General features: G+C 63.5%; 104 protein-coding genes, 2 tRNA genes, 1 pseudogene and 1 riboswitch (2 of these 108 running past the window's edge). Of the genes and pseudogenes, 51 read left to right on the top strand and 56 right to left on the bottom strand.

All coding sequences use genetic code 11. From position 1 onward, the window contains the following. Window positions 1-502: the 5' portion of an efflux RND transporter permease subunit gene (locus GWK63_RS14470; protein WP_039998544.1), read on the bottom strand. It extends 2783 nt beyond the left edge of the window; the window shows 502 of its 3285 coding nt (coding positions 1-502); its start codon is at window positions 500-502; its stop codon lies beyond the left edge, outside the window. Window positions 503-539: 37 nt separating this feature from the next. Further along, window positions 540-1376 (bottom strand): SDR family NAD(P)-dependent oxidoreductase, encoded by an 837-nt coding sequence (locus GWK63_RS14465; RefSeq protein ID WP_007397285.1) that lies wholly within the window; start codon window positions 1374-1376, stop codon window positions 540-542. A gap of 94 nt (window positions 1377-1470) precedes the next feature. Here GWK63_RS14465 and gmk point away from each other — a divergent pair, with 94 nt between their 5' ends. The 7 genes from gmk (at window position 1471) to GWK63_RS14430 (ending at window position 7737) form a co-directional block, all read left to right on the top strand. Continuing rightward, window positions 1471-2133 (top strand): guanylate kinase, encoded by a 663-nt coding sequence (gene gmk, locus GWK63_RS14460; protein WP_034930302.1) that lies wholly within the window; start codon window positions 1471-1473, stop codon window positions 2131-2133. Between the two features lie 143 nt (window positions 2134-2276). Next, on the top strand, window positions 2277-3515 hold the full coding sequence (locus GWK63_RS14455; RefSeq protein WP_034930305.1) for a multidrug effflux MFS transporter: 1239 nt from the start codon (window positions 2277-2279) through the stop codon (window positions 3513-3515). 122 nt (window positions 3516-3637) lie between these two features. Further along, entirely contained in the window at window positions 3638-4423 is a 786-nt protein-coding gene (locus GWK63_RS14450) for an MlaE family ABC transporter permease (protein WP_007397289.1), read from the top strand. After that, window positions 4420-5214, top strand: a complete 795-nt coding sequence (locus tag GWK63_RS14445; protein ID WP_007397290.1) for an ABC transporter ATP-binding protein — start codon at window positions 4420-4422, stop codon at window positions 5212-5214. The genes GWK63_RS14450 and GWK63_RS14445 overlap by 4 nt, the downstream gene beginning before the upstream one ends. Window positions 5215-5396: 182 nt before the next feature. Then, on the top strand, window positions 5397-6803 hold the full coding sequence (gene radA, locus GWK63_RS14440) for a DNA repair protein RadA (protein WP_039998545.1): 1407 nt from the start codon (window positions 5397-5399) through the stop codon (window positions 6801-6803). Continuing rightward, window positions 6800-7426, top strand: coding sequence for an IMPACT family protein (locus tag GWK63_RS14435; protein WP_007397292.1), 627 nt, complete (start codon window positions 6800-6802; stop codon window positions 7424-7426). Before radA ends, GWK63_RS14435 begins: the two co-directional genes overlap by 4 nt. Before the next feature lie 59 nt (window positions 7427-7485). Beyond that, on the top strand, window positions 7486-7737 hold the full coding sequence (locus GWK63_RS14430) for a DUF3297 family protein (RefSeq protein ID WP_007397293.1): 252 nt from the start codon (window positions 7486-7488) through the stop codon (window positions 7735-7737). A 146-nt stretch (window positions 7738-7883) separates the two neighbouring features. Here the strand turns inward: GWK63_RS14430 and GWK63_RS14425 are convergent, their stop codons facing one another. The 7 genes from GWK63_RS14425 to GWK63_RS14395 form a co-directional block, all read right to left on the bottom strand. Beyond that, window positions 7884-10478, bottom strand: a complete 2595-nt coding sequence (locus tag GWK63_RS14425) for an MMPL family transporter (protein WP_034930310.1) — start codon at window positions 10476-10478, stop codon at window positions 7884-7886. A gap of 142 nt (window positions 10479-10620) precedes the next feature. Then, window positions 10621-11631 (bottom strand): lysylphosphatidylglycerol synthase domain-containing protein, encoded by a 1011-nt coding sequence (locus GWK63_RS14420; RefSeq protein WP_034930313.1) that lies wholly within the window; start codon window positions 11629-11631, stop codon window positions 10621-10623. A 75-nt stretch (window positions 11632-11706) separates the two neighbouring features. Next, window positions 11707-12192: a 6,7-dimethyl-8-ribityllumazine synthase gene (ribH, locus tag GWK63_RS14415; RefSeq protein WP_034930315.1), complete on the bottom strand. Its 486-nt coding sequence runs from the start codon at window positions 12190-12192 to the stop codon at window positions 11707-11709. Window positions 12193-12236: 44 nt separating this feature from the next. Further along, window positions 12237-13487: a bifunctional 3,4-dihydroxy-2-butanone-4-phosphate synthase/GTP cyclohydrolase II gene (locus GWK63_RS14410; protein WP_034930318.1), complete on the bottom strand. Its 1251-nt coding sequence runs from the start codon at window positions 13485-13487 to the stop codon at window positions 12237-12239. Continuing rightward, the gene (locus tag GWK63_RS14405; RefSeq protein ID WP_034930320.1) at window positions 13487-14104 is read right to left on the bottom strand and encodes a riboflavin synthase; all 618 of its coding nucleotides are present in this window, start codon (window positions 14102-14104) and stop codon (window positions 13487-13489) included. Before GWK63_RS14405 ends, GWK63_RS14410 begins: the two co-directional genes overlap by 1 nt. Before the next feature lie 2 nt (window positions 14105-14106). Then, window positions 14107-15147, bottom strand: a complete 1041-nt coding sequence (ribD, locus tag GWK63_RS14400) for a bifunctional diaminohydroxyphosphoribosylaminopyrimidine deaminase/5-amino-6-(5-phosphoribosylamino)uracil reductase RibD (RefSeq protein ID WP_371440433.1) — start codon at window positions 15145-15147, stop codon at window positions 14107-14109. 92 nt (window positions 15148-15239) lie between these two features. Then, window positions 15240-15403: riboswitch (FMN riboswitch) on the bottom strand. Between the two features lie 93 nt (window positions 15404-15496). Next, window positions 15497-16393 (bottom strand): MIP/aquaporin family protein, encoded by an 897-nt coding sequence (locus GWK63_RS14395; protein ID WP_034930323.1) that lies wholly within the window; start codon window positions 16391-16393, stop codon window positions 15497-15499. Between the two features lie 360 nt (window positions 16394-16753). On the opposite strand from GWK63_RS14395, the gene GWK63_RS14390 reads away from it, so the two are divergent. Next, window positions 16754-18544: a hypothetical protein gene (locus tag GWK63_RS14390; RefSeq protein WP_007397305.1), complete on the top strand. Its 1791-nt coding sequence runs from the start codon at window positions 16754-16756 to the stop codon at window positions 18542-18544. Here GWK63_RS14390 and GWK63_RS14385 read toward each other — a convergent pair. Then, window positions 18516-19073 (bottom strand): hypothetical protein, encoded by a 558-nt coding sequence (locus GWK63_RS14385; protein WP_007397306.1) that lies wholly within the window; start codon window positions 19071-19073, stop codon window positions 18516-18518. The two genes, GWK63_RS14390 and GWK63_RS14385, sit on opposite strands and share 29 nt — an antisense overlap. A gap of 266 nt (window positions 19074-19339) precedes the next feature. Here GWK63_RS14385 and GWK63_RS14380 point away from each other — a divergent pair, with 266 nt between their 5' ends. After that, window positions 19340-19567, top strand: coding sequence for a DUF3126 family protein (locus GWK63_RS14380; protein WP_034930412.1), 228 nt, complete (start codon window positions 19340-19342; stop codon window positions 19565-19567). Window positions 19568-19614: 47 nt separating this feature from the next. On the opposite strand, the gene GWK63_RS14375 is transcribed toward GWK63_RS14380, so the two are convergent. Next, window positions 19615-20241, bottom strand: a complete 627-nt coding sequence (locus tag GWK63_RS14375) for a DUF2939 domain-containing protein (protein ID WP_039998549.1) — start codon at window positions 20239-20241, stop codon at window positions 19615-19617. A gap of 198 nt (window positions 20242-20439) precedes the next feature. On the opposite strand from GWK63_RS14375, the gene GWK63_RS14370 reads away from it, so the two are divergent. The 4 genes from GWK63_RS14370 to pyk are packed head-to-tail and all read left to right on the top strand — an operon-like array spanning window position 20440 to window position 24115. Further along, window positions 20440-21264 carry a HesA/MoeB/ThiF family protein gene (locus GWK63_RS14370; protein ID WP_007397310.1) on the top strand — a complete coding sequence of 275 codons (825 nt, stop codon included), beginning with the start codon at window positions 20440-20442 and terminating at the stop codon, window positions 21262-21264. Further along, window positions 21261-21653, top strand: a complete 393-nt coding sequence (locus tag GWK63_RS14365) for a DsrE family protein (protein ID WP_007397311.1) — start codon at window positions 21261-21263, stop codon at window positions 21651-21653. Before GWK63_RS14370 ends, GWK63_RS14365 begins: the two co-directional genes overlap by 4 nt. A gap of 15 nt (window positions 21654-21668) precedes the next feature. Beyond that, a complete protein-coding gene (locus GWK63_RS14360) occupies window positions 21669-22643 on the top strand; it encodes an SH3 domain-containing protein (RefSeq protein ID WP_039998550.1) in 975 nt (324 codons plus the stop codon). 32 nt (window positions 22644-22675) lie between these two features. Further along, on the top strand, window positions 22676-24115 hold the full coding sequence (pyk, locus tag GWK63_RS14355; protein WP_039998551.1) for a pyruvate kinase: 1440 nt from the start codon (window positions 22676-22678) through the stop codon (window positions 24113-24115). 108 nt (window positions 24116-24223) lie between these two features. Here pyk and GWK63_RS14350 read toward each other — a convergent pair whose 3' ends face one another. Further along, a complete protein-coding gene (locus GWK63_RS14350; RefSeq protein ID WP_007397314.1) occupies window positions 24224-25126 on the bottom strand; it encodes a prephenate dehydrogenase/arogenate dehydrogenase family protein in 903 nt (300 codons plus the stop codon). 39 nt (window positions 25127-25165) lie between these two features. Beyond that, window positions 25166-26248 carry a lysylphosphatidylglycerol synthase domain-containing protein gene (locus GWK63_RS14345; RefSeq protein WP_007397315.1) on the bottom strand — a complete coding sequence of 361 codons (1083 nt, stop codon included), beginning with the start codon at window positions 26246-26248 and terminating at the stop codon, window positions 25166-25168. A 192-nt stretch (window positions 26249-26440) separates the two neighbouring features. Between GWK63_RS14345 and hpnA the strand changes: the two genes are divergently transcribed. The 8 genes from hpnA (at window position 26441) to GWK63_RS14305 (ending at window position 36608) form a co-directional block, all read left to right on the top strand. Then, complete coding sequence (hpnA, locus tag GWK63_RS14340) at window positions 26441-27436, top strand: hopanoid-associated sugar epimerase (protein ID WP_034930343.1); 996 nt, start codon at window positions 26441-26443, stop codon at window positions 27434-27436. A gap of 10 nt (window positions 27437-27446) precedes the next feature. After that, on the top strand, window positions 27447-28679 hold the full coding sequence (locus GWK63_RS14335; protein ID WP_039998552.1) for a glycosyltransferase: 1233 nt from the start codon (window positions 27447-27449) through the stop codon (window positions 28677-28679). Further along, complete coding sequence (hpnC, locus tag GWK63_RS14330; protein ID WP_007397318.1) at window positions 28676-29539, top strand: squalene synthase HpnC; 864 nt, start codon at window positions 28676-28678, stop codon at window positions 29537-29539. Before GWK63_RS14335 ends, hpnC begins: the two co-directional genes overlap by 4 nt. 84 nt (window positions 29540-29623) lie before the next feature. Next, window positions 29624-30508: a presqualene diphosphate synthase HpnD gene (hpnD, locus tag GWK63_RS14325; RefSeq protein ID WP_034930348.1), complete on the top strand. Its 885-nt coding sequence runs from the start codon at window positions 29624-29626 to the stop codon at window positions 30506-30508. A 6-nt stretch (window positions 30509-30514) separates the two neighbouring features. Continuing rightward, window positions 30515-31828, top strand: coding sequence for a hydroxysqualene dehydroxylase HpnE (hpnE, locus tag GWK63_RS14320; RefSeq protein WP_039998553.1), 1314 nt, complete (start codon window positions 30515-30517; stop codon window positions 31826-31828). 155 nt (window positions 31829-31983) lie between these two features. Next, window positions 31984-32664: a phosphorylase family protein gene (locus tag GWK63_RS14315; protein ID WP_039998555.1), complete on the top strand. Its 681-nt coding sequence runs from the start codon at window positions 31984-31986 to the stop codon at window positions 32662-32664. Between the two features lie 317 nt (window positions 32665-32981). Beyond that, window positions 32982-34196: an acetate/propionate family kinase gene (locus tag GWK63_RS14310; RefSeq protein ID WP_039998595.1), complete on the top strand. Its 1215-nt coding sequence runs from the start codon at window positions 32982-32984 to the stop codon at window positions 34194-34196. Between the two features lie 42 nt (window positions 34197-34238). After that, complete coding sequence (locus GWK63_RS14305; RefSeq protein WP_007397325.1) at window positions 34239-36608, top strand: phosphoketolase family protein; 2370 nt, start codon at window positions 34239-34241, stop codon at window positions 36606-36608. Between the two features lie 325 nt (window positions 36609-36933). On the opposite strand, the gene GWK63_RS14300 is transcribed toward GWK63_RS14305, so the two are convergent. The 4 genes from GWK63_RS14300 to GWK63_RS14285 all read right to left on the bottom strand — a co-directional run bounded on the left by GWK63_RS14300 (window position 36934) and on the right by GWK63_RS14285 (window position 41557). Beyond that, the gene (locus GWK63_RS14300) at window positions 36934-38127 is read right to left on the bottom strand and encodes a L,D-transpeptidase (RefSeq protein WP_166498162.1); all 1194 of its coding nucleotides are present in this window, start codon (window positions 38125-38127) and stop codon (window positions 36934-36936) included. Window positions 38128-38248: 121 nt separating this feature from the next. Continuing rightward, window positions 38249-38974, bottom strand: coding sequence for an amino acid ABC transporter ATP-binding protein (locus tag GWK63_RS14295; RefSeq protein WP_085948971.1), 726 nt, complete (start codon window positions 38972-38974; stop codon window positions 38249-38251). A gap of 28 nt (window positions 38975-39002) precedes the next feature. Beyond that, window positions 39003-40571, bottom strand: coding sequence for an ABC transporter substrate-binding protein/permease (locus tag GWK63_RS14290; protein WP_007397328.1), 1569 nt, complete (start codon window positions 40569-40571; stop codon window positions 39003-39005). 44 nt (window positions 40572-40615) lie between these two features. Continuing rightward, complete coding sequence (locus GWK63_RS14285) at window positions 40616-41557, bottom strand: LysR family transcriptional regulator (RefSeq protein WP_034930421.1); 942 nt, start codon at window positions 41555-41557, stop codon at window positions 40616-40618. A 411-nt stretch (window positions 41558-41968) separates the two neighbouring features. On the opposite strand from GWK63_RS14285, the gene GWK63_RS14280 reads away from it, so the two are divergent. Both GWK63_RS14280 and GWK63_RS14275 read left to right on the top strand, forming a co-directional pair. Further along, entirely contained in the window at window positions 41969-42841 is an 873-nt protein-coding gene (locus tag GWK63_RS14280) for a dimethylarginine dimethylaminohydrolase family protein (protein WP_039998597.1), read from the top strand. Between the two features lie 268 nt (window positions 42842-43109). Continuing rightward, a complete protein-coding gene (locus GWK63_RS14275; RefSeq protein WP_039998557.1) occupies window positions 43110-43853 on the top strand; it encodes a class II aldolase/adducin family protein in 744 nt (247 codons plus the stop codon). Between the two features lie 9 nt (window positions 43854-43862). Here GWK63_RS14275 and GWK63_RS14270 read toward each other — a convergent pair. The 7 genes from GWK63_RS14270 to GWK63_RS14240 form a co-directional block, all read right to left on the bottom strand. After that, window positions 43863-43947 (bottom strand) — tRNA-Leu (locus tag GWK63_RS14270). A gap of 185 nt (window positions 43948-44132) precedes the next feature. Beyond that, a complete protein-coding gene (locus GWK63_RS14265) occupies window positions 44133-45650 on the bottom strand; it encodes an efflux transporter outer membrane subunit (protein WP_007397334.1) in 1518 nt (505 codons plus the stop codon). A gap of 15 nt (window positions 45651-45665) precedes the next feature. Next, on the bottom strand, window positions 45666-46577 hold the full coding sequence (locus GWK63_RS14260; RefSeq protein WP_007397335.1) for an HlyD family efflux transporter periplasmic adaptor subunit: 912 nt from the start codon (window positions 46575-46577) through the stop codon (window positions 45666-45668). A 27-nt stretch (window positions 46578-46604) separates the two neighbouring features. Next, on the bottom strand, window positions 46605-46799 hold the full coding sequence (locus GWK63_RS14255) for a DUF1656 domain-containing protein (RefSeq protein WP_007397336.1): 195 nt from the start codon (window positions 46797-46799) through the stop codon (window positions 46605-46607). 223 nt (window positions 46800-47022) lie between these two features. Next, window positions 47023-47502 (bottom strand): MarR family winged helix-turn-helix transcriptional regulator, encoded by a 480-nt coding sequence (locus GWK63_RS14250; RefSeq protein ID WP_007397338.1) that lies wholly within the window; start codon window positions 47500-47502, stop codon window positions 47023-47025. Window positions 47503-47683: 181 nt separating this feature from the next. Further along, window positions 47684-48109 (bottom strand): hypothetical protein, encoded by a 426-nt coding sequence (locus GWK63_RS14245; protein ID WP_007397339.1) that lies wholly within the window; start codon window positions 48107-48109, stop codon window positions 47684-47686. A gap of 40 nt (window positions 48110-48149) precedes the next feature. Then, entirely contained in the window at window positions 48150-48407 is a 258-nt protein-coding gene (locus GWK63_RS14240) for a hypothetical protein (RefSeq protein ID WP_007397340.1), read from the bottom strand. 99 nt (window positions 48408-48506) lie between these two features. Here GWK63_RS14240 and GWK63_RS14235 point away from each other — a divergent pair, with 99 nt between their 5' ends. From GWK63_RS14235 to GWK63_RS14215, 5 genes are read left to right on the top strand one after another with little or no spacing between them, the layout of a single operon-like run. After that, on the top strand, window positions 48507-49619 hold the full coding sequence (locus tag GWK63_RS14235) for an ABC transporter ATP-binding protein (RefSeq protein ID WP_007397341.1): 1113 nt from the start codon (window positions 48507-48509) through the stop codon (window positions 49617-49619). A 46-nt stretch (window positions 49620-49665) separates the two neighbouring features. Further along, the gene (locus tag GWK63_RS14230) at window positions 49666-50700 is read left to right on the top strand and encodes an extracellular solute-binding protein (RefSeq protein WP_007397342.1); all 1035 of its coding nucleotides are present in this window, start codon (window positions 49666-49668) and stop codon (window positions 50698-50700) included. After that, window positions 50700-51164, top strand: coding sequence for a hypothetical protein (locus GWK63_RS14225; RefSeq protein ID WP_007397343.1), 465 nt, complete (start codon window positions 50700-50702; stop codon window positions 51162-51164). Before GWK63_RS14230 ends, GWK63_RS14225 begins: the two co-directional genes overlap by 1 nt. A 37-nt stretch (window positions 51165-51201) precedes the next feature. Beyond that, a complete protein-coding gene (locus GWK63_RS14220) occupies window positions 51202-51690 on the top strand; it encodes a YcgN family cysteine cluster protein (protein ID WP_007397344.1) in 489 nt (162 codons plus the stop codon). Beyond that, a complete protein-coding gene (locus GWK63_RS14215; protein ID WP_007397345.1) occupies window positions 51690-52409 on the top strand; it encodes a M48 family metallopeptidase in 720 nt (239 codons plus the stop codon). The genes GWK63_RS14220 and GWK63_RS14215 overlap by 1 nt, the downstream gene beginning before the upstream one ends. Window positions 52410-52515: 106 nt before the next feature. Here the strand turns inward: GWK63_RS14215 and GWK63_RS14210 are convergent, their stop codons facing one another. Beyond that, the gene (locus GWK63_RS14210) at window positions 52516-53319 is read right to left on the bottom strand and encodes an NAD kinase (protein WP_007397346.1); all 804 of its coding nucleotides are present in this window, start codon (window positions 53317-53319) and stop codon (window positions 52516-52518) included. Beyond that, window positions 53316-54167, bottom strand: a complete 852-nt coding sequence (locus tag GWK63_RS14205; protein WP_039998559.1) for a carbon-nitrogen hydrolase family protein — start codon at window positions 54165-54167, stop codon at window positions 53316-53318. Before GWK63_RS14205 ends, GWK63_RS14210 begins: the two co-directional genes overlap by 4 nt. Window positions 54168-54309: 142 nt before the next feature. Here GWK63_RS14205 and GWK63_RS14200 point away from each other — a divergent pair, with 142 nt between their 5' ends. Then, window positions 54310-55269 (top strand): cation diffusion facilitator family transporter, encoded by a 960-nt coding sequence (locus GWK63_RS14200; RefSeq protein ID WP_007397348.1) that lies wholly within the window; start codon window positions 54310-54312, stop codon window positions 55267-55269. On the opposite strand, the gene serB is transcribed toward GWK63_RS14200, so the two are convergent. Further along, the gene (serB, locus tag GWK63_RS14195) at window positions 55259-56167 is read right to left on the bottom strand and encodes a phosphoserine phosphatase SerB (protein WP_007397349.1); all 909 of its coding nucleotides are present in this window, start codon (window positions 56165-56167) and stop codon (window positions 55259-55261) included. The genes GWK63_RS14200 and serB overlap by 11 nt on opposite strands. Between serB and miaA the strand changes: the two genes are divergently transcribed. The 9 genes from miaA (at window position 56166) to GWK63_RS14145 (ending at window position 68732) form a co-directional block, all read left to right on the top strand. Continuing rightward, window positions 56166-57200 carry a tRNA (adenosine(37)-N6)-dimethylallyltransferase MiaA gene (gene miaA / locus GWK63_RS14190; protein ID WP_039998560.1) on the top strand — a complete coding sequence of 345 codons (1035 nt, stop codon included), beginning with the start codon at window positions 56166-56168 and terminating at the stop codon, window positions 57198-57200. The two genes, serB and miaA, sit on opposite strands and share 2 nt — an antisense overlap. 69 nt (window positions 57201-57269) lie before the next feature. Further along, entirely contained in the window at window positions 57270-59093 is a 1824-nt protein-coding gene (ilvB, locus tag GWK63_RS14185; RefSeq protein ID WP_007397351.1) for a biosynthetic-type acetolactate synthase large subunit, read from the top strand. Between the two features lie 100 nt (window positions 59094-59193). Further along, window positions 59194-59709 (top strand): acetolactate synthase small subunit, encoded by a 516-nt coding sequence (gene ilvN, locus GWK63_RS14180; RefSeq protein ID WP_034930953.1) that lies wholly within the window; start codon window positions 59194-59196, stop codon window positions 59707-59709. A gap of 60 nt (window positions 59710-59769) precedes the next feature. After that, window positions 59770-60789 (top strand): ketol-acid reductoisomerase, encoded by a 1020-nt coding sequence (ilvC, locus tag GWK63_RS14175; protein ID WP_007397353.1) that lies wholly within the window; start codon window positions 59770-59772, stop codon window positions 60787-60789. A 208-nt stretch (window positions 60790-60997) separates the two neighbouring features. Further along, the gene (locus tag GWK63_RS14170; protein WP_034930951.1) at window positions 60998-61726 is read left to right on the top strand and encodes a fumarylacetoacetate hydrolase family protein; all 729 of its coding nucleotides are present in this window, start codon (window positions 60998-61000) and stop codon (window positions 61724-61726) included. Between the two features lie 177 nt (window positions 61727-61903). Then, a complete protein-coding gene (locus GWK63_RS14165; protein WP_034930975.1) occupies window positions 61904-62968 on the top strand; it encodes an aldo/keto reductase in 1065 nt (354 codons plus the stop codon). A 435-nt stretch (window positions 62969-63403) separates the two neighbouring features. Further along, window positions 63404-66007 carry an ATP-dependent chaperone ClpB gene (gene clpB / locus GWK63_RS14160; RefSeq protein WP_007397357.1) on the top strand — a complete coding sequence of 868 codons (2604 nt, stop codon included), beginning with the start codon at window positions 63404-63406 and terminating at the stop codon, window positions 66005-66007. A gap of 603 nt (window positions 66008-66610) precedes the next feature. Continuing rightward, entirely contained in the window at window positions 66611-67957 is a 1347-nt protein-coding gene (locus GWK63_RS14150) for a hypothetical protein (protein WP_146750226.1), read from the top strand. Window positions 67958-68213: 256 nt separating this feature from the next. After that, window positions 68214-68732, top strand: coding sequence for a DUF3916 domain-containing protein (locus GWK63_RS14145; protein WP_112210144.1), 519 nt, complete (start codon window positions 68214-68216; stop codon window positions 68730-68732). 161 nt (window positions 68733-68893) lie between these two features. Here the strand turns inward: GWK63_RS14145 and GWK63_RS14140 are convergent, their stop codons facing one another. Further along, window positions 68894-69175 carry a transposase gene (locus GWK63_RS14140; protein WP_396415494.1) on the bottom strand — a complete coding sequence of 94 codons (282 nt, stop codon included), beginning with the start codon at window positions 69173-69175 and terminating at the stop codon, window positions 68894-68896. Between the two features lie 354 nt (window positions 69176-69529). Continuing rightward, the gene (locus GWK63_RS14135) at window positions 69530-70840 is read right to left on the bottom strand and encodes a DNA cytosine methyltransferase (RefSeq protein WP_157771989.1); all 1311 of its coding nucleotides are present in this window, start codon (window positions 70838-70840) and stop codon (window positions 69530-69532) included. Window positions 70841-71657: 817 nt separating this feature from the next. Here GWK63_RS14135 and GWK63_RS14130 point away from each other — a divergent pair. After that, window positions 71658-71998 (top strand): annotated as a pseudogene (locus GWK63_RS14130) (IS5 family transposase); the annotation flags it as partial. A 46-nt stretch (window positions 71999-72044) separates the two neighbouring features. On the opposite strand, the gene GWK63_RS14125 reads toward GWK63_RS14130, so the two are convergent. From GWK63_RS14125 to GWK63_RS14115, 3 genes are all read right to left on the bottom strand, one after another. Then, complete coding sequence (locus GWK63_RS14125; RefSeq protein ID WP_112210138.1) at window positions 72045-74147, bottom strand: phospholipase D family protein; 2103 nt, start codon at window positions 74145-74147, stop codon at window positions 72045-72047. Window positions 74148-74379: 232 nt separating this feature from the next. After that, the gene (locus GWK63_RS14120; protein ID WP_007397392.1) at window positions 74380-75225 is read right to left on the bottom strand and encodes an alpha/beta hydrolase; all 846 of its coding nucleotides are present in this window, start codon (window positions 75223-75225) and stop codon (window positions 74380-74382) included. Beyond that, window positions 75222-76478, bottom strand: a complete 1257-nt coding sequence (locus tag GWK63_RS14115; protein WP_039998602.1) for an amidohydrolase/deacetylase family metallohydrolase — start codon at window positions 76476-76478, stop codon at window positions 75222-75224. The genes GWK63_RS14120 and GWK63_RS14115 overlap by 4 nt, the downstream gene beginning before the upstream one ends. A 170-nt stretch (window positions 76479-76648) precedes the next feature. Here GWK63_RS14115 and GWK63_RS14110 point away from each other — a divergent pair, with 170 nt between their 5' ends. Then, window positions 76649-77173, top strand: coding sequence for a MarR family winged helix-turn-helix transcriptional regulator (locus GWK63_RS14110; RefSeq protein ID WP_099963161.1), 525 nt, complete (start codon window positions 76649-76651; stop codon window positions 77171-77173). An 8-nt stretch (window positions 77174-77181) separates the two neighbouring features. Here GWK63_RS14110 and GWK63_RS14105 read toward each other — a convergent pair whose 3' ends face one another. The 4 genes from GWK63_RS14105 to GWK63_RS14090 form a co-directional block, all read right to left on the bottom strand. Next, entirely contained in the window at window positions 77182-78651 is a 1470-nt protein-coding gene (locus GWK63_RS14105) for a sodium:solute symporter family protein (protein WP_007397395.1), read from the bottom strand. Next, window positions 78648-78899, bottom strand: coding sequence for a DUF3311 domain-containing protein (locus GWK63_RS14100; protein ID WP_050800562.1), 252 nt, complete (start codon window positions 78897-78899; stop codon window positions 78648-78650). Before GWK63_RS14100 ends, GWK63_RS14105 begins: the two co-directional genes overlap by 4 nt. A 215-nt stretch (window positions 78900-79114) precedes the next feature. Then, window positions 79115-79732, bottom strand: coding sequence for a hypothetical protein (locus GWK63_RS14095; protein WP_039998604.1), 618 nt, complete (start codon window positions 79730-79732; stop codon window positions 79115-79117). A gap of 100 nt (window positions 79733-79832) precedes the next feature. Further along, window positions 79833-80636 (bottom strand): hypothetical protein, encoded by an 804-nt coding sequence (locus tag GWK63_RS14090; RefSeq protein ID WP_039998569.1) that lies wholly within the window; start codon window positions 80634-80636, stop codon window positions 79833-79835. Between the two features lie 566 nt (window positions 80637-81202). Between GWK63_RS14090 and GWK63_RS14085 the strand changes: the two genes are divergently transcribed. After that, window positions 81203-81367 carry a hypothetical protein gene (locus GWK63_RS14085; RefSeq protein ID WP_166498161.1) on the top strand — a complete coding sequence of 55 codons (165 nt, stop codon included), beginning with the start codon at window positions 81203-81205 and terminating at the stop codon, window positions 81365-81367. A gap of 309 nt (window positions 81368-81676) precedes the next feature. Further along, the gene (locus tag GWK63_RS14080) at window positions 81677-82243 is read left to right on the top strand and encodes a hypothetical protein (protein WP_223846554.1); all 567 of its coding nucleotides are present in this window, start codon (window positions 81677-81679) and stop codon (window positions 82241-82243) included. A gap of 120 nt (window positions 82244-82363) precedes the next feature. On the opposite strand, the gene GWK63_RS14075 is transcribed toward GWK63_RS14080, so the two are convergent. From GWK63_RS14075 to GWK63_RS14060, 4 genes are all read right to left on the bottom strand, one after another. Beyond that, window positions 82364-82615: a hypothetical protein gene (locus GWK63_RS14075; protein WP_034930030.1), complete on the bottom strand. Its 252-nt coding sequence runs from the start codon at window positions 82613-82615 to the stop codon at window positions 82364-82366. A gap of 107 nt (window positions 82616-82722) precedes the next feature. Continuing rightward, on the bottom strand, window positions 82723-84168 hold the full coding sequence (gene cls, locus GWK63_RS14070) for a cardiolipin synthase (protein ID WP_034930061.1): 1446 nt from the start codon (window positions 84166-84168) through the stop codon (window positions 82723-82725). 91 nt (window positions 84169-84259) lie between these two features. Further along, entirely contained in the window at window positions 84260-85987 is a 1728-nt protein-coding gene (locus tag GWK63_RS14065; RefSeq protein ID WP_050800565.1) for a SulP family inorganic anion transporter, read from the bottom strand. 152 nt (window positions 85988-86139) lie between these two features. Continuing rightward, entirely contained in the window at window positions 86140-86688 is a 549-nt protein-coding gene (locus GWK63_RS14060; protein WP_039998606.1) for a hypothetical protein, read from the bottom strand. 162 nt (window positions 86689-86850) lie between these two features. On the opposite strand from GWK63_RS14060, the gene GWK63_RS14055 reads away from it, so the two are divergent. Both GWK63_RS14055 and GWK63_RS14050 read left to right on the top strand, forming a co-directional pair. Then, window positions 86851-87003, top strand: coding sequence for a hypothetical protein (locus GWK63_RS14055; protein WP_157771990.1), 153 nt, complete (start codon window positions 86851-86853; stop codon window positions 87001-87003). Between the two features lie 466 nt (window positions 87004-87469). Further along, window positions 87470-88480: a hypothetical protein gene (locus tag GWK63_RS14050; RefSeq protein ID WP_146750225.1), complete on the top strand. Its 1011-nt coding sequence runs from the start codon at window positions 87470-87472 to the stop codon at window positions 88478-88480. A gap of 134 nt (window positions 88481-88614) precedes the next feature. Here the strand turns inward: GWK63_RS14050 and GWK63_RS14045 are convergent. Beyond that, a tRNA-Arg gene (locus tag GWK63_RS14045) sits at window positions 88615-88691 on the bottom strand. 57 nt (window positions 88692-88748) lie between these two features. Continuing rightward, the gene (locus tag GWK63_RS14040; protein WP_007397415.1) at window positions 88749-89846 is read right to left on the bottom strand and encodes an alpha/beta fold hydrolase; all 1098 of its coding nucleotides are present in this window, start codon (window positions 89844-89846) and stop codon (window positions 88749-88751) included. Between the two features lie 62 nt (window positions 89847-89908). Here GWK63_RS14040 and GWK63_RS14035 point away from each other — a divergent pair, with 62 nt between their 5' ends. From GWK63_RS14035 to GWK63_RS14020, 4 genes are read left to right on the top strand one after another with little or no spacing between them, the layout of a single operon-like run. Then, a complete protein-coding gene (locus GWK63_RS14035; protein WP_007397416.1) occupies window positions 89909-90124 on the top strand; it encodes a zinc-finger domain-containing protein in 216 nt (71 codons plus the stop codon). A gap of 14 nt (window positions 90125-90138) precedes the next feature. Further along, window positions 90139-92913 (top strand): DNA polymerase I, encoded by a 2775-nt coding sequence (polA, locus tag GWK63_RS14030; RefSeq protein WP_034930040.1) that lies wholly within the window; start codon window positions 90139-90141, stop codon window positions 92911-92913. Next, window positions 92913-93542 (top strand): SCO family protein, encoded by a 630-nt coding sequence (locus GWK63_RS14025; protein ID WP_039998570.1) that lies wholly within the window; start codon window positions 92913-92915, stop codon window positions 93540-93542. The genes polA and GWK63_RS14025 overlap by 1 nt, the downstream gene beginning before the upstream one ends. A gap of 14 nt (window positions 93543-93556) precedes the next feature. Beyond that, window positions 93557-95233 carry an ABC transporter substrate-binding protein gene (locus GWK63_RS14020; RefSeq protein WP_007397419.1) on the top strand — a complete coding sequence of 559 codons (1677 nt, stop codon included), beginning with the start codon at window positions 93557-93559 and terminating at the stop codon, window positions 95231-95233. 21 nt (window positions 95234-95254) lie between these two features. On the opposite strand, the gene GWK63_RS14015 is transcribed toward GWK63_RS14020, so the two are convergent. From GWK63_RS14015 to GWK63_RS13980, 8 genes are all read right to left on the bottom strand, one after another. Continuing rightward, a complete protein-coding gene (locus tag GWK63_RS14015) occupies window positions 95255-97945 on the bottom strand; it encodes a hypothetical protein (protein ID WP_039998571.1) in 2691 nt (896 codons plus the stop codon). A 1-nt stretch (window position 97946) separates the two neighbouring features. Continuing rightward, window positions 97947-100166 (bottom strand): MGH1-like glycoside hydrolase domain-containing protein, encoded by a 2220-nt coding sequence (locus GWK63_RS14010; RefSeq protein WP_007397421.1) that lies wholly within the window; start codon window positions 100164-100166, stop codon window positions 97947-97949. Window positions 100167-100187: 21 nt separating this feature from the next. Continuing rightward, window positions 100188-102584 (bottom strand): beta-glucosidase, encoded by a 2397-nt coding sequence (locus tag GWK63_RS14005; protein ID WP_007397422.1) that lies wholly within the window; start codon window positions 102582-102584, stop codon window positions 100188-100190. Next, the gene (locus tag GWK63_RS14000) at window positions 102581-102889 is read right to left on the bottom strand and encodes an MFS transporter (protein WP_007397423.1); all 309 of its coding nucleotides are present in this window, start codon (window positions 102887-102889) and stop codon (window positions 102581-102583) included. Before GWK63_RS14000 ends, GWK63_RS14005 begins: the two co-directional genes overlap by 4 nt. Window positions 102890-103223: 334 nt before the next feature. Beyond that, complete coding sequence (locus tag GWK63_RS13995) at window positions 103224-104390, bottom strand: IS110 family RNA-guided transposase (protein ID WP_050800526.1); 1167 nt, start codon at window positions 104388-104390, stop codon at window positions 103224-103226. Window positions 104391-104411: 21 nt separating this feature from the next. Next, window positions 104412-105065 carry an LLM class flavin-dependent oxidoreductase gene (locus GWK63_RS13990; protein ID WP_007397442.1) on the bottom strand — a complete coding sequence of 218 codons (654 nt, stop codon included), beginning with the start codon at window positions 105063-105065 and terminating at the stop codon, window positions 104412-104414. Window positions 105066-105096: 31 nt separating this feature from the next. After that, window positions 105097-105732 carry a flavin reductase family protein gene (locus GWK63_RS13985; protein ID WP_007397443.1) on the bottom strand — a complete coding sequence of 212 codons (636 nt, stop codon included), beginning with the start codon at window positions 105730-105732 and terminating at the stop codon, window positions 105097-105099. A 340-nt stretch (window positions 105733-106072) separates the two neighbouring features. Beyond that, on the bottom strand, window positions 106073-106522 hold the full coding sequence (locus tag GWK63_RS13980) for a DUF2501 domain-containing protein (protein ID WP_034931049.1): 450 nt from the start codon (window positions 106520-106522) through the stop codon (window positions 106073-106075). 382 nt (window positions 106523-106904) lie between these two features. Here GWK63_RS13980 and GWK63_RS13975 point away from each other — a divergent pair, with 382 nt between their 5' ends. After that, on the top strand, window positions 106905-108680 hold the full coding sequence (locus GWK63_RS13975) for an ABC transporter ATP-binding protein/permease (protein ID WP_172459734.1): 1776 nt from the start codon (window positions 106905-106907) through the stop codon (window positions 108678-108680). Here the strand turns inward: GWK63_RS13975 and GWK63_RS13970 are convergent. The 4 genes from GWK63_RS13970 to GWK63_RS13955 are packed head-to-tail and all read right to left on the bottom strand — an operon-like array spanning window position 108652 to window position 111304. After that, window positions 108652-109548 carry a metal ABC transporter solute-binding protein, Zn/Mn family gene (locus GWK63_RS13970; protein ID WP_034931081.1) on the bottom strand — a complete coding sequence of 299 codons (897 nt, stop codon included), beginning with the start codon at window positions 109546-109548 and terminating at the stop codon, window positions 108652-108654. The genes GWK63_RS13975 and GWK63_RS13970 overlap by 29 nt on opposite strands. A gap of 16 nt (window positions 109549-109564) precedes the next feature. Next, window positions 109565-110428, bottom strand: a complete 864-nt coding sequence (locus tag GWK63_RS13965) for a metal ABC transporter permease (protein ID WP_007397448.1) — start codon at window positions 110426-110428, stop codon at window positions 109565-109567. Then, on the bottom strand, window positions 110425-111153 hold the full coding sequence (locus tag GWK63_RS13960; RefSeq protein WP_007397449.1) for a metal ABC transporter ATP-binding protein: 729 nt from the start codon (window positions 111151-111153) through the stop codon (window positions 110425-110427). Before GWK63_RS13960 ends, GWK63_RS13965 begins: the two co-directional genes overlap by 4 nt. A 10-nt stretch (window positions 111154-111163) precedes the next feature. Further along, on the bottom strand, window positions 111164-111304 hold the full coding sequence (locus tag GWK63_RS13955; RefSeq protein WP_007397450.1) for a hypothetical protein: 141 nt from the start codon (window positions 111302-111304) through the stop codon (window positions 111164-111166). A gap of 177 nt (window positions 111305-111481) precedes the next feature. Here GWK63_RS13955 and GWK63_RS13950 point away from each other — a divergent pair, with 177 nt between their 5' ends. Together GWK63_RS13950 and fumC are read left to right on the top strand one after the other, a co-directional pair. After that, the gene (locus GWK63_RS13950) at window positions 111482-112111 is read left to right on the top strand and encodes a LysE family translocator (RefSeq protein WP_034931043.1); all 630 of its coding nucleotides are present in this window, start codon (window positions 111482-111484) and stop codon (window positions 112109-112111) included. Window positions 112112-112230: 119 nt separating this feature from the next. Continuing rightward, window positions 112231-113685 (top strand): class II fumarate hydratase, encoded by a 1455-nt coding sequence (gene fumC, locus GWK63_RS13945; RefSeq protein WP_034931041.1) that lies wholly within the window; start codon window positions 112231-112233, stop codon window positions 113683-113685. Window positions 113686-113786: 101 nt separating this feature from the next. On the opposite strand, the gene GWK63_RS13940 is transcribed toward fumC, so the two are convergent. Together GWK63_RS13940 and GWK63_RS13935 are read right to left on the bottom strand one after the other, a co-directional pair. Next, window positions 113787-114992, bottom strand: coding sequence for an SMP-30/gluconolactonase/LRE family protein (locus GWK63_RS13940; protein ID WP_034931038.1), 1206 nt, complete (start codon window positions 114990-114992; stop codon window positions 113787-113789). A gap of 68 nt (window positions 114993-115060) precedes the next feature. Continuing rightward, window positions 115061-115343: the 3' portion of an antibiotic biosynthesis monooxygenase family protein gene (locus GWK63_RS13935; protein WP_007397455.1), read on the bottom strand. The gene runs 32 nt beyond the window's last position; the window shows 283 of its 315 coding nt (coding positions 33-315); the start codon falls outside the window, past its right edge; the stop codon is at window positions 115061-115063.

Here is a 115343-nt window from a genome sequence, read left to right as displayed (position 1 = left end):
GCGCCAGCAGCGGCTGCAGGCGTGTCTTGGCAATGTCATACAGTTCGGATACCGGCTGCGTGTCCGATGTCAGTGCCAGGATCATGACCGGGTTGTCGGAAGGGTTGGCCTTCCAGTATTCCGGCTGTGATTCCAGTGTCGCGGGCATGTCCGCGCGGGCGGCGCGCAGGGCGGCCTCCACATCATTGGCGGCGGAATCGATATTGGTCGATTCATCAAAGGTCAGCAGGATGAAGGCATTGTCCTGGCTGGAATCGGACTCGATCTCGCTCAGTCCCGCCACCTGGCCCAGCCTGCGCTCCAGGGGCGTGGTGACGGAACTGGCCATCTGCTGGGGTGACGCACCGGGCTGGGTGGCCATGACATAGATGACCGGCACCGCGATATCGGGCAGGTCACCCACCGGCAGCGTGCGGTAGGCCAGCAGTCCCGCCAGCAGCATGGCCGCCGCCAGCAGGGTGGTGGCCACCGGGCGCAGGATGAAGACACGACAGAGATTCACGCCCGGTTTCCGGTCCGGTCTTTCACGGGGTTCCGCTTCATGCCGCGGGCACCGGCCCGGTGGCCGCGTCCAGTCCCGTTTCGGCCATGGTGCCCGCCTGGCCGGCGGGCTGGCGGAAATAATAGGATTCCGCAATCCTGACCGGCAGCAGGTCCATGAAGCGTGACCCCGCCGCCAGCCACCATGGAAAGGAGATGCGCCGCCGCCCGCGCGCAACCCCGTCCAGGATGGCGCGCACGGCATCGCCCGTCTGGGTCAGGCCGGGCATGGGGAAGCGGTTCTGCGTGGTCATGGGGGTCGCCACGAAGCCGCAGGTCACGCTGGACAGGGCAATGCCCGCGCGCGCCATGTTGCCACCCGTCGCCACGATGAAGCGGTCCACCGCCGCCTTGGATGCGCAGTAAGACGGCGTGCCGGGGAACGAGACCAGCCCCGCCACCGATGCCATGGCGCAGATCCGCCCGCGCATCCCGTCCGCCCCGCGTGGCTGGTGGCGCATGACATGCAGGGCAGGCAGCACCGTGTTCAGCACGCCATCCATGTTGGTGGCGAACATGCGGCGGATCTGGTCATCGGGTTCATAGGGGGCTTCCTCCCCCCCGCGCGTGGAGGCGGTGATGCCCGCGCAGGCGAATACAAGGTCAAGCGGCCCGGCCGTGGTGATCCAGTCTTCCATTCCCCTGCGTTCGCACACGTCCTGTACGCGGATGTGGGCGTCCGCCCCCCGGGCGATGCACCGCGCCGCGACATCGCGCAGGTTGTTCCCGTTGCGCCCACCCAGATGGAGCGTGCGGCCCGGCCGGGCAAGGGCAAGGGCCAGCCCGCGCCCGATCCCGGACGAGGCACCTGTAATGAGTATCGAATCCTGTTTCATATTCGCAGATTACATACACCCTGTTAGAACTGCGCTACCCCGTTTGCGCGCCCCGGCCTGCATTTGTCGGGATGCCACGACCAAGGAGAGCCGCATGAGCCAGACATCCCTCCCCCCCCGAACAGCATCCGCCCCGCCGGTCCGGCGCCGGGGGGTCTGTCTGGTTATCTCTGCACCCTCGGGCGCAGGCAAGTCCACCATCGCCAATGCGCTGCGGGCATCCGAGCCACAGCTGCTGCATTCCGTATCGGTCACCACCCGCCAGCCCCGACCGGGGGAAAGCGACGGCATCCATTACCATTTCCGCAGCATGGAAGAATTCGAGCGCATGGCCCAGGCGGGCGAGATGCTGGAATGGGCGACCGTGTTCGGCCGGGGCTACGGCACCCCGCGCGCCCCGGTGGAGCAGGCCCTGGCGGAAGGGCGCGACATGGTGTTCGACATTGACTGGCAGGGCCACCGCCAGATCCGCGCGGCCCTGCCCGATGACGTGATCAGCCTGTTCGTGCTGCCGCCTTCCATCGAGGAACTGGAGCGCCGCCTGACCGGCCGCGCATCGGACGAAGCCGATGAGATCGCACGCCGCATGCAGGCCGCGCGTGACGAGATCTCGCACTGGAACGAATTCGATCACGTCATCATCAATTCCGATCTGGATACGGCGATTGCGGAAGCCCGCGCCGTGCTGGTCGCAGCCCGCCTTGAACGCCATCGGCAGGTGGGGCTTGCGGCGCTGGTGGCCGGTTTCGGGGTCTGAGCCACGCCGGCTGCGGCGGGGGGCGCACATGGCGCATGGGTTGCATGTGACATGGTTGTGGACAAGGCCGCCGCAATAGGCGGATATGCATCACGCGCGGCCCGTGGCCGTGCCCGCCTCCTGTCCTTTCCCGCCGGATTCCCATGCCCGCCCGTACCACGCCCGCCACCGCCATGCCGTACTGGATGATCGCCCTGCTGGGCCTGCTTACGGCCATCGGTCCCCTGTCCACGGATATGTATCTGCCTGCCTTCCCCTTTATGGACAGTGACCTGGCGGGCGGGTATGCGGGGGCCAGTCAGGTTACGCTTGCGGCATGGTTTGCGGGGCTGGCGGTGGGGCAGTTCAGCCTTGGCCCCATTTCCGACCGGCTGGGGCGCAGGATTCCGCTGGTGGGCGGGCTGGTCCTGTTCATTGCGGGGTCCATGGGGTGCGCGCTGGCGGACGGGTTCGACCTGTTCTGTGTGTGCCGGTTCGTCTCGGCGCTGGGCGGGGCGGCCAGCGCGGTCGTGCCGCGCGCCATCGTGCGCGATGTGGCCACCGGCGCGCCGGGCGCGCGCATCATGTCACAGCTTATGCTGGTCTTTGGCGTCATGCCCATCCTTGCACCCTCGCTGGGCAGTCTTGTACTGTCGGTCGGGCACTGGCGGTGGATATTCTGGATCGCGGTCGGCTACGGCATGGTGGGGCTGGTGACGGTGCTGGCCACCCTGCGCGATACCATGCCGATGGACCGGCGCATCCCCTTTTCCCTGGCTGGCATGATCGGCCGCTATGGCGGGCTGGTGCGTGAGCCGGTGTTCATGTCCAGCGCGCTGCTCAACAGCTTTTCCTCCTTCGTCATGTTTGCCTACATCACCTCCGCTCCCATGGTGTTCGAGCATCTGCTGGGTTTCACGCCGGGGCAGTTCGGGGCCTTCTTCGGCATGAACGCCGCGATGTTCATCGTCTCGGCCCAGATCAACGCACGCCTGGTCCACCGGATCGACCTTTCCCGCCTGGTCGATGGCGGGATCGGGTGCGTCACGGTGGCGGCGGTGGCGTGCCTCGTACTGTCGCTGGCAGGGGTGGCGGGGGTGGGGCATCCGCTGCTGGTGTGCGTGCTGGTCATGTGCATTACCGGCTGCCTTGGCTTTATCGGGCCGAATGCCACGGTCATGGCCCTGACCCATCACGGCCACCAGGCGGGCAGTGCCTCGGCCCTGATGGGGACGATCCAGTTCTCCCTTGCCGCGGCCAGCGGCTTCATCATGGGTCATGTGGCCTTTCACAGCCCGGCGCCGCTGGCCATGGTGATCATGGCGGGTGTCGTGTGCATGATGGCATGCAACATGTGGCGGCAGGCCTGTGAACGGCGCGCGGCTGGCCAGGGGGCATCGTGACGGATGGTGGCGTGCCTCAGGTGCTTTCGCTTTGACGTGGGGCACGCCGCGCGCTAGGGCAGGGAGCATGTCCGCAGGATATGGCGCCCGCTGTGGCGTGCCCCTCAAGCGCTGGAGGCCTTGTGAACGGCGTTCTTGATTTTGTTGCCGGACTGGGCCGGGCGGTTCTGGACATTGTCCGCATGGCGGGAAAGGTGGCGCTTTTTGCCGCGCGCGCCCTGTCGCATGTGGTCCGTCCCCCCTTTTACTGGCGTATCCTGTGGGGCACGCTGGTGGAGATCGGTTTCTTTTCCCTGCCCGTGGTGGCGCTGACCGCGCTGTTTTCCGGTGGCGTGATCGCGCTGCAGTCCTATACCGGCTTTGCCCAGTACCATGCCCAGAACGCCATCGCCGGGATTGTCATCCTGGCGGTCACGCGCGAACTGGGGCCGGTGCTGGCGGGGCTGATGGTGGCGGGCCGCGTGGGGGCCGCCATGTCGGCCGAGATCGGGACCATGCGCGTGACCGACCAGATCGACGCGCTGAGCACCCTGTCCACCAATCCCATGAAATACCTGGTCACGCCCCGGCTGGTGGCAGGTACGCTGGCGCTGCCCTTCCTGGTGCTGGTGGCGGACATACTGGGTGTGCTGGGCGGCTTTACCGTATGCGTGATGAAGCTGGACTTCTCGCCTTCCGCCTACATTGCCGCCACCATCGCCTCGCTCAAGGTGATGGATGTGACGGTGGGGCTGGTGAAGGCCGCGATCTTCGGGTTCCTGATCGCGCTCATGGGCTGCTATCACGGCTATAACAGCCGGGGCGGGGCCGAAGGGGTGGGGGCGGCCACCACGGCGGCGGTGGTCGCGGCGTCGATCCTGCTGCTGACCTTCGATTACCTTCTGACGGATGTGTTCTTTTCCCAATGAGTGACGCAACCCCCAAGATCCGCATTCGCGGCCTGAAAAAGGCGTTCGGCCCCAAGGTGGTGCTGGACGGGGTGGACCTTGATGTGATGGGTGGCACGTCATTCGTGGTCATTGGCGGTTCGGGCACCGGCAAGTCGGTGCTGCTGCGCTGCATACTGGGGCTGATCACGCCCGATGCCGGCTCCATCGAGATTGACGGCGTGGATGTCACCACCCTGTCCGCCCGCGAGCGTGAGCCGTACATGGCCAGGATCGGCATGCTGTTCCAGAACGGCGCGCTGTTTGACAGCCTGAGCGTGTGGGAAAACGTGACCTTCGGCCTGACGGCGGCCGCCCGCATGGGTCATGGCCCGCGGCTGACCCGCACGCAGGCGCAGGCGCGCGCGGCCGAACTGCTGGAGCAGGTGGGCATGGACCCCGCCGTGGGCGCGCTCTCGCCCGCCGAACTGTCGGGCGGCATGCAGAAGCGCGTGGGACTGGCGCGCGCCATCGCCGCCCGCCCCGAGATCCTGTTCTTCGATGAACCCACGACCGGTCTTGATCCCATCATGGGCGCCGTGATTGACGGGCTGATTGCCGACTGCGTACGAAAGCTGGGTTCCACCGCCATCGCCATCACGCATGACATGGCCTCCGCCCAGCGCATAGGGGACCAGGTGGGCATGCTGTACGAAGGCAGGCTGATCTGGCAGGGGCTGCCCTCTACCCTGTTTGACAGTGGCAACCCGGTGGTGGACCAGTTTACCCATGGCCGCCGCGAGGGGCCAATCAAGGTAGATGTTCGTAATTAACTGATAAATAAAGATAAAAATTTTTGGGTGCCCCCTTTTTCCAAAAAGGCGGCGTCTTTCGAAGCTTTTTGGAAAAAGCTTCACCAAAAACTTTTTCCTGTTTGGCTAAGGGCTTCCCTGACTTTTGCGGCCAGTCGCTCCATATATGATATACACGATCTGTTCTTGTCCAGGGAGCCATCATGGCGCGTCGGCCCGCTAACCGTTTTGTCTGCCAGTCCTGCGGGGCGGTCTTTCCCAAGTGGTCGGGCCGGTGCGATGCCTGTGGCGCGTGGAACAGCATTGTGGAGGAAACGGTCGAACCGACCGCCGGCGGCGGCACCAATGCCCGCAGGCGCAGTGGCGCCCGCATCAACCTTGTTGGCCTTGCGGGCGATACGCCGCCACCGCCACGGATCGAAACCCGGATTGGCGAACTGGATCGCGTGCTGGGTGGCGGGCTTGTCCCGGCTTCGGTCGTGCTGGTGGGCGGTGACCCTGGTATCGGCAAGTCCACGCTGCTGCTGCAGGGTGCCTGCGCGCTGGCACGCGCGGGGCGCAAGGTGATGTATATTTCGGGCGAGGAAGCCGTGGACCAGATCCGCCTGCGCGCACGCAGGCTGGGGCTGGAAGCGCCCACGCTGGAACTGGCCGCCGCCATCAACGTGGCCGATATCGTGGCAACGCTGGAGGCGGAAAAGGATCTGGCGCTGGTGGTGATCGACTCGATCCAGACCATGTGGATGGAAACGGTGGAAAGCGCGCCCGGTACCGTAAGCCAGGTGCGCGCCTGCGCGTTTGAACTGATCCGCCTGGCCAAGCAGCGTGGCTTCAGCCTGATCCTGGTGGGTCATGTGACCAAGGAAGGGGCGCTGGCTGGCCCCCGCGTGCTGGAGCACATGGTCGATGCGGTCATGTATTTCGAAGGCGATCGTGGTCATCAGTTCCGTATCCTGCGCGCGGCCAAGAACCGCTTTGGCGCAACTGACGAGATCGGTGTGTTCGCCATGACCGATCAGGGGCTGGAGGAAGTACCCAATCCCTCCGCCCTGTTCCTGGCCGAACGGCGGGGGCACATTGCCGGCTCCGCCGTGTTCGCGGGCATGGAGGGCACGCGCCCCGTGCTGCTGGAAGTGCAGGCCCTGCTTTCGCCCAAGGCGGGGGATGGCGGCGCGCGGCGTGCGGTGGTGGGCTGGGATACGGGGCGGCTGAACATGCTGCTGGCCGTGCTGGAAGCGCGTTGCGGCATTAAGCTCAACGCCATGGATGTCCACCTCAATATCGCAGGTGGCCTGCGCGTTGGGGAGCCCGCGGCCGACATGGCGGTGGCCGCCGCCCTTGTCTCCGCTGCCACCGGCCAGCCCACCAGTGCCGGTTCGGTCTATTTTGGCGAGGTGGGCCTGTCGGGCGAGATCCGTCAGGTCTCGCAGCCCGATACACGGCTGAAGGAAGCGCACAAGCTGGGATTCGAACACGCCTTCCTGCCGCGCCGGATCGCGCGCGGCAACCGCAGGCCCACCGCCCCGGATGGGCTGGGCATACAGGAAATCGGCCATCTGGGTGATCTGGTCAGCCTGTTTACGGGGGCAATGGAGGAGGCGGCCGGGTGAGCGCGCCCGAACGCTTCATGCTGCGTGAACCCGCCATGCTGGAGCGGGAAGTCAGGAAAAGCATTTTCCTGGCACAGGCCGCGCCCGTGGCAACACCGGCGGAGGCCATGGAATTCATCGCCACCGTCAGTGACCCCGATGCCACGCATAACTGCTGGGCCTATCTGATTGGCCAGACCTATCGCAGCGATGATGCGGGTGAGCCCGGTGGCACGGCGGGGCGTCCCATCCTGCAGGTGATCGAGGGACAGGGCTTTGACCGCACCGTGGTGGTGGTCACGCGCTGGTTTGGTGGCACCAAGCTGGGCGCGGGCGGTCTTGTGCGCGCCTATGGCGGCACGGCGGCGGAATGCCTGCGCACGGCCGCGCGTGTGCCGATTGTGGAGAGGGTATCCCTGACCTTCACCTGCGGTTTTTCCGACCATGCCCTGTTACGCGCGCGGCTGGAGGGCATGGACTGCCAGATTGTGGGCGAGGATTTTGGCGCGGCAGGTGTTGGCATGCATATCGCCCTGCCCGTGGCGCGGGAAGCGGAGGTCCGCACCCGCATCACCGACATCACCCGGGGGCAGGCGGTGATCCGTGTGGTGGAGGAAGATGCAGGTCAGGGTGTTGGAGACTAACGGCATTGCCGCTATGTCAGACAGCGTTTCACGTTCAGCATACGGAAAAAAGACCAGCCATGACCGATACCCCGCCGGACCGCCTGTCCGTCAATCCCGCCAGCCCCTTCTATAACGAGGCCCTGCTTGAGCGTGGCATTGGCGTGCGCTTCAAGGGCGTCGAGAAAACCAATGTCGAGGAATACTGCATCAGCGAAGGCTGGGTGCGTCTGGCGGTAGGGCGTGCCACGGACCGCTTTGGCAACCCGATGACCATGAAGGTCACGGGCCCGGTCGAGGTCTGGTTCAAGTCCGGCACCGGGAGCGAATAAAGGGATAAAAGTTTTTGGTGAAGCTTTTTTCAAAAAGCTTTGAAAGAATGCCGTCTTTTTGAAAAAAGGCGGCGCCCAAAAACTTTTCCATGAAAAAAGGCCGCCCCCATCGGGATGCGGCCTTTTTTTGTCTTCCCTGCCAGCAGCTATTCCTTGTCGATCGCGCGCTTGGGCAGCAGGGCGGGCACAAAGATCAGCGTCGCCACCAGCGTGCAGGCCAGTGAGAGCAGCAGCAGCCGCCCCATGCTGGCCGTGCCGGGATGGTGCGATGCCGCCAGCGAGCCGAACGCCGTGCCCGTGGTCAGCGCCGAGAACAGTACCGCGCGCGCCGTGGGGCTGGACAGTGGCGACCGGATGCCCGCCCGCCAGTTCATGACGAAGTAGATGTTGAACGACACCCCCACCCCCAGCAGCAGGGGGAGTGCGATGATGTTGGCGAAGTTGAGCTGTTCGGGCACCACGATGATCAGGATGACCGTCATCAGGGCCGAGAGCAGCAGGGGGGCCAGCACCAGCGCCGTATCGAGCAGCCTGCGCAGGGCAACCGCCAGGATGATGGCGATCATGACGATGGCCGCCGCCGCCGCCGTGACAAAGGCATGCACCATGGTTGCCGCACTCTGCACGATGTCGATGGCGGAGCCTGCCGCCATCGGGGCGATCTTCTGGATCTCGCTGACATAGGTGTGCAGCGCGCGGTTGCCCTTCATCTCGCGCGTGGGGTGGATTTCCACCAGTGCGCGGCCATCGGGCAGAAGGTAGTCACGCGCCAGCTGCGGCGGCACATCGGCAATGCCGACCGGCCTGGCCTGCAGCATGCCGCGCAGCATGTCGAGCTGCATGGGCAGGAAGCGCACCAGCGCCTCGTTGGTGGCCAGGATGCGCTGGTCATCGGTCTGTGACAGGTGGGCCAGGGCCGACTGGATGCGCCGCAGCGGGTCATCGGCGGCCAGCTTGTCCAGCACGCCACCCAGTTCGGCCGCGGTCTTGGCGGCGGCGGCCTTCAGTTCCGCGGCATCGGGGGCGGGCTTGGGGTTGGCCACGATCAGGGTGGGCAGCATGATGCTGGCGGCATCCTGTATCAGCGGCAGCTTGGTCTTCTGGTCGGCCGGCACGAGCGAGCCGAGCCACAGCGCGTCATGCACCAGCGGCAGGGCGGAAATCCTGTCCGACATGGCGGCGGCCTGATCCAGGGTGGGCATCAGGATATCCACCGTATAGGGCGAATACTGTGGCTCGGACATCAGCATGCCCAGCGTGACCATGCCTTCGGATTTCGGGTTCTTGGTATGCAATGGGTCGGCATCGAAGGTCAGGCGCGGCACCAGCGCCACACCCACCAGGGCAATCGCCACGAACACGGCCAGTATGGGCTTGCGGTGGTGGCGGATGGCCGTATCCACCGGGCGTGCCCAGCCAAAGCCGATGGTGCCATGCCCCGCCGTGGGACGGAACAGCCGCAGCAGGGCGGGCAGCAGCGTCAGCGTGCACACGAAGGCGAAGACCATGCCAAAGCCCGCGATCAGCCCAAGCTGGGCCACGCCCACGAAGGCTGTGGGGGTGAAGGCCAGGAAGCCCGCCGATGTGGCCATGGCGGCGACAAGGATCTGGTGGCCGGTCTCGTTCCCGGTCTGCTCAAGCGCCTGGACAATGCCGGGTGCCGAGCCATCGGGCAGGGACTGCGCGCGGAAGCGGACGGAGAACTGGATGGCGAAATCCACCGCGATGCCCACGAACAGGATGGCGAACGCCACCGAGATCAGGTTCAGCTTGCCCACCACAAGGGCCGCGAAGCCCGTGGTCAGCAGCAGCCCCGACACCAGTGTTATGATGATGGGCACGATCACCCGCCACGTATGCACCGCCAGCACCAGCCACAGCGAGACCAGCACCAGTGAGCCGAGCAGGCCCGCCACCATGCCTTCGGCCACGGTGGCGAATTCCTCATCCGCAATCTGGGTATCGCCCGTGATATGGACATGCGCCCGCCCGCTCTTGACGAAGGGCAGTTCGGCGGCAGCAGCGCGGATCGCATCGGCGGCGGCGCCCCCGGGCTGGAAGGAATCATAATCCAGCTTGGGCTGGGTCACGACAAACTGGAACTTGCCCCCCAGGTCGGCCAGGTCTCCCGCCAGCAGCCGCTCCCACGAAAGCGGTTCGGGCGTGCCGGACACGGCATGTTCCAAGGTGGTGGCAAAGCCGCCCAGCGCGCTACGGAAGGGGCCAAGATCGGCCTGGCCCTGGTTTATGCCCAGCGCGATCAGGTCCAGCGCATCAAACAGGCCGCGCCCGGAGGGGTCGGCGGCCAGTTCGCTCAGGAAGGGCTGGGCGGTGATGGTGGTGTTGAGCACGCGCTCCAGCGCCTTGGGGTCCAGGAACATCAGGCCGTTGCGCACCAGATAGGGGTCGGTCTGTGGCGTGGTGACGTAATTGAAATGGGTGTGGTCATCACGCAGCCTTGCCGCAAGCCCAAGTGCTGTCTGCTGGGCTTCCTCGGGCAGGGCCGCGTCGATCACGGCAACAAGCTGGTCCTGCTTTTGCGGAAACAGGCGGCCCATCTCGTCAGAGCGCTTTTTCCAGTCCAGTGAGGCCGAGAACATCTGGTCCGTATCGGTCGTGACCCCCAGCAGCGCATAGCTGGCATAGGTGGCACCCGCGATCAGGAGGGCAAAACCCGCCACGACCGCAATGGCATGACGGGAACAGAAAGCGACAAGACGCCCAAGCGGTACCGATAGCATGACGAGTATTCAGCCCTTCAGAAACCCACGTCGTGCCGCATGGGGCGCGGCAGCCGGTGAAGAGGCCCGGTTTGGCCCATGATGTGGTCCCGATGCAAGGTGGTTCTTTATTGCGTGCCGTAACAGGCCCTGCGTAATCACGTCACGGCTGGCCGGTCATGTGTATTTCCTTGGTGGCGGCGGGGTTCGGGCGTACCCAGCGCATTTCCATCACCTGCCATGCCACCAGCGAGGGCAGGCCCCATGCAATCTCGCGCAGGCGCTTGATCAGCGAGAGCGCGATGCCAGCCTGCGGCGACAGGCCGAACAGGCCGCCGATGATGATATAGCCCCCTTCCGACACGCCAAGCGCGCCGGGCACGGCAAACCCCGCCGATTTGGCGGCCTGCCCCACGCTTTCGATCACAAAGCTGTCAGCAAGGGAAAGCGGGTGCCCCATGGCGCGCAGGACAAGGAACACCTCGATCGTGCCCAGCGACCAGCCCAGCAGCTGCATGCTCCCCGCGCGCAGTGAATTCTCGCGCGTGCGGTACAGGCCCAGGATCTCGTCATGCAGCCCACGGATGTCATCCACCCCGTCCCATCCCAGATGCGCGGCGATGCGCACCAGCAGCCTTTCCACCACCGAGACCGCGCCCAGGTACTGGCTGCCAAAAAACACCGCCCCCAGCAGCAGCGCCGCACCCGCGCTTTCCATAAGTCCGTCGGTAACGGGGGAACGGTTGACCAGACAGAACAGCAGCCCCAGCCCCAGCAGCGTGAACGTGACCTGGCTGAGCAGTTCAATGGTCAGGTCACAGATGGTGGAGGCGGCGGCCCGCCTTATGCCCAGCCCTTCGCGGCGGGCCAGCAGGCGGGTGGTGATCACCTCCCCCCCCACCTGGGCTACGGGCAGCAGGTTGTTGATCCCTTCGCGCGCGCAGCGCAGGGCGACAAAATCGGCAAAGGGCAGGGGGGCACGTCCGGTCTGTGCCAGAAGCCGCCAGGCCTGGGCGGAGGCACAGACCTGTGTCGCATGGAATGCGATGATGGCCGGGATGCTCCACCCGCCCGCGGCCACCAGGCCCAGGATGTCATGCAGGCCGAAACGCGCCAGCATCCAGATCGCAAGGCCGATACCGAATGCCCCGGCGATGAAGGTGAGCTGCCGCATTCGCCATCCCCGCTTTTGTCCCTACAGGACCATGAGAGGACTGTTTTCAGCCGTTTCGCATGGGCCTGCGGTATCTTAACAGCCTCTGATTTTATGAAGCAATGCGATACTTTCAACACAGGCGGCAACGGCTTCGCGGCCCTTGTTGTGCACGTCATCACGCGAGCGGACCACCGCCTGTTCATCGGTATAGGTGGTCAGCACGCCAAAGGCGATCGGCACTTCGGTACTGAGGGCCGCCTGCTGCAGCCCGATCGTGGCGCCCAGGCTGATGAACTCGAAATGCGCGGTATCGCCCTTGATCACGCAGCCAAGGCAGACCACGCCATCATACCGCCCGGTGCGGGCCAGGGTCTGGGCCAGCAGGGGCAGTTCATACGCGCCGGGGGCGTACAGGATGTCTTCGGCGCGCAGGGCGATGTCGTGCTCGCCCAGCCAGGCCACCGCGCCATCGCGCAGGCCGTGGGTCACGTTCTCGTTGAAACGGCTGACCACGATCGCGATGCGCGGTGGGTGGGCGAAGTCAAGCCGGGCGGGGGTAGAGGGGATGTTGGTGCTCATGTCTGGCGTATTTTCCGTGATTGTCGTGATTGTTCCGTGTGAAGTCAGTGCGTATCCGCCGTTTCCGGCTGGCACAGGGCATGGCCCATCCGGGTGCGCTTGGCTTCGAGATAGGCCCGGTTGAAGGGGTTGGGTGCCACCGCAAGCGCAATGCGCTCGCGCACGTCAAAGCCGTGCTCGTGCAGGGCGCGCACCTTGTCGGGGTTGTTGGTCAGCAGGTCGAGCCGGTTCACCCCCAGCGCGCGCAGGATGGCGGCGGCCGCCTGCCAGTCACGTGCATCGGTCTCGAAGCCCAGCCGGTGGTTGGCGTCCACCGTATCCAGCCCTTCATCCTGCAGCGCATAGGCGCGGATCTTGTTGGCCAGCCCGATGCCGCGCCCCTCATGCCCGCGCACATACACCAGCACGCCCGCCTTGGCCCGGCCGATCTGCTCCAGCGCGCCCTGCAGCTGCGCGCCGCAGTCGCAGCGCAGCGAACCCAGCGCATCGCCCGTCACGCATTCGGAATGCAGGCGCACCAGCGGTACGGTGCCGGGGGTGCCCGGCTGGCCCTTGACCATGGCCACATGTTCCGTCCCGTCCGGGGCGCGGAAGGCGTGGATCATCATGTCCGTGCCGCCAAAGCGGCTGGGCAGGCGGGTGCGCGCGACCATCTCCACCGCCGGCGGGGCATCCGTGCCGTCCGTGATCGGGTTGTCCTTCAGCCAGCGCGCCAGTTCGGCGATGGAAAGGATCTGAAGCCCGTGGCGCCTGGCATAGGGGCGCAGGTCGTCCATGCGCGCCATGGTGCCGTCCGCGTTCATGATCTCGCAGATCACGGCGGCCGGGATCAGCCCCGCCATGCGGGCCAGGTCGACCGAGGCTTCGGTGTGGCCGGGGCGTGCCACCGTGCCACCCGGCACCGCGCGCAGCGGGAAGATATGGCCGGGGGAGACCAGGTCTTCTGGCCCCGCATCGGGGGCGGCGGCCGCCAGCACGGTCCTGGCGCGGTCGGCGGCCGAGATGCCGGTGGTCACCCCCTCACGCGCCTCGATGGAGACGGTAAACGCCGTGCCGCGCGGGCAGGTGTTCACCTGTGTCATCATGGGCAGGTTGAGTTGCGTGATCCGCCCGGGCGACATGGGCATGCACACCAGCCCACGGGCATGGGTGACCATGAAGTTCATGGCGTCCGGCGTCATGAGTTCGGCGGCCATGACCAGGTCACCCTCGTTCTCGCGGTCCTCGTCATCCACAAGGATGATCATCCCGCCCCGGCGGATGGTTTCTATGGCCTGCGCCAGTGCCGGGGGCATCAACGATACTGACATACGCTCTCCACATATTTGGCGATGACATCGACTTCGATGTTCACCGCATCCCCTGCCTTCAGGGTGCCAAGTGTTGTGTGTTCCCATGTATGGGGAATGATCATGAGGGCGATGCGGAACGCATCGGGTGGACACCCGTCGGCACCCGGCTCCCCCACCGCGTTCAGCGTCAGGCTGATGCCATCGATCGTGATCGATCCCTTTTCCACCAGGTAGCGGCGCAGGCGGGCGGGAATGCTGAAGGTGATGTGACGGGCCTCGCCCACCTGTTCCACCGCCAGCAGCCGGCCGGTGCCATCGACATGCCCCTGCACGATATGGCCTGACAGGCGGGTGGCGGGCGTGACCGCGCGTTCAAGGTTTACCCGGTGCCCGGCCTCGATCCGGCCCAGCGCCGTGCGGTCCAGCGTTTCCGAACTGATGAAGAACGTGGCGGTGCCCGCCGCGTCAAACGACGTGACCGTCAGGCATACGCCATTGACGGCAATGCTCTCGCCCAGGCTCAGGTCGGGTATGCCGGTGGCCACGGTGATGTCCAGGTCACGGTCAAGCCGCCGCGCGGCGCTGACGTGTCCCTGGTGTTCGATGATGCCGGAAAACATGCTTACTCCTTCACGGCGGAAAGTTCGGGCAGCAGGTGGAGCGGTGTCACATCCCCCTCGCGCACGCGGATGCCGTAGTGGTCCGTGCCGTCCGCGCCCGCGGTAATGGTCAGCCAGTCGTGCCACAGGCCATGTGCGCGCAGTTCGGCCAGCAGGGCTGGGCCGGCTTCCACCATGGCCCAGGTCACGCCCGCCCGGCCCAGCAGGTCCGGCAGGGCCGCGATGTCGGTGCACAGGCGGACGTCAAAGCCCCGGTTGCGCGCAGCCGTCAGGTAGGCGTCATCCACTTCCCCCGTGCGGGTGCAGATGGCGAGTACGCGCGGCGCGCGGCCGGCATGGTCGGGCACGCGGCGCACGTCCAGCCCCGGCCGGTCCGCGCGTATGGTGCGGCCGGTGGTAATCACCGCATCGGTTGCGCGGCGCAGGCGGTGCGCCAGGTCAAGCGAGGTGGCGGCGGTAAATGTGGTGCGTCCCGGCGGCGGCAGCATGGAGCCTGTGGCATCCACCGCCTGTTTGACCGTGATCCATGGCTGGCCGGTCCGGGCAAAATGGGCAAAGGGGGCCAGCAGGCTGCGGCACAGGGCGCGCAGGGCGGCCTGCGGGCCGGTGGGCTGGAGCACATGCACGCTCCGGCCCTGGCTGCGCAGGTAATCCGCCCCGCCGCCTGCAACATGGGGGTTGGGGTCACGCAGCCCGATCCACACATCCCGCACAGGGGTGGCTGCCAGCGCGTGCGAGCACGGGCCGGTGCGGCCGGTATGGTTGCACGGCTCCAGCGTTACGACGGCGGTATGGGCACGATCCAGCAGGCCGCGCGCGCGGCACTGGTTTATGGCCTGGATCTCGGCATGGGGCGTGCCCGCGCGATGGTGGCCACCCACGGCAAGGATGGTACCATCCCGATCCAGCAGGGCGCAGCCCACGGGGGGATTGGGGGCGGTGGCGCCCACATGGCGGGCGGCCTCATCAACCGCCGCGCGGAACCCGTGCGCGATGGCGGGGGGGAGGTCGGGGCCAGTTATGGCATTGCAGGCCTGCGGCAACGCGTCCAAAACACACTTCTCCATCCATCTGGACGGACTCAGGGCGCGTAAAACCATCTTCCCGCCTCCCCATGGGGAAGGCTGGCCATAGTTTCCGTTCTCTCTCATCCGGACTGTAACCGTCGGTTCCGGAATCACACCGGATCTGCTTGACCCCGACCAGCATAGAAGTGGCCGGGCGCTCGCGGACTTGTGCCCCCCGTTACAGGAAGCAGATACCGCCGGTGGGGAATTGCACCCCGCCCCGAGAACGCCTGCAAACCGGGCATGAACCCGATCTGCCTTTCAGTAAGGCGATATTGGGAATAATTTTCATCGATTGCAAGTAGGGTATTTTGAACCACAGTCTTCAATCGTACTTCGCAGGCCCGCCTTCCATGCGGCGACCGGGATGGAGAAGGGAGGGAATGCGGCCATGGTGGCCGAAATTGACCAGCCGCGCTTCCTCCACCTCGATCCGGCCCAGCAGGCGCGAACGCAGCAGCCAGATGGCCATCGCCGCCCCCGTGAACGGTCCCAGCGCATAGATCCAGAAGGAGTCCCACTGCCCCGTCACGACGGCGGGGCCAAAACTGCGGGCCAGATTGGAACTGTTGCCCGACAGCCACGCCGAGACCGGGTTGCACAGGCAGAAGAATACGCCGCCCGCCCATGGCGTGAACCATTTCAGCACCGGATGGGCGGCCAGCGCGCACAGCATGATCACCAGCAGGCAGGTCAGCACCATTTCCGTCACCAGCGGCCAGACGACCGCAACACCGGAAAAGGGCACCGTGGCGGCAAAGGTCGCGTCCTGCGCCATCTTTCCCCATACCGGCAGCACATGCCCCACACCCGCCAGCAGCACGGCGGCAAGACAGGCCCCCAGCATCTGGGCGGCCACATATCCGCACAGGTCCACCCATCCCAGCCGCCGGGCCAGGCTGAATGCCAGCGAGACGGAGGGACTGACATGCGCCCCGCTGACGCGCCCGAACGGCGTATAGGCCGCAACCGTCCCCGCCAGCCCGAAAAACAGCCCGCACAGCATGGTCTGGATTACGGGATGGGGGGCCAGCATGCGCCCGACGGGGGTCTGGGGCGTGGTCAGCAGCGTGACCGACACGATACCGCACAGCATGAGCACCATGGTGGCCACCATCTCGCAGCCATACAGTTTCCAGTGTAGTGGATGGTCGGGATGGGGGGCACCCGCAAGGGGCCGGTCCGTGATGGCTGATCCCCCCGGTGGCCGGGTTGCGGTCATGGCGTGCTCTCCCTTGCTGGCGCATGTAGAGGCCTTGAGTTAAAGGAAGAAATGGTGTGCAATAAACGGAATCATGCGAATATATGCCGTGCATGAGACTGACTAATGCATAGCAGTTGAACGTTTTTTCTATATCGGTCCGGAATCTGTTCCTATGTTCTGGCCGCCATATACACGCAAGGCGCAATCGGTCCTGTCCACGCCGGTTGGCGTTGCATGCGGGCGGCAGGCCGGGACGGATTCTTGTTTGTTAACCGGATGTGCAGGGGCGGACACGCCAGACTGATGGATTGCTGTTGGAAAAAGGGCCATCCCGGCCACCATGCCGGTACCTGCCTGGACAGGGCGGGCCGGGCAGGCATGATGCTGGGCGGGATGGTGGCCATGCTGGGTGGCCTGGTGGCGGCATCGCCCGCCCGGGCGGACGACATGGCCGAAATCCGGGCCATCCATGCCGAAATGCGGCGGCTGGAAGCCAAGGTCGAACAGCTGGAAGCCCATCACGGCATGGCGCGCGGCAGCCAGAACGTGGTGGCGGGCCGCACCCTGCGCTCGGGCGGGCGGACGGGGGGCAGTGCATCGGCCAGCAACCCGTCGGGCCAGCTCAGCGTCATGCCCGATCTCTCACGGCTGACCATCGGCGGCCCGGCCCTGTCGGATGATGCGCAGGCCGCCGCCGCGGCCGAGAACACCATGACCGAGGCAATCATCCCGGCGCAGGCCAAGCTCGACCTTGATTCCTCCAGCCCGCTGGCCATCACCCAGACCGGGGTGGACAGCCTGCCGCCCGTATTCCGCATTGGCGGCGTGTCGGTCAGGCTGGGGGGATTCATCGATTTTTCCAACATCTACCGCAGCAAGAACCTGACCAGCGGCCCCGCCACCAGCTGGGGCAGCTTTCCCTATGCCAACAGCCCCAATGCCCATACCGGGGAGTACCGGCCCTCGGCGCAGCTGACACGCCTGAGCGTGCTGCTGCAGGGCTCGCCCACCAAGGACGAGACCCTGTCGGGTTATATCGAGACCGATTTCGGCGGCGCCGCCGGTACCGCCAACAGCTACCAGACCAACAGCTACACGCCCCGCATCCGGCAGGCGTACATGACCTACAGCAACACCAAGTGGGGCTTCCATATCCTCGCGGGGCAGGCCTGGAGCCTGACGACGGGCTATACGCAGGGCCTGCTGTCACGTCATGAACAGCTGCCGCCGGTGGTCGATAACAACCAGATCCCCGGCATCGTGTTCACCCGCGTGCCGCAGATCCGCTTCATCAAGGATTTCGGGCGCAAGTGGTGGCTGGGCCTGTCGCTGGAGGCACCGCAGGTGGCCTATGCCGCATCGGGCAGCGCGGGCGACCACGCCATGCTGACCGGTACGGATGATGACACCCTGGCCTCGTCCGGCACGACCCTGCTTTACAACAATGCAGGGTCCGGCATGCTCAATCCCAATGCCAAATACAGCATGGATGTCGCGCCCGACATCGTGCTCAAGGGCGCGCTGGATACCCGGCCCGCCCATTACGAGATCTATGGCCTTGCGCGCTGGTTCAAGGCCATGTCGCAGGCATCCGCGGCAGGCAGCCCCATCCGTGAGCGCGTGTCCTTTGCCGGCGGCGTGGGGGGGGACGTGACGGTGCATGTCATCCCACGCTACCTGCAGTTTACCGGCAATGTGCTGGCGGGGCAGGGTATCGGCCGTTATGGGCCCGCGATGTTGCCCGATGCCACGTTCAAGGCCAATGGCACGCCCGCGCCCATTCCCGAGATCATTGGCAGCATGGGCCTGATCGGCCATCCCACATCCAACCTGCTGGTCTATCTGTACGGGGGCGTGGAAAGTGCCGGGCGGCGGACCTATACCGGCACGGATGGCTATGAATACGGCTACGGAGTGAACGACCTGGCATTAAGCAGCTGTGATGTGGAACAGATCAGTGGTGGCAGCTGCGATGCCCAGACCCATACCGTAGCCGACCTGACCGTGGGTGGCTGGTGGCATGTGCTGCAGGGCGGATATGGCGCGGTCATGACCGGCGTGCAGTACACATACCTGCGCAAATTCGCCTATAAGGGCGGCGATGGCGCAACCCCCACCACGGGCGGCAACACCATTTACGTCACGTTCCGCTATCTGCCTTTCCAGTAGTTCCGCTGGCGGGGGCAAGGGCGGCCAGGCAGTCGGCCGACTGGTGGGCCAGATGGATGTCGTGCACCGCGCTGATGGCGCGGATGCTGTCCGTGCGCCAGCGCGCGGACATGCCATGGGGCGTGCACAGGGCACCCGCGCCCAGCAGCGGCCCGTTACCGGGATCAATGACCGACAGCACGGCATGCGGGTTGCGTGGCAGGGCCTGACGCAGGGCCGTGCGCAGGCGGCTGGCGGTCGGGTCATCCACATGGGTGATCAGGTCGGGCACCAGTGCGATCCACCCGTCCCACCCCGCCGCCACCGCCCGGCGCAGCTGGGGCCAGGACCTGTGGGCATCCAGCGCGCGGGCCGTGGCCTCGGCGCCATCTTCATGGATCTGGCGGGCAAGGTTGCGCGCGCTCAGCCCCAGGCTGGCTTCGGTGGGGGCGCCGGCGGGGGGCAGGCTGGCTGCAAGTGCTGTCAGCCCGACGGGGGGTGCAAGCAGGGCGACAAGCAGCATCAGCCGGGGAAAGGATTGGAGGCGCATGGTCTTTAATTCTCCTTTCGTGCTGGTGTTGCGGTATGATCAACCAGAGGGGGGAATCGTGGCATTGCCACGGCGCGGGTGGGGAAAATGATGGGCACGCGGTTGCAGGTGTGCCGACATGTCCCTATAGCCTGCGGCGATGCCCGGTAACGGACGGGGCAGCCGCGCGATCCTGACCGGACCGGCCACGCGCGTTGACCAGGGGGCCATATCCGGCCCTGATCATATTTCTGGCGGGTCCTGCCATTGTGGAGAACAGACGTTTCATGAGTGCCATGTCCTCTTCCGAAATTTCGCGCCTTCAGATCTGCCTGCGTCGCCTGCTGGGTTCGCCGGGGCTTACGGTCAATGCGCCCCCGCGGGCCGGGCTGTCTGTCGAGCTGGCCGTCAATGGTGAGGTGGTGGGTACCATCCATCGTGACGAGGATGAGGGCGAAGTGTCCTACGCCGTCCACATGACCGTTCTTGAAGAAGACCTGCCTGCCCCGAAATGACCGGCCGCGCAGTCGCGGGGGGCGGGTAGGCCCGCCCTTCCCGGCCCCTAGGGCTGGGTGACCGGCTGCGGCAGGGGACCGGCCGATGCCTCGATCAGGGGATGGGGGCGGGGTGCGGGCAGGTCGATATGATGGATTTTCCACTGGAAGGCGTGGATACGCATCTGCAGCCGCAGCGGGGTTTCATTTTCATGCCCGGGCACGAGCATGCTCGCCTCGAACACACCCGGATGGGTGAAGTGCATGTGCACGCCGCGCAGCATGCCATACAGGCCCTGATGCGTGCCGCTCTGTGCGGCGGGTGGCATCAGGTGGTCCACCAGTACGCCAAGCCGATCGGGGCGCACTTCCTCATCAATGGCGTTGGAGACGGCGGATGACGCAAAGGACGCGCCGAATTCCGGCAGTTCGTCATCGGCGTGGGGCGGCCCGATCAGGCTGTCCACCACCTGGTTCTTCAGTCCGCTGCGTACCGATTCCCATTTCAGGCAGGTGTTCAGGCTGCCCATGTCATGGCTGCGGATGGCGGAGGTGATGGACCAGAGCGTGAAGAAGGGGGAGGCCACGTAAAGCGTGCTGGCGGCGGCCAGCGTGCCCGCGCAGACCCAGCGCGCCTGCTGGCGGCGCAGTGCCGAAAGGCCGGCGGGAATTTCCATGCGGGAAAGATAAGACATTGATTTATACTCCCCCCAACAGGCTTCATGCTTGTGACAGACTATACTGGAAACATATCCGGCATGCATTGGTTTCATGATTGAGGTGGGAAATTATCACGTAATCGTGATAACGGGCCTGTTGCTTCCCGCTGCACCCCCGCGGTGGCACAGTGTATCCGCCCCGTATGGGCAACCGGGTCCGGGCAGGAGGACAGGGTGAATTTTTCCGAAGAAGAGATCCAGCGCTACGCGCGCCACATCCTGCTGCCCGAAGTGGGCGGCACGGGGCAGCAGGCCCTGAAAGACGCCAGTATCCTTGTTGTTGGCGCGGGGGGGCTTGGCTCGCCCGTCGCCCTTTACCTGGCTGCGGCGGGGGTGGGCCGGATCGGGCTGGTGGATGACGACGTGGTGGACCTGTCCAACCTGCAGCGCCAGATCGCGCATGCAACCGACCGGATCGGCCAGCCCAAGGTCGAGTCGGCGGCCACCGCCCTGCGCGCGCTCAACCCCGGTACGCGGGTTGATTGTCATAACACCCGGCTTGGGGCGGAAAACGTCCGCGCGCTGGTACGCGGATACGACCTGGTGTGCGATGGCTCCGACAATTTCGCCACCCGCTATCTTGTGGCCGATGCCTGCGCGCTGGAACGGCGCACCCTTGTCTCCGCCGCCGTGCTGCGCTTCGAGGGGCAGCTTTCCACCTTCCGTCCCGGCGGCCCGTGCTATCGCTGCCTGTATCCCGAGGCCCCGCCCGCGGGCACCGTGCCATCCTGCGCCGAAGCCGGGGTATTCGGTGCGGTGACCGGCGTGATGGGCACCCTGCAGGCGACCGAGGCGCTGAAGGAAATCCTGGGCATTGGCGAAAGCCTTGCGGGCCGCCTGCTGGTATGGGACGCGCTGGCCATGCGCTTTCACACCATTGCCCTGCCATCCGATCCCGACTGCGCGCTGTGTGGCGCGCATCCCGCCATCCACGACCTGTCAGCCCATCAGGCACCGGCACAGGCCGGCTGCAGGCTGCCCGCGGGGGTCGCGTCATGACCACGGACCCTGCCGATGGCGCGCTGGCCATCCTGCTGTATGACGGGGCCTATGCGCGGGCGCATTACGCCTTTGTCGTGGCGGCGGGGGCCCTGGCCATCGGGCGGCCGGTCATCGTGTTTGCCGCCGGGCGGGGCGTGCATGCGCTGGCGCGTGACTGGAGCGGGCTGCATGATGCGGGCGATGATGCACTGGTGCGCGCGCGCGGTGTCGCGGGCATGGATACGCTGCGCGGGGCGGTCATGGAACTGGACGCGACCCTCATGGTCTGTGATGCGGCCCTCCGGCTGTGCGACCTTGCGCCCGACCTGCTGCTGGATGGCGTGCGGGTGGCGGGCATTCCCACCTTTCTCGAAGCTGCCCGGGGGCGGCAGATCATAACCCTGTAAGGATTGAAGAACACGATGGCGCAGTGCATGCGGCATGAACCCCTTGCGCGACCGGCCGGTGTGCCGTCCCGCATTCCCGCCCGGCGCGGGTCGTTGTTTCTGGCTGCCGGTGCGATGGCACTGCTGGCGGGCGGCGGCATGGCCCATGCGGCGTCGCCGGCGACGCATCATCACGCCCGCCATGCGGCTGAGCACGACAAGGCCACGCATGGTGCCACCACGGCCAGAAGCAGCCTGGGCCATGCCCATGTGCATGCAGGCAAGGAGAAGGCGAAGCCCGCCGCTGCGGCGCATCACCACCATGCGGCGGCGGCAGCAGCGGGCGTAGCGGCCGGTGCGGGCGTGACCGCGACAGCCGCCACACAGCCCGCATCCGCCCGCCCGCCCGCAGTGGAGGCCCCGCCGCCCGTCCCGGTTGATAATACCAAGGGAAGCGTGACCGGGCTGCCGCTGCCGCGTTTTGCCGCCTTCCGCGCCGATGAGGTCAACCTGCGCACCGGGCCGGGCCAGCGCTACCCGATTGACTGGGTGTACCACCGCCGTGGCCTGCCGGTAAAAATCGAGCGTGAATTCGATGTCTGGCGGCTGGTGGAGGATTCGGACGGGCAGAAGGGCTGGGTCCATCAGGCAACCCTGGTGGGAACCCGCACGTTTGTCATACCGGGACTTCCGCCGCAGGGTGACGCCCAGCAGGCCGACCAGCCAAGTGCCAAGGAAACCGACGTGATCGGCCGGGCCGATACCCGGATTGTCGGGCATGTGGCCGATGTGGCGGAGGCCGCGGGCGTCAAGGGGGCGGTCATGCTGCGTGCGGATGCCGCCACCACATCCGCACCCGTGGCCGTGCTGCGGCCGGGCGTGGTGGGGACGATCCGCCAGTGTGCGGCGGGTACGCCATGGTGCAAGGTTTCGGTCAAGCAGTACAGCGGCTGGCTGGAACGCAGCGCCATGTGGGGATTACTGCCGCAGGAGGTGATCGCACCTTCCTGAGGCACCAGGACAGGAACAGACGGGAGAAAGACATGCCGGATACACCCTATCGTGCCATGCGCCGGACCAAGATCGTCTCGACGCTTGGCCCGGCCACGTCCGATCATGCGACCATCCGCGCGCTGGCGGTGGCGGGGGTGGATGTGTTCCGGCTCAATTTCTCCCATGGCACGCATGGGGATCATGCCGCCCGTCATGGCGTGATCCGCGATGTGGAGGCCGAGCTGGGCCGCCCGCTGGGCATTCTGGCCGATGTGCAGGGCCCCAAGCTGCGGGTGGGCACGTTTGCCAACGGGCGCGTGCAGCTGACACCGGGCGCGCGTTTCCGTCTGGACCTTGATCCCGCACCGGGAAACGAGACACGGGTCTGCCTGCCGCATCGTGAAATCCTTGCGGCAGCGGAGGAAGGCAGCACCCTGCTGCTGGATGATGGCCGGCTGGCGCTGAAGGTGTGCGAACGCGGCCCCGATTTCCTGCTGACGGAGGTGACGCTGGGTGGCGTGCTGTCGGACCACAAGGGCGTGAACGTGCCCGACGTGGTGCTGCCCATTCCCGCCCTGACGGACAAGGACCGCGCGGACATGGCCTTCGCGCTGGACCTGGGCATCGAATATGTCGGCCTGTCCTTCGTCCAGCGCCCCGAGGACGTGCGTGAGGCCCGCCGGCTGGCCGACGGGCGGGCATGGATCATGACCAAGCTGGAAAAACCGCAGGCGATGGACAATCTGGAAGAGATTGTCGCCCTGTCGGATGCGGTCATGGTGGCGCGTGGCGACCTGGGCGTGGAACTGCCGCCCGAACTGGTGCCGCTGGCGCAGAAGCGCATCATCCGCGTGGCCCGCAGGCTGGGCCGCCCGGTGGTGGTGGCAACCCAGATGCTGGAAAGCATGGTCCACGCCCCCACTCCCACCCGTGCCGAGGCATCGGACGTGGCGACGGCGGTGTTCGACGGCGCGGATGCGGTCATGCTCTCGGCCGAGACAGCGGTGGGCGCCTACCCGCGTGAGGCGGTGGCGATCATGGACCGCATCGTGCGCCGGGTGGAGGAAGATGAGGTCTGGCGCCGCCAGCTTGATGCCTCCAGCCCCGAGGCGGACCACAACGTGGCCGGTGCCATTGCCGCCGCCGCGCGCCAGATCGTGGCCACGGTGGATGTGGCCGCTGTCGCCGCCTTTACGCTGTCGGGCCGCACCGCGCTGCGCATTGCGCGTGAGCGGCCGGCCTGCACCATCATCGGCCTTGCGCCCAGCGATGACGTGGCCCGCAGGCTGGCGGTGGCGTGGGGGGTGCAGGCGGTCTCGGTGGGGCAGGAAACGCCGGTGCACACCATTGAAAGTGTCGTGGATCAGGCGCTGTCCATCATCAAGGCGGATGGTTACGGCGGTGTGGGCGATGCGGTGGTGATTGTGGCGGGCCTGCCCTTTGGGGTGGCGGGCAGTACCAACACGCTACGGATTGCAACCATCACCTAAAGTAATCAGACAGTAAGGAATAAAAGTTTCTGGGTGCCGCCTTTTTTCAAAAAAGCGGCATTCTTCAAAGCTTTTTGGGAAAAAGCTTTACCAGAAACTTTTCTGTTTTCATGCCTGACGGTTCTCGATCAGGCTGCGCCGGATGGCGCGGCCGCGCTGGATGCGGCTGACGATCACGTCTTCATTACCGGTGCGGATGGCATCGCCCATGGCCTGCGCATCTGCAATGAAGCGGTCAAGCATGTCCAGCAGGGCCGCGCGGTTGTTGAGGAAGATGTCACGCCACATGGTGGGGTCCGACGCCGCGATGCGCGTGAAGTCCCGGAAGCCCGACGCCGCGAAGTCCAGCACTTCCGACCGGGTTTCATCCGCCAGGTCATCGGCCGTGCCGCATATGGTGAAGGCCAGCAGGTGCGGCAGGTGGCTGACAATCGCACAGACCCGGTCGTGGTGTTCCACGGTCATGTCACGCACGCGGGCCCCCATCATCTCCCACAGCGTGGTGATGCGCGCGATCGCGGTGTCCGGCGTGCCGGCGGGGGGGGTAAGCAGGCACCACCTGTCCTCGAACAGGGTGGCGAAACCGGCATCGGGGCCGGAGAATTCCGTGCCCGCCATGGGGTGCGCCGGCACGAAGGCAATATCGGGATACTGCGCCAGCAGCGGCTGCATGGCCTCCATGACCGTGATCTTGACCGATCCCACCTCGCTCAGGATCGCGCCCTTTTTCATGACGGGCATGACCTGCGCCGCCACCATGGCTATGGCCCCCACCGGCACGCATATGATCACGCAGTCCGCCCCACGCGCCGCCGTGGCGGGATCGGCCTCGACGGCATCGGCAATGCACAGTTCGGCCACGCGGGCGCGCACTGCGGGACTGATGTCGCATGCCACCAGCCTGCGCGCGATGCGCCGGTCTTCCATTGCGCGCCGCAGGATGGAGGAGCCGATCAGGCCGGGGCCGATAATCGCCAGTGTTTCAAACAGGGGGCTGGGCTGGTCCGTCATGGCGCGGGGGTCTGTCCGGCTTTGGGGTTTGTGGGGGTATTACTTGCGTGTGGGGTCGTGGGGTTCGTGCACCGTGACGGGGGCGGCGGCGGATGCCGTCGTGCCCCCGGCGGGCGGCGGAACGCCTTCCTTGCGGCGCAGGGCGCGCATTTCCATCCCCTGCCACAGCAGCAGCATGGGAATGCCGATGACCAGTTCCCGCCCGCGCCGCAGCAGTGACAGCCCCAGCGAGACCGAGGGCGCGATGCCGAAGGCCGAGCCAAGGGCGATATAGGCTGCTTCCTGCACGCCCAGGCCCGCCGGTACCAGGAAGGAGACGGACATGATGCCGCAGGCCACCCCCTCGATCGCAACGGCACCGCTGAAGCTCAGATGCGCGCCTAGGAAGTAGTAGGCCACCCAGATGGTGGCCGCACTGCCCAGCCAGCCCACATAATGCAGGACCGCTCCCTGAATGATGCGGCCGGGATGCGACCATATGGCGTCGAAGCGTTCCTGTATGCTGTCGGCGCTGCTGAGCATGGCATCCTGCCACTGCGTGGCCATGTTGTGGCCCAGCTTGCGGCCCACGCGCTTGAGCAGGTCACCGCCATGGCGCTGGGTGTAGATGAACCCCCCGATTCCCAGGCTGAGCAGTACCAGACCGATAATGACGGGCCGGGCGAACGGACTGGACTGCTGGTGGGCGACCAGGCACAGCACGGCGGTCAGGATGAACAGGATCTGGCCCATCACCTCGGTGGTGATGTCCACCAGGTTGGCGCAGGCGGCCTCGCCTCCGTCCACATGCCGGCCCTTCCTGCCCGCGAACAGGTCGCTCGAGCATGTGGCGCGGATGCCCAGCACCATGCCACCCAGCTGCGAGAACGGCAGGCATGACGCGGCGGCATCGCGGATCATGCGCGAGACCGTCAGCTGCACCAGCGGAATGTCCCGGCAAGCCGCGTGCCACGCAAGACCCAGTATTGCATCGACTGCAAGCTGCGCCACGACAGTCGCCATGAACCCGACGAACCCGATGGAGACGATGGCCTTCATGACCGAACCCGCCCCGAACCACGCGGTGCAGCCGGTAAGCAGGGCCAGGCCAAGGATGGCCAGCAGGATGGTGAGCTTTCTCAAAAAGATTCCGTCTTGGTCTGTTGGCGGGGGAACACCGGGTGAAATTCACGCCACGGTGGCCAGTCGTGCCTCACTTACACTACAGGAAGGTCTGGCGCCACCGGGAGGTGTCGGGATAAATGGAACGCCCGCCGGTTGCGAGTCCGTATCGCAATCGTGAATTCTGTCCCTGACGGAGTGATCGTTCAGACCATGACTGCCCCAACCCTTGTAACCGGTGCGACCGGTTTTGTCGGCTCCGCCGTTGCCCGTAACCTGCTCGAGCGCGGGCATACGCTCCGGCTCATGGTGCGCAAGGGAAGCGACCTGACCAACCTGCGCGATCTTCCTGCCGAACTGGTGGAGGGGGACCTGTCAACGCCCGGCAGTTTCGATACGGCGGTAAAGGGCTGCCGCTACGTGTTCCATGTCGCGGCGGACTACCGGCTGTGGGTGCCCGACCCGGTGCCGATGATGGTGGCCAATGTGGAAGGGACCCGCGCGCTGATGCTGGCGGCGCAGAAGGCGGGGGTGGAGCGGATTGTCTACTGTTCCTCCGTTGCGGCGCTGGGCCTGATTGGTGACGGCACGGTCTCCGATGAGGAAACGCCGGTGCATGAACATGGCGTGATCGGTATCTACAAGCGCTCCAAGTACCGTGCCGAGCAGGAAGTGCTGCGCCTGGTGCATGAACGCGCCCTGCCCGCCGTGATCGTGAATCCCTCCACCCCCGTCGGCCCGCGTGACATCAAGCCCACCCCCACAGGGCAGATGATCCTGGACTGCGCGGCCGGCCGCATGCCCGCTTACGTCGATACGGGTGTCAACATCGTGCATGTGGATGACGTGGCCGAGGGCCACGCCCTGGCGCTGGAGCGCGGGCGTATTGGTGAGAAATACATCCTGGGCGGCCAGAACTACCTGCTGCGCGACCTGTTTGCCATGACCGCCGAACTGGCCGGTGTCGCCCCCCCGCGCATAAGCCTGCCGCAGGCCGTGATCTGGCCCGTGGCGGTGGCCAGTGAATGGCTGTCGCGCGCGTTCGGCATCGCGCCCCGCGTCACGCGGGAGATGCTGGCCATGTCGCACAAGAAGATGTTCTTCTCGTCAGACAAGGCCATCCGTGAACTGGGTTACGCTCCCCGCCCCGCGCGGGAAGCGGTGAAGGACGCCATAGACTGGTTCCGTCAGCACGGCATGCTGGACTGAGGCCTCGGTCATGCTCGTGCTTGCGCTTTCCGCTCTGGTCTGTGTCGTCTGGTTTGGACTGATTTTCTGCCATGGCCGTTTCTGGCAGGCCGGGCCGGTGCTGGCCCCGGTGCGCGGCAGCCGGCTTGCGGCGGGGAACTGCCCCGAAGTGTGCGTGGTGGTGCCCGCGCGGGACGAGGCGGCTTCGGTCGTGCAGTGTATCCGCTCCCTGCTGGCACAGGACTATCCCGGCGCGCTGCATGTCATACTGGTGGACGACAACAGCACGGATGGCACCGGCAGGCTGGCCCGCTCGGTGCCGGACCCGCGCGGGCGGCTGACGGTGGTGGCCGGCAGGGCACGGCCCCCGGGCTGGAGTGGCAAGCTGTGGGCGGTGGCCCAGGGCGTTGCGCGCGCGCGCGAACTGGCACCGGATTCGGGCGGTTTCGTGCTGCTGACCGATGCCGATATCACCCACGACCCGCGTCATGTCTCCACCCTGGTGGCCAAGGCGCAGGCGGACCATCTTGACCAGGTATCGGAGATGGTGGAGCTGAACTGCGCAAGCCAGGCCGAGCGCATGCTGGTCCCGGCCTTCGTGTTCTTTTTTGCCCTGCTCTACCCCTTCGCCAGCGTGAACAACCCGCGCAGCCGGGTGGCGGGGGCGGCCGGCGGCACGGTGCTTGTGCGCTGGAGCGCCCTGGCGCGCATCGGCGGGATCGAGAGCCTGCGCGGCGCGCTGATCGATGACTGCACGCTGGCCGCCCATGTCAAGCACAGCGGGGGCCGCATCTACCTGGGCCACAGCTGTCTGGCCCGTTCCATCCGCCCCTATCCGCACCCGGCCGATATCTGGCGCATGGTCGCGCGCACGGCCTATGTGCAGCTGGGCTATTCCCCCCTGCTGCTGGCGGGCACCATAATCGGCATGGTGCTGGTGTGGATCGTGCCCATGCAGCTTGCCCTGCTGGCCCATGGCCTGCCCTGCGTGCTGGGGGCGGTGGCGTGGGTACTGTCCATGGCATCCTACACCCCCACGCTGCGCCGCTTCGGGCAGTCATCGGCGTGGGCGCTCTTGCTGCCGGTCATCGCGGGGTTCTATACGCTGGCCACGATCGGTTCGGCAGTGGACCACCATCGGGGGCGGGGCGTGGTCTGGAAAAGCCGTGCCTATACCGAACCCGACGGCGCGATCTCGACACATATGCGTGGTGAAGGCACCGCGACCGCAATGAACCGCACCATGGGAGATGACGTAGGGTGAACACAGATGAGCAGGCCGTGTGGGGGAGCGAGGATGTCTCGTCGGGCAAGGATGCGGGGGACGAGAACTTTCCGGTAGGCTCCCTGCTGATCAGCCGCAGGCTGCGCCCCTATGTCCATGCCTATTATGATTTTGCCCGTGTGATCGATGATATCGTCGATACCGACCGGCTGGATGCGCAGCAGAAGATCGCCCGCCTTGATGCCATGGAGGACGTGGTGCTGGGCACGCGTGGCGCCCCCGACCGGCGCGATGCGCAGACGGCGGTGCGCGTGGGCCGCATGCTGGCCCGGACCGGTGTGCCCGTCAGCACGGCCACCGACCTGATCGTGGCCTTCCGGCAGGATGCGGTGAAGAACCGTTATGATTCATGGGAGGAACTGGAGGAATACTGCCGCTATTCCGCCAACCCCGTGGGGCGGTTCCTGCTGGAACTGCATGGTGAGGACCCGAAGACGTTTGGCGCGTCGGACGCGCTGTGCACGGCGCTGCAGGTACTCAACCACCTGCAGGACTGCGCCGATGACCTGCGTAACCTGGACCGCTGCTACCTGCCGCGCCCGTGGCTGGAGCGCGAGGGCGTTACCGTGGATGACCTGCGCCGCCTTTATGCCGTGCCCGGGCTGCGCCGGGTGTTCGCGGCCCTGCTGGACCGGGTGGATGAACTCAACCGCCACGCGGCCCTGCTGCCGCGCATGATCCGTGACCGGCGCATGCGCATGGAGGCGGCGGTGATCGTGGGCCTTTCCAGGCGGCTGGCGGCGCGCCTGCGCGAGGAGGACCCGGTGGCCGGCCGCGTCAGGCTTTCCCGCGCGGATGTGGTGGGGGCGGTTGCGGGGGCCATGCGCACGCTGGTCTGAGCGGGCGGGATTTTGTCCTGGCGTGCGATTGCCGCTAAGAAACGGGCTGAACTGTAACTGTTGAAGTGAACGGAATACGCGGGAATGGGTTTTTTGCGCGCGCGCCATGATGAGGCCCCGGTACTGGGCTGCGATTCCGCCGATCTGGCCGAGGTCGAGCAGATCGTGGTCCGGTCGGGTACGTCCTTTGGCAAGGGGATGCGTATCCTGCCGCCCGACCGGCGGTATGGCATGTACGCGGTCTATGCCTTCTGCCGCCTGGTGGATGACGTGGCCGATGACGAACTGGGGGACCCGGCCGACAGGTCCCGCAGGCTGGAAGCGTGGCGCGCGCGCATTGCCCGGCTGTACGCGGGCGAGGCCCATGATGGCATCGACCGCGTGCTGATGGCCACCATCCGCCGTTTCGACCTGCGCCAGCAGGACTTCAATGATGTGATCGACGGCATGGAAATGGATGCAAGCGGTCCCGTTGTCGCCCCCGATGAGGCAACGTTCGACCTGTATTGTGACCGCGTGGCCTCCGCCGTGGGGCGGCTGTCGGTGCGGGTGTTTGGCGATGCATCGCCCAGCGCCGATCAGGTGGCCTATCATCTGGGCCGGGCGCTGCAGATCACCAACATCCTGCGTGACGTGGCCGAGGACGCCCGGCTGGGCCGCCTGTACCTGCCGCGTGACCTGCTGGAACGCTTTGGCATCCCCCCCGAACCCGAAGCCGTGATGCGCGCGCCCCGTCTTGGGCAGGTGGGGCGCATCCTGGCCGGCCGGGCGCACGACCATTTCCGCGCGGCGGCGGCGGCCATGGCCCGGTGTGACCACACGGCCATGCGGCCCGCGCGCCTGATGGGGGCGACCTATGCCGCCATCCTCGCGGCGCAGGAACGCCAGGGCTGGGGCACGCCGGAGCGTCGGGTCTCGCTCTCACGCCCGCGCAAGCTGCTGATCGCGCTGCGCGCGCTGGCGGGCTGAGGCGGCATGACGGGGCATGTCCATATTGTAGGCGGCGGGCTGGCGGGCCTGTCGGCGGCGGTTGAACTGGCGGGTGGTAGCGAGCGGGTCACGGTGTACGAGGCGGGACCGGCCTGTGGTGGCCGCGCCCGTTCCTACCTTGACCGCCAGCTGGGCTGCCGGATCGATAATGGCAACCATCTTCTGCTGTCGGGTAATCCGGCGGTGTACCGCTACCTTGGCCTGATCGGGGCGCAGGATACGCTGGTGGGGCCGAAGCGGCCGGTTTTCCCGTTCGTGGATCTGGCGGACCGGATGCGCTGGACGCTTGACCTCTCGCGCGGGCGGGTGCCGCTATGGGTGCTCTCGAAGCGCAGGCGGGTGCCGGGCATGCGGCTGGCCGAACTGCGTGGCCTGCTGGCCCTGATGGAGGCGACACCGGACATGGTGGTCTCCGACTGCCTGCAGCCGGGCAGTCTGGCGCGCCGCCTGCTCGAACCCTTTGCCATATCCGTGCTCAACACCATGCCCGATACCGGCAGCGCCGCCCTGCTGGGGGCGGTGGTAAGGGAAAGCCTTGCGAAGGGGGGGCGCAACTGCCTGCCGCGCTTCCCCGCCGTGGGCCTGTCCGAAAGTTTTGTCGATCCCGCCCTGGCTCACCTGTCGGTGCTGAAGGCCGATGTGCGCACCGGCAGCCGTGTCAGCGCGGTGGACATGGAAGCGGGCCAGGTCACGGCCCTGCGGCTGGGGGAGGAACGGATCGCCCTTGGTGGTCAGGATACCGTGATCATGGCGGTGCCCCCACCCGTTGCGGCCAGCCTGCTGGCGGCCGACCTGCCCGGTTTCAGCGCGCCGGACGCGTTCGAGTCGATCCTGAACGTGCATTTCCTGCTGCCGCACGCCCCGGTGCTGACCGGCGGGCTGGCGCAGGCCCGCTTCATCGGTGTGGTGGGGGGGATCAGTGAATGGGTATTCGTGAAAGAGCGGATTCTCTCGGTCACGGTCAGCGCCGCCAACCGTTACGCCACGCGGGACCTGGACGGGCTGGCGGCGCTGATCTGGAACGAGGTGCGCGCCGCGATCGACCCGGCCGCGACCGCCCCCCTGCCGGTGGCCGTGCCGCCCTTGCGCATCGTGCGTGAAAAACGCGCCACCTTTGCCGCAACCCCCGCACAGGACCGCCTGCGGCCGGGTACGCGTACCATGGCCGCCAACCTGCTGCTGGCGGGGGACTGGACGGCAACGGGGCTGCCTGCCACGATCGAGGGCGCGATCCGTTCCGGTGCGGCGGCGGCCCGTGCGGTGCATGGCCGCCGCGGTACCGCCGGCCGGCCGCAATGAAGCGGCGCGGGCGGTGACGCCGCAATATACTTCCCGCGTTGTCCTGACCGCCGTCAGCGCCTTCCGTTTCTGGCGTGGGCCGGGTAGCGCAACATGCCGTGTGGCGCGCGTGGTCATGCCCGCTACGGTTCATGAAAGCCGCGAAAGGGGCCGTCATGCCTGATCCTGTATCCGTCTCTCCCTTTTCACGCCTGGGTATTGTGGTGGGAATGGAGGCGGAAGCCGCCCTTATCCGTCCCTTCCTGCCGCAGGCGCGTTTCGGCCTGAGCGGGGCCACCCTGTCCGGTGCGCGGCAGGCGGTGCTGGACCTGCTGGAAGGGGGCGTGGATGCGCTGCTTTCCTTCGGGCTGGCGGCGGGGCTGGACCCTGCGCTTGCGCCCGGTGCCGTGGTCATGCCCGCCCATGTCGTGGTCAATGGCGAGCGGCTTGCCACATCGCCCGCGCTGCTGGACTGGCTTGGGGCTGGCCGCGCGGATGTGCTGGGGGGCGACCTGCTGCATAGCGATGTGATCGTGACGGAGGCCACGCGCAAGGCGGAACTGTTCCGGCAGACGGGTTGCGTGGCGCTGGATATGGAAAGCGGCGTGGTGGCGGAAATGGCTGCCGCGCGCAGGGTGCCCTTTGCGGTGATGCGTGTGGTCTGTGATCCGGCGGACCGGACCCTGCCACCGGCCGCCGTGGTTGCCCTGCGCCCCGATGGCAGCCTGGCTGTGGGGGCGCTGGCGCGCAGCATCCTGTGCAACCCGCTCCAGATTCCCGCCCTTATCCGTGTCGGGCGTGATGCGGGGGAGGCGCGCGGTGCCGCGCGCGCGGTGCTGGCGCGCCGCTTTGGCTGAGTCGCCTGCCCGCGTGCAGGCGGAAACATATGATACGCGCATGTGGTATGCATGCCCGTTCAGGCCGGTGCCCGCACCGGGAGAGCGGGCGGGACGCGGAGACATGTTTTTATCTAATGATATGATTTAAAAAACTTTTTTATACTTCTGGCGTTGGCTTGCGCGGCCGTGTCTGATTACAGGATGCGCTGATGGGCCGGTTATGGCGCTTCCTTGACGGCGGCCATGATGCAGGCAATTGATTCGCATCAATGTCAGGCATGTCAGATCAGCGTGACATGCTGCCGGTTTCGGAAAACGGACAGGGGGACACAGGCATGACCCGTGCAGTGCTGGCACTCAACGCAGGTTCGTCCAGTCTGAAGTTCGCCCTGTTCGCCATTGAAAAAGGGGATACGGCTTCTTCCCCTTCCCGCCGTATCGCGTCGGGGGAACTGGAGGGCATTGGTTCCCACCCGCATTTTGTCGCCCATGATGCCACGGGCGGCGTACTGGTGGATGAGACATGGGCCCCCGTCCCGCCCGGCACGCCAGCCGAACAGGCCCAGCATGGCCCCATGGCCACCCTTATGGCGTGGGTGGGAAAGCAGCTTGGGGATGTCGACCTCATGGCCGTGGGGCACAGGGTGGTGCATGGGGGGCCGGATTTCATCGCTCCCGTGCGCATCACGCCCGGTGTGCTGGCCCGCCTTGCCGCCCTGACCCCCTTTGCCCCCCTGCACCAGCCGGGCAGCCTTGCCCCCGTGCGGGCCCTGCTGGCCCAGTATCCCGACCTGCCGCAGGTCGCGTGCTTCGATACCGGCTTCCACCATACGCTGCCCGCCGTAGCGCAGGCGCAGGCGCTGCCGGGCGATTACGCGGCGCGCGGGGTGCGGCGCTACGGCTTCCATGGCCTGTCGTATGAATATATCGCCACCTGCCTGCGCGCGCGCGCGCCGCATCTGGCGCAGGGGCGCGCCATTGTCGCCCATATTGGCAGCGGCGGCAGCCTGTGCGCCCTGCAGGCCGGGCGCAGCGTGGATACCACCATGGGCTTCTCGGTGCTGGACGGGCTGGTCATGGGCACGCGCTGCGGGCATCTGGACCCCGGCGTGATCCTGTACATGCTGCGTGAGGAAGGGCTGGGTGTCGCGGAGATCGAGAACATCCTCTATCACCGCTCCGGCCTGCTGGGCGTCTCGGGCCTGTCGGCGGACATGCGCGACCTGCACGCCCACGCGGGCACAAGCCCCGCGGTGACACAGGCGCTGGACCTGTTTGTCTACCGTTTTGCCCAGCAGGCGGGCGGCATGATGGCGGCGCTGCAGGGGCTGGACGGGCTGGTGTTCACCGCCGGTATTGGCGAACATGATGCCACCATCCGCGCCGCCGTGTGCGCACGGCTGGAATGGGCGGGCATTCGCATCGACGCGCAGGCCAATGCCGCGCATCGGGAAATCATCAGTACGCCACACAGCGCCGTGGAGGTGCGGGTCATCCCCACCGACGAGGAAACGACAATCCGTCGGCATGTGCTGATGTGTCTGGGCTGAGTGCAGGCCGGGCAGGGACGGACTATCTCGGAAGGAACGCAAATGAGTGAAACTGCATCCGCAACACCGCTGTCCGCAGCGGATGTCGCGCTATTCAACAAATGGTGGCATGCAGCAAACTACCTGTCGATTGCCCAGATCTACCTGCTGGCCAATCCGCTGCTGCGTGAGCCGCTCAAGCTGGAACACACCAAGCCGCGCCTGCTGGGCCACTGGGGCACCACGCCGGGGCTGAACTTCCTGTACCTGCACCTCAACCGCATCATCCGTGAACAGGGTCGCAGTGTCCTGTTCGTGGCGGGGCCGGGCCACGGGGCGCCGGGTATTGTCGCCAGCACCTATCTGGAAGGCACGTACAGCGAATATTTCCCCGAAGTGTCGCAGGATGCGGACGGGCTGGCGAAGCTGGTCAAGCAGTTCTCCTTCCCCGGCGGCATTCCCAGCCATGCGGCGCCGACCACGCCGGGTTCGATCAATGAAGGCGGGGAACTGGGCTATTCGCTCTCCCACGCCTATGGCGCGGCGTTCGACAACCCTGATCTGGTTGTTGCCTGCGTGGTGGGTGATGGCGAGGCCGAGACCGGCCCCATGGCCACGTCATGGCACAGCAACAAGTTCCTTGACCCCAGAACCGATGGCGCGGTCCTGCCGATCCTGCACCTCAATGGCTACAAGATCGCCAATCCCACCGTTCTGGCCCGCATCGCGCCCGAGGAACTGCTGAGCCTGTTCAGGGGGTATGGGTATGACCCGATCGTGGTGGAAGGCCATGACCCGGACATCATGCACCAGAAGATGGCCGTGGCGATGGATACGGCCTTTGCCCGCATTGCCGAAATCCAGAAAGCCGCGCGTGAGAAGAACGAGACCACACGCCCGGCCTGGCCCATGATCATCATGCGCACGCCCAAGGGCTGGACCTGCCCCAAGACGGTGGATGGCCTGCGCACGGAAGGCTACTGGCGCGCCCATCAGGTGCCCATTACCGACATGACCAAGCCCGAGCACCTCAAGCTGCTCGATGAATGGATGCACAGCTACAGGCCGGAAGAACTGTTTGACGAAAACGGTACCCTGCTGCCCGAAATCGCGGCGCTTGCGCCCAGGGGCAACAGCCGGATGAGTGCCAACCCGCACGCCAATGGCGGCCTGCTGCGCCGTGACCTGCGCCTGCCGGATGTGCGCGAATACGCGGTGAGCGTGTCCTCGCCGGGGCATGAACTGGGTGAGGCCACGCGCGTGCTGGGATCGTGGCTGCGCGATGTGATGAAGCTCAACCTGCCCGCGCGCAACTTCCGTGTGCTGGCACCCGACGAGAACAATTCCAACCGCCTGAATGCCGTGCTGGATGTCACCAACCGGGCCTGGAACGCCGAAACCTTTGATTATGATGACCATCTGGCGGTTGATGGCCATGTGATGGAAATCCTGAGCGAACATACCTGCCAGGGCTGGCTGGAAGGCTACCTGCTGACGGGCCGCCACGGTTTCCTGTCCTGCTATGAAGCCTTCATCCACATTGTGGATTCGATGGTCAACCAGCATGCCAAATGGATCAAGCAGGCGGATGAGGTGCCGTGGCGCGCGCCGATCGCGTCGCTGAACTACCTGCTGACATCGCATGTCTGGCGGCAGGACCATAACGGCTTCAGCCATCAGGACCCCGGCTTCATTGACCATGTGCTGAACAAGAAGGCCAAGACGGTGCGGGTGTACCTGCCGCCTGATGCCAATACCTTGCTGTGCACGGCCCATAAATGCCTTGAAAGCCGTGACCGGGTGAACGTGATCGTGGCGGGCAAGCAGCCCGAGCCGCAGTGGCTGGACATGGAAGCCGCCATGGCGCACTGCGCCAAGGGCATCGGCATCTGGGAATGGGCCAGCAATGACAGGGGTGGTGAGCCGGATGTGGTCATGGCCTGCGCGGGTGACGTGCCGACCATGGAAACGCTGGCGGCGGTGCAACTGCTGAACAAACACCTGCCGGACCTGAAGATCCGCGTGATCAACGTGGTGGACCTGCTGACGCTTGAATCGAAGACCCAGCACCCCGACGGGCTGGATGACTTCGTGTTCGACAGCCTGTTCACCACCGACAAACCGGTGATCTTTGCGTTCCATGGCTATCCGGCGCTGATCCACAAGCTGATCTACAAGCGGACCAACTGCCGCAACTTCCATGTGCATGGCTACCGTGAGGAAGGGTCCACCACCACGCCCTTCGACATGACGGTGCGCAACAGCCTGGACCGCTTCCACCTGGTGCAGAACGTGATCCGTCGCGTGCCGGGCCTTGCGGCAAAGGCGGCCTATGCCAATGAGGCGATCAGCAACAAGCTGGTCGAACACAGGGAATACGTGGCGCAGTATGGCCAGGACCTGCCCGAGATCCGTAACTGGCGCTGGTCATAACCGGCTCCGGTTACGCTGACGGGTCAGGAAAGGGGGCAGTCATGCCCCCTTTTTTATGGTAAAACCACACTTGCCTTCATGGCGTCAGGCCGGAAGAGATCCGGCATCGGCCTGAAAAGCAGACCCAACAACATCAGGTCATCATAAGAAAGTTTTTGGTGAAGCTTTTTTCAAAAAGCTTCGAAGAACACCGTTTTTTTGAAAAAAAGCGGCACCCAGAAGCTTTTGCCGTTTTTTATCTACTGTCAGATGTGTGATGCCTGCAAACCTGTAGGCATGACCTGAAAACGATGCCGTAAAAGCCTTTTTTATTTGCCCCGTCGCATCAATCGCCCCAGTCAGCAGGAGCAGGAGCAGGAGCAGGAGCAGGAGCAGGAGCAGGAGCAGGAGCAGGAGCAGGAGCAGGAGCAGGAGCAGGAGCAGGAGCAGGAGCAGGAGCAGGCACGGGTGCAGGCGTGGAGGGCGCGGGGGAAGGCGCCGGTACGGTAGCAGCCGATGCCGGCGTCGGGGCCGGTGCCGGCACGGGTACTGTGGGCTGGGGTTGCGCCGTGGCAGGGGGCGCGGTTACGGGCAGCGGCGACAGGGGCTGGCCTGCAACCTGTGCCGGGGGCGCGCCGCCTGCTGGGGCTGGCGGGTTCTGCGAGGCGGCAAGGAACTGGGCAAAGCTGTCCTGTATTTTCTGGGCCAGCGCCGGGTCGGACAGCGGGGCATGGGTATCGGATGAATCCACCACCACCACCCGGTCCCCTTCCAGGGGGGTCGGGGTATGGCTGGCGCCCAGCAGTGCGCGGATGGAACGGGATTTCTGCGGATCATTCTGCTGTGCCATCAGGTCCAGCTGGCGGTCAAGCAGGCCGTGGCGGTCAATGAAGCTGTTCACGCGGGCGGGAATGCGGATGCAGCCTTCCGAATCCGCCTGTCCCAGCCGCGCTTCGAGAAAGGTGGGGTCGGTTGCATGCATCTCCAGCCGCACGACGGCAACCGCCCCCTTGCGGCGCCAGTCTTCGGTCGTCTGCCATCCGAAATCCCAGACCCGCATGCCTTTCTCGCCATTGCCGCGGATGCCATGCTCGTTCTTGGTACCCTGCGCGCGGTAGCCGTAAATCTGCCCGGTACTGATGAATACGCCCACCGGCGTGCGGAAATGCTCCTTGCGCCCCGGCCGGCCGGGGCTGACCGCCACCATGCCCAGGGGCATGAGCGTGCGCTCCCCGGGCCGGGCCAGCACGAACCACAGGCACTGGACCATGGGCGCGCGGTCCACGACCAGAATCACCTCCGTCTCCTGTGGCCAGGTTCCGGTCTGGTCAAGCAGGCTGGTGGCTAGGGCCATGGCGCGCTGGGTCTGGCGGGGCCTGAGGCGGATCTGCTGGGCGCCCAGTTCATGGTCCATGTCATGCTGGAGCATGAGCACGGCATCGGACTGGGTGGCCGCCCCGGCCCGTGTGATGCTGCTGGTGATGAACACGGTGATCAGGACCATGGCGTGCAGCCGGATCAGGCGTATTGGAAACATCATGCAGGCGGCGTACCTCGGGCAGGGGCGTATGGAGGTATTCTTATATCGTATCTGGCCGTGTCTGACAGCACGGGGGGCAGGCAAACGGCATACACCGGCTGCATGGCGCAGGGGCCTGCCTTCAGCAGGAAATCATCTGGTCCAGGAAATCACGCGCACGCCGGGTTGCGGGATGGGTGAAGAACTGGGCGGGGCGGCTTATTTCCAGTATGCGCCCCCGGTCCATGAAAAGGATCCAGTCGGCAATATGACGGGCAAAACCCATCTCATGGGTCACGCACAGGGTGGTAATGCCCTGTGCCGACAGGTCGTTCACGATCTTTACCACACCGGAAATGGCTTCGGGATCAAGGGCGGCCGTGGGTTCGTCAAACAGCATGATCCGGGGCTGCATGCACAGCGCGCGCGCGATGGCCACGCGCTGCTGCTGCCCGCCCGAAAGCTGGATGGGGTATTTGTGCGCCTGTTCCGCAATATTGACCTGGGTCAGGAAGCGCATGGCCATGTCGCGCGCCTGCGCGCGGGGCGTTTTCCTGACCAGGCGGGGGGCGAGCGTGCAGTTGTCCAGCACGCTCAGATGCGGGAACAGGTTGTAGTTCTGGAACACAAGCCCCACGGTGGCGCGCAGCTGGGTCAGGTCGGTCTGTTCATCAATGATCCGGCCATCGATGCTCAGGATGCCGCCGTCATGGGGTTCGATACGGTTGAAGCAGCGGATCAGGGTGGACTTGCCCGAACCTGATGGCCCGAGCACGACAATCCGTTCCCCACGCCGCACATCGAAGCTGATCCGGTCAAGTGCCACGAAATCCTTGTACAGCTTGTACAGGTGACGCACCGAGATCATGGCATCCGGGTCGGGTGTGGCTGGAAGATCAGAATTCATTGGCACGCGCCCTGTGCCGGTCGGCCCATGCAAAACGGCGCTCGATGCGTTTCTGTACAAACAGCAGGAAAAAAACCATGCCCAGGTAATACACCAGCGCTGCCGCGTAATATTCCGTGAATTCGAATGTGCGGGCCACCTCCATCTGGGTTACGGCCAGCAGTTCGGGCAACGAGATGACCGAGGCGAGCGACGTGGTTTTCAGCAGGCTTATGAAGGCGTTCATGGTGGGCGGCAGGGCGATGCGCAGCGCCTGCGGAAAGATGACATGCCGGTAGACCTGCCGCCGTGACAGCCCCAGTGCGTCGCCCGCCAGTTCCTGCCCCCTGTCCACCGCCGCCAGCGCCGCGCGGTTGATTTCAACCTGATAGGCGGATTCATTGATCGACAGCGAAATCCATGTGGCCAGGAAGGGCGTGAACCACCCTTCGCGGAAGATGGGCAGGAACTGCGGCAGCGCGTTCCATATGAACAGCAGCTGCAGCAGCGTGGGCGCGCCACGGAAGACCGATACATACCCTTTCAGCACAAGGCCAAGCATGGCATTGCGGCCATTGAGCGCCAGCGCCATCGGGATCGAGATCATGATGGCGGTCAGATGCGACAGCACGGCCACGGTCAGGGTGATGAACGCCCCGCGCGCGAAGGCGGCGGAAGTCAGGGCGGCAAAAAAGACACCCCAGCGGAACAGGGGGGCGGGCTGGGACAGCGCGCGGGCCGGATCGGGGGCAATGGCCCATTTCTTCTGGATGGCCGCGATCCGCCCATCCTGTTCCAGCGTGGCCACGGCCTGTTCCAGCAGGGCACGGTCATGGGCGTCCTTGCGGATGTAAAGCGCGAAATGTCCATATTCGGGATAGGGGGGCACCAGGATGACCCCGACCCTGCCGTGCAGCTGTTCCTGACGGTAGTACAGCTCCACATCCTGGCTGGCGAAGGCAAAGACGCGGCCGATCAGTACCTGCTGTACCACCTGGTCTTCCGTCGGGTACTGCTGGATGATGATGGGGGGGCGCCCGCGGGCGGCCAGGGCTTCGTTCTCCCGTGCCAGCCTTGCGCTGTAGCTGGTGCCCGCCTGCACCGCCACCGTCCTGCCCGACAGGTCGGCCATGCTGGCCAGCGGCTTCGTGCCCGCGCGCGCCACAATGACCAGCGCGGTATCCTGATAGGCCACGGCATCGAAATTCTGCTCCCGTGCGGGCAGCCTGATGAGACCGCTGGCCACCATGGAGCATCGCTGTGCCGCAAGACTGGGGAACAGGCCGGTAAACTCCATGGTGGTAATGACCAGGGGCACATGCCAGTACGCCGCCAGGGTATGGACGATGTCCATGTCAATCCCGGCCACCGCATTGACGTCCATGCCGTTTACAAATGTCATGGGGGGCAGGGTGGGATTGGTGCAGACCGTCAGCGTGCCATCATGGATGAAGCCCGGCAGGGCGGGGGCCTGTGCCCGTGCATGCCCCGCCAGGGCCAGCACCCCGCACAGGGTGGCGGACAGTACGGGCATCCGCCGGGGGCCACGGCGCGCGGGCCGTGCCATGGACGTGGCCATGCGCTGCCGTCCCGCCGGAGGCAGGGCGTGTGGGGGGGGCGGTATCAGCAGGCATCCTCCAGAATGGCGCGGAAGGTATCCACCAGCAGCCCGGTCTCGGCAGAGGGGCGGGCCAGGAAGTGAAAGCCGGTCATCAGTTGCAGCCCACCCAGTTCAATCCGGCGCAGCATGCCCTCGCGCAGCAGCGGCTGGGCAAAGGGGCCGGGCAGGAAGCCGATATAGTTGCCCGACAGGATCAGCAGTGCGCGCGAATCCACGTTTTCCGCCGCCGCGGCAAAGTTCAGGCGCGGGCGCAGCCCCTCCCACATGGGGGAGGTGGCAGCACCCGCCACCTCGATCATGCGCTGGTGGGACAGCAGTTCGGGTGTGATCTCGTCTTCGGGCATGCTGAACAGGGGATGGCGCGTGCCACAGAACAGGTGCAGTTCCTCCCGGAACAGGGGGGTCGCCTGCATGCCGGGCAGATGGCGGGGGCTGAGGGTGATCCCGGCGGAAGCCTGGCCATTGAGCACCGCGAACTCCACCTCCCGTGACGAGGCGGAGCGGATATCCATGAAAACGGCGGGATGGCTGGTGGTAAAGGTCCCGATGGCCCGCACCAGCACCGTCTCGCCATGAATCTGGATATTGTCGGGCACGTACAGGCAGAACCGCCCGGACAGCGTGCCACTGGCCTCGTTTATGCGCTGCTGGAAGCGTGTGATGTCGGAAAACAGCGCATTGGTCGCCTCCATCACCATCCGGCCTTCCGTCGTCAGCGCGAAGCCACTGCGCCCGCGCATGCACAGCCGCAGGCCCAGCCGGTTCTCGAGCGCCGAGATGTCGATGCTGATGGAGGATTTGCTCTTGCCCAGCGCCACTTCGGCGGCGGCAAAGCCACCATGTTCCGCAACACTGCGGAAGACGCGCAGCAGGCGCAGGTCCACTTCGGCAATCTGGCCATGGAAGCCGGTTGGTTTCCGGCTGGTGGCGCGCTGTCGTGTCATGCCCGGCTGCCCCACCCGTTGCCGGGCAGGGAAAGGGCCAGCCAGCCATGCGGGAAGGCGGGGCCATTCCCGTGCGGGGACGGGCGCGGCGGCATGAATCTTCTCATTATCGGAAAGGGACCGTTCATTGTCAGGATCATCCACTTGCCGTAACGACCACGGTGGGAAGGAAGCCGGCCGCCACATGTGTAATCTAAACATAGAATGTCAGGCCAGAACCAGAAAGATGCATTTGTGTCCATCTGGCGCATGGATGCCATCCCGCATGCACCGGCGCGGGGCGGGATCCGTCAAGATTAATGGAAATACAAAGTAAACTATGAATTATTGATATTTTAGCATGCGTTGCCGCCGTTATCGTCCGGGCTGTTGGCGTGATCTGTCTGGATGTCTGGCAAGGATGAGGAGGAAATGGTGACAAACCGCTGGTTCATGGACAGCGAGACCGGGGAACTGGCGGATGTCCTGCTCTGCCCGCCCGATCATTATGCGTGGATTCCCAGTAATGACATTGCCATCCAGAGCATGGCCGGTGGCGCCATACTCGACCGTACGGCGCTGAAGGCGCAGTTTGACGGGCTGGTGGCCCTGCTGCGGGCCGAACGGGTCAGCTGCCATTTCCTGACCCCGCAGCCGGGCATGCCGTATGAGGTCTATACCCGCGACAGTTCCCAGACCACGCCGTTCGGCACCGTTGTCACCAACCTTGCCCGCCCCGAGCGCAGGGCCGAGACCGGGCCGGTGCGGGCCTTCTACGCCGGGGACGAGATATGGAAGACCTGTACCCGCGGCCATATCGAGGGGGGGGACATCCACATCATCCGTCCCGGCCTGCTGGCGGTGGGCGTAAGCGGTGGCCGCACGGACGAGGGGGGGGCGGCCGAGTTCATAAGCTGGTTCGAGGAGGCAGGCTGGACCTGCCGGATGATCCGCTTTCCCGAACATTTCCTGCATCTTGACGTGATCTTCACCATGGTGGCGGCCGATCTGGCGATTGCGGTGGTGGACGTGCTGGATGAAGCGGATCTGGACTGGCTGCGCGCGCAGGGTATCCGCGTCCTGCCGGTCAGCTACAGGGAAGCGATGCGCGACATGGGCTGCAATGTCCTCTCCCTGGGGTGTGAGCGCGTGGTCAGCCCCCGGCACTGCACGCGCATCAACCAGATGCTGCGTGCCGAAGGGCTGCATGTGCTTGAACCCGAACTTGACCAGTTCTCGCAGGGGGGCGGCAGCATCCACTGCATGACCATGCCCCTGCGGCGCAAATCCCTGCTGCCGGGCTGACCTGCTGGGTCACGGCGGCAAGGTGGGGGAAGTGTCCCCTAATGGACTGTTTGAAAAAAGATTATTGAGAATAAGCAGTAAAAATTTTGGACGTCGTTTTTTTAAAAAGACGACGTTTCCTGAAGCTTTCTGAAAAAGGCTTTACCAGAAAGGTCTTTACGATTGCTGTCTGTTTCAGACAGCGTCGGAAAGCACTACCCTGTTAAAAAAGGCGGGGTCTGAAGGTTTTTTATGATTTATCAATCCATTACTGGGGTTTTCTGATACCATGCCTACATCAATGGCCGTATCCGAGCAGGCGTTGCGCGTGGATCTGGCGGCGGCTTATCGCCTCATGGCGCATTTCGGCATGACCGATCTGGTCTATACGCACCTGTCCGTGCGCCTGCCGGGACCTGATCATGTCTATCTGGTCAATCCCTATGGCCTGCTGTTTGAGGAAATCACCGCCAGTTCACTGGTCAGGGTCGATGCCGATGGCCTGCCCCGGCAGGAAACCGCCTGGCCCATCAACCCGGCCGGGTTCGTGATCCATTCCGCCATCCACCGCAGCAGGTCCGACGCCGCGTGCGTCATGCACACCCATACCGTGCCGGGCATGGTGGTGGCGGCGCAGGATACGAACATCCTGCCACTGAACCAGATCAACATGGAATTCTACGGCAGTGTCGGCTTCCATCCGTATGAGGGTATTGCCGCCGATGACAATCTGAGCGAGCGCGAACGCCTGGTGCGCGACCTTGGCCCGTACAATGCGCTGATCCTGCAGAACCATGGACTGCTGACCGTAGGAAGCACTGTGGCCCACGCCTTCTACCGCATGTATTATCTGGAACAGGCCTGTCGCATCCAGATTGCGGCACAGGCTACGGGCGTGACACTGCATGTCCCGTCCGAAACGCAGATCCTGCGGGCCAAAAAGCAGTTTGACGATGACCCGGACCAAGGGCGCCTGATATGGCAGGCCCTGCGCCGCAAGCTGGACCGCGAACAGCCGGATTACAGGAACTGACCGGAAAAATGCGAGCTGCGGGACTCGAACCCGCACGCCCTGTAACGGGCGCAAGATTTTAAGTCTCGTGCGTCTACCATTCCGCCAAGCTCGCCTATGGCGCCCTGTTTAGCATACGCTGCGCACAGGACAATCATCCGACATGATTTTATTAAACGGTGCCCCGGGGGGCATCATGCCCCATGGGGAAGGCCGGCAATGGGGCTGCTGCCGGCAGGACTTATCCCCCGAGCCGGGTTGCCAGCAGGACGTGCCAGCCACCCGGTCGGAAGGGGCAAGTTACTGCTGGAACGCGCGCGCCAGCATGTTCTGTTTTTCAAGCGATACCGGCAGCGTCGTATTGGTCAGGGCAATACCCTGCCAGCCCGCACCCAGTGCCGTATAGAGGTTGATCGCATCCTGCAGCCGCTCCAGCCGGGCCATCGCTTCGGCATTCTGGGCGTTCAGGGTCGTGCGCTCGGTGGTCAGCACTTCAAGGAAGCCGACAAGACCCGCCGCGTACAGCTTGCGCGCGCGCTCGCTGGCCAGGGCACTGTCTTCCGCCGCCTTGGCCAGCAGTTCGGTGTGTTCCTCGTCATCATGCCATGCGGCCATCGCATCCTCGACTTCCTTGAAGCCGTTGAGAACGGACTGGCGGTACGCAAGGCGGCTGGCTTCGGCCGCCGCCTGCGCCATGCGGATCTGCGAGGTGTATTTGCCACCATGCATGAGCGGCAGGGACGCCATCATCAGGAACTGCCAGCTCATGCCCCCCATCTGGAACACCTGATACAGGGCCGATGCATTGGGGTTGAAATTCAGCGGGATGGTAAAGTTCGGGTAAAGCTGCGCCACCGCCACGCCAATCCGCGCCGTGGCTTCGGCATAGGTCCGTTCGGCCTTGCGGATGTCAGGCCGGTTGGCAATGACCATGGACGGCAGGGTGGACGGGAATTCCGGCACCGGCGGCAGCGGCTTGGCCACCTTCAGTTCCAGTTCCGACGTGCCGGGCATCTGCCCCATCAGCACGTCAATGGCGTGGGTGATCTGGGAAATATGGGTTTTCAGCGGTTCGCGCGCGGCGGTCTGTGAATCCAGCTCCGCCTTGGCCTGCGCGATCTGCATGGTGTTGCCCACACCTTCCAGGTACAGCCGGTTGGTCAGGTCATAGGCATCCTGCGCCACATGGATGTTGTTGTTGGCAATGGTCAGCCGCAGCTGCTGGTCGCGCAGCATCATGTAGTCGCTGGCCAGTTCGGACAGCATCATCACCATTACGGCGCGGCGGTCCTCGATCGATTCCTCCACCGCGCGGTTCTGGGCTTCCACGCTGCGGCGGATGCGGCCGAACACGTCAATCTGCCAGCTCGCGCTGAATCCGTAGCCAAGATAGGATGCTTCGGGATGGTTGACCGGATTGCCGGGGCGCAGCGGCCAGTTGTCGATATTGATCGAATACCGCACGTCACCGGCGGCAGCCTGTGCATCCACCTGCGGATACCACTGCGATGCCTGCACATCACGAATGGCGCGTTCCGCCATGATCCGCTGGCCCGCCACCTGCAGGTTGTAGTTGCCCGCAATCGCCTTGTCGATCAGCTTGTCAAGCTCGGGGTCCCTGAACAGGTGCCACCACTGTTTCAGTTCCTTGTTGGTTTCCTCGATTTCCTCGGGGGTGGCGGCGTGGTCATCCTCGGTAAACTTGGCTGGTGGCTTCATCCGGTCGGGCTGGTAACGCGGCCCCACCGTGCAACCGGCCAGGAAGATGGCCGATGTCAGCAGCAGGCCGGTCCGGCGGGTAACTGAGTTGATGTTCATGATCGTGCCCGCGCCTTACAGGTGGTCTTGCAGCCATGTCGTCAGACGGCCGCGTTGGGTACGGGACTGGGGGCCCACGCTTATGGTTGCGGTCATGCCGGCCGCCAGCGTCACGCTGTCCGGCACATGGTCGAGATGGATGCGCACCGGGATACGCTGCGCCAGCCGCACCCATGTGAAGATCGGGCTGACATCCTGCAGCCCCAGGCCGTCGGGCTTGCCATTCTGGTCATTGATGCCGCGCGCGATGCTGACCACATGGCCGGGCAGGATGTCCTTGTAACCCATCAGCTTGACGCGTGCCTCATCCCCCACATGCACGCCCCACATCTTCGTTTCCTCGAAGTAGCCGTTCACCCAGTACGAATCGGCGTCGATCACCGCAAGCCGGGCATGGCCCTCGGTCACGTAGTCACCCACCCGCAGGTTGAGGTTGGTGATGTTGCCATTGACGGGGGAATACAGGATGGAGCGCTGCAGGTTCAGCTTGGCAAGGTCGAGTGCCGCGCGCGCCGCATCGACCGATGCGATCTGGGTTGCCACGTTCGAGTTGAAGACCTCCTGCTCTTCGGCCGACACGATGCCACCCAGCCCCATACGGCGGCGTGCATCGTTCTGCTTGAGCTTCAGGTCCTCCAGCGCGCCATCCAGCCGGGCCTGCGCCTCACGGATCGCCAGGCGGAAGCGCACCGGGTCAAGCACGAACAGCGGGTCGCCCCGGTGCACGAACTGGTTGTCGACCACGGGCAGCTGCACCACCGTGCCCGAGACTTCCGGCGCCACGTCAACCACATAGACACGGACACGTCCGTCACGTGTCCACGGGGCAATCATGTAGGTGTCCCATAAGGTGACGCCCATGACGATGGCCATCGTCACGACCGCCAGGGTCAGGACCACACGGATCAGGGTGCGCAGGAGGGGCATGGGGATTCTCGAACCTTTTTGGGACAGTCAGATGTACAGGATCATCAGGCAGAGGACGCAAGTGTATAGCGCAACCTCGAACAGGGCGAGATGCCAGAACCATTTCATTACACCGCACCACCACAGCAGCGAACGCAGCAGCATGGTGACAGGCAGGGCGGCCACGGCATAGACGACAATCGGTGCCATGAAGACACCGAATAGGTTGAATTCGCTCAGCATCAGGCGGTTCTCATTCCGAACGGTCCCGTTGAAGGGGAAGCAGGCGCGGGCAGGCCGGTGCGGGCGCCGCACCTGTCCGGCGCTATCTGTAGCGGACCATGTGCCATGAAGAAACCGGCAAAGGACCCGAACTGCAAAGATGCCACACCCGTGCCGGCAAAATGCTGGCACCCGGTGACTGGGGCGCCCGCCTGCCAGAAGGGGAAGGATACGGGTCTGTTGTTCATGGCTGGCCCGGACCGCGGGCGTGGGGGGCTGGCCTGCCGCACAGATTGGCCTCGATCCGTTCGAATACGGAATAGCAGGCCAGCAGTTCAGGCGTGGAGATGCCATGCAGCAGGCGGCTGGACACGGCTTCCACCGCGTGACGGACCTGGCGTGCGGTCCATTCGCCTTTTTCCGTCAGGCTGACCAGCTTGGAGCGTTTGTCTTCACGGTCGGGGGAACGGAACACCAAGTCGCGGCGTTCAAGTACATCAAGCAGGCGGGCTACGGATGGGGCTTCGATTTCAAGGGCACGTACAAGATCGGTCTGGCGCACGGGCGGCGGCAGCAGGCCCAGATACAGGACAGGCCGCCATGTGGCTTCGGTCAGCCCATAGTCGCGCAGGTCATGGTCGACCTGCCTGCGCCATGCGGCTCCAAGCCGGGCGAGGCGACGACCAAATGACAGTTCCTTCTCGTTGCGCTCCAGATCGGGCATTCTGTTCCGCCAGCGGGGATATACAGGTATTAAGCATGCAAACCATTTGCGTGCTTAGTATATTCACAAGCTGCACGTTTCCAGAAAACGACAATGTGAGCCAATGCAATTTCAGCATGGATACTATCTGGCAATGACGTGGATCATCACCAGACAGGTGGCTTCGGAAGGGCCGCGGGCCTTATTTGCCCCGGCCGCGGAACAGGTTCCAGATCGCCCGGCCGGTATGGCGGGTCAGCGGGCCTGCCATCGTGGCGGCAACGGCCGACAGGGCCAGGTTCTGCCGCAGTTCATTCATGGCATGTTCGCGTGCGAATCGTACCTTGATTTCTTCCGGTGTCATGTAGGAACGCCGCCCCATGACCAGCCCCATCAGCACGATCAGCACGTCAAGGCCGAACACCGCCGCCGCCGAGCCAAGGGCGCTGAAGCCGAATGTCTGGTAACACAGCGCCCAGAGCAGCCCATGGCCGGAAATGGCGGCAAAAAAGGCGAATACTGCTGCCACAACCAGGAACGCGGCCTGACGCCCAAGACGGATCGCCATCAGTTTGCGTAGGGTCAGTTCCCCTTCGATGATGGTTTTACCGAGTTCGCCTATTTTCATGATGCTCGCATATCCTCTGGTTGCAGCAGGCTATATCGCCTTATTTCGTTGCACGGCCAAGAAAATACCCGATTGCCGAGAAAATGGCGATAGCCACCAGCGAACGACCGCGTGAGCCGCCTTTCTTCGGGGCCTGTTCCTCCAGGCTTTCACGGGCCTGGCCCGCCAGCTTCTCGGCCTTGCTGGCCACGTCATGCAGGGCCTGCTTGCCATGCGTGTGGAGCAGGTTCTCGATATGGGTTTTCAGGGCCTGCAGGTCTTCATGGGTGACGTGCTTGATGGAATCGGTCTTGCTCATGATCGTATCCTTTACGGGGTAAGGTGCGGATAATCCTCTGGTAAGGAGGTAACCATTGCTTATAACGCGTTATCCCCCCAGTCAGGTTTCTGTTATCGCATGTCTCCTTTCTCCTCTCGGCTGGTTGTCAACGCGCTCGGGATCGTGCCCGGCGCGCCGGTGGTGTCCCTGCGTGCCGGGGCGGGCACCTGTCTGGCTGTCGTGAATGATGGCGCGGCCTGTCTTTCCATGCTGGCGGACGTGCTGGCGGGCCATGTGGCGGCCGTGGCGGGGCAGGTCATGGTGGATGGGCGGGATGTGACCGGCCTGCCCGCCGGCCGCCGCCCCTGCGCCGTGGTGGGGTGGCGGGACCCGCTTTTTGCGCACATGACGGTCGCGGCCAATCTGGCATTCGGGCTGCGGGCGCGGGGGATGGAGTCGCAGGCGGTGGCGGCACGGGTACGCGCCATTCTCGCGCTGCTGGGGCTGGACGGGCTGGAACACGCGCGTCCCGCACGCCTTGAACCCGAACAGGCGCTGCGTGTCATGATCGGGCGCGCCCTGGTGTTCGAGCCGCCCGTGCTGGTGCTGGAGGACCCCTTCACCCCGCTTCCCCCCGTGTCCCGCGCGGCCATGCGCCGCCTTGTGGCGCGGCTGGTGCGCGCACGCGGGCTGTGCGTCGTGCTGCTGACCCGCGCGCGTGAGGATGCGCTGCTGCTGGGTGATACGGTTGCCTATATGGCCGGCATGGAAATCATGCAGCAGGGCACGGCGCTGGACCTGTTCGAACGCCCGGCCTGTGACCGGGTGGCCACCGGCTTTGGCCATGCCAACAGCCTGACGGTGCGCGTGGCGCGGGTGGAGGAGGACGTGGCCCGCGCCCATCTGCCCGGTGGCCTGCCGGTCGAGGCCATGGCCGCGCCCGGTGTGGTGGCCGACCGGCTGGCCACGCTGTGCATCCGCCCCGACCGGATTGCGGTCCTGTTTCCCACCCGTGCCGGGATCGTGGCCGATGATCCGGATGCGCCGCCCCTGCTGGAGGCGACGCTGACCGACCTGCGGCAGATGGGCGACCATGTGCTGCTGCGTTTCCGCCTGGCGAATGGCGAGGAACTGCTGGCGCGCAGGCCGCCCACGCCCGCCCTGCAGCGCGTGATGCCGGGGCAGGTGGCGCTGCTGGCATGGCAGCCGGGGCAGGCAATTGCCTTTCCGTTCCGGGGCGAAATGGGGTAGCGTCCGGCCATTCTTCCGCCCCTGCCAGAAAGACTGTTTCTTCCCCGTGTCCCAGCCCGCGCCCCGCAGCCCTGTCCGTTCCGTCCTGTCCTGCCTGCTTGCCGCCATGGTCATGCTGTCCGTGGCGCCCCGCCCCGGCGCGCAGGGTGCGACACGGACACGGCAGCACCGGGCCGCCCTTGTCGTGGCCAGTGTGGAGTCGCATCTGGAACAGGTGCAGGATGACGCCTTTTTCCAGCCCTTTTCCCGTCAGTCGGGGGTGGCGGTCATGCACCGGACATGGAATGGCGGCCTGCCCGAACTGGACCATCACGGCCTGCATGCGGGAACGGGGGGCACATGGTCGCTGGTCCTTGCGGAAGACAGCGCCATCCGTGCTGCCTGCATGGCGGGGCTGGTCGTGCACCTGGCGGGCAGTACCGCCAACCCCGATGGCTGTGGCGTGCCGGGCCTGACCACGCAGGTGGTCGTGGCGTGGGACCAGGCATGGCGGCAGATGGCGCCACGCTGGGGCGATTTCTGGGATGTCGTGCGCTTTCCCGGCAAGCGCGGCCTGCGCCGTGATCCGCGCACCACGCTGGAAATCGCGCTGATGGCCGATGGCGTGCCCCCGGAAGATGTCTATGCCCAGCTTGCCACCGATGCGGGGGTGGAGCGCGCATTCCGCAAGCTGAGCCAGCTGCGGCCCTACATAACATGGTGGTCCACCCCCGCGCAGGCCGCCAGCATCCTGGCGCGCGGGCAGGTGCTGATGAGCAGCGCCCCCCGTGACGCGGTCATGATGCTGCCCGCGCATGGCGGGCAGGCGATTGGCGTGAGCGCGGACATGGCCCTGTCCTATGGCCTGTCATGGGGTGTGGTGGCCGGGCAGCCGGCGGCCCGGCTGGGCCAGTCGCGTGATCTGCTGCATTTTATCGTGCAGCCCGACAGGCAGGCGGCCTTCATGGCCCGCTATGGGGCGCCACCCGGCCCGGATGCGGGACATCCCGCCAGGGTCCTGCCCGTGGATGTGCAGTTCTGGCAGGGGCATTACACCACCCTGTCGCGCCGTTTCGACATCTGGCTGCGGGGGGCTGGCTGATGATGCCGGTCCTGACGGGGCATCCCGCGGGCCTGCTGGGGGTGGATGGCGCCTGCGTCCTGCTGGGGCTGGTACTGGCCAGCCTGCTGGTGCTGTGGGCGCATGCCATGCTGCGCGGCACATGGCCGGCGCAGTGCGTGCTCCTGCGCGGGCTGCTGCTGGCCTGCATGCTGCCGGGTCTGGTGCTGGCGGTATGGTGGCCAGGTCTTGCAAAGGGGGCCACGGTTGCGGGATGCATGATACAGGGCGTGCTTCTGGCACCAGCCGCCATGTGGCCGCTGCTGTGCGCATTGCGGCGCATTCCCCCCACCCTGTCGCGCACGGCCTGCGGGCTGGGCGCGGATGCGCAGGCGCGGCTGCGCCTTTTGTGGCTGCCGCTTCTGGGCTGGCCGCTTGCGGGTGTGGCCGCCGGCTGCGCCATCATGGTCACGCTGTGCGCCATGGCGGCGGCTTCATGGCCATAGACTCTCTTTACTTGGTGTACACGTCAGGACCACGATCATGACAGACAAGACCCGACCCTTCTGGGAAACGACACCGCTTGACCAGATGACCCGCGCGCAATGGGAATCGGTGTGTGACGGCTGCGGCCGGTGCTGCCTGCACAAACTGCGCGAGGACGAGACCGATGACGTGCTGTTCACCGATGTCGCCTGTCGCCTGCTGGATACCGAAACCTGCCAGTGCAGCGATTACGCCCACCGCCAGAGCCGGGTGCAGGACTGCATCACGCTGACGGCGGACAGGCTGGCCGATATCGACTGGCTTCCCCCCACCTGCGGCTATGTGCTGCTGCGTGATGGGGAGCCGCTGCCCTGGTGGCACCCGCTGGTGTCCGGCACGCCCGAGACGGTGCATGAGGCGGGCATATCCGTCAGTGGCCGGGTGATCAGCGAACGCCATGCCGGCATGCTGGAGGACCATGTGATCGACTGGCCGGGTGAAGCGCCCAGGGGGGCGTTCTGCCGCACGCGCCCCCGGCGGCGCTGATGGCGACAGATACGGGTGACAGCACGCTGGAAACCGTACCCATCGCATCGGGCACGGTTACGGTGTGCTGGCGCCCCTCGCGGCAGGCACGGCGGATTTCCATGCGCATCGATCCGCGCAGTGGCCATGTCATCATCACCCTGCCGCGTGGCGCACGCAGGGCGGATGGACTGGCGCTGCTGCGCGCGCATTCCGCCTGGGTCGTGGCGGGCCTGTCGCGCCTGCCGCCCGTGGCCGAACTGCGCCACGGCGGCAGGGTGCTGCTGGACGGCGCGGCACTGGAGATCCACCACGCGCCCGAAGCCCGTCGGGGCGTGTGGCTGGAGGATGGCAGGCTGCATGTCAGCGGCGAACAGGACTTCATCGCCCGCCGTGTGGGCGCCTACCTGCGCGCGCAGGCGCAGCTACTCCTGCCCGCCCGGCTGGGCATACAGGCCGGGCAGGCGGGCCTGCGACCCACGCAGGTCAGGCTGCGCGATACGAAAAGCCGGTGGGGAAGCTGTTCATCCGATGGCACCATCATGCTGTGCTGGCGGCTGGTCATGGCCCCGCGTGAAGTCCAGCACTACATCATTGCCCATGAACTTGCCCATCTGCGCCACATGAACCACGGGCCGGATTTCTGGCTGCTGGTTGATGAACTGACCCCCCACCGCCGCCAGGCCGAGAAATGGCTGCACACCCATGGCGCCAGCCTGCACCGATTGGTCCCGGCCTGAAAATAAAAGGGAATAGAAGTTCTTGGGTGCCGCCTTTTTTCAAAAAGGCGGTGTCTTTCGAAGCTTTTTGAAAAAAGCTTCACCAAAAACTCTTGATCGTTTGCGTTCAGGCGGTGAACTGTTCGGCAATGATCCGTTCGGACAGGCTCTGCCCGGGGTCGAACAGCACGGTGGTGTGGAGTTCGCGCGCTTCGGTTATTTTCACGGAAACCACATCACGCACCTCGGTAAAGTCGGCCACGGCGGCGACGGGGCGCTTGTCGGTTTCCAGTATGTCAAAGCGCACCTGTGCCGTGGAGGGCAGCAGTGCCCCCCGCCACCGGCGCGGGCGGAAGGCGCTGATGGGGGTCAGCGGCAGCAGGTTGGCCGAAAGCGGCACGATCGGGCCGTGGGCGGACAGGTTGTACGCGGTGGAGCCCGCGGGGGTGGAGATCAGCACCCCGTCGCATATCAGTTCGGGCAGGCGCACGCGCCCATCCACATTGATTCGGATTTTCGCGGCCTGCCTTGTCTGGCGGAACAGGAACACGTCATTGAGCGCCAGCGCATGGATGCAGCCGCCATCGCGTGTCGTGGCCTCCATGCGCAGCGGGTGCAGGATCGCCACCTGGGCCGCCGCCAGGCGTTCGGGCAGGTTGTCGGGCACGGCGGGGTTCATCAGGAAGCCGACCGTGCCACAGTTGATGCCATAGACCGGCAGCGTGCGCTCCAGCGTGGTATGGAGCATTTCCAGCATGAAGCCGTCCCCGCCCAGGCAGACCATGGCATCGGCATCCGATGCGGGGTACTGCCCATACTGCGTCACCAGCCGGGCCAGCCAGAGCTGGGCGCTCTCGTTCGGCGCGGCGCAGAAATGCAGCCTGTCGGGAATGTACCCATCGGCCCAGCCGGGGTACGACATCTCGGTCATGGTGTGTGGATGGACAGGCGATGATGCGCCATGACCGGCATGCGCCCGCGTATGGTTTCCACCACGTCGCGTTCAAGGCGCGCCGTGCTCCAGCCCGGCCCGTCCGAGACCTGGGCCACGATGGTGCCCCATGGGTCGATGATCATGGAATGGCCATAGGTGCGCCGCTTCTGGCCGTTTTCATCCATATGGGTGCCGGTGGTGCCGCAGGCGACCATCCAGCACTGGGTCTCGATCGCGCGCGCGCGCAGCAGGGTCTCCCAGTGGGCAAGGCCGGTCTCGACCGTAAAGGCGGCGGGGACCAGAAGCATGTTGGCCCCGCGTGCGCGCAGGGCGTGGAACAGGGCGGGAAAGCGGATGTCGTAGCAGATGGCCAGCCCCGCCGTCATGCTGGCGGAAAGCGGGACGGTCACGATGTCGGAGCCGGGTTCGTAGGTATCACTCTCCCGATAGCCCTCGCCACCGGGGGTCGTGACATCGAACAGGTGAATCTTGCGGTAGCGCGCGCGCTCATGGCCATGGGCATCAAACACCAGCGATGTGTTGAACAGCCTGTCACCATGCCGTTCACCGATTGAGCCGCCATGAAGGATGATGCCATGCGTGCGCGCCATGCCGGACAGGAAGCTGTACAGCGGCCCGGCCTCCCCCATGCCATCGGGGCCGGGCAGGGTTTCGGCGGCGGCGAATTTCATGTCCCGTGTCCCGCCCAGGCAGCTCCACATCTCGGGCAGGATGACAAGGTCGGGCCTGTCCGCCCTGACCGCGGCCGTAATCAGCGCGCGGGCATGCTGCATGTTTTCGGGCGCGGATGCGCCGGGCGCCATCTGGATGACAGTGGTGCGCATCAGGGCAGGTACTCCATGGATGATTCCCGCCGACCATAGGACAGCCGCCCCCACGCCCGCAACCGGCACGACCCGTGCGCGCGGCCTGTTAAAACGGGTGGGCGGGCGATAGGATGGGGGCAGATCTCGTACTGAAAAACCAATGGCACATTCCTCATCTTCCCGCACCGTCATCTTCGCGGCCCTGGCCGGCAACCTGCTTGTGGCCGCCACCAAGTTCGGCGCGGCCTTCCTGACCGGCAGCGCCTCGATGCTGAGCGAGGCCATCCATTCCCTGATCGATACCGGCAACCAGGGGCTGCTGCTGGTCGGCATGCGGCGTGCCATACGTCCGGCCACCGCCTCGCATCCGTTTGGCCATGGGCTGGAGCTGTATTTCTGGACCTTCGTGGTTGCCCTGCTCATTTTCGGTCTGGGGGCGGGGGTCTCGCTTTATGAAGGGATCATCCACATCATCCATCCGCAGCCCGTCGCGCACGTACTGGTCAATTATGCCGTGCTTGTGGCCAGCATCGTGTTCGAGGGATCGGTCTGGCTGCTGGCCCTGCGGGCCTTCCGCAAGGAGGGCAAGGGCAGGCGCGGCTGGGTGGAAGCCGTGCAGATGAGCAAGGACCCCACCGTCTTTACCGTCCTGTTCGAGGATACGGCGGCGCTGGGCGGCCTGGCCGTGGCGCTGGTGGGCAATATCCTGTCCGAGGTGCTGGACATGCCGGTGCTTGATGGCGTGGCCTCCATCGTGATTGCCTGTATCCTGGCGGTGACGGCAACGTTCCTTGCGCGCGAATCCCAGTCCCTGCTGACGGGGGAAGGCGTTGCGCCGGAGGTGCTGGCCGCGCTGCGCCGCATGGCGCTGGCGGCACAGGGGGTGGAGCGGATCAATGAAATCCGTTCCATGCATTTCGGCCCGCGTGACGTGCTGGTGGTAATCAGCCTCGATTTCCGCAACGACCTGACGGCGGGACAGGTGGAGATCGTGGTCAGCGCGCTGGAGCGCCAGATCAAGCAGGCCTATCCCGAAGTGACCCGCGTGTTCATCGAGGCCCAGGACAGCCGTGCCCAGCCCGCGGGCACGGCCGCCACGGGGGGCGCGCCTACCCTGTAACGAATTCGTCCGCCCGGTAGCCCTGGGCGAACAGCAGGGTGCGCAGGGTGGTATGATTGACCTGATTGCCTATCTCGCGCCGGACAGCGGGCTTGGCATGGAAGGCGATGCCCGCGCCCGCCACGCGCAGCATGGCCAGGTCGTTTGCGCCATCGCCCGTGGCCATGGCGTCATCCATATCCAGCATTTCTTCCTTCACCAGCCGCTTCAGGTGGGCCAGCTTGGCGTCCGGGCCTAAAATGGGTTCGCCCACCCCGCCCGTCAGCGTATCACCCCGGGTGAGCAGGGTGTTGGCGTGGTTTTCATCAAAGCCGCACCGGGCCGCAACCTTGCGGGTAAAGAACGTGAACCCGCCCGAGACAAGTGCGGTACGTGCGCCATTGGCCCGCATGGTGCGCACCAGTTCCAGCGCGCCGGTGTTCAGCTTCACGTCCTGCCATGCCCGCTCCAGCAGGCTGACAGGCCGGCCGGCCAGCAGGGCCACGCGTTCATGCAGGGCGGATTCGAATTCGATCTCCCCGTTCATGGACCGGCGCGTGATCTCGGCAATCTTCTCGCCAATCCCGGCATGGGCCGCGATATCATCCAGCGTTTCGCAGTTGACGATGGTGCTGTCCATGTCCGCCACCAGCAGGCGCTTGCGGCGGTTGTGGGCGGGGGTTACCAGCACATCCAGCGCCCGTTCGGCAAGGGCCGCGCGTACGGACCCGATACCGGGGCTGTCCCATGTTTCGGGTGCCGGGCAGGCGATCTCGACGGCTTCCCCTTCCGAAAGGGTGACGGGGGCAGCACCCCGCACCAGGTCGCGCGCGACCTCGATATCGACCGGGGTAAGGGATGTGGCGTCACGTGTCGCCACCAGTACAAGGGTATGGGTCAGGGAAGGGGAATCAGGCATGGGGTCCGGTTACAACTGGGTTGGTGCACAGACGCCCCCGTCCGTGGGGCAGGGGCGCGTGGCGCTGATCGTGGCGGGTCCGACCTGTTCGGGCAAGTCCGCGCTTGCGCTGGCGCTGGCCCGGCGGGTGGGGGGTACCATCATCAATGCGGATTCGATGCAGGTCTACCGCGAACTGCGCATCCTGACCGCCCGCCCCGGCCCGTGCGATGAAGCCTGTGTGCCGCATGCGCTGTATGGCGTGCTGCCCGCGGCACGGACCGGCAGCGTGGCCTGGTGGCGCGAACAGGCCATGGCATGCGCGCAGGCGGCGTGGGATGCGGGGCGCGTGCCGGTGTTCTGCGGTGGGACGGGCATGTATTTCCGCGCCCTGACCGATGGGCTGGCCGATATTCCCCAGCCGCCCGATGCCATTCGCGCACAGGCCCGCGCCATGGTGGCCCGGCTTGGGCCGGAGGGGGCGCATGCGGAACTCCATGAACTGGATGCCGAGACGGCTTCCACCCTGCGCCCCGCCGATGGCCAGCGCATTGCCCGCGCGCTGGAGGTCCGTCTGGCCACCGGCCACGGACTGGCGTGGTGGCGGCGCGAGGCGGTGCTGCCACCCCTTGCCGCCCGCTTCATTGCCGTCAGGCTGCACCCGCCGCGTGACATGCTGCGGGCCGCCATAGCGCGGCGCTTCCACGCCATGGTGGAACAGGGCGCGATGGCGGAAGTCGCCCATCTGCTGGAACAGGGCCTGCCGCCGGACCTGCCCGCCATGCGCGCCCATGGCGTGCCCGAACTGGCGGCCGTGCTGCGGGGCGGCATGACGCTGGCGGATGCCACGGCGCGGGCGATCACGCTGACCGGGCAGTACACGAAGCGCCAGGCCACATGGTTCGCCCATCATGCGCTGGCGGCACCTGCCGCCACATATGTATATGAAAAACGCTTTGAAAATTGCCCGGATGCGCAACAAATGGAAAGATGTGACAATAAAATCATTTCTTTTGTTATTAACTGCATTGACGCGGGCCAAGGCTTTCCGTAAACCCGGCGCGGGATTTCGCCTGTAATGGCAGGCCGGCTGTTGCGGCCGCCACGGCGAAGGAGCAGGAACATGAACGCAGCATCGCACCAGACCGACCTGAAACCTCATGCCACCGGCACGGACACGCCCGTTGTTCAGAGCGGTGCCGAGGTCCTTCTGCGCGTATTGGGCGAGCAGGGGGTCGAGGTCATATTCGGCTATCCCGGTGGCGCGGTACTGCCCATTTATGATGCGCTGTTCCGCCAGAATGCGATTCGCCACGTTCTGGTCCGCCATGAGCAGGCGGCCGTGCATGCGGCGGAAGCCTATGCCCGTTCCACCGGCAGGGTGGGCGTGGTGCTGGTGACAAGCGGCCCCGGCGCCACCAACACGGTGACCGGGCTGCTGGATGCCATGCTCGACTCGATTCCCGTGGTCTGCTTCTCCGGGCAGGTGGGCGTGCCGCTGATCGGCACCGATGCCTTTCAGGAAGCCGACACCACCGGCATCACCCGGCCCGCCACGAAGTACAACTACCTTGTGCGCCGTGCGGACGAGATCGCGCCCAGCGTGCACGAAGCCTTTCATATCGCGCGCAGTGGCCGCCCCGGTCCGGTGCTGGTCGACCTGCCCAAGAACCTGATGGTCGGTCCCGCGCCCTATGTCGCGCCGGCCCGCGCGCCGCACCCGTCCTACCAGCCGCAGACCGAACCGGGGCGCGATGCGATCTCGCGCGCCGTGGCCGCCATGAAGGGCGCGCGCAGGCCGCTGTTCTATACCGGCGGCGGCATCATCAATGCCGGGCCGGAGGCATCCGCCGCCCTGCGCCGCCTGGTGGAAAAGACCGGCTTCCCCTGCACTTCCACCCTCATGGGGCTGGGGTCGATGCCTGCGGGTGACCGCCGTTTCCTGGGCATGCTGGGCATGCACGGCACGTACGAGGCCAACATGGCCACCCATGGCTGTGACGTGCTGATCGCGCTCGGTTCGCGCTTTGATGACCGGGTGACCGGGCGGCTGGATGCGTTTTCTCCCACGTCGTTCAAGATCCATGCCGATATCGACCCCAGCCAGATCAACAAGATCGTGCCGGTTGATGTGGGAATCGTGGGGGACGCGCGTCGCGTGATCGAGATGATGCTGGAGGAGTGGGACTGCACCCCCGCCAACACCCGCCAGCCGATCGACATGGCGCAGTGGTGGCACCAGATCAACGAATGGCGTGCGCGTGACAGCCTTGGCTTCGTGCAGGACATGGCGCCGGATGCCATCATCCGCCCGCAATACGCCATCCGGCGCCTGCATGAACTGGCCACCGCCACCGGGCGTGACACCTATGTCTCGACCGAGGTGGGCCAGCACCAGATGTGGGCCGCCCAGCATTTCGGCTTCGACAAGCCCAACCGCTGGCTGACCTCGGGTGGCCTGGGCACCATGGGCTATGGCCTGCCCGCCGCCGTTGGCGCGCAGGTTGCCCACCCCGATGCGCTGGTGATCGACATTGCGGGCGAAGCCTCCACGCTCATGAACATCCAGGAACTGTCCACCATCGCGCAGTACCGCCTGCCGGTTAAGGTGTTCATCCTGAACAACCAGTATATGGGCATGGTGCGCCAGTGGCAGGAACTGCTGCATGAATCGCGCTATTCCGAAAGCTACAGCGCGGCCCTGCCCGATTTCGTCAAACTGGCGGAAAGCTTCCACGGCCGTGGCCTGCGCGCGACCTGCATGGGCGAACTGGATGGCGTGATTGCCGAAATGCTGGCCCATCCCGGTCCGGTGGTGGCTGACATCTGCGTTGCGCAGGATGAGAACTGCTACCCCATGATCCCGTCGGGTGCGGCGCATAACCAGATGATCCTGGGTCCGGGGCAGGATGACGAGATCAGCGCGGAAGGCCGCATGCTGGTCTGATCCCGCCCCGGCGCATGCCGCCGGCATGCCCTTGTCCTTTCCTGCCACCGTGCCGCGACAGTGCGCGCGGTGGCGCCTTCAGCAGTCAGGAAACACAATCATGACCACGCAGCAGGAGAGCCCGGTCTCTGCGGTCATTGCCATTCAGGTCGAAAATGAAAGTGGTGCGCTGGCGCGTGTCATCGGCCTGTTTTCCGGTCGTGGGTACAATATCGAGAGCCTGACCGTGGCCCCGGTTGATGAGACCCGCCGCCAGTCGCGCATCAATATCGTCACCACCGCCACCCCGCATGTGCTGGAGCAGATCCGCGCGCAGGTGGCGCGTCTGGTGCCGGTGTACCGCGTATCGGTCATGACGGGGCAGGACCCGCATGTGGCGCGCGAGATGGCGCTGGTAAAAGTGATTGCCAGCGGGGAACGCCGGGCCGACGCGCTGCGCATTGCCCAGGCTTTCCGTGCCCATCCGGTCGATGCCTCGGCCACGTCCTTTGTCTTTGAGCTGACGGGTGCGACCGACAAGCTTGATGCCTTTATCGACCTCATGCGTCCCCTTGGCCTGGCCGAGGTCTCGCGCACGGGTGTCGCCGCTATCGCCCGGGGTGCCGCGATCCTGTAAGGGAACGCCGGGTTTTACCGTTTCACATGTTTTTACCGTTTTTTCCCAAGGAGCAAGATTATGCGCGTCTATTATGATCGCGATGCCGATGTGAACCTGATCAAGAGCAAGAAGGTGGCCATCATCGGTTACGGCAGCCAGGGCCATGCCCATGCCAACAACCTCAAGGACTCGGGTGTGACCGACATCGTGGTCGGCCTGCGCCCCGAATCCACCGCCGTGGCCAAGGCCGAGGCCGCCGGCTTCAAGGTCATGACCCCGGCCGACGCCGCCAAATGGGCGGATGTGGTGATGGTGCTGACCCCCGATGAAGGCCAGGGCGCGCTGTACAAGGAATCGCTGGAAAAGAACCTCAAGCAGGGTGCGGCCCTTGCTTTCGCCCATGGCCTGGCGATCCATTTCCGCATCATCGAAGCCCGTCCCGACCTGGATGTGTTCCTGATCGCGCCCAAGGGCCCGGGCCACACCGTGCGTTCCGAATATCAGAAGGGTGGCGGCGTGCCGTCGCTGGTGGCCGTGGCCCAGAACGCTTCGGGCAATGCGCTGGAAATCGCGCTGTCCTATGCATCCGCCAATGGCGGCGGGCGTGCGGGCATCATCGAGACGACCTTCAAGGAAGAAGTCGAGACCGACCTGTTTGGCGAGCAGGCCGTGCTGTGCGGTGGTCTGGTCGAACTGATCCGTGCGGGTTTCGAGACGCTGGTCGAAGCGGGCTACGCGCCGGAGATGGCGTATTTCGAGTGCCTGCACGAAATGAAGCTGATCGTGGACCTGATCTACGAAGGCGGCATCGCCAACATGAACTACTCCATCTCCAACACGGCGGAGTATGGTGAATACGTGTCCGGCCCGCGCGTGATCACGCCGGAAACCAAGGCCGAGATGAAGAAGATCCTGACCGACATCCAGGACGGCACCTTCGTGCGCAACTTCATTCTGGAAAACCAGTCCGGCAATATCGGCTTCAAGGCCACCCGTGCCCGCAACAACGAGCACCAGATCGAGAAAGTGGGCGAGAAGCTGCGCGGCATGATGTCGTGGATTGGCAAGAACAAGCTGGTCGATAAGTCGCGTAACTAAAAATCAGTCGTTGATAAAAAAGGATAAAAGTTTTCGGGTGTCGCCTTTTTAAAAAAAGCGCCATCAGAAACGTCCTTTCGGGTGGCGGTCTTGCGTCCCCCTTAAATTACAACGCCAGCCGGAGATGTTCCGGCTGGCGTTTTTTTTATGTCCGCCTGTGACGGCGGCCCCGTATTTGCCGTGACACGACCGGGTAACGGGTGCCACCATGCGCGACCGGAAAAACCTGAAGGAGCACCGTACCGTGACGGATTACGTGATTCCCCCCTGCAGCCTGCCCGTTGTGCCAGTGGAGGGGAGTAAGGGTGTCTTTCCCGTCCGGCGGATATGGTGTGTGGGGCAGAACTATGCCGCCCATGCGCGCGAGATGGGCAGCAACCCCGAACGCTCCGAACCCTTCTTCTTTTCCAAGCCGGGGGATGCGGTAGTGCCCGGCGGCGGGCTGCTGGCGTTTCCAGTCAGCACGTCCGACCTGCATCACGAAGTGGAACTGGTGGCCGCGATCGGGCGCGATGGCCATGACATTGCGGTGGAAAAGGCGCTGACGCATGTCTATGGCTACGCGGTCGGCCTGGACATGACGCGACGTGACCTGCAGGCCGCAGCCAAGAAGGCGGGCCACCCGTGGGATCTGGCCAAGGGATTTGACCAGTCCTGCCCCATTTCCCCCATCGTGCCGGTATCGGTCACGGGCCACCCCGAAAACGGCGCAATCACGCTAAGCGTGAATGGCGAGTCCCGGCAGAAAGGCGACCTGCGGGATATGATCTGGTCGGTGGCGGAAATCATTTCCGCTCTCAGCCGGTTCGTCTCCCTCGGTGCGGGGGACCTGATCATGACCGGCACCCCGTCGGGTGTGGGGCCGGTCAGGCGCGGTGATGTGCTGTACGCCACCTGCGCCGGTGTGGGTGAACTGAACGTGACCTATACCGGCTAGAGCAGGCGCGGGTAGCCTGCGCGCCCCGCAGGTGTCGTAAAACGCCATGATGCCCGTGTTCGTGACGGGCCATGCGTAACCCGCGCCGCGCCGGTTCATTATCATATGGCCGCATGCGTGCCCCATGGGCGCGGATGCGGGTTTTTTTCGCCCATCAGGCAGAAGGATCAAAAAAACATGCAGTATCGCCAGCTTGGCCGTTCCGGTCTGCGGATTTCGGCCTTTACCCTGGGCACCATGACCTTTGGTGGCAAGGGCAACTTTGCCAAGACCGGCAATACCGACCTTGCCGGGGCCTGCCGCCAGATCGACCTGTGCATTGATGCCGGGATCAACATGTTCGATACGGCGGATATCTATTCCACCGGCGTGTCAGAGGAGATTCTGGGGGCTGCCCTCAAGGGCCGCAGTGACGACGTGATGGTCACGACCAAGGCGCGCTTCAACATGGGACCGGGTGCCAATGACGCGGGGCTGTCGCGGTTCCATCTGGTCAGTGCGTGCGAAGCCAGCCTGAAGCGTCTGGGCCGTGATCATATCGACCTGTATTACCTGCATGAATGGGATGGGCAGACCCCTCTGGATGAAACGCTGGAGGCGCTGGACACCCTGACCCGCGCGGGCAAGATCCGTTATGCCGGGGTTTCCAACTTCTCGGCATGGCATATCATGAAGGCGCTGGGCACGGCGGAGCGCAACCGCCTGATCGCGCCCGTCTCGCAGCAGATCTACTATTCCCTGCAGGGGCGTGAGGCGGAATATGAACTCCTGCCCGTTGCCGTGGACCAGGGCATTGGCGTGCAGGTCTGGAGCCCGCTTGCGGGCGGTTTGCTGTCGGGCAAGTACCGGCGCGGCAGGCCGCAGCCCGAAGGCACGCGCCAGATCGAGAAATGGGGCGAACCCCCGGTTTACGATATCGAGAAACTGTATGACGTGGTGGAGGTGCTGGTCAGCATCGCCGAAAGCCGCAACATCTCCGCAGCCCAGGTGGCGCTGGCATGGGTGGCGCAGCGGCCTGCCATTACATCCGTCGTGATCGGTGCCCGGACCGAGGCGCAGCTGGTCGATAACCTCAAGGCCATTGACCTGAGCCTGACGGCGGAAGAAATCAGCCGCCTTGATGACGCCAGCGCGCCGCCGATCCTCTATCCCTTCTGGCATCAGGCCAGCACGGCGTCAGACCGTCTTTCGGCCGCCGACCTGCTGCTGTTGGGGCCGACGCTGGCAAAGAAGAATAAATAAAAACAGCGCAAGGAAGTTTTTGGTGAAGCTTTTTTCAAAAAGCTTCAGAGAACGCCGCCTTTTTGAAAAAAGGCGGCACCCAAAAACTTCCATCATTTCTATCAAGGGTTTGTCTGACAGCCGTTTCCCGTCGGGCTGCTTTCCCCCGGCGGGTATCGTATACCGCTGGGCGAATGGCCGTTGCGCCAAGAAGGCACGGCAATATTGATCTGGATCAAGGCTGCGGACCGCCCGCCGATGATCAGCTATCCCCCGTTCCACATCGCCCATGACCTTATGCGCGCGACAGGTGGCTGGGGAGGGAAATCACTTCCGATATCTTGTAATAACATCCAGTTGATCCCATCTGGAATCCAGCGCCATGCCGTTGCCTGTTGAGGGACGGCGCAGGGCGGAACCTTTTTTGTCGCCTGATCAAGAGGGACGAGGAAACATATGAATATCGAGAAGTTTACAGAACGGTCACGCGGTTTTCTGCAGGCAGCCCAGACCATTGCCATGCGCGATTACAACCAGCAGCTGACGCCGGAGCACCTGCTCAAGGCCCTGCTTGATGATGATCAGGGTGCCGCGTCCTCCCTTATCCGCGCGGCTGGCGGGCAGGTGCCCGGTATTACCGCCGCCAATGACGCAGCCCTTGCCAAGCTGCCCAAGGTGCAGGGCAGCGGCGCGGGCCAGCCCACTGCTACGGGCGAGCTGGTCCGTCTGCTGGATAATGCCGAGCAGGCCGCCCAGAAGGCAGGTGATGAATATGTGGCGCAGGACCGCCTGCTGGCCGCCATTGCCGCGTCCGAAACGCCGGCGGGTCAGGCCCTGCGCGCCGGCGGCGCCACACCGCAGGCGCTTGAAAAAGCCATTGCCGCCATCCGCAAGGGACGTACCGTGACAAGCGAAAACGCCGAAGCCAATTTTGACGCACTGAAGAAATACGCGCGTGACGTGACCGAAGTCGCCCTGCAGGGCAAGCTGGACCCGGTGATTGGCCGTGACGAGGAAATCCGCCGCGCCATTCAGGTGCTTGCGCGCCGCAGCAAGAACAACCCTGTCCTGATTGGTGAGCCCGGCGTGGGCAAGACCGCCATTGTGGAAGGGCTGGCGCAGCGTATCGTCAATGGTGACGTGCCCGAGGCGCTGAAGAACAAGAAGCTGCTCTCGCTCGACATGGGCGCGCTGGTGGCGGGCGCCAAATTCCGGGGCGAATTCGAGGAACGGCTGAAAGCGGTCCTGAAGGAAATCGAGGCCGCCGAAGGTCAGGTGATCCTGTTCATTGACGAGATGCACACGCTGGTCGGTGCGGGGCGCAGCGATGGTGCGATGGATGCCTCCAACCTGATCAAGCCCGAACTGGCCCGTGGCGTGCTGCACTGCATCGGTGCCACCACGCTGGATGAATACCGCAAGTATATTGAAAAGGACGCCGCCCTCGCCCGCCGGTTCCAGCCGGTCTATGTGGGTGAGCCGACAGTGGCCGACACCATCTCCATCCTGCGTGGCATCAAGGAGAAATACGAACTCCATCACGGTATCCGTATTTCCGATGGCGCGCTGGTCGCGGCGGCAACCCTGTCCAACCGTTACATCACCGACCGCTTCCTGCCCGACAAGGCCATCGATCTGGTGGACGAGGCCGCAAGCCGCCTGCGCATGCAGATCGACAGCAAGCCCGAGGAACTGGATGAACTGGACCGCCGCCTGATCCAGCTCAAGATCGAGCGCGAGGCCATCCGCAAGGAAGATGACGCGGCCAGCAGGGAGCGTCTGGTCAAGCTGGAAGCCGAACTGTCGGAACTGCAGGAAAAGTCCGATGCGCTGACGGCGGCATGGCATGCGGAAAAAGACCGCGTCAACGCCGTGCAGAAGCTGCAGGAGGAGATGGACCAGATCCGCTCGGATATCGAGATTGCCCAGCGCAAGGGCGATCTGGCCCGTGCATCGGAACTGATGTACAGCCGCCTGCCGCAGCTTCAGGCCCAGATTGCCAAGGCACAGGAAGAGGCGGACCAGATCAGCAAGGGCGATGGCATGGTCAGCGATACCGTGACCGATCAGGGCATCGCCGCCGTGGTGTCGCGCTGGACCGGCGTGCCGGTGGACCGGATGCTGGAGGGCGAGCGCGCCAAGCTGCTGCGCATGGAAGATGAACTGCGCAAGAGCGTGGTGGGGCAGGAACCGGCCCTGAAGGCCGTGTCCAACGCCGTGCGTCGTGCCCGTGCAGGCTTGCAGGACCCCAACCGTCCCATCGGGTCGTTCCTGTTCCTTGGCCCCACGGGCGTGGGCAAGACCGAGCTGTGTAAAGCGCTGGCCCGCTTCCTGTTTGATGACGAGAAGGCCCTGCTGCGCATCGACATGAGTGAGTTCATGGAGAAGCATGCGGTCTCCCGCCTGGTGGGCGCGCCTCCCGGCTATGTGGGGTATGAGGAAGGCGGCGTGCTGACCGAAGCGGTGCGGCGCAGACCCTATCAGGTCATCCTGTTCGATGAGGTGGAAAAGGCGCATGAGGACGTCTTCAACATCCTGCTGCAGGTGCTTGATGATGGCCGCCTGACCGATGGGCAGGGTCGTACGGTTGATTTCCGCAACACCCTGATCGTGCTGACCAGCAATCTCGGCTCCGACGTGCTGGCCCACCTGCCCGATGGGGAATCGGTCGAGACGGTACGCCCCGAAGTCATGCAGGTGGTGCGCAACCACTTCCGGCCCGAGTTCCTGAACCGTCTGGATGAGATCATCCTGTTCTCGCGCCTGCAGAAGGCGGATATGGGCAAGATCGTGGAAATCCAGATCGGGCGCCTGCGCAAGCTGCTGGCTGACCGCAATATCCAGCTTCGCCTGGACAAGGGGGGTGAGGAATGGCTGGCGAATGAAGGCTACGATCCGGTGTATGGCGCCCGTCCGCTCAAGCGCGTGATCCAGCGTGCCCTGCAGAACCCGCTGGCGGGCCTGTTGCTGGAAGGCACCATCCATGATGGTGAAACGGTCACTGTTGATGCGAAGGATGATCACCTGACCATCAATGGAACCGAGGTGGAAGCCGACTGATCGCGGCACGCCGCATCAAAGTTGGGAAAAGGAGGGGCCTGCCCCTCCTTTTTTCACATAAATATCTTTTTTTCTTCGTTTTTTTGGTTCGCATTGTGAATGTTAAGTGGGTTTTATGGCGGATTTCCGTTGTTTTCCTGTGTTTTAGGGGGAGCGTTGACAGGGTGGGCCAATATCCGTAAAAGCCCCTTCACCGGACGGCGCTGCTGCTCCGGCGGGTCTTTGACAAGAGAATAGAGAGAGTATCTGGAAGGGATATGCTGGCGGCGCGGTTGTTGCTCTTTAGGGGGTGATGATTGGCGGCCTGGACTGGGTGAGACTGGTCTAGGGTAGCTTGGCGTATCTTTTTAGGAATATGCGTTGAGTGTTTTGAAGCTGTATGCGGGTTTATCCTGTTTTATGGTTAAGAAGCCTGGACTGGCTCTGTTTATTTTACGTCGTCCACATCGAAGGTGCCAGCTATCGCCTGCGCCAGCATGCCGATCTGATCCCCGAGCATACACGGGCCCACGCCAATCTGATGCCACCGGCAGCGCCAAAGCGCCGCGGTAGGCCCCCAAAGCATGGAGCTATCGATCACCTCAATGGCTGATCACCATATCCGTGCTGGGGAATTTTCCGACAGCACATGTGGGGAATTTTGAAACAGCATTTACACTCGGTGACACCTACGCCTCGACGGAAGCCAGCGGGCTATCGGGGATCTATGCTGGCAATGGTGGTGTGAACATCGCCGTTGCGGGCAATACCAGCCTTGATGCCGGGGTGATCGAGAGCACGGCGGCATCGGCGCTCAACAGTCTTACGACAGGCAGCCTTACGGCCAGTGGGGAGAAGAATGTCTCCGATTACGCCGGGGCGTCGGCCAGTTTCTCCTACAGCACGATGCAGGGCGGGGGAGATACCGATAGTGCCGGGTTTGCGGATAACGGCATTCCCATGGCTTCGGCGGCGGCGGTAGCCGGTTCCCATGAGACGGAAAGCCAGTCGGCGATCGGTTCGAACATTACGGTGAAGGCAGGCGCTACGTCCGGCAGTCTCTCGCGTGATCCGTCCACCGCCAACCAGGCCATCGCCAACGATTTTGACGCCAGCAAGGAAAGCAATGTCCTGGCGCTCGCCAATGAGGCCGAGACGGTAACCCAGGCGGCCGCATGGACGGCCAAGCAGGGTTATGACATGGCCAGCGAGGGAGCTGACGACAGGGCCACGGTCGGAACTGATGCGCGCGACGCACAGCCGACGCAGGACAGCGTGGCTGGCACAGGAGATGCGGCGTCGTCAGGCGCGCGGACGGATAGGGCTGAAGGAGATAGCGAACCTGTCGCTTTCATGACCCATAGCCTGACGATCGGCCGCGGGATTAAAAACGGGGATAGCACGGGAAACAACGTCGGTGCGGACGTACCACAGCCTGTCGAGCCTGACGTTACATATCCACGTGACGCCACAACGCAGGTGTTCCGGGAAAACGTCCTGAGGCTTGGTTCCTCGGGGGGGCTGACGGTTGCTCCCGATATGTACAACGGGCATCCCGGTGCCGACGCCGCAATGACTGATCGGTTCGGGCGGGGAGTTGCCCATTATTCGCCGGATGCCGTAGTTTCGGGGACGGGTATCGGGGATCTGGGCGTTAGCATCCCTGATGCAGGAACATATCGTTCAACTGGTACGTTCACGGATCACGGCGAACTGGAGTTCACCAAGGACGGCAGCAGTGATATCTACACTTTAGGGGCGGCGGGACCGGTCGATTACACAAAAATAACGGGTGGGAAAGTTTCGGCTTCTACGTTAGATGAAAATGGGGTCATTTCTTCTGACAGACAATCTGCCCACACAAAGGAACTTTTTAACCGTCAATCAGATACTGTTCACGTCCCGCGTTCCGTTGGGGCAGATATTCCCAGTCGTAAGGTTAATAATATACATGAATTTTCGACAGTATAACAGGTCTTGTATTTAAGTCGGCTTCAAGGCGTACGTCGAGAATTATTCAAGGTCAGAGAGTATATAAAGTGGAGAAAGACATCATACTTCAAGAAGGAGAAAAAATCCGAAAAGGGGAGCAGTTTTACCTTGATAATCTTCACAATGACCATTTAGAGGTATTCGATGCCCGCGGGAGAGCAATTATGAAAGTTGATCTTGCAGGGAAGAAGTTGGGCGATCTGCCAAGTAATAGACGGATATAGGGAATGAAATTATGTCTCTTCAAAGCATAAAAAATGGTCTTCATGCGTGGGACATAAATACGGTTGATGCGTATTTAATAAAGGAAAATATAGAAAGCATGGGTTATTTTTCCGAAAAAATACCCATTTCAATTTCTGACATAAAAGAAAATAGGAAAAATAATAGATTTAAGGAGATGATAATTGATGAATTAATAACAAAAATGGAAAACATAAAACAAGAATGTTTGACCTTTTTAAGAAATTATAAAACTCTAAGGATTTACTTCGTTATAACAGAGCCTGACTATTTTGGATCTGAAGTTGGAGTTATGGCATCTAAAATTCAATGGCAAAATATGACGAGGAGAAGTATTAACGAAGAAAACTATAAGGAAGAAATATCAAAAGACATAGAGTACAAATACGTAAACAAAGAAAATATACCTCACGATATTATCGTAGAAAGATATAATCATATAATAAATGATAATATAGACAATATCCACTTCAATGGTAGCTTTTTGTTGTTTTATTTTGATATACCATAATTCCTGATTTATCGCACTGTATAACAAGTTCCCACTGGAATACCTTTCCGTTACAATAAAATTATCGCGTTATAGATACCTATAAACGCTATAACTAATACGATATTATTATAAAAATATAGAGGAAGTCTCGATTTTTCTTTTTTAATCGCTAGGACTTGTTAGATCTTGATATAGTCTGCTGTAGCAGCGATGAGGATGACGGAGAGGAAGGATGCGGCGGTCTTCTCATATCGGGTCGCGACAGCCCGCCATTCCTTGAGCCTTGCCCACAGGTTTTCGACCAGGTGCCGGTGTCTGTAAGCCCATCTGGGACAGACGACTTCTGGATCATTCTTCCCTGGCGGAATGACAGGACGAGATCCCCGGTTCCAGAGATATTCACGGAATTTGTGCGAGGCATATCCGCGGTCATAGACGACATAGGTCGGCGGGTGTGGCAGCTCGTCGAGCAGGGCATAGGCACATTGTTGATTTTCACTGAAAACTGACCTGGGTTTTTCATCAGGAATTGACCCAGACAGCTGCTATTCCAGGCATAGTGAGGCGGGCGGTCAAGAAGAGGATCTGTCCTTTCTGTTTTTCGACGAGACGGCTTCCTGAACAGGACCACCACGACAACGGTGCAGGGATCGACGGCCGCCGCCGGGGATGCCCTGACGGTCACGGCGACGGTCCGCAGAGTTCTGCGAAAAATCAATCAAACCGCTTTCTGATTCAGGCTCTTAGAAGAGCAAACTGAGATGGGCTGGCGGATTGTCCGCGATACCGGGAGCCCCGTTACGGTGGCTGATTTCTCAAAGTACCGCAAGGAATTCGCGAGCCAGCTTGGGAACGTGCGGCGTGTTCGGGAAATCTTGATGGGCGAGCAAGTCGAATAAGATTTCGCCGATCGCTTCGGCAAGTAATGGTGGGACCGCATTTCCAACCTGAGTGTATCGCGGGCAGCCATCCTTTCGCCGTGCTCCGCCTGTAGTGTATGGACCCTTGAAGGAGAACCAGTCGGGAAAAGACTGGATACGAGCAAGCTCCCGCACGCTCATAGTGCGAGGGTCACGATAATGGATCAAATCGTCTGGGAGTGTCGTGACCGTTGGGGCCGGTAACCTAGCGGAGAGCGGCGTGGTTGATCGCTTGCCTATGCCGAGACGGAGGCGGTCTGCTTGAGAAATACACCGTCCTCTCTCGCAGCTTTCGAGGATGCGCTTCATGCGGTTTGTAACCTGCTGGTTATGTCGTGCCAGACGGCGATCGCTAGGTTGATGCATGCTGTGTCGACGCATTAGCTGCTGATAGGCAGTCGGAGATTCTGGATCAACGCGCATGATCCCAGGGTAACCTGGTGCCTCCCATTTCGTATCGCGCGAGACATTTGGGTCAACGATCAAGTCCGATAAGGCGTCTGCAACCGAGGTTTCGCCGGGGCCAAGGCCTCGTCTTGCAAGGAACTCGCGTCGGCCGGTCTTCAAGCGCTCCAACGGGTTAATGCCAGGAAAGCTGCCCCGTAATGCGGCAATACAGATGTAACGCGGCCGCCGCTGAGGAACGCCCCAACTTGACGCTATGAGCACGTCAGCCCAACTGTCATAGCCTAGGGATGAAAGCCGTTCGCGGGTCGCGGTGGCGTAGGTACCGCCTCCGGCATGGGGCATTGATTGGAATCCGCGAACATTTTCGAGCAGGACGAGCCGAGGCCGGACTAGCGCAACAATGTCTAAGTAGGCTTCGACCATGCGGCTTCGGGGATCGTCCGGGTCACGGCGGCCATTCGTGGAAAAACCTTGACACGGCGGGCCGCCAGCGAGCAGATCGACGCTACCCGCCATTGCGGCAAGCTGGGAAGTGTAATTGGCCGCCAAATCTACGACATTGTTGGGGCCAAGGGGAAGCCAAGCAGGCCAATCCATTCCGATCGATGGATTGTCGATGAGGTTGTGGCAGTAGGATTCGAAGGCATGCGGATGTGCCTCAATCCCCATGATTCCACGAAATCCAGCCATGTGGAGGCCGAGCGACATTCCGCCGCAGCCGGCAAATAAGTCTATGCAGGTTGGTGCCATCTGAATAGTTTGCTCCGTCCCCCAGAAAATGTCCAGGACTTCCTCCATAGTAGCCCACGAACTGCAAGGCGGATGACTAACTTGCATTTCAGCTTGAGGGCAAGCAGCATGTTCGTACGTCAAATTGATCCTAAATAACGGCGCTGAACACCGTTGATTTGACAGTAACGCGCTGATGCGAAGAGCGTGGAGTGGATATATTAATAAAAAATAACTATATTAGAGCGCGGAGACGTGCCTTTTATTTGTGATAAATTTGTATCAAAATCCTAATGTACATCATATTTTTACTCAATTCGAACCTAAGGTTCGGTTTAACCATCTAAATACGGTCGGACGTTTTGTGAATTATCTATTCATCTAGATAGAAAGCATCAGAGATTGTCGGTATCGGGGACTGCGTGCCCCCGCAACCAAGCCTAATACAATCAATATAATACAAAAATGCCGCCCTCAGAGGCGGCTTTTTTGCGTTCCAGACATACGCGCAGGAATACATGGGAAACAGACGAAAAGGTAATCCAGCGCAGTTTTGTCCGATTTCATAAATGCGTGATGTAAGGGCGGGGAACCCTGTCGCCTGTTTCGGGGTATCATTCTGGGCTCGTCGAGGCAGGACAGTCTGGTACGATCAATCGATCAATCGATCAATGCCTACTCCCGAGCGACCGGCGAAGTCCAGGATCATCGACGTTACGGCTGTCCAGAAAGAACGGTAATCCGCTTGGCATCCCACCCATCAGGACCGATCGATATTCAGGATTTTCTTTTTGTGGAATGGACGTTTCACTGAGTATCGTGTCAGGGCATGGAGTATGGAATGGGAATCAAGCGGTACGAGTTGAGTAAAGCACAATGACAACGGATTGCGCCTCTGCTCCCGGGCAAAGTTGGAGATGCGGGCCGCAGTGGAACGGATAATCGCCTGTTCGTGAACGGCTGCCTCTGGATTCTACGCTCTGGCGCGCATTGGGAGAACCTGCCGGAGCGGTATGGCAAATGGCAGACGGTGCATCGTCGCTTCAGCAAATGGTGTCATGCCGGGATATGGGACAGGATTTTCGAGATTCTGATGGCCGATCCGGACAACGAGTATCTGATGTTCGATTCCATGATCGTTCGCGCCCGTCAGCAGGCTGCGAACGGAAAAAGGTGAGCAGGGATCAAGCGCTGGGCCGCCCGCTGCGCTTCATTGTTGCAGCCGGGCATGGGGCGGAGCCTGTTTGAATACCTGTCCTGAAGGAACGGACGCTCAGGGACCGTTGTCATTTTTTACGAAATGGCCCCCTTTCGGGCTTCCGGGTTTTTTCCATGCCTTCATGATGCGTCCCAGCACGGAGGTCTGACGGATGGGGGCAAAGCCCAGTTCGTTCTCCATGGCCATCAGGTCCAGTTTGACTGTATCGGCGATACGGCCCTTGAAGACGAATTCCGGCACTGATTTTTCGAATGCCACGGCCTGGCGGATGTCACCTGCAAAGCGCGCGCGCATGAAGCGCCTGTCCCGCGACAGGGTAATGTTTTCCGGGTGGCTTCCGATCATCTCGATCAGGATGCGCTGGAACTGGATGGCCCGCATTGCCTGATAGGTCCGGTACGAAAGCGGGCAGGCCCAGTCGGGACGGGCAGAGACATGCTGGTCCAGCAGGGCAAGCAGGATGCGTGAGGAAAGGACAAATACATCCGGAATGGTCTTGCCACCCCCGTGATCCATCTCGCCCCGCATCGCGCGCGCATGGGGCAGCATGAGGGTCAGGTACTGGCGATACAGGGCGGTGCCGATTTCCTTTTGCAGGCGCCGGGGGCTTTCCGTCTGGAGCGCGCGGCTGTCGGGCAGGGAGGCATCGATATGGCAGGTCACCATCCGCTTGGTCAGGTCGGCGGGAATGCTGGTGACATCCTTGTTGGTGGTCAGGACGATCGGGGCATAGATATCGGCCATGTCATGGTCGGTACGGACCATGTCCGGCACGTATTTGCCCATCCGGTCGGGTGTAACATCGTCGATCAGCAGGGGAATGGCCCCCAGTTCATGGCGCAGGGCCAGTGCGCGCTGCGCGGTGAAGTCCGATGAACGGATGCTTTTGACAATCCCGAACATGGACTGGGCGATGATCCGCGTGAACAGGGTCTTGCCCCCGCTGGAGCGGCCGTACAGCACGGCATAGGGGGGATAGAGCCACGGGTCGATATGGTTGATGACCGCCCCCTGCCGCAGGAAGGCGGAAAAGGGCGCCATGTAAAGCCAGACCAGAAAGGCCCAGTAGGATGTCATGGCACTGCGGCTGTTGCCATAAAACGCCGCGAAACTGCCAATATAGTTTACCAGCAGGCGGGCATCCCGTGCGACCTGTGCCGAGGGGACCATCTCCTTTTCCGACAGCCACAAGCGGTCATTCAGATGGATTTCGCCCGTCCGGACCGACAGGGTCGCGCGCGGAATGCCATCCGCCACCCGATCCGGCGCGGGCAGGCTGTTGCGGGCATGGAGGAAGGTCGAGACCGTTCCGGGTGTGACAAGGGCTATGCCCTTGCGGTTCATGGGCAGGGGAACGGCTTCAAGTTCCTGCCGCAGGCGCCGGGCCGTACGCAGGGCGGTGGCGGAAAAGCCGTCCGGTACGGGGATGCCACCCTGTTCGACATGCGCAAGCCCGGCGCGGATGGCGCGGACAATGGGCACGTCCTCATAGGGGAGCGGGTCCGCCCGGATATCCATCTGCCCCGTTTTCGAAGTCGGGGAGACCCCGATCAGGATTTCGTCTTCAACCGGCACGCTCTGCCTGTAATCGCGCTGGTAATAGTCTTCGAACACGCGCCATGCCGCCGGATCGTCAAAGGTGATGATGATTTCGTGCTGGCGGCCATGGAAAGCAGCCTGGCTGAGATTGGCGGACCCTGTAACCACCCGGTGGCCATCGGGGCCGGACAGCAGATAGAGCTTTTCATGGCTTGGCCGGCCGGTCAGCAGCCGGAAACGTAAGGTGCCATCCTGCAGGCGTGGCAGGAAAAGATGATGACGTTGCCCCAGTATCCGCCGCAATCCCTCGACAAGGGATTTCTGGTCGGCCAGACAGTCCCTGAAGCCATATTCTTCAAAAACCTGGCTGGCCTGAACCAGGGCAAGATGGGTTTTGGTCAGGATGTGTTCCGACCCAAAAACTATTTCCATGTCCTCCAGCCGCCCTGTCAGGCCAAGCAGGAATTCCAGGGAACTGGAGAAAGTAATCGCGCGTAATCTGGAGAAGCCCGCAAATATGTCCTGCCAGTTGCATTGCCTGTACTCTGTCAGTTCGGCCTGGAATGCCGTAAGCCGTGCTGGTTCTGGATGATGCATGTGTGAGAATAGATCAGACATTTTTCAGTCATCCATTTCTCTATTTGTAAGTAATTTTTATAATATAAACAGAAAAAAGAAGATTTTGTCAAAAAATTCCTGTTTACTCAATACTGAGCCGGGGATAATGTCAACCTTATGATAAATAATATAAAAGTTTCCTGATATCCTCTTTTTCAGGAAGACGGCGTTCCCTGACGTGGGCCGGGGGAAACGTCACCCGAAACTTTCATCTTCTGTCAGGGCAATGTTCTCAGGCCGATGCCTGATCCAGCATCATGCGCGCAACCCGGACCAGTTCGCCATCCGCATGTGCCAGACTGTCCAGCACGGTAAAATGGTCGGCCCCGGCCAGGGGCACCAGCGGGCCGGGGCAGTGCTGGCGGGCGCGGAGGTGATGCAGGGTTATGCTGTCATGGCAGAACGTGGGTAATTCCCGGCTGCCATAGGCAATGGCCATGGGCTTTCCACATGGCGGCAGGCGAAGGGGGGAGAGTGTGGCAACTTCCTGATCCGTCAACTGCAATGCCGTATTGAACCTGGTATCACGCAGGGGCCCCAGTTCGTACACGCCCGATATGGCCAGCCCGGCCGTGACCGCCCGATGCGCGAGACAAAGCCCGGTCAGCGTGCCACCAGCCGACCAGCCCGCCAGCAGGCGCGCGCCGCTGAAACCATGGGCAGGCCCATGTGCGTCAAGCCATGTCAGCGCCATGTCTATTTCCGCCACAATACGTGTCAGCGATGCCTCGGGCGCCAGGGTATGGCCTACCATGACCACCGACCAGCCATGGGCACGCACCCCTTCGACCAGACAGGCAAAGCCCTCGGGGGCGTTCATCTGCCAGTAGCCACCATGGATAAAAATCAGGCATGGCGCATCGGCATGCCCTGCGGGATAAAGATGCCACAGCGTACGCGCACCGGGCGCATAGGCCACGTCAGACTGCCCCGGCAGGCCCCGCCTGCGCAGTTCGGCCGATCGCACGCGCAGCCGGGTCATATAGGCGCTGCTATCCGCAACCGCGGCTGCATTGTCATAGGCGGCATGGCGCGCCGCGCGGTCCAGTTCGCCCCATCTGGCAAGGGGAGCGGTCATGCCAGGGGGGGGACCAGCGGGCTGTCCGCCCTGTACATCCGGCCTGCGCGCAGGCAGAAGGCAGGGGCCAGCATTTCATCTACCATGACACGCGCGCCACTGTTGTCAGACAGGGTAAAACGGCCCTGGACATGGTCAAGCACCGAAATGTCCGCTTCCCGCCCGACCTGAAGCGATCCCAGTGTATCCGCCATGCCCAGCATGCGTGCCGGATTGCTGGTGACGGTTGCGATGACCTCATCCATCGGCATGCCAAGATACAGCAGTTTGGACATGGCATGGGTCAGGTTGAAGGGGGAAACCCCAGCAAACGGGTTTTTGCCCCTGTCCTCCAGATCCGTTGCCGCGGGAACCTTTACGTTATAGCCGTGCATGTCGGCCCCCAGCGTATAGGGACGGATGCCTGCCGCCATGACCGTCCGGGCCATCTCGAAGGAAAAATGTGATCCATGGCCGACATCCACCGTAACGCCCCGCTCCAGTGCCGCCCAGACAACAGGATGGACTTCACCCGTTTCCATGGAAATGAAGCCACCGGGATGACGGGTGAAGGGATGCGCAAGGATATCCCCCGGTTCCATCAGGGGCATCAGTTCCCGTACGATCTCGTCGGGATTGATGTCGGGCGCGTCCTCCATGGTCGGCCAGAGCTGGCCCAGATGGATGTAAAGCGGAATGCCCGCGTCGCGCGCGATGCGTTTGCCGATACGGATGACATCCAGCCCCCAGCGCGAAACGCCACCCAGTTCACAATGGGCCTTGATCCCGCGCACAATATCCCGGTTTTCCTGCGCGGCGCGCACGGAATGGGCGACATCCGTCTGGCCGGGGCCGTAAAGCTCCGGATAGAGATGCCCCTCCAGCCCACCCACCAGATAGGCGGACAGGAAGCACAGGACACGGCTGGCGGCCGGTTCGGCAATGAAATGGCGGAACCCGCCAATGGTCATGCAACTCGGGCCGCCCTGGTCCACCAGGGTCGTGACACCCGAGCGTACGCCCACCATATCGGCATTGAGCCCGAAACGCCCCGTGACATGTTCATAGACATGCCCATGCGTGTCGATCATGCCGGCCGTCACGATCTTGCCCGATATGTCATGGGTTTCGCGCGCCGTGGCCGCTCTGTCGATCACGGGTTCGATCGCCATGATCCGTCCGTCCCGCACGCCGATATCCGCAACGCCATGGCGGCCTGTCATCGGGTCAATAAGGGTTCCACCGCGTAAAAGCGTATCAAATGTCGAATCCATGCAGGCCTCCATCCCATAAACAATCAGCATACTGACGATGTGGACGCATGCAAGCCTGACCCGCGTCCGGGCACAGGGATTCTTCCTGTCTGGTCCGCTCCGCATATACGCAAACCGGGCGGCGGAATGAGTGTTTGGCCTGCCCCGCGCGGACTGGTATCGTCACGCCCATGACACAGGAACCGACCGCGGCCCCCCAGCCGCCCACGCCCGTGCGGCCTGACAGGCACGAACAGACAGGTGTGGCACGGCTTGAGGCACGTCCGGGATTCCTGATCCGGCGCCTTCACCAGATTCACGTTGCCCTTTTTGCCGAGGAATGTGGCGGATTCAATATAACGCCCGTCCAGTACAGTATCATGAGTGTGGCGCAGATGCGTCCGGGGCTGGATCAGAGTGAACTGACGCAGGAAGTGGGCGTGGACCGGGCAACACTGGCCAATGTGCTGGCGCGGCTGGAAAAACGGGGACTGGTGCGTCGTGAACGTACGGTGCATGACCGGCGGCTCAAGCAGGTTCACTTGACGCCGGATGGCGTCACCCTGCTTGCGGAAATGGCGGAACCCGCCCGCAGGGCCCATGCCCGCACTATTGCCGCCCTGACCGGGGCGGACCGCGAGGCCTTTCTGGATGGCCTGACCCGTCTGGTGGTTGCGGGGAACGGCTATGGCCGCGCACCCATGCGCATAGGCTGACGGTCCGCCTATTGTCCGGAGGACCGGAGGGCAGGCCGCCGCAGGAGGGAAAGCTGGCTGACAGCCAGCATGATCAGCACATTCAGCCCAAGCGCCAGGCAGCCGGTATTGATGTCGCGCGCCCATGCGGGCAGGGCAGGAAACAGCGTGGCCATGCTGGAATGGGTGATGACCGTCGCCATGACCACCCCCACCCCCGCGCATATGCCCCCTGCGGCCCCCGCCGTCGTGGCAATCCGTCTGGGGGACAGGGAGGCGAGCAGGGCTGGAAAAAGCTGGGTGACAAAACTGTATCCCATGATCAGCAGGTTCACGATGCTGATGGACCCGTCCAGCGTGAACCAGACGGCAACAAGCGTTATGACCGGCACCATGGCACGGGCGATCCATCCCACGCGTGCCGGGTCATTGCGGGCGCAGAGTACGCCAAATATGTTGTTGGCCACCAGTGTTGCCGTGGCGATCAGCATCATGGAGCCGGGCACGATGGCGGCAAGCAGCCCCGCAGCGCCAATCAGGCCCACGAACCATGATGGAAAGGTCTGGATCGACAGCCGCAGCAACGCCATGTCGATCTGGCCGCCCGTCAGGCCCGGTACCTGATCGATGGCGGCAAATCCCACCATCATGGCCAGGATCATCACCAGTGTATAAAGCGGCATCAGCGCCGCATTGACACGGAAACTGCGCGCCGCATGCGCGGACAGGGCGGAGCCGAATGTATGGGGCCACATGTAAAGACCCAGCCCGGATACAAGGATGGTCGAACAGAACCATGCAGGGCTGTAGCCCGTAGGGGACAGGACCAGCATTTCCGGCCGTTCGCGTGCAAGCCGCGCGAACATGGGGCCGATGCCACCATAATAATGCCATGGCATGTACAGGCCCAGAAATGCCACGACCGCCAGCACCATCATATCCTTGACGGTTGCCGTCCAGGCGGACCCATGCATGCCCGATACAACAACATAGACGCACATCACACCGGCCCCGATCCAGACCGAAAGCGCGGGGGACAGCAAACCGTATGACGTGGCCTGCACAATGATGCCCAGTCCCTTGAACTGCAGCACAAGATAGGGAACCATCGAGACCAGCCCCACGGCTGCCACCAGCAGTGCCAGCGGCGTACTGTCGTAGCGGACGCGGAAGAAATCGGCCTGCGTCAGCAGACCGTGCGCACGCCCGATCCGCCATATGGGCGGCAGCAGCCAGTACGACAGCATGAAGCCCAGGGCGGTATAGGCCACCATGTACAGGGCGGCGACGCCATGCGCATAGGCGTAACCGCCACCCCCCAGGAAAGTAAAGGTTGTAAAGACTTCTCCCGCCATCAGTACAAACATGAAAACGGGACCAAAACTGCGGCCTCCCACGCTCCACTGTTCAATATCCATGCGGATGCCACGGCGTGCCAGCAGCCCCAGCACCAGTGCCCCGGCAATGGTGGCGATGATGATGAACAGCGCGGCGTTCACGGCGCATCGTCCCCAGCGGGGCTGTGACTGGCGGGATCAAGCAGGAAGACAAGTCCGGTCACGACCGAACACAGGCAGACGGAAAATACGATCCAGAACATGAAGAAGGGCAGGCCCAGTACAACCGGCTGATAACGGTTGGCCACCAGACTGCCCGCCAGGGTCATCAGCAGGGGGACGGGTGCCAGGAACAGGCGCGCCATACGGTTCAGGGAATGTGCCGTGCTGCTGTCATGTTCTGGGGTCATGCGTACCACTGCCGGATTCCGGCCCTGAGAAGGGAATGCTATTGATTTATTCCGTTATCGTTACGAATAAAAACATGTATGTAAAGGAATTAGTCCCCGCTAATCGGGTGGCAGGGGGATGCGCGCATTGCATATCGTTCGTATGCTGACGTTACTGTGGCATGATAGGCCGATCCATCCAATTGAAATCCGCCCGCATTTTTCCTGCCAGCCCCTTATCGGGCGCGTCCCCCCACGAATGGCCTGACCGGCACGGCGTGCGCACAGTCACCGGCCTGCCACGACCGGATCAGCCGGGTGATGATCCGTCGCAGGGCCTCGCGGGTCCGGGTCAGCCGTCTGGCCTCGTCCTGACGGATGGCATCGTTCTGGCCCAGCAGCGCGGTTCCGTACCCCATCTGCCGCGCCATCTCGACATCGGGCAGCGAGGACAGGGACGCATAGGAAACCGGCAGGCTGACCTGCTGGCTGCTGGTATGGCTGGCGGTTGCGCCCAGGCTGAAGGTGGGTACGGCGGCAGGGGCATCAAGCGTAAACTGTCCCCCCGTGGTCATATTGCCAGACAGTTGCAGCGTAACCGTTCCGCTGATCGTCCCGACCACAGGATCGGCCAGCTGCTGGCTGCACTGGACGGCGCGTACGGCGCGGGCAAAAGACATGGCCTGTCCCGCTGTCCAGTTCTCGGCATGGGAGACGGATACCGCGCCGGCTTGCGCCAGCGTGGACTGGATGGCCGCCATGGCGGCCGGGATTGTGGTCTGTACGCGTCCGGCATGCGTGCAGGCGCTCAGGCATGCGATGCATGCCAGCAGGGGGAAGCTTGCGTATTTCATGCTCTGCCTGTCAGGATGCATTCACGGTCCGGCCGGCATGAAGCCGCCGGGCGCAATAATGCACCATATGGTTACTTAAGGGGGCGGGCCGTGCGGCGGTTCAGTCCGGTCCGGCCAGATAAGCGGTGTTGGCGGCGGTCAGGGCTTCCCAGTCCTGCCCTGCGGGGGTCAGGGCCCCCGGGGGTAGCAACTGCCGCCATGCAAGCCCATGGGCTTCCATCAGGCGGCTGCGCAGCCAGCGCCATGTTGCTTTCTGCCTGGTGCCCCATGTCAGCAGGGTTACCAGATCGGTATCATCCGTGCCGGTATAGTCCCACAGCAGCAGGCAGTGCCCCCCCGCGCTGCCGGGTGTGGGGTCACCCCGCCATGCGGGGGTATGGGTATCCCATACGGGGGCAAGGGCATTGGTGGTGTCCGTCCACATATCCGCCATGGCAAGCCGTACGCCAAGATAGGCGGCGGACAGGCCGGCAGTGATGTTGCGGATGCCGTTCAGGTCGTCCGCCTCCGCACTGCCCCATAATGGAAACAGGGTCTGGTCCGCCAGGGCGTAGCCGCTGCGCAGGGCGGTGGTCAGTACATCTACCTCGATCCCGCCATGATCGGTGGCGGGGTTGCCGGGCACGTAGCCTGTCGAACGGGCATAGAACCCCAGTGCATCGGTAGCCGTAACCGCGACCTGGTAGCCACCCAGCGCCGCTGTGGCGCGGATATGGTTGCCAATACCGGCGGCCGTACAGTCGCCTGCCATGTCATTGCCCAGCATGCGCGGGGCGGGATCGATCTGGCTGCGTACCAGTCGGGTGGGGGCACGGCGGTCCATGAAGGCCCGCATGGTTGATGAAAGACGTGGCTGGCCGGTCCGGGTACGGGCCGGGCGGCAGCCAAGTTTACGCAGGGTCATGGTTCCTGATATCCGCGATGGGGCGAAGCCGGGAGCCGTAGGACGGCGGGACTCATGCAGCCGGGCCGGACGGTGCGGGTGCGGCATCCGTGGATGAGGCCAGGTCGTGCGCAGGCTCCCGCAGCCATGGGTTCATGAACGGTTTTGCCTGCACGCAGGACCGGCCTGCCGGGCCGGTTTGACTGCATTCAGGCGTTAACAGGGGCAGGATACCGGCCCCCCATGCAGGCGGCAAAGGAAACGGGACCGTCGGGGCCATGATCCAGCCCATGTGGCGGCGCGCGGGCCGGGGCAGGCGGGACGGCGCTATCCCACATGGTCCGGGAACGCCATGACGGGATGGCGCGCGCGGGGGGGAAGGCCACGGGGCATGAATTTTATTTCACACGGTCCATATCAATACCATGTGTCTTCAGGTGCGGCCTGTGCTAGATTGCCAGGCGCAGGAAGCAGTACCCCCATCATGCAAGGCTGTTGACAGCATATCGTGTTTTTTTTAAGGCAGCCTCCCCGGTCCGTGTTCCGGGTCCAGGAATTTTTCATGCCATCCATTGAAAGCGCAGGTCATGGCGTTTGAGAGCATCGTTCTGTCAGATACGGTCCATCAGCACGATGACCGCCCCGTAAGGTCCGGCACGCCCCCGCTGCGCAGTCCGGTCAGGGGCATCGTGTTCGGGCTTGCGCTCAGTGCGCCATTCTGGGCGCTTGTGGCCTTCCTGATCTTTCGCTAGGGCGTCACGGCTGTTCCCACGCCCGGTGCGTAACCGGCATATCCATGTTTATGCAACGTTTTTCCCACCAAGGCGTTTCCGGCAAGGCATGGAAACGCCAGTCATGGGATTGGTGCCGCATGGTTACCGTTTGTAAAAAGCGGACAGATGGCATGCCGGATCGTGTAGCATGGGTCACGCTCCATCCTTCCGGTGGGAATGGGGCAGACCCCAGCGTGGAGTAACAGGACAGACATGGCCATTGATCGATTCAGTTCCGAACATATTTCTGCATCAAGGGTATGGAAACCCTGTCGGGGGACTGGATGGATGATGGCGGTACTGGCGCCGCTTATGGGGCTGTCGGGCTGTGGTTATACGGATTCGCGTGCAGCCCACCGTGCCCAGATGACCATGATCGGCATTGACAGCCAGGACGTGCAGACATGTGTCGGCATTCCTGACAAGATCAAGAAAATAAGCGATAATGTTCAGATATTCGAGTATTCGCGCACGCTCAATATCCCGTCCACCAACGATTCCGCCCTCTTTCCGCTCCAGTCGCTGGTGAACCTGACGGAAACCGCCCTGGGGGGCGCGGGCAAGACCTGCATTACCGATATCCGCTTTGAAAATGACAGGGTGACGGATGTTCATTACAGCGGCGATGATGATGAAATCATCGGGACGGATGGCGTGTGTTCCATCGTCACGCGCGGCTGCGTGCGTCAGCCACTGGCGTCCATGAAACATGTCAGGAAAGGCCCCTTCGGCCCTGTCTCCGGCTTCTATTCGCCTAAAGCCACCCCGCGCCCGGCAACGGAACCCGTCCTGACCCCGACGGCGCCTGTCGTCCCTGCCGTCACCACAACCCCTGCCACGCCTGCGGCGAAGTAGGCAGTGCATCACAGGCCGGAGGGCACAGGTCCGTCTCCCGCCTGCGTTTGTGTGGTGGACTGGCGGCCCCTTCGCTCCCGTCGCCTGACGGGGCAACGGGACCGGAGGGGCAGGGATGCCTTATTCGGCTGACTTGCGCCCGAATATATAGCTTCCGATCGAGAAGGCAGCCAGGATGGCAAACCCGAATACCTTGCAGTAGGTCGGAATCTTCTTTTCATGCAGGCGGACTTCACCCTTCAGCCCAGCCAGATGTTCAGCAATCTGCTTGTGCAGGTCCGCCTTGTGGCTATGCAGGGATTTTTCCACGCTCCTGGCAATTTCCTGAATGTCTTCAGGACTGAGTTTGCGAAGGTTCTCGGCTGCGCTCATGATCCGGTTTCATCCTGTACGGTTGTGGTGCCCGCCCGCTCTGCCGGCCGGGCTTTGTTTCTTTAAGGTCGGTACAGGCCGGACCGTTTTCAAGGGATGGGATGCCCCTATAATACCGGCCCCACCATCGCCAGCACGTTGTTCCACAATACCCGGTAGGCGGGCCAGCGCAGGACATCCTCCAGCGTGACCGGGCGGGCGGCCTTGATATAGTCCTGCTGGCGGGTATGGATGGTGGCGGTGAAGGCTTCGTCCACAAGCAGGATGTTGTTTTCGAAATTCAGGTCGAAACTGCGCCTGTCCAGATTGGCCGAGCCGATCATGGTCATGTGCCCGTCCACCGTCAGCGCCTTGGTATGCAGCAGGCCGTGCGGGTATTCGTACAGGGTAACCCCGGCCTCCAGCAGTTCACGGTAGTAGCTGCGGCTGGCTCCCGCCACGATCCATGAATCATTGCGCAGGGGCACGGTCAGTGTCGTTTTCACGCCCCGCCGCGCGGCGGCGCACAGGGCGGCCTGTATGGGTTCGTCCGGCACGTAATAGGGGGTGGTGATGGTCAGTTCCCGCGCTGCCGCGTTCATGAGGGATACGAATACCTCCGGCATGGCCGCATAGCGCACGGCGGCACTTGTGCCGATGACCTGGGCCACGAATCCGGCGCCCTTTGGCATGGGGGCGTTGGTCAGCAGGGTGGTCAGGTCCTCATCGGTATGGGCGGTCCAGTCGGTGGCGAAAAGATGCTGGTTCTGCAGTACGACCGGGCCTTCGAAGCGGGCGACCAGGTCAACCCACGGCGCGAAGCGGGCCTTGACGCGGAAGGCGGCATCGGCACAGTTCTGGCTGCCACAATAGGTGACGCGGCTGTCAATCACCACGATCTTGCGGTGATTGCGCATGTCGAACCGCCCGCGAAAGGGACGTTGCAGCGGGTTGCCAATGGGCAGCGCGCGTACCAGCCGGACGCCCGCGGCCGCCATGTCGGCCCAGTGATGGCTGTGGACCAGCCGGCGTGAACCCAGGTCATCGGCCATGACGCGGCAGGTGACACCGCGTGCCGCCGCGCGTTTCAGCGCCGCGATGACCTTCATGCCATTATTGTCGGCCAGCCAGATATAGAAACTGATATGCACATGCGCCCGTGCCGTATCGATGTCGGCCACCATTGCGTCAATGGCGGCATCGGAATCCGCCATCAGGCTGGCGCGGTTGCTGCCCATGGGCGGATAGCCACTGATGGACTGCCCCACCCGGAACAGCGGGGCAAGGCGCGGGTGCAGGCCAAAGTCCCGTTCGGCATCGATCAGGGCATCGCCGGTCTTGCCGGGAATGGGCAGCTGCCGGATCGCACGGCGTATGCGCACCATGATATGGCGGTCGAGATGGGTTTCGCCCAGCAGCAGGTAGGCCAGCATGCCCACGATGGGCAGCGAGCCGATAATGGCCACCCACGCCACGCGGGAAGCAGGCTGCCGGTGCGGCCGCAGCAGGACCCGTATGATGAACATGACCTGAAGACCGATGATGGCGGTTGCATCCACCCAACCCCATTGCATAGCCCGCTCCCGCATCCCGATTGCCTGGAAAGCGGGCAGCGTATCGCCTTGGGACGGGGGCGACAACCGCTGCCGCCCCAGAACTGCCCGCTTACGGTGCGGGCCTGCCGGGGGCCACATGGGCGGGGGCCGACGTCATGACCGCATGCGCCGCCGCGATGGCGGTGTGAAGCTGGGCATGGATGTTATGCGTCCCCACCACGGGGGTAATGCGGTGGCGGTCCATGTCGGCGCGCAGATAGGGGCTGACGCGCCCGAAAATGACATGCGTGCCGTCCTGCCGCAGCGTGGTGAACAGGTCGCGCAGGTCACTGGCGGCGGAAAAATCGATATCGGTAATGGCGCTGGCGTCAATCACCAGGCAGGCCACCGGCGTGGGGGCGTGATCCACCAGCAGCCGTACATCGCGCCCGAAACGTGCGGAGTTGGCATAGAACAGGTCCGCGCAGAAACGGTAAACCAGCAGCCCCGGTGCCGTTTCCTGTCCGGCCTGCACATCAAAGGGTTCCAGCAGGCCCGAAAGCGGGTCATGGCGCAGGATCATCGTATGGGGTTCGTAACTGTGGCGCACATGCCGGAACAGGGAGAGCGCAATGGCCAGGAAAATGCCCTGTTCCACCCCGATGCCCACCACGGCGGCGGCGGTTATCAGCGCCAGGCCGTATTCACCGGGGCTTTCACGCCATATGGCGCGCAGTGCCCGCAGGTCGATCATGCCCAGCGCCACGGTAAAGACGATGGAGGCCAGCACGCAGCGTGGCAGGTACTGTAGGGGCCCGGTCAGGAACAGCAGTACCAGCATCGTCACCCCGGCAAAGGTTACCTGCGCCAGCTGGCTGCGCGCGCCCGCGCGCACCGCCATGGCGGTCTGGGTCGGGCTGCCATTGACGGTAAAGGTGCCACTCAGCCCCGCCACAGCATTGGCGGCACACAGGCCCAGTATGTCGGCATTGTCATTGATGGGGTCATGGAAGCGCAGGGCAAAGGCGCGGGAGGTGGCCGCGCTCTGCGCGATGATGACGAACACGCACGATGTGGCGACCGGCAGCAGCGCCAGCATGTCGTTCCACGCCACATAGGGCACGCGCAGGTGCGGCAGGCCGCTTTCGATCGGGCCGATGGTTGCAATCCCGTGGCGTGACAGGCCCAGCGCGGCGCTGGCCACGATGGCGCCCACCACCATCGCAAGCGGCAGCGGTGCACGCGGTGCCAGCCGTTCACCCGCCATGACCGCCCCCACCACGATTACGGAAAGGAATAGGGTGGGCAGGCTGGCCTGTGGCAGATGGGCCAGGATCTGCGCCAGCTGCACCAGGGTATTATGCGCGCTGGCCGATACCCCCAGCATGTCACGCAGCATGGCCAGCGCCACCTGTACCCCCACACCCGCCAGAAAGCCGACCAGTACCGTGCGGGAGAGGAAATCCGCCAGGAACCCGAGGCGGAACAGGCGTGCCACCAGCAGGAAGGCGGCGCTGAGCAGGGCAACCATGCTGACCAGCGCCATGTAGTAGGCGCTGCCCGGTGTGGCCATCTTTTCCAGCGCGCTGGAAAAGATGGCGGCGGTGGCGGAATCCGCCGCCACCACCAGATGCCGCGATGCCCCGAACCCTGCAAACGCCAGCAGCGGCAGCAGCACGGTATACAGTCCCGTTACGGTGGGCATGGCGGCGATGCGGGTATAACCCAGCACCTGCGGAATGTTCATGGAAGCCAGCGAGAGGCCCGCCACGACATCACGCAGCCGTGCGCGCATTCCCCCCGGCAGGGTCTGTCCGACCCGTGTGCCCGATCCCGTGCCGTCCGCTTTTGTCTGCATCGCGCCTGCCGCCACCCTTTCTGTTTCCTGCCGTCGGGCCATCGGGCATCTGGCCCGCAACGCCGGACATATCCGCAAACGCGCGGGCCATGGCAAGGGTGCGCACAGGATGCCGGCCATGCCCGGTCGCCGCGTACCCGTTCAGTCGGGTGTTACTGAAGGTGTGCGCTCTCGCCATCCATATTGTTCAGCAGGGCCTGCGTCAGCCCCTGATGCTTGCGGATCAGCCTGACATTGTCGGGATTGAGGGCGGGAATGTCCTTCCCCCGTGCCCCGGTGTCGTCCAGTCTTTCGGCCGTCATCTGGAACGCGGTGATGCCCATCACAAAGTCCCGTGCCGACAGGCCATACTGCTGCAGCAGTGGCTGGAGCTGCGGCATGGCTTCCGTGCGTCGTATCGTGGTGGCCAGCGTCATGTTTCTGGTCTGGGTGGGGGGAATGATATTGGCCATCCTGATCTGCCGGGTCAGGGGCAGCATGCGGGCAAAGAAATCCCTGGGGAGTCTGTACTGCGCCACGGCACGTATGTCCTGCTGGACCGCTTCATGCACCGCGCGTTCAAGTTCGGCTTTCTGTTCCGCCGTGGGACCGTGCCGGGGGGCCTGCTGGTCAGCCTGCTGGGCGGTGGCAGGATGCAGGGCACCAAGGGCGAGAACGCAGGCCATTGCCCCGATCAGGGCATGCAGGCGGGTAGGCGGCATGGCAGGTGATTCCATCTGTCCTGTCTGGTCAGTCACAGCCATGGCGTAGTGCTGATGGCTTTCGTGACGATAGTGCGGGATGGGCCAGCTCAGTCAATATGGAAGGTACCGGTCCGCCGCGTGTTCAGGCCCGGGGTGCATCTCCGCCACAGGGTGATGAGGATGACCGCGAGCGGGCATGAAGTACGGACCTTCTCGGGGCCGATTCCTGTCTCCGCCAGTACCGGACTGACCCAGGTCAGTTTCTACCCGTGTAATGCCTCGATCGACCGGCTGCGTGGCGCGGCCTGCGATCCGGGGGCGGTACCGTGCTGAGGGGATGCGCGTCGCTGTGGGGCGGGCCCATGGCGGGTGGGGCCACGATGCGGGCAATGGCAGTGCAGCGCGCATTGCGGCTGGGAGCGCCCTGTTTACGGGATAGGCCGGGCATGGGCCGGCAGGTGGTATCTGCCGGATATTCGGCGCGGGAAAGCGGCGTAATGGTAGAAAATCATGGAAATTTCCGGAAGGAACCTTGTTTTATAAAGAGAGATGGCATGGTAAGGCGGCCGGGAACAGGTTTTATTTTCCAGAAAATTTTTCATGATGACCGGGTTTTTCTGGTAAATGGCGTCCAGAAGGCGCCAGAATGTCCTGTTTGGTAATTCTGTCCCAGGGGATAGGCCCACTATACTGTGGAATATATCACGTTCACGTGATATGTGGGCGACATGTTGCCAGCCAGCCAGCCTGCTTCCTCCTTGTACCATTCCGTCATGCAGGGGATGCGTTGACCCCCGGCGTGATCCTTCGCTACCTGTCGCAACGACCGTTCCTGGTGTGCCTGATGGCGGTGGGGACGTATGTGGCGGTCGTGACCACGGGGCGCTGTCTGGGGCCTTTTGTCATTGCCCACAGGGACATGGCCCATCAAAGCGGCCCGGATATCGTGGCGGATGAATCGTGTTTCGACGGGCAGCGCGTACCGGGGGCCGAGCGCGCGGCGCTGGATGCCGTCGTGTTCCTTTATGTTGAAGGCCCCGATGGCAGGGGCGACAGGAGTGGTACGGGGACCATCATCCGCAACAGCCGCACGGCCGGGGGACATAACCGCATCCTGACGGTGCGGCATGTAGTACAGCATGCGCTGGAGACACACGGCAGGATCCGTGTCATCGACCGGTATGGCAAATACCTGGGGGAGGCCAGACAGGCCCCGGCCACCATCCTGTCCGGAAGCCGCCTTGCGCAGGAGGTGGATTCCGCCGTCGCCGGCATGAACGGGGATGGTGCGGTCCTGCTTGATATGGTGGATGTCAGGAACTGGTATGATTCGATCAGGGGGTTGGAGATCGTGCCGGTGTACCGGGGCATCCTGACGGGGTGGTTTTCCGACCCCTCAGCCCTGATGCCGGGGGTATCGGGGGCGGCACTCCTCAATGACCGTAACCAGGTCATCGCGGTTGTGCAGGCGGCCGCGGGTGGCGGCCAGTACCCGCCTACGTTTCGCACGCAGCTGACGGTCCATAACATCCTGCGCTTCCTGAAACCCCATCAAGGGGAAGAGGAAACCGTACAGTCGGTCTCCTTCTATCATGGCGCCAATGGCTATTTCATGCCGTTATCCGGCCCCGGCGTGCTGGAGACCCTGCATCTGCAACCCGTCATGGCCGTGTCGGAAGGGGGGGAGAATGTCCATGTCTTCGGATACCCGATGGACACGTGCATCGCCTATCACGGGCGGGTCTATCCCAAGGATTCCATGCCCCTGATGGGGATACCCAACAGGCTGCGCGTCCTGCTGGGTTTCTGACCGTGGCGCCGGCCCCGCCTGGGCACGGCCGCTGAACGCCACCCAAGCCCATGGATGTCCGAAAACCGGCAGTCATGCCTGATCATGGACTGCTGTCCCCCAAGGGGTATTTGAGGATGCTGTGTGGAGATTGATGGCGGACTCGAAAGGATTCGAACCTTCGACCTTCGCCTTCGGAGGGCGACGCTCTATCCAGCTGAGCTACGAGTCCACTTCCGCCTGCATACATCGGGACCGGGCTGAACGCCACCCCTCAAATCAGGAAAAATCATTGCGGCGCGATCCAGTCCATCCATCCCGGTGCAATGGGCAGCGGGGCGCCGCGCCCTTTCTGGTCCGCCATCCAGGCCGCCGCCGTCGCATCCCCGCCCGAAGGCAGAAAGCTGTCCGGCCGCTCGATCCATGCCACGATATCCGCTGTGATCCGTTCCCCCTCCCGGCTGCGCAGGAGCAGATGGTAGCCACCCGGGCTGTAGTCATGCCGCGTTGTGGCGGGCAGCCGCCGCCAGGCCCGTGCCATGGCGGCGGGGGGAATGATCTGGTCATGGCCGCCATACACAACGAGTACCCGGCCACGTACCCGCGCGCAGGCCGAGGCCGCCTGATGCATGAGGTCGGTCAGCCCCGCAAGCGCCGTAGTGCGGGTATCCCGCAGGGTCAGCGGGTCGTAATACAGGCGTGCCAGCGCCAGCCTGTCATCGGCGGCGGTGACATGCACGGGCAGTTCACGCCCGCTCAGCCGCCAGTCCGGTGCCATGGCGGCCATCAGGTGCGTGGTGATGCGCGTGCCCCCGTCCAGATCCCATAAAGCCGGGGCCAGCAGGATATACCCCGCCACCGGCGGTCCGTCAGGACGGGCCGCCATAAGGGCAGCCAGCGCGCCACCCATGCTTTCGCCCATTACATAAAGCGGCACGCCGGGATGTTCACGCCCGATGGTGGCAAGAAGGCTGGTGGCCGTACGCAGCAGGCTGTCGGTGCCTGCCCAGCCACCGCGCTGCGCGGTCTGGCCAAAACCGGGCAGGTCGGGGGCAACCAGGGTCAGCCCCGCCGCATTCAGCGCCGGGGCCGGGCGTTCCCACGCATCCCGGCTGTCATTGAAGCCATGCAGGGCCAAGATGACAGCCTGCTCACGCCCGTGCGCATTCCAGATCCGCAGCGGCACACGGCCCACGCCCGTAAGGTCCACCACCCGGTCAGCCGGGACCAGACGGGCCAGTTCAGGGTGCCGCGCCGGGGGGACGGGGGCGGGGGATTCCCGCGTGGCGCATGCCGCCAGCATGAGAAAAAGCGCTGGATAAAGCAGGCGTGACAGGCGAATGTTTGAAAGCACGGCAATCCTGCGTATCATCATGACCCAGCGCATGATCCCTTACCGGCGGGATCAATGCAAATCCAAGCCGGATAACAGCCCGAGGCCCGTATACCATGCAAGCCCTGTCCCCCGATCCCGTTCCACACCCGCGCCTGGGTACGATTGAAACCATCGTTGTCGATTCGCGCACCCTATCCTGCGATGGCGGTCTGGGTGCCCTGGGGCATCCGCGCGTTTTCCTGCGCATTGGCCACCACCAGACATTCTGTCCCTACTGCTCGCGGCTGTTCGTGCTGAACCCCGATGCACCGGCGGGCAGCGAGCACTGATCGCATACTGAGACATGTCCAGCGACAAGCAGGTTCACCTGATCCTGGTGGATGGTTCGGGCTTCATTTTCCGCGCCTTTCACGCCCTGCCCCCCATGACCAGCCCCGACGGCACGCCCGTCAACGCGGTCTATGGCTTTTCCAACATGCTTTCGCGCCTGCTGCGCGAGCATGCGGGCACCCATCTGGCGGTCATATTCGATGCCGGGCGGCATACGTTCCGCAATGACCTGTATAGTGAATACAAGGCCCACCGCCCCGAACCGCCAGAGGAACTGCGCCCGCAGTTCAGCCTTGTGCGCGACGCGACCGCAGCCTTTGGCGTGCCCGCGCTGGAGGAAGCGGGATGGGAAGCCGATGACCTGATCGCGGCCTATGCCCGCAAGGTGACTGACGCGGGCGGGCAGTGCACCATCTATTCGTCGGACAAGGATCTCATGCAGCTCATCCGCCCCGGCGTGATGATGATGGACCCGATCAAGAACCGGCCGATCGGGGAAAAGGAAGTCGAGGCCAAGTTTGGCGTGACCCCGGACAGGGTGGCGCAGGTGCAGGCCCTGATTGGCGACCCGGTGGACAACGTGCCCGGCGTGCCCGGCATCGGACCCAAGACCGCATCGGCGCTGATGGCGGAATACGGGTCGCTGGATGGCATACTGGCCGGGGCCGAGGGCATGAAGGCGTCCAGGCGGCGTGACAACCTGCTGGCCCATGCCGACATGGCGCGCCTGTCGCTGGAACTGGTGACATTGCGTGAGGACGCACCGTGCCCTGAACCCCTGTCCGCCCTCGTCTGCTGCGATGTGGACATGGAGCGGCTGGGCGCATGGCTGGCGGAGATGGGGTTCTCCTCTCTGCTGCAGCGCATGGGGCTGAAGGCGAAGCCGCGCCCGCGCATATCCGCCCATGCGCACCCCGCCGCCGTGGCGGAGCCGGAAGGCGCACTGCCGCCAGTCCCGTCCGAGGGGTATGGCCCGTACGAGACGGTAACCGACCCTGAAATCCTGCGCCAGTGGGTGGAGCAGGCCCGCACCAGCGGCGTCTGCGCGGTGGATACGGAAACCGACGGGCTGGACCCGCTGACCGCCCCGCTGGTCGGCATCTCGCTCGCCCCGCAATGCGGGCGGGCGTGCTATATCCCGCTGGGCCATCAGGTTGACCTGATGGACAGCCTTGGCACGCCCCAGATGCCGGTCGGGACGGCGCTGGAAATTCTCGAACCCCTGTTTGCCGACCCGTCGGTGCTCAAGGTGTTCCAGAATGCCAAATTCGACCTGCTGGTGCTGACACAGGCAGGCAGCGTCCAGCCCGCGCCGATTGATGACACGATGCTGATTTCCTATGCCCAGTCGGCGGGACAGCACGGGCAGGGGATGGATGAACTCTCGCGCCTGACCCTGGACCACAGCCCCATTCCGTATGATGAAGTCACGGGTACGGGCCGCAACCGGGTAGTGTTCTCGCAGGTCGATATCGCGCGTGCCACGCCGTATGCCGCGGAAGACGCCGATGTGACCCTGCGCCTGTGGCAGGTGCTCAGGCCCCGGCTGCGCACCAGTCGCGCGCTGGCGCTGTATGAGGAAATGGAACGCCCGCTGATCCCGATCCTGGCGGATATGGAGCGTGCGGGCATTGCGGTGGATGCGGATGACCTGCGCGCCATGTCCATCGAGTTCGCGCAGCGCATGGGTGTGATCGAGGCCGAGATCCACAAGCTGGCGGGGCGTGAGTTCAATGTCGGTTCCCCCAAGCAGCTGGGTGAGATCCTGTTTGATGAAATGGGCCTGCCCGGTGGCAAGCGCACCAAGGCGGGGGCGTGGGGCACGGACTCATCGGTGTTGCAGGATCTGGCGGATCAGGGGCATGACCTGCCTGCGCGCATCCTGGCCTGGCGGCAGCTCGCCAAGCTGAAAAGCACCTATGCCGACGCGCTGCTCAACCAGATCAATCCGGCAACGGGGCGGGTACATACCTCCTTCCAGATGGCGGTGACGACAACGGGGCGGCTGTCATCGAATGATCCGAACCTGCAGAACATCCCCATCCGCACGGAAGAAGGCGGGCGCATCCGCCGGGCCTTTGTCGCGGCACCGGGGCATCTCCTCGTCTCGGCCGACTATTCCCAGATCGAGCTGCGGCTGCTGGCCGATGTGGCGAACATCCCCGCATTGCGTGAAGCCTTTGCGCTGGGGCAGGACATCCATGCCCGCACGGCGTCCGAAGTGTTCGGCATACCGCTCGAAGGCATGGACCCGCTGACGCGCAGGCGCGCCAAGGCCATCAATTTCGGCATCATCTACGGTATCAGCGCCTTTGGCCTGGGCCGTCAGCTTGGCATCCCGCCAGGGGAGGCGCGGGGCTATATCGATGCCTATTTCGCCCGCTATCCCGGTATCCGCGATTACATGGAACGGGTAAAGGCCGAAGCCCGGGCGAAGGGATACGTGACCACGCCCTTCGGCCGCCGCTGCTGGGTGCCCGGCATTGCCGACAAAAGCGCCGTGCGCCGCAACTATGCCGAGCGTCAGGCCATCAACGCCCCGCTGCAGGGCGGGGCGGCGGACATCATAAAACGCGCCATGGTGCGAATTCCTGCAGCCCTTTCGGATGCGGGGCTTGACGGACGCATGCTCCTTCAGGTCCATGACGAACTTGTGTTCGAGGTGCGCAAGGATGATGCCGATCGTCTGGCAGCCCTCGTCAGGCAGGTCATGGAATCCGCAGCCACCCTTTCGGTGCCGCTGGTCGTGGAAACCGGGACCGGAACGAACTGGGCGGATGCACACTGATGATGCGAAATGAACGGGACCGGTTTTTCCTGCTGGTCGGGCTGGCCATTGTGGTGGTTTCTTCAATCTTTGGCTATGTGGGTTACCGCTGGTCGGACAGCGCGCCCGTGCCGCTGACCAGCTATGGCAACCCGGTGGGCGGGTCGTTCCGTCTGGTCAACGGGGCGGATGGGTCGGTGCTGGATACCGATTTCCGGGGCCGGTGGATGCTGGTCTATTTCGGTTCCACCCACTGCCCTGATACGGTCTGTGGCGCCACGGTCAAGGCCATGGCGGAAGGGGTGGAAGCACTGGGCCACGACCGCGCGCGGCTGGCGGTGCCCATTTTCATTACCCTTGACCCCATGCGCGATACGTCTGACGTGCTGCGTACCTATGCGCTGCGCTATGGCTCGCATGTCACGGTCATGACCGCATCGCCCAAGATGATCGAGGCGGTGGCAAAGGAATACCACGCCCCCTATGTCCGCCATGAGGGGGAGAATGGCGACTACACCATGGAACCCGCCACCCAGATCGTGATCATGTCCCCCACCGGACGGTATGAAGGCAGCCTGCCCGCCACCGCCACGGCGGCCGAGATCACCGCGCGGATGACCGAACTCATGAACGCGCAGGGCGGGCACTGAAAAAGGGGCCGCGCATGAAGCCCGCGTGGCGGCATGCGGGCCTGGTCCTTGCGGGCGGGCTTGCGCTGCTTGGCCTGCCCGCGCGGGCGGATACGCAGGCCAGCTCCCACCGGGGCGGCACGCTACGGCTGACCGCAGCCAGTTCCGCCGGAACGCTGGACCCGCAGATCAACTACACCAGCCAGTACATGCAGCTGGAAAGCGTCGTCTATGACGGGCTGCTGACCTATCCCAAGCTGGAGGGACCGGCAGGCAGTCAGGTCGTGCCCGATCTGGCGCAGGCCATGCCCGAGCGGCTGGACGGGGGGCGGACATGGGTTTTCACGCTGCGGGAGGGTATCCGCTTTTCCAATGGCGCGCCGGTTACGGTAGCGGATGTGGCGGCTTCGCTGCGGCGGATCTTCATGGTGGGTTCGCCTACGGCCGGGTCATTTTACGGCGGCATCATCGGCGCGGATGCCTGCCTGCGCGCGCCAGCGGCCTGTACGCTGCAGGGCGGGGTGGAAACGGATGCAGCCACCCGGCGCATTACCATCCGCCTGAACGCACCGGATTCCGAATTCCCGTACAAGATCGCTTTCGGCCACGCGGTCATCCTGCCCGCCAGTACTCCCGCCCATGATCTGGGCAATGATATCGCACCCGGCACCGGGCCGTACCGCATCGTCTCATCCAGTCCCGACCGGGGCATGCGGCTGGAGCGCAATCCCTATTTTCATGAATGGAGCGAGACGGCACAGCCCGATGGCTATGTGGACGGCATCGACTATGATTTCGGCCTGTCGGAGGAAGACGCGCTGACTGCGGTGGAGCGCGGGCAGTATGACTGGATGGCCGGTCTCAAGCCACTGGACCGGCTGGGTGAGATCGGCGGACAGTACACCGCGCAGGTACACGTCTATCCGCTTTACGGCCTTCTGTTCCTGCCAATGAATGTGAACATCCCGCCCTTCAGCAGCATCAAGGCCAGGCAGGCGGTCAATTACGCGCTGGACCGCCGCGCCATGACCATCCTGTATGGCGGGTCGGGCATCGCCGCCCCGCTGTGCCGCATGGTGCCGCCGGGCCTGCTGCCCGGTGATGGCGCCTGTGCGTGGACACAGGGGGCCGATCCCGATCATCCGGCCCCTGTCTGGGCCCACCCCGATCTGGCCCGCGCGCGCCAGCTTGTGCATGAAAGCGGGACGGAGGGGCAGGACGTAACCCTGATTGTCGAGGCCACGGCCATGGACACCAGCATGGGCACCTATCTGCGCGACATGCTGCAGGCCATTGGCTACCATGCGCGACTGCATCCGCTCTCACCCGCCATGGAACTGTCCTATGCGCAGAACACGGCCAACCACGTCCAGATCAGCCTGATGGGGTGGTATGCGGATTATGCCTCCCCCTCCAATTTCCTAGATACCGTGTTCGGTTGCGAGAACTTCCATCCCGGTTCCGACAGTTCGATCAACATATCGGGCCTGTGCGACCCGGTGGTCCAGGCGCTGGTGGCACGCATCCGGCAGGCGCCCGACGCGCAGGCGGCGCAGGTACTGTGGCAGCAGGTGGACGGTCGCATCACCCGTCTTGCCCCCGCCGCCCCCATGATCAGCATAAGCTATGTGGATCTGGTCTCGCCCCGGCTGGGTCATTATTTCTCCACCAGCCTGTACCACATGGCGTTTTCACGCGTGTGGGTTCGTTAGGGGGCCGGTACGGTCGGGACATTACAGGGCGGCAGGCGGTACGATCCGCAGGCAGGTGGTCTTTTCCCGCAGTTCAAGCCGGGGCGGTGCCAGTATCCCCGATCGGGTCGACCCGCGCGGGTCACGATCCGGCCGGTTGGCGTAGAGGCTGTTGAACAGGGTATTGTACAGGCTGAGATGGATGGATATTGCACCGGCATGGTCCGTCAGCGGGAATGCGGCTTCCTGTCCGATGCTTCCGCCGCAGGGCTGGCCATTCACAAAGCATTCCGCCGCGCCCCCCACTTCGGGAAGGACAAGGTACCATGTCTGGTCGTCCCTGTGTGCGGGCAGCGTGGTGCACAGGGTGTAAAGGCCTTCACCCGAGAACGCGGGGTAGCCCTGTGCCTCCCAGCCCCGGTCAACATGGATAGGGTGGGGTTGGGCCTTCTCACCAGCCTGGAAAGACCAGCCACTGCCAAGGATGACCGGGCGTGCGCCAGGCGCGGGGACAGGGTGGCTGTCTGGCGCCAGCCATGCCGCCGCGGGCGGCACACGGCGTGTTTCCAGGGTAATGAGTGCCAGAGGCCGCAATATCATGCGCAGTGCGCAGCCTGCGGGAAGATGGGCGAGTGTCCGGGTCTTTCCGCTTTCACAAAACCATTGCGTGATCTTCCGGTGGTAAGGGGCGGGGTGCAGGACCGCATGCTGCATCTGGCCTGAATCATTGAATGCGGCAATCCGGCGTGTTGCCTCATCCATTTCCTGCAATGCCAGACGTTGCGGCATGTTTTCGATATGGAAAATATCTTTCTGGAAATGTTTTTTGACATGATGGCCGATCTCGTCAATGCCCGATACATGGCCTGTGCCGCACAGGGTTTTTTCCATGCCGCCTGACGGAATGGCGTCGGGCTTCCTGTCATGTGAAAAGAACAGCCGGCCACCGGATCTGGCAAACACATCCAGTGCCCGCAGTGTTTCCGTATTGCGGAATGTGGTTATGGCCGGAATGATGATGCAGCTGAACGTTCCGGATCTTGCGTTAAGAAGGCCGTTTTCAATATTGTCCGTATGGATCTGGTTTTCATCAATAATGGTATAGCCTGTTCCGTTATCGAACAGTGCCTCGGCCCAGGCGCCAAAATGCAGCGCGCAGGCGGGTGTTGTCCCGTCCGTTCCTTCCAGAAGGGATTCCAGCGGATAGAGTAGCGCGACGGACCGGACGGGCGTCCCCTCTTCAAGGAAGGCGGAAAGCCGTGCCACTTCATCCATGACGCCCGGCGCCATGCGCCACCAGGGCTGCAGGTTGAAACCCGGCGGAAAATCAAAGCGGGGATCAGGGCAGGCGTCACTGGCCAAGGCAAGGATTTCGGGCTGGAACACGGCGTGCAGGAGTACGCGCCGTGCCCCCTGCAGCGTGTGGCGCAGCATCTGCGCGCGCAACCGGTCAAGGGTAAGGTCCCATTGCCCCTGCAGGGAGGGGCGGCCGACTTCCCTTCCTGTCGAATACTGTTCCACTGTACAGCGGCTGCGGCCATGGCTCCGGGCCACGGAATCACCCAGTATGGCGGAAAGCTGGGGCCTGTAATCGGCCGCATCCATGACGGTCCGGGTTTTGTAGGCATCAATCCCGAAGGGGTCATTACCGGGCATGACACGGGGGTCAAACCCGTTCAGGCCGCCACGCAGGGCCCAGCCCCCGACATGGGGCAGCAGTTCATGGCCGGTCAGGCCAATCGCGTGTGTGTCACACCATTTGCGCAGCACCCCGAAAAATGCCTCGTGCATTTTCCGGATGTACCGATTGAAGAAAGCGCCCCGCAGGCGCCCGGCTTCCGCGTCTTCTCCATAAAGGCAGGTCAGGAAACCGGTCAGCGTGAAATTGGCGTCCAGCAGGCTTTCATCCCACAGGATACTGTTGCCAATGGTGCCGGACTGTCCGTCCCATTGGTAAAAGCCGGCATAGGGATGGTCAAAGAAGAAGGCCTCTGCCGTGGGAAATGCGTCAAGAAGCGGTTCGTATGCCTGTTTTATGAAATGCTGGCCGGCCTGGGGCAGCAGGTAGTTGATCAGCCGTGACGTCTTGCAGCGGCCGGCGACCAGAATGGTAATGTCCGTTCCATCGGCAAGGGTGGGGGCATGGACATGTAGCACGCACCCATCGGGCCGGGTTTCGCCAATCGTGACCTGTGTGGCGGGCACGGTGCAGGCAGGCCGCCCTGCATGCCATGTTCCCCCGCCGATTACGGACCAGTCACCCCATAGGGGCTGCCCGCCTTCGTAGCACCAGTTCCTGCCCGCTGCCCCCAGGAAGGAAAGGAAGGTGGAATGGATGCCCGCCAGTTCCAGCGTTGCCTGCCCCTTGCGGATCGTACCAGACACCCAGAACAGATGCCGTTCGCGCAGGTGGTCGGCACCGGCAATGGTCCGGCCCCCGCCATGGCCCGACATCCAGCCATATTCATCATAGATTTCAAGCCGCATGCCTGCCTTGTGCACCTGCCGCGCAACAAACCGGCACCGGGCGAGATAGGCGTCCGAAAGATAGGTTTCAAGCGGAAGGGGAAGCCGGGCCTGTACCAGCACGCAGCCCAGTCCGGCCGCCTTCATGTCACGAATGGTCTGGAGGCACTGTTCTTCGGTCGGGAGAAAATGCCAGAACCAGAAGGCCGCTGTCCTGAACCGGCTGTCCGGGGCGGTGAACCAGGAAGGGGCGTGGGGATTGGTCATATCATGTCCCGGGTGCAAGGCGGATGTCCACACGCTGGCCATTTTCAACGCCTGACAGGTCAACGGTCGCGTCCTGCAGGGCGGGTCCGTCCATGCCGTTCAGGTACACCCCGCACACACGCGGCAGAAAATGCGCGCCGATATGCAGCCTGCCACGCTGTGCCGGATTGTCCGCATGCAGCCGGAAGCTGATCTGCCCATCTGTCAGTTCAAGGTCCGTCATCCGGCCCACACCATTCCATGACAGAAGGGGCATGTCCTGATGGCTGAGGGTGGCCATGCCATCTTCCACTGTCAGGCTGACCGGGCCGACAGGGGACTGGAGCGGCCCGATACTGACCGGTTTGCCCGTATTGTGGATTTCCCACCCGTCCCATGGGTTGATGTCCATGACATCCGCAACACCAAGCATGGGAAGCATCGCCCCCCATGAGAGGAACAGGTCCGTATCGGGCTGGTCATCGGCTTCCCCCGTTACTGCGGAATAGTTTTCTCCCGCAATACGGTGCCTGGTCCAGGACTGGTTGAACAGCAGCATGCTGGCCGTGGCCAGACGGGATGCTTCCCGTATGAAGCCATAGCGGCGCAGCCCGTGCCACAGGAAATAGTTCACGTTTGGCCAGATGCGCCCGCGCCAGTACACATTATCGGCGAATGCCGGGTCGTCACGGCTGACATTGGGCACCATGTATGTCCCGCCAAAGCGTTCGGGGTTGAAAAGCTCCCTGACCAGTGCCCCGGCCTGCTCCGGTGTGGCGGCCCCGCAGATCAGGGGATAGAAGCTGGTCGGGCCGACACTGCGGACAAAACCGCCCTGCCTGTGCCGGTTTGCATAGATGCTGCGTTCCGCATCCCACAGGTATGTACGGATTTTCTGTCGCGTATCCTCCGCCAGCGCGGCAAAGGACCGGCTTTCGGCAGTCCTGCCCAGGGCCTTGGCAATGCGGGAGAGCATTTCCGCATCCAGGGCCAGACAGCAGTTCAGTCCGACATCCAGTGTGGAAAGCGTGCGTGTCAGCGGGTCATATATGGCTTCGTCATGGGTGGGGGAGTTATCCATTCCGGTTTCGTTGCGTGCGCCGAAATGCGTGCCCTTGTACAGCGCCTCCCCCACATCCGAGGTGCCACATGAAACAAGGCCCATGCCATCCGGATCGCGCTCGCGGCGCCACCACATGTGGTTGCGCGCCAGGGTCTCGTAATGTTCGTGCAGGAAAGACAGTTCCCGGTGGCGCAGATAGATCATCCACACCATGAAAGAGCCGTTCGGAGCCTGCGTCCGGTCCACCCAGGCATCATTGGATGTGACAATACAGGCAAAATTGCCCTGTGGCGTGGCGCTGGCCTGTGCCACGGCCATGTTCTCGCGCGCGATCTGTGCGTCAAACAGGCCGGTCATCATGGCGGCATATGTCTGGTCATTGTACCATACGGCAAACTTTCCCAGATTCCAGATCCGGCTGACCGATGTATAGGGGCGATGGTTGATGCCATCATACATCGTGTTCCACGCCATGATGTCCCTGACGGCATCCAGTGCGCCGGCATGGCGGCCGGTCTGGGCGGGCAGCGTGATGGCGGCGGGGGGCGGCGCAAGCGCGGCCCGCGCCTTCCTGATGGCAAGGTCCCGGCTGTCGGCCACCGCCGCGGCAAAGCGGCCGGAGCGCATCATTTCCAGATTGAAGCGCAGTGCGATGACGGGGGCATTGTCGCCCCGGCTTGCGGTATGGAAATAGCCGTTGGCATTGAAGTCATCCAGCACGGCTTCCAGGCTGTCATGCGCGGTGACCTGTACCGCCGCCATCTGGGAGACAAGCGCTACGTAACGGTAGCCGATACGGACAATACAGGCGCCATCATGATGGGACACCGTTACACCAGTCTCAGCGGACAGGCAGAGGGTCAGCCAGTAGCGCAGCCCCCATTCGGCCAGGGAGGTGGCGCGCCATTCTCCCTGCAGGATAAAGGGATCATGCTTTTCATAGCGAAAGGCAATATGCGTCCCGCCGTGGCGGGTTTCGAATTCCACAAGCCGCCCGTCCATGCCATGGTGCCCGAAGCGCATGCCTTCACCCGGCGGCAGCAGGGTCGCCTCCTTGTGGCGTGTGGAATAGAGCAGCGGCGTGACATGAACGCCCAGGGGCAGGAATGTCATGGCCGCCGGCCGGTCGGACCAGGTGTTCCAGGCGCGCGCTGGCGGAAGGGTGTTGGCGATGATCATGAAAATCTGGTTCCGTAGCGGTTAGGCGGGCTTTCTGGCGCCAGTGCGGTGATTGATGGCCTGCAGGATGTTCATCAGGGTATTTTCATCCAGTTCCCGCTCAAACACCCAGCACAGCGTATCGTAAATGCCCAGAAAGGACTGCCTGCTGTTTTCAAGCCGGGTCATCACTTCCGGGCGGGGCAGGTGCACGGTTTCGACAAGCCACGAGGCCAGGGTATCAGCCAGCCCTGCCGCCTCCAGTGCCTGACCGGGGGGCGTATACAGGTCCAGGTAACGCGGCTGCGGCGCATCACCTGAAACCTCCATGGTCAAGGAAAGCCTGATATCACGCGATGATGCCCCGATTTCCACGGTAACCGGCCCGCCGGGCAGGGTCCAGATCCCGTGCGTCGGGTCAAAACAGGACAGGTCACGCCGGGTGAAGGACAGTGTTACGGCTTTGCTTTCCCCGGACCGGAGGAAGATGGATCTGAAACCACGCAGCATGCGCACCGGGTGGTGCAGCCCCGTCCGGTTAAGGGGTGGGGAAGGGCGGCCTATGTACAGCTGGCAGGTTTCGTAAGCATCCCGCGTCCCTGTATTGGCCAGGGTGAAAGAGGCGGTGAAACGGCTGTCCGTTTCCTGCATGGACAGGTCCGCATAGGCAAAGGTCGTGTAGGACAGCCCGTGCCCGAACGGGAAGAGTGGCGTAATCCCGCGGATGTCAAAATAACGGTAACCGGCAAATATGCCTTCACGGTAGATATGTCTGCTCTGCTCACCCGGATAGCCCAGAAAGGCCGGGCAGTCTTCCAGCCGTTCGGGCCAGGTAACGGATGTCTTGCCTGAAGGAACGGCCTTACCGGACAGAAGGTTGGCTGCTGCCTGCCCGAATCCCTCGCCGGCATAGCCCGCGGAAAGGATGGCCGATACCCTGTCCACCCATGGCAGCAGCACCGCGTCGGGATGGGTCAGGACCACGACAATACGCTTATGGAACGTGGACAGGGCGGTAATGAACGCATCATGGGCGGGGCAGAGGCCCAGGTCGGGCCTGTCCGCGTTTTCACCACTGATGGCCGGGGGCGTGCCGGCAAAAACCACAACCGTATCGGCATGACGTGCCGCCTCCAGTGCGGCTGCATGTCGTGTGGCGCAATGGCTGCCATCATCAGCCCAGCCCGGCTGCCATTCCAGCAGGGTATTCCTGCCCATGGCCTGTGTCAGGGCCTCAAGCGGAATGTCGCAGCAGCGCGGCCTTACGGCGGCACTGCCCGCGCCCTGGATTTCAGGCGTTCGGGCACCCGTGCCAACCACCAGCAGGCTGTCGCCCTGTCGGGGCCGCAGTGGCAGGATGGCGTCCTTATTGAGCAGCAGCACGCATGAGCGCTCGGCCGCCTGCCGCGCCAGCGCATGATGGGCGGTAAAATCAGGCGCGGATGTCCTGATGGTCTGCTGCGCCGTGGTGACCTGTAATGTCAGTGCCGCGATCCGCACGCATGATTCATCAAGGACATCGGTGGATACCGCCCCGGTTTTTATGGCCTGTGACAGTCTGCGGTGGCGCAGGCTGTTGAAGGGCATGTCCAGATCGGTGCCCGCGTTCAGGGCGGCGGGACGGTCCTGTATGCCGTGCCAGTCCGACATCACCGCCCCTTCATAGGACCACTGGCCACGCAGCACGGTCTGGAGAAGCCAGGGATCCTGGTCGGGATGAACACCATTGAGCAGGTTGTAGGAAGTCATGACCGTCCATGGATTGGCCTGCGCGATGGCACGCTCGAAACCCAGCAGGTACAGTTCATGCAGGGCGCGTGGTTCCACGATGGAGTCCATGCTGATCCGTTCGACTTCCGAATTGTTGCATGCCAGATGCTTGAGCGAGGCGGCAACGCCATGGTCCTGCAGCCCCTGTATGAAGCCTGCCGCCATGTCACCCGTCAGAACGGGGTCTTCGCTGAAATACTCGAAACTCCTGCCCGCAAGCGGGCAGCGCCGGAGGTTGATGCCCGGCCCCAGAAGAATCTGCGCGCCCACGCCCCGGCACTCGATGGCCAGGGCCTTGCCTATGGTACGGGCCAGTGTGACGTCCCAACTGTTTGCCAGCACGGAAAGTGCCGGAAAGCATGTACTGGGCACGCTTTTGCCCAGCAGGGCGTTCGGTTCAGCCCGCTCGCCTTCATCCGTTGCGGCAACCACGTTCAGGAAGGCACCCAGATCCCCGTCCTGTCCGTTGTCCGGCACCTGGTCGGGTACGAAGCGGATGCCATTCGAACCGTCGACCATAAGCAGGCATGGCAGGCCGAGGCGGGGGACACCGGCGGTGCGCCACAGTCCCTGCCCGCAGACGAGGCTGATTTTTTCCTCGATGGTCATCTGCCGTACAAGGGCGCGTGCCCTGGCGGTATGGGACGTGACCGTATTGGGGAAGGTCAAGCCGGTTCTCCTGGCTGCAGGACGGAATGGATCTGCTCATCAGAAGGGTAGAGGAGGATGCACAGCGACGAGACGATGGCGATGATGGCGGGCAGTCCGACAAAGCCAAAGGTGATGAATGCCCGGGCCCGTTCCGTCTGGGCCAGGGCATGGGGAATGTAGCCCCCCCACTCCAGCATGGCAGCCGAGAGGGAACCCCCGACCGCCCAGGCCACCTTTCCCGCAAAGCTGTTGACTGAATAGGCAATCCCCGCGGCGCGGATGCCGGTGGTGGCCGCACCGAAATCAATGGATTCCGCCAGCATCGTATAGAAGACCGGCAGCGTCAGCCCCTCACATGAGGAGTTTCACGTCAATGGCCACTTTCACTGCGAGATCATTTTTTCTTCTCCGTGTTTTGGATCCATGGTCTGAGCCTGTTTAACGACTACCGGCGCGATGCCGCACCTGTAGAACCTCACATCCGGTCGCCGCTCGCGCGCGGCAGCACCACTATCCCGCATTCGGGGCAAAGGCTCAGGAGAACGGGACCATTCTGAAAGGTCGGCATTGCAAGCCATGGGGCCGATCGGTCCGTTCACCTGGATCCACAGGACTGATCAGGTCCTGGGGATGGGGTTTATGTCTGTGGTGTTTCCATCAGCGGGACGCCGGATGCGCGCCATCGATAACGACACCACTCGTGACATATTTCCAGAGCGCAACAAGAAGCTTGCGGGCCAGGGCAACGATCGCCGTTTTGCGGCTCCGGTTACTTCTTGCGCCCACGTGTTCATGGAACCACTGCGCCAGCGCGGTGTCAGGCTGGTAGCGGAGCCACAGCCAGGCAAGCTGGATCATGGCCGTGCGCAGGCGCGGATTACCGGATTTCGAGACGCCTTGTTCACGGTCGATCGATCCGCTTTTCCACGGCGAAGGCGCCAGACCGGCATAAGCCGCGACCTGCCGCCTGTTGTCGAAATGCCGGAACAGTCCTTCCTGCGTCAGAACGGTGGCAAACTCGGCGCCAATCCCTCTGAGACCCTGCAACAGGACAACTGGCGAACATTGATTGTTGTCATTCACTTTTGCCAATTCGTCCCGTTCGCTCTCAACCATTTTAATCTGTTCCATGAGAAGTTCGATGCGGTCCAGTTCTCGTCCGATCTGCGCCTTGAGATGCTTCGGCAAGGGATGACCATCGCCCGTTCGCAACTCGTCGAGACAGGCACGCCGATCCCGTCGCAGCGGCCGGTAACCTCGAATGCCCTGGCTCAGCAGCAGGCCCTGGACGCGGTTGATATGCCGCGTGCGCTCGCCCACCAGAACCTTACGCTCCCGACTGAGACGTCGGCGGTCTTCCTCTTCCCGTGATGGAGGGCGGACCATTGAGCAGACCCGTGCCTCTCCGCGTTTGAACGCCAGCAGCGTACGGACCAGCATCTCCCCGTCGATACGATCCGTCTTTGCACGCCGGTGCTTGCGGGGAACTGCGATCGACGCCGCATCGACGACATGGCTCTCGATCCAGTCCTCCTGCTTCAAGGCTCTATCGATCCAGAATCCATCCAATCCGGCTTCCTGAATCACCACAAGCGGAAAAAGTCTTCCTTCCCGAGCGCGGGCCTTGTCACGAAGACTAGTGAAACAGCCGAACAGGCCCGCAATATCGCCACCTTGAACCGAGTGGCGCGACATCTTCTCGCTTCCGGGTGAGAGCGATGTGACCAGCCAACTCGATTTTCCAAGTTCCAGTGAAACGAAGATCGCGCCAAGATCAACGCGGATAGCGAACGGGGTCGTGGGATGATCAGATGCCTCGAGCATGGTTCTGCCCTCCAGAGAGTTTCAGCAAGCACACTCTGACACGGCGCGGCTCGCTATCCACTCCTCATGGAATCTGTAGTTTGCGTAATGCACCTTGTCAGGGTCGGCAAAGATGCCGTTTTCCTTGTCCATCTCGAACGGGTCGCGGTCCCAGCTGTTCCACAGCGCCATGCAGGCCTCCACGACCTCATCAGCCATGTCGTAGCGCTGGTTCTTGTCGGGGAGGACATCAATCCCGAAATTCTGGGCCTCGAGTGTCGTGGCCGATGTTACGATGTTCCATGCCACGCGCCCGCCGCTCAGCAGGTCAAGGGAGAGCAGGCTACGGGCAATCTGGTAGGCGGGAAGGAGTGTGGTGGACAGCGTGGCGCCCAGCCCGAGATGGCGCGTCGTGGCCGCCATGATCGGCAGTACGGTCATCGGGTCGAGATAGCTGATCTGACCGCCATATTTGATATATGATTCGAAACTTCCGCCATGAACGTCATAAAGACCCTGAAGGTCGGCAAAGAAGCAGCCGTCAAAGCAGGCATCTTCCAGGGTCTGGGCAATGGACTGGTAGCGTGATGGCGAGAAGATATCCTGTACCGTTGCTTCTGGATGCCGCCATCCGCCCGGATGCAGGGATGTCGGGCCTGTTTTGAGATAGGCAAACAGGTGCATCTTCTTTTTCATGTCGATGTATCCTTGCGGTGCGGTATATATTTCATGTCTGTGGCTGATTATTTACATAACCCCGTGAGAAATATATCAGGGGCTGTGTGGGGGCATCATGCAGGTCAATTTCATTGACGGTGCAGAACATGACCGTATGGCTGCCGGATTCAACGGATGAGGCAATGGAACACTGAAGGGTCGCAAGGCTCCCTTCCAGTGCGGGGCAGCGCCCTGTACTGAACGTCCATATGCCGTTGCGGAATTTTTCTTCATGCCTGATGGGGCTTGCAAAGCAGTCCGAAATGGGCCTGTGCGTCTGTGCCAGTATGTTTATGGACAGGACCCCGTTGCCGAGGATGGCAGGCAGCGACATGCTGTTCCTGTTCAGGCAGAGGAGTACCGTCCCAGGTGAATCCGTGACTGACGTAACGGATGTAAGGGTGGCGCCTGCGCGGCCTGCCACGCCATCTGTCGCGACAATGCACACGCCGGAGGCCAGCCGTGACATTGCTTCCCTGAATGATTTGTCCATTATGGACAGTTCCCTGTCATTTATAATGTATGCACTATTTCTGGTTGCTGTTTCACGCGTATTCCAGCCTTGTTTCATAGCTGAATTATGTTTCTTGTCCGGAATCGATTTAAGATTCAGGGGTTGATGATCCGGTTTTTCCTGAATATCCACATCAGATGTAGCGTATGCACTGAATTACGAAATCGCAACAAAAATAATCATCCGGTGCCGGCTTACAGTATCGTGTGGCGCGCAGACCACGGGCAGGCATGCCGCCATGCAGCCGGAAGGGACGATGCACGGGGCGGGTCTGGCACCCGGCAGGGCGCGGTTCGGCACATGAATTTGCGGACCACGCGCCCATGGCCATGATGGGTACCATGCGGCGTACGACGTGACGAACGGGTCGGGATGCCTATGGCGCGGCCCGCGTGGGGCAGGGACCGGACATGAAAAAACCCCGCCAGCAGTACTGGCGGGGCGTTTTCAGGCCGATGGGATGGCAGGCCGGTCAGAGCATGGACTTGGCCCGTGCCTCGACCTTCGCACAGGCCTGCCTGCGGATGTCGGTCGATGCATCTTCCAGCGAGATGGGCTGCTTGCCGCCCACCTTTAGCAGGCCGGTGGAGCCATCGGCATAGGACATGTTGCCCTTCTGGTTGGAGGGCACGTCATTCGTCTTCTTGTTGAATGCCGCGAGTATCGGCCATGCCTCGGATGCGGTCAGGTAGTTGGACTGGATGCAGTAGTTCATGATCCCGCCCAGATCGGCCGGCTTGGCGGAGGCCACGGCGGAATAGACCGTCTCGGCCGAAAGGGAGCCGGGGGCGATCTGCTCGACCTGATTGGCAACGCCGGCACCCGTGGGCGGCGAAATCTCGGCGGCATGGGCCGCAAGCGGTGCTGTTGCCAGCAGGGTTGCAACGGCACCGGCGGACAGGACGCGACTGAACGACACCATATTCATTCTTCCTTGCATTGTTCATCCAGGGGCGGGCCGTACCCACCCCTTTTGTGAATCTATGTGTCAAACATAGCCACGATGCCCCGGCTCTGTACCCCTGTGTCTGATATGACAGGCATTCGGCTTTTCGATATATCCCGTCGGCTTTCGTCGGGTGCGGATGGTCATGAGGCCCTGTTATCAGCGGGTAGCGCCGGTTTCGGGCCAGCCGGCCCGGCACGGCGGGCAGGGCGTTCCGGTACGTCAAGAAGTCGTGAGATGCACCGGGCACCCCGCTGCGGGCCGCCTGTGTGGCGATGGTGCGCAATGGTGATTGAGTCCGGCCCCACTTCGTGGGAATGCTGGGGACTTCACCCCCAACCCACTGCACGGGATTGACATGCAGCATCTGCGCCTTCTTCTGAAAGACGTCTGGTACCTTACCCGCCCCTATTTCGTGTCCGAGGACAGGAAATGGGCCTGGGGGCTGCTGGCCGCCGTACTGGTCCTGACCTTTTCCATGGTGGGGCTGGACCTGCTCCAGTCCTTTTCGCGCAATGTATATTATACCGCCCTGCAGCAGCATGACGCGACCACCTTCCTGCGCGGGCTGTTCTGGTATGTACATAATGACGAAGGGTTCGTGCTGGGCTTCTTTGTCATTACCATTCCGGCCGTCATGTGCTCCATCTACGCAACCTATCTGCAGCAGCTGCTGGGACTGCGCTGGCGGCGGTGGCTGACCGCGCGCATGACCCGGCAGTGGATGGAAAACCAGACCTTCTTCCGCATCGCCATCACCACGTCGGGCATGGAAGCCGGGACCGACAACCCCGACCAGCGCATACAGGAGGACCTGAACAGTTTCGTAACCGATACGCTGACGCAGTTCATCAACCTCATTACCAACATCGTGACCCTGTTCAGCTATATCGGGCTGCTGTGGGCGCTGTCCGGCCCGCTGGAGGTGATGGGCATTTCGATACCGGGCTATTTCTTCTGGGCGGCGCTGATCTATTCCGTCGTGGCGACGTGGGTCACGCACCTTGCGGGGCGCAGGCTGGCGGGGCTGCAGTTCTTCCAGCAGCGCGCCGAGGCCGATTTCCGCTACAGCCTTGTTCATGTCCGCAACAATGCCGAAGGCATCGCGCTGTACCGTGGCGAGGGTGAGGAGCAGGCCGGACTGGACCGTTCTTTTTCGGTTGTCTACCACAATTTTCTCTCCATCATGCGGCGGACCAAGTGGCTGGGGCTGCTGACCACGGGGCTGGAGGTGGTTTCGGGCAACTTTGCCCTGCTGATCGGCTCCATCCGCTATTTTGCGGGCAAGATGAGCTTCGGCACCCTCATGCAGCTGGTCATGGCGTTCTCGCGCGTGCAGGGGGCGCTGAGCTGGCTGTCCACTTCCTATGCGTCGCTGACCACATGGCATGCGGAGGTGGCGCGTCTGGCCACCTTCCAGCGTGTGATGGACCGTGCGCGCGCCATGCGTGATGAAGTGAAGGTACTGCCTGCCCCCGCCGGGGCCGACATGGTGGCAGACGGGCTGGATGTGTTCCGTCCCGATGGCACGCCGTTGCTGCGCGGTGTGAACCTGACCCTGCCGCATGGGCAGATGACGGTGGTGACCGGGCCTTCGGGCACCGGCAAGTCCACCCTGTTCCGCGTGCTGGCGGGAATCTGGCCCTTTGCCACGGGCAGCATCACCATGCCCGACGCGCCGATGATGTTTATCCCCCAGCGCCCCTACGTGCCCACCGGTACGCTGCATCGCGCCGTAACCTACCCGGAGGGCGTGGACGCCTACCCGGCGGCAGATGTGGCCCGGGCGCTGCGGCAGGTCGGGCTGGAGGCGCTGGTGCCGCGCATGGAGAACGAGGAACCATGGGGGCAGATCCTCTCGCCGGGTGAACTCCAGCGCCTGGCCTTTGCACGCATCCTGCTGGCGCGACCGGGCTGGGTCTTTCTGGACGAATCCACATCCAGTCTCGATGCGGCGTCGGAGTCGGCCCTTTACACCCTGCTGCGGCAGGACTGCCCGGGCATGACGGTGGTCTCGATCACGCACCGGCAGTCGGTGGTGGACATGCATGCCGGGCGCATTGACCTGACCCCCTTTGCCGTGGCCGCCCCGGACGGGGCGGCGGTCAGTGCGGACGCATTGCCGCAAGCATGAGATCGGTGTTGTGGCGCATCATCGTGATGTAGTCCGGTGCGGGGCCGGTGGGGGGGGACAGCGCTTCGGCATACAGTTCGCCTCCCGGTGCCGCCCCGGTCGCATGCGCCACCTGCCGGACCATGCGGGGATCGGTCGCGTTTTCCATGAAATAGGTGGTGACACCATTGGCACGGATCTGTGTGATCAGGCTGGCCATGTCGCCGGCCGAGGCTTCCGTCTCGGTTGAAAGCCCCTGCGGGGCCAGGAACGTGACCCCGTAGGCGCGGCCAAAATAACCAAAGGCGTCATGGCTGGTCAGGATGCGCCGCCGGCTGGCGGGGATGGCGCTGATGCGCGCGCGGATATCGCGGTCAAGTGCCTCAAGCTGGCTGACATAGGCCGCAGCCGACGTGCGGAAGCTGTCCGCGTCCGCCGGGTCGATGGCGATCAGGGCGTCACGGATGTTGTCGGCCCATACGATCACGTTGGTCACGTTGTTCCATACATGCGGGTCCGCTTCTTCCTGCCGGTTGCCCGGCGGGGTATAGAGGCTGATCCCGTCTGATACGATGACAGGCGTGCCCCGGTAGCCTGCCGCATGCGCCAGGCGGCCAAACCAGCTTTCCAGCCCCTCGCCACTCATGAACACGATATCCGCCTGCCGCAGCACGCGCGCGTCATTGGGGGCGGGTTCGAATTCATGCGGGTCGCCATCGGGTGGCACCAGCGAGGTCACGCTTACATGCGTCCCCCCCACATGCGCCACGACATCGGCCAGGACGGTAAAGCTGGCCACCGCGCGCACCACATGCGGCGGGGGGGCGGCGTGCGCGGGCAGGATGGACAGGACACCCCAAACACCCAGCAGACAGGACAGGTGGCGCAGCATGGTCGGATTTTCCTTAAAGGGACAGGCTGTTCCCGGCCCGGATACCGGCGGGAGAGGCAAGCAGGGAGAGGATATACAGCACACTGCATGTCAGGATGATCGACGGCCCCGCCGCCAGATGGCAATGGTAGGAAACCAGCAGCCCCACCAGTCCCGCCCCCATGCCCACAAGCGCGGACAGTGCCATCATGGGCAGCAGGCGGCGTGTCCACAGCCGCGCGGTGGCGGCGGGCACCATCATCATGCCAACCGACATGAGCGTGCCCAGCGCCTCGAATCCCGCCACCAGATTGATGACCACCAGAAACAGGAACACCATGTGGTACAGCCCGCCGCGTGCGCCACTCATGCGCATGAAGCCGGGATCGACGCATTCCATCACCAGTGGCCGCCAGATCACGGCCAGCAGGCCCAGGCTGAGCGTGGTGATGCCTCCCATCAGGTACAGTGCCGGGCCATCAATGGCCAGGATGGTGCCGAACAGCACATGCAAAAGGTCGATGTTCGACCCCCGTGCCGAGACGATCAGTACCCCCAGCGCCAGTGAGGTCAGGTAGAAGCTGGCAAAGCTGGCGTCCTCCGCCAGATGGGTGCGCCTGCTGACCAGTCCCGCCAGCAGCGCCACCCCCAGCCCCGCCCCGATGCCACCCAGCCCCATGGCGGTCAGCGACAGGCCACCGGCCAGCAGGAAGCCGATCGCGGCGCCGGGCAGGATGGCATGGCTCATCGCATCGCCGATCAGGCTCATGCGGCGCAGCTGCAGCATCACGCCAACCGGCCCCGCCCCCATGCCCAGGGTCACGCAGGCCACAAGGGCCCGGCGCATGAAGCCGAAATCGGCGAACGGGCCCCACAGGACTGAAAACAGGCCGCTCATGCATCCGTATCCGGCCAGCGGGGCTGCATGCCGTCATAGGCCTGCCGCAGGGTGGCGGGGGTCAGGATGCGGGCGGTCTCGCCCCAGACCGCCCGCCCGCCGGAGAGCAGGACGACATGGGGGAAGCAGCGGCGGATCTGGTGCATGTCATGCAGTACGGCAATGATGGTGCGCCCCTGTTCATGCCATTCGCATACCAGCCCCAGCAGGTCCTGGGTGGTGGGGGCATCAAGGGCGGTAAACGGTTCATCCAGCATCATGACGCGGGCATCGGTCATGAGCAGGCGGGCGAAGAGCAGGCGCTGGAACTGCCCCGCCGAAAGGGCATCGATCATGCGGCCGGCCTGCTGGCCCAGCTTGACACGGTCCAGCGCGTCGGCCGCGCGCTGGCGCAGCGCGCGCGTCGCCCCGCCAAAGGCGCCCATGCGGTGCCATGCGCCCCCCAGCACCATGTCCGCCACGCTGATGGGGAAGGCGCGGTCGATCTTGCGTGCCTGTGGCAGGTAGCCAAAATCCCGCGGGTGCAGGCCATCAAGCGTGATCGTGCCCGCGGCCAGTGGCACTTCACCCAGTATGGCGCGCAGCAGCGTGGACTTGCCCGCCCCGTTGGCGCCCGCTATGGCTGTCATGCTGCCTGCGGCAAAATGCCCCGTTACATGCTGCCAGACGGGTGCGCCATTCAGCACCACGCCGGCATTGTCCAGCCCGATCGTGCCCTGTATCACGAACGGATGGTCATGGCAGTGCCACCGCCCAGCCCACCAGCCCCCACATCAGGGCACAGGGCAGGGCGATGCACGCCAGCCGCTGCCACCACGCGCGCGCCATCCATGTCAGTGGCAGGGGCGCGGTGGCATGGGATGTCGGCGCGTGCATGTCTGTCCGTGGGCCATGGGCCGGGGCGTGGGCGGGCGGGGGCATGGGTTGCTCAAAATGTTATAATATAACACTCGTGTATACCAACGGCCTGCCTACCGTCAAGTGAGGACGGCATGGCCAGCCACGCATGGCGGTGACGGCAGGCATTACGGAAAACAGGGGCACGGCAGGCCAGTGGCGTTTCATACATGGTTTTTGTTCGCGGCAACCGCGTTCGTGCTCTCGGCCATGCCGGGGCCGAACATGATGCATGTCATGTCGGTCAGCGTGCGCCATGGGGTGACATGCAGCGTGGCGGTTATGGCCGGGTGCATGCTGGCCATCGTGTTGGTGGTTGCCGCGTCGCTGGGGGGCATGGCGGGGGTGCTGGCTGCGTCGCCCGGGCTGTTTGCCATGCTGCGCGTGGTCGGGGCGGCCTATCTGGTGTTTCTGGGGGTACGGGTCTGGATGGCGCGCAATGCCGGGCATGCGGGCACGGACAATACGCCCGGACTGCCGGGTGCCAGCACGCGCGATCTGTTCCGTGACGGATTCCTGACCGGGATCAGCAATCCCAAGCTGCTGCTGTTCGCGGCGGCCTTCATCCCGCAGTTCGTCAACCCCATGGCGGCGCGCATGCCGCAATACGGGCTGCTGATCGGTACCTTTGCGGGGGTGGAGGCGTTCTGGTACGCGCTTTACGCCACCGGGGGCCGGGTCCTGTCCACCTGGCTGCGCACCCCGCGCGTCCAGAAGATATTCGCACTGGTGAGCGGCGCCGTGTTCATGGGATTTGGCGGCATGCTGCTGATGGCGCGTGTATAGCGGCTGCCGCTGGTCCCCGCTTCACGCGCCCCGCGCACCCGCTTGTGATGGCGGCCGGGGGCGCGAAAGCCCGGTGGTGTTCCCATATTCCCCTTGATACAAAAGGAAGGAACGCCACCATGACCGAACCGGCCACCCCCACCCTGAAGGACTGCCCCATCGGCCTTGATGCCACGGGTACGCGGCGCGAGAAGGATTCGATGGGGGAGATCGATGTCCCCGCCAGTCATTACTGGGGGGCCCAGACGCAGCGCAGCCTTGTGCATTTTTCCATTGGCCGCGACCATATGCCCATCGAGGTCTGCCATGCCTACGGTATCGTGAAAAAGGCGGCGGCCCAGGTCAACGCGGCCGATGGCCGCCTGCCGCAATGGAAGGCCGACGCGATAAGCCGCGTGGCGGACGAGGTGATTGCGGGCAGGCTGGATTCCGAATTCCCGCTTTTTGTCTGGCAGACCGGATCAGGCACCCAGACGAACATGAACGTGAACGAGGTGATCGCCAACCGTGCCATCCAGCTTCTGGGTGGCGTGATCGGGTCCAAAAGCCCGGTCCATCCCAATGATGACGTGAACATGGGCCAGTCCAGCAATGACTCGTTCCCTACTGCCATGCATGTCGCAACATTACTGGAAATTGATGGTCGCCTGCTGCCGCGCGTGCGCGAACTGATCGAAAGCCTGCGCAGCAAGGCGGAGGAATGGATGCAGGTGGTCAAGATCGGCCGTACCCACCTGCAGGATGCGGTGCCGCTGACCGTGGGGCAGGAATGGTCAGGCTGGGCGCAGCAGCTTGAAGATGCGCTGGAAGCGGTGGAGGCCGCGCGCCCCGGCCTGTTGCAACTGGCCGCCGGTGGCACGGCGGTGGGCACCGGGCTGAACGCGCCGCCGGGTTTCAGCCGTGCCATTGCAAGGCGTATTGCCGAACTGACCGACAGGCCATTCGTGACGGCACCCAACAAATTCGCGGCCCTTGGCGGGCTGGATGCCATGGTCCGCGCTTCTGCCGGGCTGCGCGGGGTGGCGGTCAGCCTGCTCAAGATCGCCAATGACATGCGCCTGCTTGGCTGTGGTCCCCGCTGCGGGCTGGGCGAGTTGCACCTGCCTGAAAACGAACCCGGTTCCTCCATCATGCCCGGCAAGGTCAACCCGACCCAGTGCGAGGCCATGGTGATGATCTGCACGCAGGTACTGGGCAATGATACGACGGTGGCGTTTGCGGGCAGCCAGGGGCAGCTTGACCTGAACGTGATGCGCCCGGTCATTGTGGCCAACGTGCTGCATGCCATCCGTATCCTGGCCGATGGCTGCCATAACTTCCGTGTATTTTCGGTGGAAGGCACCACACTCAACCGCAAGCGCATTGATGCTTACGTGGCGGGGTCGGTCATGCTGGTCACCGCGCTCAGCCCCGAAATCGGCTATGACCGTGCCTCCGCCATTGCCCACCAGGCCATGGAGCATGATATCAGCCTGCGCGAAGCGGCCCTTGCCTCGGGCTTTGTGGATGGTGCCACCTTCGACCGTCTTGTCCGCCCGCTGGACATGGTGGGCAAGGGCGTAGGCGGCGCATGAATTAGCAAAACAGCTAAAAATTTCTGGTGAAGCTTTTTTTCAAAAAGCTTTGAAGAATGCCGCCTTTTTGAGAAAAGGCGGCACCCTGAAACGTTTATCTTTCAAGAAGGCGCAGCGCCCTGCGTGTTCACCTGCAGGGTAAACAGCGCATCGCCCGCGCACATGAACAGCATGTCACGCTTGGGGCCGCCGAATGTCAGGTTCGACACCCCGCGTGGCAGGCGGATGCGCCCGATCATGCGGCCCTGCGGGTTATAGACCACAACCCCGCACAGCCCCAGCGGGCCACCCGCCCCGCACCACAGGTTGCCAAACACGTCCACGCGCATGCCATCGGCAATCAACTGGTGGCCATTCAGCATCATGTCGGCAAAGGGGCGCAGGTTGCGCAGTTCACTGCCCACCACGTCGCCTGCGTGGATGTGCAGGTCGCCGCCATGGCCGTCCTGCCCCGGTCCCGGCCCTGCGGAAATGACGTAAACGATCTTTCCATCCGGTGAGAACGCAATCCCGTTTGGGTCCGCCAACTGCTTCTGGGTCAGGATGGCGCGCACCTCACCCGTGGCGGGATCAACGCGAAATACATGGTCCTCCTGCCGCCTGTGGCCGCCGAACTGGGTCACCACCTCGCCATCCAGTGCCCAGCGTTCCACGCCGTTGCGGTTGGCGGGGCCGCCGGGGGCATCGGGGTGGCCTTCGACAATCGTGTCGCCATAACCGGGATCGGTGAACCAGATGCTGCCATCGGGGTGGACCGCCAGGTCGTTGGGGGAGTTCAGGGGCGCGCCGCCATAGCTGTCGGCCAGCACGCGGCATGAGCCGTCATGTTCCCGGCGCACCACGCGGCGTAGCCCGTGCTCGCAACTGACCAGTCGGCCTTCATTGTCGAATATGTTGCCGTTGCTGTTGTAGGAATAGGGCTGGAAGATCGAGATCGCGCCATTTTCCCACAGATAGCGGTACTGGACGGCGCGGATCGTGTCACTCAGCAGCAGGAAACGGCCCTCGCTGTTCCACGCAGGCCCTTCCAGCCAGCCACCACCGCGCCATGCCAGTCTGATATTGGCATTGGCGTATGCCAGGTTGCCGAAGCCGGGGTCAAGCACCAGGATGTCCGGGTCCGGTAGCGGGCTGATCGGGGCATCCGGCCCCCATTGCCGGGGCGGGCTGGAAATGACGGTTGCGGGCTGGGCCAGACCATCGACCGCCGCCGCGCGGGTTGTCGTGGCCCACAACCCGCCTGCCGCCAGTCCCCCCGCAAGCAGGCTGCGGCGGGAAACGGCGGGCGGGCGGGTGGCTGGCGGCATGGGGTATTTTCTCCGGTCCGGGCTGGGGATGCATGACAGGCCCCGGATGGTGCCGGGGCCGCATGGACTCAGTTCTCGATGTTCTGCAGCACTTCGAATCCCTCGAATACCGGCGGCCCGGCCATCAGCGGCTTGCGGTTGCCCGCATGGGCGTGGGCGGCGCGGAACTGTTCGGACTGGGTCCAGCCCAGGAAGGCTTCATAGGATTCCCATACGGTATGGGACGCATACAGGATATACTCCTCATGCTGCGGCCCCTTGAGGAACTGGAAGCTGACAAAACCGGGCACGGTGCGCAGGTGCACCTCGCGTCCCAGCCAGCGTTCACGGAATTCCTGCTCGTTTTCAGGC

Origin of the sequence: Komagataeibacter rhaeticus (assembly GCF_011611525.1) — a bacterium.
Taxonomy (GTDB): Bacteria; Pseudomonadota; Alphaproteobacteria; order Acetobacterales; family Acetobacteraceae; genus Komagataeibacter; species Komagataeibacter rhaeticus.
Note: the sequence above shows the minus strand (reverse complement) of the source record. Positions and strands in the feature narration are given on the sequence as shown.

Excerpts from the sequence above, each read along its gene's own strand:
- GWK63_RS14280 (WP_039998597.1), top strand. The coding sequence starts at position 41,969 with ATGGTGACAAACCGCTGGTTCATGGACAGCGAGACCGGGGAACTGGCG.
- GWK63_RS14430 (WP_007397293.1), top strand. The coding sequence starts at position 7,486 with ATGACCGATACCCCGCCGGACCGCCTGTCCGTCAATCCCGCCAGCCCC.
- fumC (WP_034931041.1), top strand. The coding sequence starts at position 112,231 with ATGACCGAACCGGCCACCCCCACCCTGAAGGACTGCCCCATCGGCCTT.
- GWK63_RS14295 (WP_085948971.1), bottom strand. The coding sequence starts at position 38,974 with ATGATCTCGGTGCGTCACCTGTACAAGCTGTACAAGGATTTCGTGGCA.
- clpB (WP_007397357.1), top strand. The coding sequence starts at position 63,404 with ATGAATATCGAGAAGTTTACAGAACGGTCACGCGGTTTTCTGCAGGCA.
- GWK63_RS14350 (WP_007397314.1), bottom strand. The coding sequence starts at position 25,126 with ATGACGGACCAGCCCAGCCCCCTGTTTGAAACACTGGCGATTATCGGC.
- GWK63_RS13990 (WP_007397442.1), bottom strand. The coding sequence starts at position 105,065 with ATGAAAAAGAAGATGCACCTGTTTGCCTATCTCAAAACAGGCCCGACA.
- GWK63_RS14385 (WP_007397306.1), bottom strand. The coding sequence starts at position 19,073 with ATGCGCCTCCAATCCTTTCCCCGGCTGATGCTGCTTGTCGCCCTGCTT.
- GWK63_RS14365 (WP_007397311.1), top strand. The coding sequence starts at position 21,261 with ATGACCACGGACCCTGCCGATGGCGCGCTGGCCATCCTGCTGTATGAC.
- GWK63_RS14135 (WP_157771989.1), bottom strand. The coding sequence starts at position 70,840 with ATGGAGGAAGTCCTGGACATTTTCTGGGGGACGGAGCAAACTATTCAG.
- GWK63_RS14095 (WP_039998604.1), bottom strand. The coding sequence starts at position 79,732 with ATGAAATACGCAAGCTTCCCCCTGCTGGCATGCATCGCATGCCTGAGC.
- GWK63_RS14210 (WP_007397346.1), bottom strand. The coding sequence starts at position 53,319 with ATGACCGAGATGTCGTACCCCGGCTGGGCCGATGGGTACATTCCCGAC.
- miaA (WP_039998560.1), top strand. The coding sequence starts at position 56,166 with ATGGGGTCCGGTTACAACTGGGTTGGTGCACAGACGCCCCCGTCCGTG.
- hpnA (WP_034930343.1), top strand. The coding sequence starts at position 26,441 with ATGACTGCCCCAACCCTTGTAACCGGTGCGACCGGTTTTGTCGGCTCC.
- GWK63_RS14240 (WP_007397340.1), bottom strand. The coding sequence starts at position 48,407 with ATGAGCAAGACCGATTCCATCAAGCACGTCACCCATGAAGACCTGCAG.
- GWK63_RS14065 (WP_050800565.1), bottom strand. The coding sequence starts at position 85,987 with ATGCAGACAAAAGCGGACGGCACGGGATCGGGCACACGGGTCGGACAG.
- GWK63_RS14390 (WP_007397305.1), top strand. The coding sequence starts at position 16,754 with ATGATGCTGGGCGGGATGGTGGCCATGCTGGGTGGCCTGGTGGCGGCA.
- GWK63_RS14110 (WP_099963161.1), top strand. The coding sequence starts at position 76,649 with ATGACACAGGAACCGACCGCGGCCCCCCAGCCGCCCACGCCCGTGCGG.
- GWK63_RS14360 (WP_039998550.1), top strand. The coding sequence starts at position 21,669 with ATGGCGCAGTGCATGCGGCATGAACCCCTTGCGCGACCGGCCGGTGTG.
- GWK63_RS14225 (WP_007397343.1), top strand. The coding sequence starts at position 50,700 with ATGATGCCGGTCCTGACGGGGCATCCCGCGGGCCTGCTGGGGGTGGAT.
- serB (WP_007397349.1), bottom strand. The coding sequence starts at position 56,167 with ATGCCTGATTCCCCTTCCCTGACCCATACCCTTGTACTGGTGGCGACA.
- GWK63_RS13965 (WP_007397448.1), bottom strand. The coding sequence starts at position 110,428 with ATGAGCGGCCTGTTTTCAGTCCTGTGGGGCCCGTTCGCCGATTTCGGC.
- GWK63_RS14425 (WP_034930310.1), bottom strand. The coding sequence starts at position 10,478 with ATGCTATCGGTACCGCTTGGGCGTCTTGTCGCTTTCTGTTCCCGTCAT.
- GWK63_RS14290 (WP_007397328.1), bottom strand. The coding sequence starts at position 40,571 with ATGGCCACGTCCATGGCACGGCCCGCGCGCCGTGGCCCCCGGCGGATG.
- GWK63_RS14205 (WP_039998559.1), bottom strand. The coding sequence starts at position 54,167 with ATGCGCACCACTGTCATCCAGATGGCGCCCGGCGCATCCGCGCCCGAA.
- GWK63_RS14000 (WP_007397423.1), bottom strand. The coding sequence starts at position 102,889 with ATGCTGGCGGAATCCATTGATTTCGGTGCGGCCACCACCGGCATCCGC.
- GWK63_RS14170 (WP_034930951.1), top strand. The coding sequence starts at position 60,998 with ATGCGCGACCGGAAAAACCTGAAGGAGCACCGTACCGTGACGGATTAC.
- GWK63_RS14100 (WP_050800562.1), bottom strand. The coding sequence starts at position 78,899 with ATGACCCCAGAACATGACAGCAGCACGGCACATTCCCTGAACCGTATG.
- GWK63_RS14085 (WP_166498161.1), top strand. The coding sequence starts at position 81,203 with ATGGCGTTTGAGAGCATCGTTCTGTCAGATACGGTCCATCAGCACGAT.
- GWK63_RS14395 (WP_034930323.1), bottom strand. The coding sequence starts at position 16,393 with ATGACCGCAACCCGGCCACCGGGGGGATCAGCCATCACGGACCGGCCC.
- GWK63_RS14165 (WP_034930975.1), top strand. The coding sequence starts at position 61,904 with ATGCAGTATCGCCAGCTTGGCCGTTCCGGTCTGCGGATTTCGGCCTTT.
- GWK63_RS14060 (WP_039998606.1), bottom strand. The coding sequence starts at position 86,688 with ATGCCGCCTACCCGCCTGCATGCCCTGATCGGGGCAATGGCCTGCGTT.
- GWK63_RS14255 (WP_007397336.1), bottom strand. The coding sequence starts at position 46,799 with ATGCTGAGCGAATTCAACCTATTCGGTGTCTTCATGGCACCGATTGTC.
- GWK63_RS14055 (WP_157771990.1), top strand. The coding sequence starts at position 86,851 with ATGACCGCGAGCGGGCATGAAGTACGGACCTTCTCGGGGCCGATTCCT.
- GWK63_RS14445 (WP_007397290.1), top strand. The coding sequence starts at position 4,420 with ATGAGTGACGCAACCCCCAAGATCCGCATTCGCGGCCTGAAAAAGGCG.
- GWK63_RS14380 (WP_034930412.1), top strand. The coding sequence starts at position 19,340 with ATGAGTGCCATGTCCTCTTCCGAAATTTCGCGCCTTCAGATCTGCCTG.
- GWK63_RS14120 (WP_007397392.1), bottom strand. The coding sequence starts at position 75,225 with ATGACCGCTCCCCTTGCCAGATGGGGCGAACTGGACCGCGCGGCGCGC.
- GWK63_RS14125 (WP_112210138.1), bottom strand. The coding sequence starts at position 74,147 with ATGTCTGATCTATTCTCACACATGCATCATCCAGAACCAGCACGGCTT.
- GWK63_RS14285 (WP_034930421.1), bottom strand. The coding sequence starts at position 41,557 with ATGACACGACAGCGCGCCACCAGCCGGAAACCAACCGGCTTCCATGGC.
- GWK63_RS14235 (WP_007397341.1), top strand. The coding sequence starts at position 48,507 with ATGTCTCCTTTCTCCTCTCGGCTGGTTGTCAACGCGCTCGGGATCGTG.
- GWK63_RS14040 (WP_007397415.1), bottom strand. The coding sequence starts at position 89,846 with ATGCGCTGGGTCATGATGATACGCAGGATTGCCGTGCTTTCAAACATT.
- gmk (WP_034930302.1), top strand. The coding sequence starts at position 1,471 with ATGAGCCAGACATCCCTCCCCCCCCGAACAGCATCCGCCCCGCCGGTC.
- ilvC (WP_007397353.1), top strand. The coding sequence starts at position 59,770 with ATGCGCGTCTATTATGATCGCGATGCCGATGTGAACCTGATCAAGAGC.
- GWK63_RS14305 (WP_007397325.1), top strand. The coding sequence starts at position 34,239 with ATGAGTGAAACTGCATCCGCAACACCGCTGTCCGCAGCGGATGTCGCG.
- ribH (WP_034930315.1), bottom strand. The coding sequence starts at position 12,192 with ATGAGCACCAACATCCCCTCTACCCCCGCCCGGCTTGACTTCGCCCAC.
- GWK63_RS14250 (WP_007397338.1), bottom strand. The coding sequence starts at position 47,502 with ATGCCCGATCTGGAGCGCAACGAGAAGGAACTGTCATTTGGTCGTCGC.
- ilvN (WP_034930953.1), top strand. The coding sequence starts at position 59,194 with ATGACCACGCAGCAGGAGAGCCCGGTCTCTGCGGTCATTGCCATTCAG.
- GWK63_RS14010 (WP_007397421.1), bottom strand. The coding sequence starts at position 100,166 with ATGATCATCGCCAACACCCTTCCGCCAGCGCGCGCCTGGAACACCTGG.
- GWK63_RS14145 (WP_112210144.1), top strand. The coding sequence starts at position 68,214 with ATGTCTCTTCAAAGCATAAAAAATGGTCTTCATGCGTGGGACATAAAT.
- GWK63_RS14405 (WP_034930320.1), bottom strand. The coding sequence starts at position 14,104 with ATGTTTTCCGGCATCATCGAACACCAGGGACACGTCAGCGCCGCGCGG.
- GWK63_RS14260 (WP_007397335.1), bottom strand. The coding sequence starts at position 46,577 with ATGCCCCTCCTGCGCACCCTGATCCGTGTGGTCCTGACCCTGGCGGTC.
- GWK63_RS14310 (WP_039998595.1), top strand. The coding sequence starts at position 32,982 with ATGACCCGTGCAGTGCTGGCACTCAACGCAGGTTCGTCCAGTCTGAAG.
- pyk (WP_039998551.1), top strand. The coding sequence starts at position 22,676 with ATGCCGGATACACCCTATCGTGCCATGCGCCGGACCAAGATCGTCTCG.
- GWK63_RS14200 (WP_007397348.1), top strand. The coding sequence starts at position 54,310 with ATGGCACATTCCTCATCTTCCCGCACCGTCATCTTCGCGGCCCTGGCC.
- polA (WP_034930040.1), top strand. The coding sequence starts at position 90,139 with ATGTCCAGCGACAAGCAGGTTCACCTGATCCTGGTGGATGGTTCGGGC.
- GWK63_RS13980 (WP_034931049.1), bottom strand. The coding sequence starts at position 106,522 with ATGGTGTCGTTCAGTCGCGTCCTGTCCGCCGGTGCCGTTGCAACCCTG.
- radA (WP_039998545.1), top strand. The coding sequence starts at position 5,397 with ATGGCGCGTCGGCCCGCTAACCGTTTTGTCTGCCAGTCCTGCGGGGCG.
- GWK63_RS14215 (WP_007397345.1), top strand. The coding sequence starts at position 51,690 with ATGGCGACAGATACGGGTGACAGCACGCTGGAAACCGTACCCATCGCA.
- GWK63_RS14315 (WP_039998555.1), top strand. The coding sequence starts at position 31,984 with ATGCCTGATCCTGTATCCGTCTCTCCCTTTTCACGCCTGGGTATTGTG.
- GWK63_RS14025 (WP_039998570.1), top strand. The coding sequence starts at position 92,913 with ATGATGCGAAATGAACGGGACCGGTTTTTCCTGCTGGTCGGGCTGGCC.
- GWK63_RS14455 (WP_034930305.1), top strand. The coding sequence starts at position 2,277 with ATGCCCGCCCGTACCACGCCCGCCACCGCCATGCCGTACTGGATGATC.
- GWK63_RS14335 (WP_039998552.1), top strand. The coding sequence starts at position 27,447 with ATGCTCGTGCTTGCGCTTTCCGCTCTGGTCTGTGTCGTCTGGTTTGGA.
- GWK63_RS14245 (WP_007397339.1), bottom strand. The coding sequence starts at position 48,109 with ATGAAAATAGGCGAACTCGGTAAAACCATCATCGAAGGGGAACTGACC.
- GWK63_RS13955 (WP_007397450.1), bottom strand. The coding sequence starts at position 111,304 with ATGCACGCGCCGACATCCCATGCCACCGCGCCCCTGCCACTGACATGG.
- GWK63_RS14420 (WP_034930313.1), bottom strand. The coding sequence starts at position 11,631 with ATGCGGCAGCTCACCTTCATCGCCGGGGCATTCGGTATCGGCCTTGCG.
- cls (WP_034930061.1), bottom strand. The coding sequence starts at position 84,168 with ATGCAATGGGGTTGGGTGGATGCAACCGCCATCATCGGTCTTCAGGTC.
- GWK63_RS14035 (WP_007397416.1), top strand. The coding sequence starts at position 89,909 with ATGCAAGCCCTGTCCCCCGATCCCGTTCCACACCCGCGCCTGGGTACG.
- GWK63_RS14265 (WP_007397334.1), bottom strand. The coding sequence starts at position 45,650 with ATGAACATCAACTCAGTTACCCGCCGGACCGGCCTGCTGCTGACATCG.
- GWK63_RS14020 (WP_007397419.1), top strand. The coding sequence starts at position 93,557 with ATGAAGCCCGCGTGGCGGCATGCGGGCCTGGTCCTTGCGGGCGGGCTT.
- ilvB (WP_007397351.1), top strand. The coding sequence starts at position 57,270 with ATGAACGCAGCATCGCACCAGACCGACCTGAAACCTCATGCCACCGGC.
- GWK63_RS14300 (WP_166498162.1), bottom strand. The coding sequence starts at position 38,127 with ATGATGTTTCCAATACGCCTGATCCGGCTGCACGCCATGGTCCTGATC.
- GWK63_RS14465 (WP_007397285.1), bottom strand. The coding sequence starts at position 1,376 with ATGAAACAGGATTCGATACTCATTACAGGTGCCTCGTCCGGGATCGGG.
- GWK63_RS14220 (WP_007397344.1), top strand. The coding sequence starts at position 51,202 with ATGACAGACAAGACCCGACCCTTCTGGGAAACGACACCGCTTGACCAG.
- GWK63_RS14015 (WP_039998571.1), bottom strand. The coding sequence starts at position 97,945 with ATGACCAATCCCCACGCCCCTTCCTGGTTCACCGCCCCGGACAGCCGG.
- GWK63_RS13995 (WP_050800526.1), bottom strand. The coding sequence starts at position 104,390 with ATGCTCGAGGCATCTGATCATCCCACGACCCCGTTCGCTATCCGCGTT.
- hpnD (WP_034930348.1), top strand. The coding sequence starts at position 29,624 with ATGGGTTTTTTGCGCGCGCGCCATGATGAGGCCCCGGTACTGGGCTGC.
- GWK63_RS14090 (WP_039998569.1), bottom strand. The coding sequence starts at position 80,636 with ATGACCCTGCGTAAACTTGGCTGCCGCCCGGCCCGTACCCGGACCGGC.
- GWK63_RS14080 (WP_223846554.1), top strand. The coding sequence starts at position 81,677 with ATGATGGCGGTACTGGCGCCGCTTATGGGGCTGTCGGGCTGTGGTTAT.
- GWK63_RS13975 (WP_172459734.1), top strand. The coding sequence starts at position 106,905 with ATGCAGCATCTGCGCCTTCTTCTGAAAGACGTCTGGTACCTTACCCGC.
- GWK63_RS14275 (WP_039998557.1), top strand. The coding sequence starts at position 43,110 with ATGCCTACATCAATGGCCGTATCCGAGCAGGCGTTGCGCGTGGATCTG.
- GWK63_RS14410 (WP_034930318.1), bottom strand. The coding sequence starts at position 13,487 with ATGCCCCCGGCACTGGCGCAGGCCATAGAAACCATCCGCCGGGGCGGG.
- hpnE (WP_039998553.1), top strand. The coding sequence starts at position 30,515 with ATGACGGGGCATGTCCATATTGTAGGCGGCGGGCTGGCGGGCCTGTCG.
- GWK63_RS14075 (WP_034930030.1), bottom strand. The coding sequence starts at position 82,615 with ATGAGCGCAGCCGAGAACCTTCGCAAACTCAGTCCTGAAGACATTCAG.
- GWK63_RS13940 (WP_034931038.1), bottom strand. The coding sequence starts at position 114,992 with ATGCCGCCAGCCACCCGCCCGCCCGCCGTTTCCCGCCGCAGCCTGCTT.
- GWK63_RS14115 (WP_039998602.1), bottom strand. The coding sequence starts at position 76,478 with ATGGATTCGACATTTGATACGCTTTTACGCGGTGGAACCCTTATTGAC.
- GWK63_RS14375 (WP_039998549.1), bottom strand. The coding sequence starts at position 20,241 with ATGTCTTATCTTTCCCGCATGGAAATTCCCGCCGGCCTTTCGGCACTG.